The organism is Rhodanobacter humi (assembly GCF_041107455.1).
In the GTDB taxonomy this organism is placed as follows: domain Bacteria; phylum Pseudomonadota; class Gammaproteobacteria; order Xanthomonadales; family Rhodanobacteraceae; genus Rhodanobacter_A.
In genome coordinates this window covers 1,133,021-1,248,363 of sequence record NZ_JBGBPY010000001.1, presented here as the reverse complement: position 1 = coordinate 1,248,363, position 115,343 = coordinate 1,133,021, and the positions used below count along the sequence as shown (strand labels likewise).

90 protein-coding genes and 1 tRNA gene (1 of these 91 cut by a window edge) are annotated in these 115,343 nt (G+C 69.0%); 57 read left to right on the top strand and 34 right to left on the bottom strand.

What is annotated here, in order from left to right:
- Positions 1-143: 143 nt before the first annotated feature.
- The 8 genes from AB7878_RS05630 to pgmB all read right to left on the bottom strand — a co-directional run bounded on the left by AB7878_RS05630 (position 144) and on the right by pgmB (position 15,806).
- Entirely contained in the window at positions 144-1,541 is a 1,398-nt protein-coding gene (locus AB7878_RS05630) for a sigma-54-dependent transcriptional regulator (protein WP_369493415.1), read from the bottom strand.
- A gap of 77 nt (positions 1,542-1,618) precedes the next feature.
- Complete coding sequence (locus AB7878_RS05625; RefSeq protein ID WP_369493414.1) at positions 1,619-2,692, bottom strand: alpha/beta hydrolase; 1,074 nt, start codon at positions 2,690-2,692, stop codon at positions 1,619-1,621.
- 282 nt (positions 2,693-2,974) lie between these two features.
- Complete coding sequence (locus tag AB7878_RS05620) at positions 2,975-4,651, bottom strand: trehalase family glycosidase (RefSeq protein WP_369493413.1); 1,677 nt, start codon at positions 4,649-4,651, stop codon at positions 2,975-2,977.
- Positions 4,648-6,912, bottom strand: coding sequence for a glycoside hydrolase family 65 protein (locus AB7878_RS05615; protein ID WP_369493412.1), 2,265 nt, complete (start codon positions 6,910-6,912; stop codon positions 4,648-4,650). The genes AB7878_RS05620 and AB7878_RS05615 overlap by 4 nt, the downstream gene beginning before the upstream one ends.
- Positions 6,909-8,729 (bottom strand): tetratricopeptide repeat protein, encoded by a 1,821-nt coding sequence (locus AB7878_RS05610; RefSeq protein WP_369493411.1) that lies wholly within the window; start codon positions 8,727-8,729, stop codon positions 6,909-6,911. The genes AB7878_RS05615 and AB7878_RS05610 overlap by 4 nt, the downstream gene beginning before the upstream one ends.
- 16 nt (positions 8,730-8,745) lie before the next feature.
- The gene (locus tag AB7878_RS05605) at positions 8,746-10,014 is read right to left on the bottom strand and encodes an MFS transporter (protein ID WP_369493410.1); all 1,269 of its coding nucleotides are present in this window, start codon (positions 10,012-10,014) and stop codon (positions 8,746-8,748) included.
- Positions 10,015-10,179: 165 nt separating this feature from the next.
- The gene (locus tag AB7878_RS05600; RefSeq protein ID WP_369493409.1) at positions 10,180-12,708 is read right to left on the bottom strand and encodes a TonB-dependent receptor; all 2,529 of its coding nucleotides are present in this window, start codon (positions 12,706-12,708) and stop codon (positions 10,180-10,182) included.
- 14 nt (positions 12,709-12,722) lie between these two features.
- Positions 12,723-15,806 (bottom strand): beta-phosphoglucomutase, encoded by a 3,084-nt coding sequence (gene pgmB, locus AB7878_RS05595; protein WP_369493408.1) that lies wholly within the window; start codon positions 15,804-15,806, stop codon positions 12,723-12,725.
- Positions 15,807-16,096: 290 nt separating this feature from the next.
- On the opposite strand from pgmB, the gene AB7878_RS05590 reads away from it, so the two are divergent.
- A complete protein-coding gene (locus tag AB7878_RS05590; RefSeq protein WP_369495723.1) occupies positions 16,097-17,056 on the top strand; it encodes a LacI family DNA-binding transcriptional regulator in 960 nt (319 codons plus the stop codon).
- A 16-nt stretch (positions 17,057-17,072) separates the two neighbouring features.
- On the opposite strand, the gene AB7878_RS05585 is transcribed toward AB7878_RS05590, so the two are convergent.
- Complete coding sequence (locus AB7878_RS05585) at positions 17,073-18,716, bottom strand: sensor histidine kinase (RefSeq protein ID WP_369493407.1); 1,644 nt, start codon at positions 18,714-18,716, stop codon at positions 17,073-17,075.
- A gap of 336 nt (positions 18,717-19,052) precedes the next feature.
- Between AB7878_RS05585 and sucC the strand changes: the two genes are divergently transcribed.
- Positions 19,053-20,213 carry an ADP-forming succinate--CoA ligase subunit beta gene (gene sucC, locus AB7878_RS05580; protein WP_369493406.1) on the top strand — a complete coding sequence of 387 codons (1,161 nt, stop codon included), beginning with the start codon at positions 19,053-19,055 and terminating at the stop codon, positions 20,211-20,213.
- A gap of 90 nt (positions 20,214-20,303) precedes the next feature.
- Complete coding sequence (sucD, locus tag AB7878_RS05575) at positions 20,304-21,179, top strand: succinate--CoA ligase subunit alpha (protein WP_369493405.1); 876 nt, start codon at positions 20,304-20,306, stop codon at positions 21,177-21,179.
- An 81-nt stretch (positions 21,180-21,260) separates the two neighbouring features.
- On the opposite strand, the gene AB7878_RS05570 is transcribed toward sucD, so the two are convergent.
- Positions 21,261-22,163: a LysR family transcriptional regulator ArgP gene (locus tag AB7878_RS05570; RefSeq protein ID WP_369493404.1), complete on the bottom strand. Its 903-nt coding sequence runs from the start codon at positions 22,161-22,163 to the stop codon at positions 21,261-21,263.
- Between the two features lie 102 nt (positions 22,164-22,265).
- On the opposite strand from AB7878_RS05570, the gene AB7878_RS05565 reads away from it, so the two are divergent.
- Entirely contained in the window at positions 22,266-22,883 is a 618-nt protein-coding gene (locus tag AB7878_RS05565) for a LysE/ArgO family amino acid transporter (protein ID WP_369493403.1), read from the top strand.
- A gap of 100 nt (positions 22,884-22,983) precedes the next feature.
- Positions 22,984-24,606 carry an NAD+ synthase gene (locus AB7878_RS05560; RefSeq protein WP_369493402.1) on the top strand — a complete coding sequence of 541 codons (1,623 nt, stop codon included), beginning with the start codon at positions 22,984-22,986 and terminating at the stop codon, positions 24,604-24,606.
- 244 nt (positions 24,607-24,850) lie between these two features.
- Here the strand turns inward: AB7878_RS05560 and AB7878_RS05555 are convergent, their stop codons facing one another.
- Positions 24,851-25,717 carry an outer membrane protein assembly factor BamD gene (locus tag AB7878_RS05555; RefSeq protein ID WP_369493401.1) on the bottom strand — a complete coding sequence of 289 codons (867 nt, stop codon included), beginning with the start codon at positions 25,715-25,717 and terminating at the stop codon, positions 24,851-24,853.
- Between the two features lie 93 nt (positions 25,718-25,810).
- On the opposite strand from AB7878_RS05555, the gene rluD reads away from it, so the two are divergent.
- The 3 genes from rluD (at position 25,811) to clpB (ending at position 30,379) form a co-directional block, all read left to right on the top strand.
- Entirely contained in the window at positions 25,811-26,785 is a 975-nt protein-coding gene (rluD, locus tag AB7878_RS05550) for a 23S rRNA pseudouridine(1911/1915/1917) synthase RluD (protein ID WP_369493400.1), read from the top strand.
- A 133-nt stretch (positions 26,786-26,918) separates the two neighbouring features.
- A complete protein-coding gene (gene pgeF / locus AB7878_RS05545; protein WP_369493399.1) occupies positions 26,919-27,668 on the top strand; it encodes a peptidoglycan editing factor PgeF in 750 nt (249 codons plus the stop codon).
- A gap of 128 nt (positions 27,669-27,796) precedes the next feature.
- Complete coding sequence (clpB, locus tag AB7878_RS05540; protein ID WP_369493398.1) at positions 27,797-30,379, top strand: ATP-dependent chaperone ClpB; 2,583 nt, start codon at positions 27,797-27,799, stop codon at positions 30,377-30,379.
- 66 nt (positions 30,380-30,445) lie between these two features.
- On the opposite strand, the gene AB7878_RS05535 is transcribed toward clpB, so the two are convergent.
- Positions 30,446-32,950: a TonB-dependent receptor plug domain-containing protein gene (locus tag AB7878_RS05535; RefSeq protein ID WP_369493397.1), complete on the bottom strand. Its 2,505-nt coding sequence runs from the start codon at positions 32,948-32,950 to the stop codon at positions 30,446-30,448.
- Between the two features lie 287 nt (positions 32,951-33,237).
- Between AB7878_RS05535 and AB7878_RS05530 the strand changes: the two genes are divergently transcribed.
- The 21 genes from AB7878_RS05530 to AB7878_RS05430 all read left to right on the top strand — a co-directional run bounded on the left by AB7878_RS05530 (position 33,238) and on the right by AB7878_RS05430 (position 52,325).
- The gene (locus AB7878_RS05530) at positions 33,238-33,534 is read left to right on the top strand and encodes an FmdB family zinc ribbon protein (protein WP_369493396.1); all 297 of its coding nucleotides are present in this window, start codon (positions 33,238-33,240) and stop codon (positions 33,532-33,534) included.
- A 105-nt stretch (positions 33,535-33,639) separates the two neighbouring features.
- Positions 33,640-34,182 carry a DUF3011 domain-containing protein gene (locus AB7878_RS05525; protein WP_369493395.1) on the top strand — a complete coding sequence of 181 codons (543 nt, stop codon included), beginning with the start codon at positions 33,640-33,642 and terminating at the stop codon, positions 34,180-34,182.
- Positions 34,183-34,299: 117 nt separating this feature from the next.
- Positions 34,300-36,072, top strand: a complete 1,773-nt coding sequence (aspS, locus tag AB7878_RS05520; protein ID WP_369493394.1) for an aspartate--tRNA ligase — start codon at positions 34,300-34,302, stop codon at positions 36,070-36,072.
- 104 nt (positions 36,073-36,176) lie between these two features.
- Positions 36,177-36,809, top strand: a complete 633-nt coding sequence (locus AB7878_RS05515; RefSeq protein WP_369493393.1) for an alpha/beta fold hydrolase — start codon at positions 36,177-36,179, stop codon at positions 36,807-36,809.
- Between the two features lie 81 nt (positions 36,810-36,890).
- A complete protein-coding gene (locus AB7878_RS05510; RefSeq protein ID WP_077482369.1) occupies positions 36,891-37,619 on the top strand; it encodes a YebC/PmpR family DNA-binding transcriptional regulator in 729 nt (242 codons plus the stop codon).
- A gap of 36 nt (positions 37,620-37,655) precedes the next feature.
- Entirely contained in the window at positions 37,656-38,174 is a 519-nt protein-coding gene (gene ruvC / locus AB7878_RS05505; protein WP_369493392.1) for a crossover junction endodeoxyribonuclease RuvC, read from the top strand.
- Complete coding sequence (gene ruvA / locus AB7878_RS05500) at positions 38,171-38,764, top strand: Holliday junction branch migration protein RuvA (protein WP_369493391.1); 594 nt, start codon at positions 38,171-38,173, stop codon at positions 38,762-38,764. The genes ruvC and ruvA overlap by 4 nt, the downstream gene beginning before the upstream one ends.
- Complete coding sequence (locus tag AB7878_RS05495) at positions 38,761-40,674, top strand: potassium transporter Kup (protein ID WP_439653769.1); 1,914 nt, start codon at positions 38,761-38,763, stop codon at positions 40,672-40,674. The genes ruvA and AB7878_RS05495 overlap by 4 nt, the downstream gene beginning before the upstream one ends.
- Before the next feature lie 155 nt (positions 40,675-40,829).
- A complete protein-coding gene (gene ruvB / locus AB7878_RS05490) occupies positions 40,830-41,879 on the top strand; it encodes a Holliday junction branch migration DNA helicase RuvB (protein WP_369493389.1) in 1,050 nt (349 codons plus the stop codon).
- Positions 41,872-42,282, top strand: coding sequence for a tol-pal system-associated acyl-CoA thioesterase (gene ybgC / locus AB7878_RS05485; RefSeq protein ID WP_369493388.1), 411 nt, complete (start codon positions 41,872-41,874; stop codon positions 42,280-42,282). The genes ruvB and ybgC overlap by 8 nt, the downstream gene beginning before the upstream one ends.
- A gap of 31 nt (positions 42,283-42,313) precedes the next feature.
- A complete protein-coding gene (gene tolQ, locus AB7878_RS05480; protein WP_369493387.1) occupies positions 42,314-42,997 on the top strand; it encodes a protein TolQ in 684 nt (227 codons plus the stop codon).
- Positions 42,998-43,011: 14 nt separating this feature from the next.
- On the top strand, positions 43,012-43,473 hold the full coding sequence (tolR, locus tag AB7878_RS05475; protein ID WP_369493386.1) for a protein TolR: 462 nt from the start codon (positions 43,012-43,014) through the stop codon (positions 43,471-43,473).
- Positions 43,460-44,401, top strand: coding sequence for a cell envelope integrity protein TolA (gene tolA, locus AB7878_RS05470; protein ID WP_369493385.1), 942 nt, complete (start codon positions 43,460-43,462; stop codon positions 44,399-44,401). Before tolR ends, tolA begins: the two co-directional genes overlap by 14 nt.
- Positions 44,402-44,409: 8 nt before the next feature.
- On the top strand, positions 44,410-45,732 hold the full coding sequence (gene tolB / locus AB7878_RS05465; protein WP_369493384.1) for a Tol-Pal system beta propeller repeat protein TolB: 1,323 nt from the start codon (positions 44,410-44,412) through the stop codon (positions 45,730-45,732).
- Between the two features lie 241 nt (positions 45,733-45,973).
- Positions 45,974-46,483 (top strand): peptidoglycan-associated lipoprotein Pal, encoded by a 510-nt coding sequence (gene pal, locus AB7878_RS05460; RefSeq protein WP_369493383.1) that lies wholly within the window; start codon positions 45,974-45,976, stop codon positions 46,481-46,483.
- Positions 46,484-46,525: 42 nt separating this feature from the next.
- Positions 46,526-47,350 (top strand): tol-pal system protein YbgF, encoded by an 825-nt coding sequence (gene ybgF, locus AB7878_RS05455; RefSeq protein ID WP_369493382.1) that lies wholly within the window; start codon positions 46,526-46,528, stop codon positions 47,348-47,350.
- A gap of 4 nt (positions 47,351-47,354) precedes the next feature.
- On the top strand, positions 47,355-48,050 hold the full coding sequence (gene queE / locus AB7878_RS05450) for a 7-carboxy-7-deazaguanine synthase QueE (protein WP_369493381.1): 696 nt from the start codon (positions 47,355-47,357) through the stop codon (positions 48,048-48,050).
- A 175-nt stretch (positions 48,051-48,225) separates the two neighbouring features.
- Positions 48,226-48,921 (top strand): 7-cyano-7-deazaguanine synthase QueC, encoded by a 696-nt coding sequence (gene queC, locus AB7878_RS05445; RefSeq protein ID WP_369493380.1) that lies wholly within the window; start codon positions 48,226-48,228, stop codon positions 48,919-48,921.
- A gap of 60 nt (positions 48,922-48,981) precedes the next feature.
- Positions 48,982-49,057: transfer RNA gene (locus AB7878_RS05440), tRNA-Lys, on the top strand.
- A gap of 137 nt (positions 49,058-49,194) precedes the next feature.
- Complete coding sequence (locus AB7878_RS05435) at positions 49,195-51,342, top strand: winged helix-turn-helix domain-containing tetratricopeptide repeat protein (RefSeq protein WP_369493379.1); 2,148 nt, start codon at positions 49,195-49,197, stop codon at positions 51,340-51,342.
- Between the two features lie 377 nt (positions 51,343-51,719).
- Positions 51,720-52,325 carry a hypothetical protein gene (locus AB7878_RS05430; RefSeq protein ID WP_369493378.1) on the top strand — a complete coding sequence of 202 codons (606 nt, stop codon included), beginning with the start codon at positions 51,720-51,722 and terminating at the stop codon, positions 52,323-52,325.
- 73 nt (positions 52,326-52,398) lie between these two features.
- Here the strand turns inward: AB7878_RS05430 and AB7878_RS05425 are convergent, their stop codons facing one another.
- The 5 genes from AB7878_RS05425 to AB7878_RS05405 all read right to left on the bottom strand — a co-directional run bounded on the left by AB7878_RS05425 (position 52,399) and on the right by AB7878_RS05405 (position 57,652).
- A complete protein-coding gene (locus AB7878_RS05425; protein WP_369493377.1) occupies positions 52,399-53,394 on the bottom strand; it encodes a YncE family protein in 996 nt (331 codons plus the stop codon).
- A 75-nt stretch (positions 53,395-53,469) separates the two neighbouring features.
- Entirely contained in the window at positions 53,470-54,192 is a 723-nt protein-coding gene (locus tag AB7878_RS05420) for a TVP38/TMEM64 family protein (protein WP_369493376.1), read from the bottom strand.
- Complete coding sequence (locus AB7878_RS05415; protein WP_369493375.1) at positions 54,189-54,749, bottom strand: deaminase; 561 nt, start codon at positions 54,747-54,749, stop codon at positions 54,189-54,191. The genes AB7878_RS05420 and AB7878_RS05415 overlap by 4 nt, the downstream gene beginning before the upstream one ends.
- Before the next feature lie 5 nt (positions 54,750-54,754).
- Entirely contained in the window at positions 54,755-56,515 is a 1,761-nt protein-coding gene (locus AB7878_RS05410; RefSeq protein WP_369493374.1) for a glutamine--tRNA ligase/YqeY domain fusion protein, read from the bottom strand.
- Positions 56,516-56,596: 81 nt separating this feature from the next.
- On the bottom strand, positions 56,597-57,652 hold the full coding sequence (locus AB7878_RS05405) for a diguanylate cyclase (RefSeq protein ID WP_369493373.1): 1,056 nt from the start codon (positions 57,650-57,652) through the stop codon (positions 56,597-56,599).
- A 135-nt stretch (positions 57,653-57,787) separates the two neighbouring features.
- On the opposite strand from AB7878_RS05405, the gene AB7878_RS05400 reads away from it, so the two are divergent.
- On the top strand, positions 57,788-58,072 hold the full coding sequence (locus AB7878_RS05400) for a putative signal transducing protein (RefSeq protein ID WP_369493372.1): 285 nt from the start codon (positions 57,788-57,790) through the stop codon (positions 58,070-58,072).
- A gap of 151 nt (positions 58,073-58,223) precedes the next feature.
- On the top strand, positions 58,224-58,742 hold the full coding sequence (locus tag AB7878_RS05395) for an adenine phosphoribosyltransferase (RefSeq protein ID WP_369493371.1): 519 nt from the start codon (positions 58,224-58,226) through the stop codon (positions 58,740-58,742).
- Between the two features lie 157 nt (positions 58,743-58,899).
- On the opposite strand, the gene AB7878_RS05390 is transcribed toward AB7878_RS05395, so the two are convergent.
- The 5 genes from AB7878_RS05390 to oxyR form a co-directional block, all read right to left on the bottom strand.
- Complete coding sequence (locus AB7878_RS05390; RefSeq protein ID WP_369493370.1) at positions 58,900-59,532, bottom strand: hypothetical protein; 633 nt, start codon at positions 59,530-59,532, stop codon at positions 58,900-58,902.
- Entirely contained in the window at positions 59,533-60,114 is a 582-nt protein-coding gene (locus tag AB7878_RS05385) for a DUF3501 family protein (protein ID WP_369493369.1), read from the bottom strand. It lies immediately after the preceding gene.
- A gap of 115 nt (positions 60,115-60,229) precedes the next feature.
- Complete coding sequence (locus AB7878_RS05380; RefSeq protein ID WP_369493368.1) at positions 60,230-61,561, bottom strand: heterodisulfide reductase-related iron-sulfur binding cluster; 1,332 nt, start codon at positions 61,559-61,561, stop codon at positions 60,230-60,232.
- Positions 61,562-61,679: 118 nt separating this feature from the next.
- A complete protein-coding gene (locus tag AB7878_RS05375; RefSeq protein WP_369493367.1) occupies positions 61,680-62,099 on the bottom strand; it encodes a rubrerythrin family protein in 420 nt (139 codons plus the stop codon).
- A 109-nt stretch (positions 62,100-62,208) separates the two neighbouring features.
- Positions 62,209-63,189: a DNA-binding transcriptional regulator OxyR gene (gene oxyR / locus AB7878_RS05370; RefSeq protein WP_369493366.1), complete on the bottom strand. Its 981-nt coding sequence runs from the start codon at positions 63,187-63,189 to the stop codon at positions 62,209-62,211.
- A gap of 163 nt (positions 63,190-63,352) precedes the next feature.
- Here oxyR and AB7878_RS05365 point away from each other — a divergent pair, with 163 nt between their 5' ends.
- The 4 genes from AB7878_RS05365 to prmC all read left to right on the top strand — a co-directional run bounded on the left by AB7878_RS05365 (position 63,353) and on the right by prmC (position 72,150).
- A complete protein-coding gene (locus AB7878_RS05365; protein WP_369493365.1) occupies positions 63,353-66,034 on the top strand; it encodes a M1 family metallopeptidase in 2,682 nt (893 codons plus the stop codon).
- Positions 66,035-66,158: 124 nt separating this feature from the next.
- Positions 66,159-67,109 (top strand): hypothetical protein, encoded by a 951-nt coding sequence (locus tag AB7878_RS05360; RefSeq protein ID WP_369493364.1) that lies wholly within the window; start codon positions 66,159-66,161, stop codon positions 67,107-67,109.
- A gap of 84 nt (positions 67,110-67,193) precedes the next feature.
- The gene (locus tag AB7878_RS05355) at positions 67,194-71,327 is read left to right on the top strand and encodes a hypothetical protein (protein WP_369493363.1); all 4,134 of its coding nucleotides are present in this window, start codon (positions 67,194-67,196) and stop codon (positions 71,325-71,327) included.
- Positions 71,320-72,150, top strand: a complete 831-nt coding sequence (gene prmC, locus AB7878_RS05350) for a peptide chain release factor N(5)-glutamine methyltransferase (protein ID WP_369493362.1) — start codon at positions 71,320-71,322, stop codon at positions 72,148-72,150. The genes AB7878_RS05355 and prmC overlap by 8 nt, the downstream gene beginning before the upstream one ends.
- 51 nt (positions 72,151-72,201) lie before the next feature.
- On the opposite strand, the gene dxs is transcribed toward prmC, so the two are convergent.
- Positions 72,202-74,094 carry a 1-deoxy-D-xylulose-5-phosphate synthase gene (gene dxs, locus AB7878_RS05345; RefSeq protein ID WP_369493361.1) on the bottom strand — a complete coding sequence of 631 codons (1,893 nt, stop codon included), beginning with the start codon at positions 74,092-74,094 and terminating at the stop codon, positions 72,202-72,204.
- Positions 74,095-74,176: 82 nt separating this feature from the next.
- A complete protein-coding gene (locus tag AB7878_RS05340; protein WP_077482341.1) occupies positions 74,177-74,776 on the bottom strand; it encodes an HNH endonuclease in 600 nt (199 codons plus the stop codon).
- 302 nt (positions 74,777-75,078) lie between these two features.
- Between AB7878_RS05340 and AB7878_RS05335 the strand changes: the two genes are divergently transcribed.
- Positions 75,079-75,852, top strand: a complete 774-nt coding sequence (locus AB7878_RS05335) for a SapC family protein (protein WP_369493360.1) — start codon at positions 75,079-75,081, stop codon at positions 75,850-75,852.
- A 162-nt stretch (positions 75,853-76,014) separates the two neighbouring features.
- Here AB7878_RS05335 and AB7878_RS05330 read toward each other — a convergent pair whose 3' ends face one another.
- Complete coding sequence (locus tag AB7878_RS05330; protein WP_369493359.1) at positions 76,015-77,979, bottom strand: CocE/NonD family hydrolase; 1,965 nt, start codon at positions 77,977-77,979, stop codon at positions 76,015-76,017.
- 102 nt (positions 77,980-78,081) lie between these two features.
- Between AB7878_RS05330 and AB7878_RS05325 the strand changes: the two genes are divergently transcribed.
- The 4 genes from AB7878_RS05325 (at position 78,082) to AB7878_RS05310 (ending at position 84,238) form a co-directional block, all read left to right on the top strand.
- A complete protein-coding gene (locus AB7878_RS05325; RefSeq protein WP_369493358.1) occupies positions 78,082-79,467 on the top strand; it encodes a TolC family protein in 1,386 nt (461 codons plus the stop codon).
- Positions 79,464-80,570: an efflux RND transporter periplasmic adaptor subunit gene (locus AB7878_RS05320; protein ID WP_369493357.1), complete on the top strand. Its 1,107-nt coding sequence runs from the start codon at positions 79,464-79,466 to the stop codon at positions 80,568-80,570. Before AB7878_RS05325 ends, AB7878_RS05320 begins: the two co-directional genes overlap by 4 nt.
- An 11-nt stretch (positions 80,571-80,581) precedes the next feature.
- Complete coding sequence (locus AB7878_RS05315; RefSeq protein WP_369495722.1) at positions 80,582-83,665, top strand: efflux RND transporter permease subunit; 3,084 nt, start codon at positions 80,582-80,584, stop codon at positions 83,663-83,665.
- Between the two features lie 270 nt (positions 83,666-83,935).
- Positions 83,936-84,238 (top strand): PepSY domain-containing protein, encoded by a 303-nt coding sequence (locus tag AB7878_RS05310; protein WP_369493356.1) that lies wholly within the window; start codon positions 83,936-83,938, stop codon positions 84,236-84,238.
- Between the two features lie 57 nt (positions 84,239-84,295).
- Here the strand turns inward: AB7878_RS05310 and AB7878_RS05305 are convergent, their stop codons facing one another.
- Complete coding sequence (locus AB7878_RS05305) at positions 84,296-84,769, bottom strand: GNAT family N-acetyltransferase (RefSeq protein ID WP_369493355.1); 474 nt, start codon at positions 84,767-84,769, stop codon at positions 84,296-84,298.
- 130 nt (positions 84,770-84,899) lie between these two features.
- Here AB7878_RS05305 and AB7878_RS05300 point away from each other — a divergent pair, with 130 nt between their 5' ends.
- Together AB7878_RS05300 and AB7878_RS05295 are read left to right on the top strand one after the other, a co-directional pair.
- The gene (locus AB7878_RS05300; RefSeq protein ID WP_369493354.1) at positions 84,900-86,372 is read left to right on the top strand and encodes an RNB domain-containing ribonuclease; all 1,473 of its coding nucleotides are present in this window, start codon (positions 84,900-84,902) and stop codon (positions 86,370-86,372) included.
- Positions 86,373-86,580: 208 nt separating this feature from the next.
- Positions 86,581-89,793, top strand: a complete 3,213-nt coding sequence (locus AB7878_RS05295; RefSeq protein WP_369493353.1) for an EAL domain-containing protein — start codon at positions 86,581-86,583, stop codon at positions 89,791-89,793.
- 67 nt (positions 89,794-89,860) lie between these two features.
- Here the strand turns inward: AB7878_RS05295 and AB7878_RS05290 are convergent, their stop codons facing one another.
- Both AB7878_RS05290 and AB7878_RS05285 read right to left on the bottom strand, forming a co-directional pair.
- Positions 89,861-90,466 carry an OmpA family protein gene (locus AB7878_RS05290; RefSeq protein WP_369493352.1) on the bottom strand — a complete coding sequence of 202 codons (606 nt, stop codon included), beginning with the start codon at positions 90,464-90,466 and terminating at the stop codon, positions 89,861-89,863.
- Positions 90,467-90,674: 208 nt separating this feature from the next.
- Positions 90,675-91,679 carry an Lnb N-terminal periplasmic domain-containing protein gene (locus AB7878_RS05285; protein WP_369493351.1) on the bottom strand — a complete coding sequence of 335 codons (1,005 nt, stop codon included), beginning with the start codon at positions 91,677-91,679 and terminating at the stop codon, positions 90,675-90,677.
- A 117-nt stretch (positions 91,680-91,796) separates the two neighbouring features.
- Here AB7878_RS05285 and AB7878_RS05280 point away from each other — a divergent pair, with 117 nt between their 5' ends.
- Positions 91,797-93,674, top strand: coding sequence for an esterase/lipase family protein (locus AB7878_RS05280; protein WP_369493350.1), 1,878 nt, complete (start codon positions 91,797-91,799; stop codon positions 93,672-93,674).
- A gap of 80 nt (positions 93,675-93,754) precedes the next feature.
- Here the strand turns inward: AB7878_RS05280 and AB7878_RS05275 are convergent, their stop codons facing one another.
- Both AB7878_RS05275 and AB7878_RS05270 read right to left on the bottom strand, forming a co-directional pair.
- Positions 93,755-95,530 carry an acyl-CoA dehydrogenase C-terminal domain-containing protein gene (locus AB7878_RS05275; protein WP_369493349.1) on the bottom strand — a complete coding sequence of 592 codons (1,776 nt, stop codon included), beginning with the start codon at positions 95,528-95,530 and terminating at the stop codon, positions 93,755-93,757.
- A gap of 27 nt (positions 95,531-95,557) precedes the next feature.
- Complete coding sequence (locus AB7878_RS05270) at positions 95,558-96,055, bottom strand: hypothetical protein (protein ID WP_369493348.1); 498 nt, start codon at positions 96,053-96,055, stop codon at positions 95,558-95,560.
- A gap of 122 nt (positions 96,056-96,177) precedes the next feature.
- On the opposite strand from AB7878_RS05270, the gene AB7878_RS05265 reads away from it, so the two are divergent.
- From AB7878_RS05265 to AB7878_RS05215, 11 genes are all read left to right on the top strand, one after another.
- Positions 96,178-96,645: an SET domain-containing protein gene (locus AB7878_RS05265; protein WP_369493347.1), complete on the top strand. Its 468-nt coding sequence runs from the start codon at positions 96,178-96,180 to the stop codon at positions 96,643-96,645.
- A 160-nt stretch (positions 96,646-96,805) separates the two neighbouring features.
- Complete coding sequence (locus AB7878_RS05260; protein WP_077482326.1) at positions 96,806-97,327, top strand: RDD family protein; 522 nt, start codon at positions 96,806-96,808, stop codon at positions 97,325-97,327.
- Positions 97,327-98,007 carry an RDD family protein gene (locus AB7878_RS05255; protein ID WP_369493346.1) on the top strand — a complete coding sequence of 227 codons (681 nt, stop codon included), beginning with the start codon at positions 97,327-97,329 and terminating at the stop codon, positions 98,005-98,007. The genes AB7878_RS05260 and AB7878_RS05255 overlap by 1 nt, the downstream gene beginning before the upstream one ends.
- Entirely contained in the window at positions 98,004-98,984 is a 981-nt protein-coding gene (locus tag AB7878_RS05250) for a stage II sporulation protein M (RefSeq protein ID WP_369493345.1), read from the top strand. The genes AB7878_RS05255 and AB7878_RS05250 overlap by 4 nt, the downstream gene beginning before the upstream one ends.
- On the top strand, positions 98,974-100,485 hold the full coding sequence (locus AB7878_RS05245) for a DUF4129 domain-containing protein (RefSeq protein ID WP_369493344.1): 1,512 nt from the start codon (positions 98,974-98,976) through the stop codon (positions 100,483-100,485). The genes AB7878_RS05250 and AB7878_RS05245 overlap by 11 nt, the downstream gene beginning before the upstream one ends.
- Positions 100,482-101,579 carry a DUF4350 domain-containing protein gene (locus AB7878_RS05240; protein WP_369493343.1) on the top strand — a complete coding sequence of 366 codons (1,098 nt, stop codon included), beginning with the start codon at positions 100,482-100,484 and terminating at the stop codon, positions 101,577-101,579. The genes AB7878_RS05245 and AB7878_RS05240 overlap by 4 nt, the downstream gene beginning before the upstream one ends.
- Positions 101,576-102,601 (top strand): AAA family ATPase, encoded by a 1,026-nt coding sequence (locus tag AB7878_RS05235; protein ID WP_439653768.1) that lies wholly within the window; start codon positions 101,576-101,578, stop codon positions 102,599-102,601. Before AB7878_RS05240 ends, AB7878_RS05235 begins: the two co-directional genes overlap by 4 nt.
- Positions 102,602-102,731: 130 nt before the next feature.
- The gene (locus AB7878_RS05230; protein WP_369493342.1) at positions 102,732-104,039 is read left to right on the top strand and encodes a DUF58 domain-containing protein; all 1,308 of its coding nucleotides are present in this window, start codon (positions 102,732-102,734) and stop codon (positions 104,037-104,039) included.
- Positions 104,040-104,636: 597 nt separating this feature from the next.
- On the top strand, positions 104,637-105,281 hold the full coding sequence (locus tag AB7878_RS05225) for a hypothetical protein (RefSeq protein WP_369493341.1): 645 nt from the start codon (positions 104,637-104,639) through the stop codon (positions 105,279-105,281).
- Positions 105,282-105,345: 64 nt separating this feature from the next.
- The gene (locus tag AB7878_RS05220) at positions 105,346-105,732 is read left to right on the top strand and encodes a VOC family protein (RefSeq protein ID WP_369493340.1); all 387 of its coding nucleotides are present in this window, start codon (positions 105,346-105,348) and stop codon (positions 105,730-105,732) included.
- A gap of 100 nt (positions 105,733-105,832) precedes the next feature.
- Complete coding sequence (locus tag AB7878_RS05215) at positions 105,833-106,210, top strand: hypothetical protein (protein ID WP_369493339.1); 378 nt, start codon at positions 105,833-105,835, stop codon at positions 106,208-106,210.
- 306 nt (positions 106,211-106,516) lie between these two features.
- Here AB7878_RS05215 and fusA read toward each other — a convergent pair whose 3' ends face one another.
- Positions 106,517-108,556: an elongation factor G gene (fusA, locus tag AB7878_RS05210; RefSeq protein ID WP_369493338.1), complete on the bottom strand. Its 2,040-nt coding sequence runs from the start codon at positions 108,554-108,556 to the stop codon at positions 106,517-106,519.
- A 702-nt stretch (positions 108,557-109,258) separates the two neighbouring features.
- Between fusA and AB7878_RS05205 the strand changes: the two genes are divergently transcribed.
- The 3 genes from AB7878_RS05205 (at position 109,259) to AB7878_RS05195 (ending at position 112,997) form a co-directional block, all read left to right on the top strand.
- Positions 109,259-110,026, top strand: a complete 768-nt coding sequence (locus tag AB7878_RS05205; RefSeq protein ID WP_369493337.1) for a hypothetical protein — start codon at positions 109,259-109,261, stop codon at positions 110,024-110,026.
- Positions 110,027-110,057: 31 nt separating this feature from the next.
- Positions 110,058-112,010 (top strand): hypothetical protein, encoded by a 1,953-nt coding sequence (locus AB7878_RS05200; RefSeq protein ID WP_369493336.1) that lies wholly within the window; start codon positions 110,058-110,060, stop codon positions 112,008-112,010.
- 108 nt (positions 112,011-112,118) lie between these two features.
- Entirely contained in the window at positions 112,119-112,997 is an 879-nt protein-coding gene (locus AB7878_RS05195; protein ID WP_369493335.1) for a hypothetical protein, read from the top strand.
- A 16-nt stretch (positions 112,998-113,013) separates the two neighbouring features.
- On the opposite strand, the gene AB7878_RS05190 is transcribed toward AB7878_RS05195, so the two are convergent.
- The 3 genes from AB7878_RS05190 to AB7878_RS05180 all read right to left on the bottom strand — a co-directional run.
- Complete coding sequence (locus tag AB7878_RS05190; protein WP_369493334.1) at positions 113,014-113,295, bottom strand: helix-turn-helix domain-containing protein; 282 nt, start codon at positions 113,293-113,295, stop codon at positions 113,014-113,016.
- A 63-nt stretch (positions 113,296-113,358) separates the two neighbouring features.
- Positions 113,359-115,125 (bottom strand): xanthine dehydrogenase family protein molybdopterin-binding subunit, encoded by a 1,767-nt coding sequence (locus AB7878_RS05185; RefSeq protein WP_369493333.1) that lies wholly within the window; start codon positions 115,123-115,125, stop codon positions 113,359-113,361.
- A protein-coding gene (locus AB7878_RS05180) for a twin-arginine translocation signal domain-containing protein (protein WP_369493332.1) crosses the window boundary here: on the bottom strand, positions 115,122-115,343 show its 3' portion. It continues 285 nt past the right edge of the window; only the last 222 of its 507 coding nucleotides appear in the window; its start codon lies beyond the right edge, outside the window — the gene reads right to left on this strand; its stop codon occupies positions 115,122-115,124. The genes AB7878_RS05185 and AB7878_RS05180 overlap by 4 nt, the downstream gene beginning before the upstream one ends.

Below are 115,343 nucleotides of genomic sequence, written 5' to 3'. Positions count from 1 at the left end.
TCGGGCGCCGGCAGGCGCACGAAACGGCTTTAAAACTGGCGAATGGGGCAGGCAGAGCCCCTCTCCCCCCACCCCTCTCCCGCAAGCGGGCGAGGGGAAACACGTGAGCCTCTCCGCAAGCGGGCGAAGGGCCAACCGCGGCATCAGTCGATGCCGAGTTTCTTGAGCTTGTAGCGCAGCGCCCGGAACGTGATGCCGAGTTTCTTGGCGGCTGCGGTCTTGTTGTAGCGCGACTCCTCCAGCGCCTTCACGATGGCGCCGCGCTCGAGGTTGCTGATGTAGTCGTCGAGGCCGCCGTCGCCGGTGGCGCTGGCGGGCGAGGGGGCCGCGGCGGGTGCGGGCTGGCCGGGGGCGGCGGGTGGGGCGTCCGCGCGCGGCATGCGCTGTGGCAGCATCAGGTCGTAGGCGTCGACGTGTTCGCCGTCGCACATCGCGGTGGCGCGTTCGAGGATGTTTTCCAGTTCGCGCACGTTGCCTGGGAAGTCGTAGGCTTCCAGCGCCTGGCGCGCCTCGGGCAGCAGGCGGCTGGGCTGGCCGCCGCTCTTGCGGGCGAGGCCTTGCAGGATGAAGTCGGCCAGCAGCGACACGTCGCCGCGGCGTTCGCGCAGCGGCGGCACGCGCAGTTCGATCACGTTGATGCGGTAGAACAGGTCCTGGCGGAACTGGCCTTGCTCGACCAGGGCGGCGAGGTTCTTGTGCGTGGCGGAGAGGATGCGCACGTCCACCGGCACTTCCTCGCGCGCACCGATCGGGCGCACGGCCTTTTCCTGGATCGCGCGCAGCAGCTTCACCTGCATGTGCAGGGGCAGTTCGGCAACCTCGTCGAGGAACAGCGTGCCGCCGTGCGCGGCCTGGAACAGGCCTTCCTTGTCGGCGCCGGCGCCAGTGAAGCTGCCCTTCCGGTGGCCGAAGAACTCGCTCTCCATCAGCTCGGAGGGGATTGCGCCGCAATTCACCGGCACGAACGGACCGGTCGCGCGCGGGCCTTGCTCGTGGATCAGCCGCGCCACCAGCTCCTTGCCCACGCCGGATTCGCCGGCGATGTACACCGGCGCCTGGTTGCGCGCGAGCTTGGCGATGGTGGAGCGCACCTGCTGCATCGCCGACGAGTCGCCGATCAGCCGGTCGCCGGCGCCGCCAGCCTTGGCCGCGGCCTTGCCGCTGCGCTTTTCCTCGGCCAGGCGCAGCGCGGTGCGCACCAGCTGGCGCAGCATCTGGATGTCCACCGGCTTGGAGACGAAGTCGAACGCGCCGGCCTTCAGCGCATTCACCGCGGCGTCCACGTTGCCGTAGGCGGTGATCATCGCCACCGGCATGTCCGGATGGTTGGCGGCGATGTGCTCGACGATCTCGTGGCCGTTGCCGTCGGGCAGGCGCATGTCGGTGAAGCACAGGTCGTAGGTTTTGCCGGCCAGCGCGTAGCGTGCCTCGGCGACGGTGCCCACGGCGTCGACCTGCAGGTCCATCCGCCCCAGCGTGATGGTGAGCAGTTCGCGGATGTCGCGCTCGTCGTCGATGACCAGGACGGTCTGCTGGCTCATGGGTGCGGGGGCTGGTGGTGGCGTTCCGCCGAGGATACCCGTCGCGCCGACGGGGGGCAAAGCGCGGGAGCCCCGGCTCAGCGGGCCAGCCGCTTCCCGAAGAAGGTGACGATGGCGGCATAGGCCTGCCGCGACTCGGGCAGCTCCGGGTCGGAGAAGAACGAGTGCCACATGCCCTCCCACACGCGCAGCTCGGTGGGCACGCCGGCCTGGCGCAGCAGCTCGTTGCTGTGCACCACCGAGCTCAGCGCCATGTCGCGCGTGCCGGTGATCAGCAGCACGGGCGGGAACTTCGCCAGCAGCGCGGGCGACAGGCCCGGCTGCACCAGCGGATCGCGCGGATCGGCGCCGCGGAAGTAGGGGATCGCGGCCAGGCCCAGCGGCTGCGCCGGCACGCCCTGACCGTTGAGCAGCGGCGCGACGTAGGCCGAATCGCCGCCAAGGTCGGTCAGCGCGCCGCAGAACATGCCGATTGCGCCGGGCACCGGCAGCTTGTCGGTGATGAAGCGTGCCACCGCCTCGCCGGTGAGGATGCCGCCGGCCGAGCAGCCGTAGATGCCGATCTGCTCCGGCCGGTGGGTCTTCAGCAGTTCGCGGTAGACCTTTTCGACATCGACGCTGGCGGCGGGGAAGACGTGCTCGGGGCCGAGCCGGTAGTCCACGGCGATCACCTCGATGCGGCCGAGGCTGGCGACCGGGATCGATTCCACCAGCGCGCCGCTGTGCGCACCCCACAGGAACGCGCCGCCGTGCAGGTTCAGCAGCACGCGATGGCGGTTCGCCGGCGCCACGCCCTGCGCCGGCAGCACCACGTCGACGCCGACGCCGGCGATCGTGTCGCGATGCGTCTGCACCGGATAGAGCTTTTCCATGCGCGCGACGCGCGCGCTGTTCATGCGGTCGTAGAAGGCGCGGCTCGCGGCGATCGGCGCATTGAGCGGCGGCGCCTTGGCGCCCTCGGCGAGCATCCTCGGGAAGAACGCGCGCGCCTGCGGCGAGGCGAACGTGGAATACGGGATGCTGGCGGCGGGTGCGGTGACGGTGCCGTCGGGCTGCACGCCGGGTTTGGCGTCCTGGGCGAGGGTGCTGGCGGCGAACAGGCTGCAGAGCAGCAGTGCCAGGGCGAGGCGTGGAAGGCGTGCGTGGTGCATGGAGATTCCTCGCGTATTGGGAAGTGCATCCGATATTCGTGCCACGCTGTCGATGCCTACGCCGTTCGCCCTGAGCGTAGGCCCGCAGGGCCGACGCGGGGAGTGGCCATGGATGGCCACGCTCTGGGGAGCGAGGAAAGTCGAAGGGCTATCGTCGCAGGGCGCTTCGACTCCGCTTGCTGCCGCAAGCTACGCTCAGCGCGAACGGATTCACTGGCTGGGCGTCGTCGCCAATCAGGTGGCGCCAAGCTTGGGCTCTCGACGGCGACCGGGTTTGACGCGCTATTTCATGCCGTTTGCCGAAGTGGCCGCGCCAGTCGCCTTTTCTTCGTCTGCACCGTCGATAAGCTGCCACAGCTTCAGATACACGCCATTGGTCCAGCCGAAGCCGACCACGTTCTGGGTGTAGCCGGCGGTGATCTGCACCTGCGCGTTGCCCTGCGCCATGTTGTATTTCTCGCGGATCGTGCCGTCGTCGGCGTAGCCGCGATCCACCGTGGCCATGAACTTGCCGGCGAGGCGGCGCGCGTCGGCATGGAAGCCGTAATCGTCCAGCCCCTTGATCGCCAGCCAGTTCGTGGGCGCCCAGCCGTAGGGCGCATCCCATTGCGCGCCGGTGATGCAGGTGCTCATCGCCAGGCCGCCGCGCTGCTCGAACAACGCGAGCTTGCCGCGCAGCGCCTTGGCCTGGTCGGGCGAGGCGGCGCCGGCCCACAACGGATAGAACGTGTTGAGGTAGGGATCGGCCGAGGGCTTGCCCGCCACGAAGTCGTAGTCCATGTACATGCCTTGCGCGGGCTGCCACAAGTACTTGTCCATCGCCGTCTTGCGGGCCGCCGCAAGCTGCGACCAGTGCCCGGCATCCGCCGTCTTGCCCAGTGTCACGGCGAAGTCGTGCAGGTCGCGCTCGTAGCGGTAGAGCAGGCTGTTCAAGCCCACGGGTGCGTAGTGGTGGGTGAGGCCGGCGTAGGGGCCGAAGTGGAAGTTCACGTCGAAGCCCGACTCGCGCATCGCGCGGTCGCCGAGGTAGTAGTCGGCGGTCAGGCGATAACCATCCACCCAGGCCTCGGCGCAGACCTTCGAGGCCGTGACGTCGCAGCTCGCGGTCTTCAGCCGCGCCGCTTCGGCGTCGTCGGGATGCTGCGCCGACTTGAGCAGATAGCCGGGATCTTCGGACCGGTGCGCCAGCAGCCAGCGGATCACGCCCTGGTAGTAGCCGGCGTCGTGCGCCTCCAGTACCGGGCCGTGGCCGTAGTCGAAATAGCGCGCCAGGCCGGTGTCGCCGGCGCGGTGTCCGGGCCGCAGCCAGAGATCGTGGTTGCGCACCGCCAGCGGATAGGCCTGCGCCAGCCAGGCACGTCGATCGGCGTCGTTGCGGAAGCTGGCGGGATCGGCCAGCAGCGCCGCCATCATCGCGGAGAGAAACGGCGGCTGCGAGCGGCTGAGGTAGTAGCTGCGGTTGGCGTTGAGCACGCCGCCGTAGTGCTGCACCTCGAACAGCGCGTTGTCCACCATGTCGCGCGCCAGCGCCTCGTGGTGGTCGGCGAGCAGGCCCAGCTCGATGAAGTAGCTGTCCCAGCCGTACATCTCGTTGAAGAAGCCGCCGGGCACCACGTAGGGATGCGGCAGGTAGAGCAGGCCTTGCGCGGGCAGCTTCGCTGCATCCACGTCGCCGAGTTCGCGGATCGTCTGCGGCAACCGGCGCAGCTCCACGTGGCAGCGCGCGGCGATCGTGGGCAGGCCTTCGGGCATCGGCAGCGCATGCGGCAGGTAGAGCGCGAGCTGCGTGTCGCCCGGCCCCTTGCCGAAGGCGGAGCAGTCGGCCATCTGCCGGGTCAGCGTGGTCCAGGCGTGATGGATGTAGTCCAGCGTCTTCGCGGCGTCGGGCGTGGCGGCGGAAGCCACGGACGCGGACAGCACCGCAAGCAGCAGGGTGGCGAGGCGGGTGCGGAGTTTCATGGGCGGATGTCCTCGGTCATCGACAGAGCGGGCCGGCCGTCGGCGTCGCGTTGCACGCGGATGTCGTAATGCTTGCCGCGGAAGCTGATGTTGCGCAGGGTCAGCGCGGTCCAGCGCGCGGGCAGCATCGGTGGCCAGGCCGGCACCAGCCCCTGCGGCTCGATGCGCAGCCCGGTGAAGCCGTAGAGGATGTTCTGCAGCATGCCGCCGCTGGCGGTGAGGAAGTAGCCGGTGTTGTTGTGCGCGGTCTCGGTGCGCACGGCGAACGGCGGCTGCACCACCTGCGCATGCAGGTTGCGCTCGAACCAGTCGTCGGCATCGGCGGTCTCGCCGGCGGTGGCGGCGGCGATCGACAGCGGCGCGAGGCCCATGCTGTTGGGATCCCTGGTGGAACTGCGCACGGGGGCGACCGCGTAGGCGTAGTCGGCGCGGCGCAGCGCGGGACTCATCGCCACGTCCAGCGACGGCAGCGCCAGCATCGGCAGCGAACTGCCGCCCCAGGTGTCGAGGTCGTGCGGCACGCTGGGGTCGAAGTCCAGGTGATGGCTGCCGTCGGCGGCCATCGGCACGTAGATGCCGTCGGCCACTTTCGCCCACTGCGGATCGGCGGCCTCGCCCAACTGCTTCGCCGCGGCGGTCGCGATGCGCAACGCCTTGATCGCGGCGAGGTTGGTGTAGGTGTCGTTGGGCACGTCGTTGTAATCCTCGTCCACCGAGGTGACGTGCAGGATCTCGTAGCGGTGCCGCGCGGGCACCCAGGTGGCGCGGCTGGCCCAGAACTCGGCCACGGCGCGGATCACCGGCCAGCCATGCTGTTTCAGCCAGTCCTGGTCGCCGCTGGCGAGCCAGTACTGCCACTGCGCGATGGCGACGTCGGCGGTGACGTGGATCTCGCGCTCGCCCAGCACATGGGCGGCATGCGGCGTCTGCTCGGTGCCGGTCTCCGGGTCGGCCTCCCACGGATACATGGCGCCTTGCAGGCCGCGTGCCTGCGCGCGTGCCTGCGCCGCCGGCAGCGTGCGCGCGCGGAACATCACCAGCGATTTCGCGCGCGCCGGATGCAACAGCAGCAGGGCCGGCATCAGCCAGGTGTCGCTGTCCCAGAACACGTGGCCGGCGTAGCCCGTGGAGAGGCCGCAGGCGCCGGCGGCCCAGGCGGTATCGGGGGCGACGTTGGAGAGCAGGTAGTAGAGGTCGGCATGCACCATGCGCTGCGCGTCGGGATCGCCGTCGATCTCGATGTCGCTGCGCCACAGCTTCGCCCAGGCGGCGGCCTGGTCGGCCAGCAGCGCGTCGAAGCCGCGCGTGCGCGCGGCGCGCGCCAGCGCGAGATCGGCGGCCGCGTCGCCGCCCCAGCCGTCGCGCGACAAGGCCACGTACTTGGTGAACACGTAGGTCTGGCCCTTGCGCACCGGTACGCGCAGGTCCAGCGCCAGCCGGTACGGGTCGCGGCGGTAATTCGCCTGGCTGGGCATGACGTTGCCGGACCGGCCGACGGCCACCGCCATCGCCATGCGCGGCCCGTGCGCCGCGCGGCCATCCAGCGCCATGGTGTAGGCGCGGGCGTCGCCGCTGGCGTCCAGCACCTGCACGTCGCCGTGGTACCACAGTGGCGCGCGGTCGGCGGTGGCCGGCGGGAGCGGCCTGATCTGCAGGTTGTTCGCCGCCAGCGCCTCCTGCGTCATCTGGCCGTCCAGTTGCGCCAGCGGCAGACGCGGCTGGTGCGGCGCCCAGGTGTCCAGCGTGAGCGACAGCTCCGCCGTGCCGTCGTATTCCGGCGTGATCGCCAGTTGCGTGACGGCGAGATGCGGATCGGCCTGGCTCACGAAGCTGGTCACCGCGATGCGCGTGTTGCGGCCGTGGTCGAGATAGCGGTAGCGCGTGGTGAGCACGCCGCGGCGCAGGTCCAGTGTCTGGCGGTAATCGCGGAACGTGGCGGGATCGGGTTCGACCTGGTTGAGCCAGTAGTGGCCGGCTTGCGAGTCGCCGGTGGAATAGTCGATGCCCATCCAGCCGGGCACCGCCGCGGGCCGCGCGATGTCGCCCGGCGTCTCGTCCATCAGGCCGACCATGTACGCAAGCGTGCCCTGGGTGCCGCGCGGGTCGCTGAAGGTGGCGACGTAGCCGTTGCCGAGCTGGCCCGGAAAGTAGTGGGCGAAATCCGCCGAGCCGGCGTCGAGCTGCCAGCCCGCGTCGTCGGTGGCGCACACGACCGGCGCGGCCAGCGCCAGCCAGGCGCCTGCAAGCAGGGCGCATTTCATGGCCGCTCTCCGGGCACCGCGTCGAAGGCCACCGTGAGTCGCGCCTGCTCGCTGTGGAACGGCACCGTGCCGTGCCAGACGTAGGAGGGAAACAGCACCAGCAGGCCCGGCTCGGGGCGCACCACGTGCTGCGCGTGCAGCGGTGGCGCGGTGAGGATGCCGGGCTCGCCGAAGGCGAGGCAGCCGTCGGTGCTGCCGCTGCCGGCCATGCTGTCGGGCAGGTCGATGTAGCAGGCCGAGGAGATCCAGCCGCGCGGGTGCACGTGATTGGTGTGGAAGCCCGCGTTGCGCAGGCGCACCGACCAGCTGCCGTTGAAACGGTAACGGCCGTGGTTGCGTCGGCGCAGCGCGTCGTCGCCCAGGCCGACGAAAGCCATATAATCGCGGATTGGCGCGTCGAAGGCCTGGAACAGCGCCTGGATCACCGGGTCGGCGTGGCGGGCCAAGTCCTCGGTGGTCTCGGTGCCATGACGCAGCGACTGGAACAGCAGCGGATGGCCGAGCGGATCGTGCAGGCGTTGCAGGCTGCGCCTCAGGTCGTCGAGGAAGCCGGCGAGGCTGCTCCAGCCGGCGGGCGCCTGCAGGCGGTACGGCTGCACGAGCTGCGCGTAGTCGCAGTACGCGTCGTGGCGCGGGTCGCCGAGCAGCCGCCATGCGGTGGTCTGCAGCGCGATCAGGTACTGGTCGTCGGGCGCGTCGGCGAGCAGGAGTTCGCAATGCCCTAGCGCGCGCTGCGCATCGCCGGTGCCGAGCAGGGCCGCGGCGAGCAGGCTGCGCGCGGGTGTGCTGGCGGGCGAGCGGTGCAACGCGCGTTCGGCCAACGCGAGCGCAGCGGCGGGATCGAACTCCAGCGCGCTGAGTCCCGCACGCACCAGCAGGGACGGTGCGGCCTGTGCACGGGCGACGGGCTCGGCGAGGCAGGCCCAGGCGCCGCGCGCATCGCCGGCGCCTTGCAGGATCGCGGCCTTGGCGGCGAGCAGGGTTTCGTCGCCGGGAAACCGGTGCAGCGCGGCGTCGAGCGTGGCGGTGCTTTCAGCGAGATCGCCGCTGCGCATCCACACCAGCCGCGCGAGATGGTCGTGCGCCTCGGCGTGGCGCGGCTCCAGGCGCAGGCCGTCGCGCAGGTCCGACTCGGCGCGCGCGAACTCGCCCAGCGCGAGCAGGCTGCGCGCGCGGGTGAAGTGGGCGGCGGCGCTCGCACGGCCGGATGCCAGCGCGCGACTGGCGGCGCGTTCGGCTTCGGCGTGCTGACCGCTGGCGGCGAGCGCGATCGCCAGTGCCTGCGCGGCGACCGGGCTGTCGGGTGCGGCCGCCGCTGCACGGCGATAGAAATCCGCGGCTTCGTCGGCGCGGCCCAGCGCGGCCAGCGCCGCGATGTGCTGGGCGGCCAGTTCGGCGTTGACCGGGCCGGCGGCGCACCGCGGCGCGAGCAAGGCCAGCGCCTCGGCCGGGCGTTGCCGCTCGTTGCAATGGCGCGCCAGCCGCAGGGCGGCTTGCGGCAATTTCGTCGCCGCGCGGCGCAGCAACGCCTCGGCTTCCTCGTCACGGCCGGTGGCGAGCAGCAGCTCGCCCAGCGTGGCGAGCGTGGGCGTCCAGCCGGGGTCCAGCGCCAGCGCCCGGCGCAGCAGCGCCTCGGCGCCTTCGGCATCGCCGAAGCCCAGGCGCAGGCCGCCGAGCAGGCGCAGCGCCTCCACGCAGTCCGGGTGCTTCGCGACGATGGCCTGCAGGCGTTCGTGCGCGCCGCGCAGCTCGCCGGCCTGCAGCAGCGCGCCGACCTGGCGCAGGTCATCGAGCGGCATGGGTGCGGGCGTGGACACGGATGCGTCGCCGGCGCTATTTCGCCGCGAGGCGGATGGCCGGCGTCGCCGCGGCCAGGCCGTGGCGGTCGGTTTCGCGCTTGAAGAAGAACAGCGCGACGAGGATCAGGCTCATCGGCAGCAGCGAGAAATAGAACGCGGCTATGCCGTTGGAACGGGCGAACACGATCGCGGTGATGCGCGAACCCAGGGTGCCGCCCAGCGCGGAGAAGATCACGATCAGCCCGGTCATCGCCGCGTGCGCGGGCTTGGGCAGCGAGCTCAGCACCACCGAGTTGATCACCGGGTAGATCGGCGCCATCAGCAGGCCCACCAGCGGGAACAGCCAGGCGGCGACGGGCGCGTTGCCCCAGCCGATGTGGGCGTTCGGCACGATGTTGCGCGCCAGCGGCAGGCTCACGACCACGATCGCCGCCATGCCGACCACGCAGATATTGAGCAAGGTGTACCAGTGCATGCGACGCAGCGCCTGGCCGGCGGCAAGGCGGCCCAGCGCGATCGCGCCGGGCAGGATGCTGGCGAGCTGGATGCTCATCGCGTTCGGCAGCTTGAGGATCTCGTTGTTGAAGGTCGGCAGCCAGGTGGAGAAGCTCTGCTCGATCAGCACGTAGAGGAAGGCCGAGATCAGGAACACGTAGACCAGCGGCCGCACGAACAGCTGCAGCATCTCGACCAGCGAACCCTTCATGGTCGAGGTGTGCACGTTGTGCGCCGCCGACTCGTCCATGCGCGAGCCGGCGAGCAAGGCGATCACCAGCACGCACAGCACGGCCAGCACCCAGTACACGTTGAGCCACGCCAGGTCGGCGGGGCGGGCGTGGTTGATGAACGCGCTGAACAGCCAGTTGCCGGCCAGCACGCCGAGCATGAAGGTGCCCTCGATCGTCGAGGTGAGGCGGCCGTGCGCGGCGCGGTCGGCGGTGAGCAGGCCGATCGAGGAATACACGCCGACCTTGGCCAGCGCGAACGAGATGCCGACGCAGGTGAACAGCACCTCGGTGGTGCGGAAGCCCGGCCACAGCGGCATCAGCACGCAGGCGGCGCCGAGCAGGGCCAGCGCCAGGATCATCGCGCGCCGATAGCCGATCAGCGGCAGGAAGGAAGCCACGCCGAAGGAGACCACGGCGATGGTGAGGTCCTTGAACAGTTCGAGCAGGCTGGCCTCGGTCTTGCCGACGCCGAAGCTGGCGATCGATTGCAGGATCACCGTGCCCACGCTGTTGAGCAGGATCGCGAAGACCACGTAGGTCAGCGCGAGCGCGGCGATCATGCGGAAACGGTTCATGCGCACCTCGTGCAGGTGGCCGCGTCGAAAAAGGCGGCCCGGACCGCCATCGCGCAGTCCGGGCCGCTACGCGGGGCAAACGTTAGCTCAGGGAGCGTCTGAACAGTCGGCTTCTTGCTCGTCATTCCGGCCTGGGCCGGGATGACGAGCAAGAGCACAGCCTCCTCAGAACTGGTACTTCACCTGCAGGTTGTACTCGTGGCCTTCCAGCGGACGGGCCAGGATCACGCCCGAGGCGCCGGCTGCCGAGCCCGCGATGCGCGAGTTCGATTCGGTGAGGCCCAGCGCGTCGGTCACGTTGGAACCGACCAGGGTGAACAGCCAGTGCGGACCGTAGTTGTACTGCGCGCCCACGCTGAAGTCGGTGTAGGTGCCCAGTTGCTGCAGGGCCAGCTGGTCCTGGGTGTGGTTGCCCACGTATTCCATGGTCACCCACAGCCGCAGGTCGCCGTAGGCGGTGGGGAGGCGCAGGGCCGGGGTCAGGCGGACCTGGAACTTCGGTTGCCGCTGCAGCTGCTTGCCCTCGTAGGTGCCGTAGAAGATGCCGTTGAGGCCGGAGAACTCCGCGTTGCCCTCGAAGTGCGTGTAGTGGCCTTCCATCCAGTTGCCGACCGCGGTCACCGAGAAGATCTGGTCCGGCGTGTTCGCGTGCAGGGTGAAGTTGATGCCCTTGGTATCCGAACCGTAGGTGGTCTTGCTGCCGAATGGCACGCCGAAGCTCGAAGGCTGGTAGCTCAGGCCGTCGAACTGGCGGTGGTAGTACGAGATGTCGGCGCTGAACACCGGGATCTGGTACTTCCAGCCCACCTCGAAGTTCTGGATCTTCAGCACCGGCGGCGTGTCGCCGGTGACGCTGCCGCGCAGGTCGTCGAAGCCGTTGAAGTGCACGCCCTTGTTGGCGCGGGCGTAGACGGCCATGTCGTCCTGGATCTTGTAGGTGGCGCCGGCCGTCCACGAGGTGTGGGTCTTGTTGTAGGAGGTGCGCGCGTAGGTGCCGTTGCACATCGACACGCTGTTGTCGTATAGCGTGTTCGGGTTGCCGTCGATGTTGACGTTCGAGAGGTTGCACACGGTGTTGCGTGCGTCCTCGTTCTCCAGCCGCGCCGAAGCATCGAAGATCCACTTGTCGAGCTTCCAGGTATCGGACAGGTAGAACGCCTTGTTGGTGGCCACGCCGTTCTCGGTGATGTTGTAGCCGCCGTTGTAGATCAGGCCCTGCGCGTTGGTGACCTGGTAGGTCTGGCCGTTCTGCACGTAGCTCACCGCGATCGGGGTGGCGTTCGGCGTGTTGCTCATCAGCATCGGGTTGCCGAGCGACCAGCGATCGTTGTCGGTGTAGTGCGCCAGGTACAGGCCGGCGGTCAGCGTGTTGCCCTCGAACAGTTCCTTGCTGATGCGGAAGTCGTTGACCGCGCTCTTCAGGTTCTTGTGGATGTGCCACCAGCCCTGGCTGATCACGTCCGCGTTCGGGTCGGTGACGATGCCGGAGCCGTTGGTGTAGCTGGCGGTGGCGACTGCACCGGCGGGCACGTTGTTGCCGCTTTCCCACGAGCTCAGCGTCTGCGGATTGGAGCCGGAGAACAGCGCGTTGGTGTCCATGTTGCCGCCGTCGACCAGGAACTTGTCGCTGACCGTCCAGCCGTTGCCGAAGTCCCAGTCGAAGTTCGCGCCGAAGAAGCCGAGCTGGGCGCCGCGGCCGTCGGCGAGGTTCGCGCTGGTGCCGCCGCCCGGATAGCTCTCCAGGTACACGTGCTGCATCGCCTTGCTGTAGTAGGTGTCGGTCTGCGGGTCGAAGCCGGGATAGGCGGTGAACTGGCCGGAGCCGGTCTGGATCAGCGGGATCGGGGTGATGAACTGGTTCTTGTCGTCCAGGCCGCGCGCCCAGAACACCAGCGAGCCGTTGTCCCAGTCCTTGGTCAGCGTGGCGGTGAGCTGGCCGCCCTTGTCGGCGGGGAACTGCGGATCGCGCACGCCGTTGGACTCGCGGTAGAAGCCGCCCACGCTGCCGTACCAGCCACCCTTGCCGATCGGGAAGCCGTAGAAGCCGTCGACGCGCTTGAGGTTCTCCGTGCCGTAGGTCACGCCGATGCTGCCGGACGGCGTGTCGGTGCCCTGCTTGAGGATGTAGTTGGAGGTGAGGCCGATCTGGCCGTCGCCGAACACCACCGACGGGCCGCCCAGCAGGAGCTCCACGTGGTCGACGGTGTCGTCGAGGCGGAACATCGAACTCTGCTCGAAGAACGACAGCGAGGGCATGCCGTACAGCGGCGTGCCCATGATCTGGTTGGTGTAGAACGGCGCGTCGCCGCCGCCCGGGAAGCCGGCGATCTCGATGTTCGCGCCGGTCTGGCCGCCGGTGGACTCGGGCCACACGCCGGGCGCGATCTTCAGCAGGTCGGCGGCGCTGCGCGGGTTGTCCTGCTGGATCTGCGCGGCGGTGGCGGTGGTGATCGAGTAGCTGGCGTCGATCTTGCGCACGCCTGCGGTGTTCGCCGAACCGGTGACGACGACCTGCTCCAGCGCCTGCACGGACTTGCCGTTCTTCGTGTTCTTGTCGGCCTTCTGTGCGGTGTTCGCCGTGGCCGGCGTGCCGTTCGCGGTCTGGCCGTTGTCCTGCGCCAGCGCGGTGCCGGAGGCGAGGGCGGCCGCGATCGCCGCGGACAGGGTCAAGCTTGTGAGTATCCGAGTGCTCATGTTCTGACTCCCCATCAGTTCTGGTTGCATGGTGATGCGGCAGCGGCGGGAAGCCGAGCCGATGGGCCGCTTGTCGTTGTTATCCGACCGATGTCGAACGCGGCGATGTTCGACAACAGCACGTCTGCCTCGGCCAGGGCCTCCGCCCGGCCGATTCCCACCGCCGCCATCCCCGCGGCGTGAATGCTGGCAATGCCTGCCGCGGCGTCTTCCACGCCGAGGCAGTCCGCCGGCGCTAGGCCGAGCCCGGCGGCGGCGGCGAGGAAGATCTCCGGATCGGGCTTGGAGCGCGCGATGCGGTTCGCGTCGACGATGCAGTCGAACAGCGCGGCGATGCCCAGCCGGTCCAGCAGTTGCGGCGCGTTGCGGCTGGCCGAGGCCAGCGCGGTCTTCAGCCCGGCGGCGCGCACCGATTCCACCGCGGCGCGCGCGCCGGGCAGCAGGTTGTCCGGGGTCAGCCGGCCGATCAGTTCGACGTAGCGGGCGTTCTTGCGCGCGGCCAGTTCGGACTTTTCCTCGTCGCTGTAGCGGCGCGGAGCACGCTCCAGCAGGATCTCCAGCGAGCCCACGCGGTCCACGCCCTTCATGCGCTCGGCGATCGCCTCGTCGAACGGCGCGTCGATCTCGGTGGCCAACTGCTCCCACGCCGCGCGATGCAGCACGGCGGTGTCGGCGAGCACGCCGTCGAGGTCGAAGATCACTGCCTTCAACGCATGCGCGGCCGGGTGCGGCAGTTGCAGCGACTCGCCCTTGCGCAGGCGCTGCGGCTGGCCGCGGTGCAGGAAGTCCAGTGCCTCGCCTTCGAGCAGGCTGTAGCGCACGCCGGCGGCGTCGACTTCGATGCGCAGCTGCGCATCGCGCCAGCGCAGGCCGAAGCGGTAGCTGTTCCATGCCGCGGGCAGTTGCGGCGCGAGCGACGGCTGGCCGTCCCGCACGCGCAGGCCGCCGAAGCCCCAGCCCAGCGCCAGCCAGCTGCCGGCCATCGCCGCCATGTGCAGGCCGTGGCCGGCGTTGCCGTGCGAGTCGTCCAGGTCCACCCGCAAGGTGTCGAGGAAGTAGCGGTACGCCTCCGCGTCGCGCCCCGTTTCGGCGGCGAGCACCGCGAAGCTGGAGGCGGACAGCGTGGAGTCGTGCACGGTGACGCCTTCGTAGTAGTCGAGGTTGCGCCGCTTGGCGGCCACGTCCACGTCCTCGCCGGCCATCACCAGCGCCAGCACGGTGTCGGCCTGCTTGCAGACCTGGTGGCGGTAGATGGTCAGCGGATGCCAGTGCAGCAGCAGCGGCCGCAGCGCGGGGTCGCGCATCTGCGCGGGCGTCAGTCGCGGCTTGTCGAGGAAGCCGTCGTCCTGCGGAAAGATGCCCAGCTCCGCATCGACCGGCAGATGCATGGCGTCGGCGGCGCGTCGCCATTGCGCGGCCTCGTCCGCATCGAGGCCGATGCGTTGCGTCAGCGCGGCGTGCTCGGCGGGATGTTTCGCGGCCAGCCATGCGACGGCGGCGGCGGCGTCGCGCAGGTGCCGCTGCGCCATGCGGTTGGTGTAGTGGTTGTTGTCGACCAGCGCGGAGTATTCGTCCGGCCCGGTCACTTCGGGTATGCAGAACGCGCCGCCGCGGCGCGGGTTGAAGTGGCCGATCTGCAGCCAGATGCGCGCGGTCTCGCACAGCATCTCCGCGCCCATGTCGCGCAGGAAAGCCTCGTCGCCGCTGGCGTCCACGTACAGCCGGATCGCCCAGGCGATGTCGGCATTGATGTGGTACTGCGCCGAGCCGCCGGGGAAGTAGGCCGAGCATTCGTCGCCGGCGATCGTGCGCCACGGGTACAGCGCGCCGCGGGCGTGGTTCAGCTCGCGGGCGTGGGCGCGGGCGCGGTCCAGGGTGGCGTGGCGCCAGGCCAGCATGTGCCGTGCGAGTTCCGGCGCGGCGGTGGCCAGCACCGGCAGCATGAAGACCTCGGCGTCCCAGAAGCAGTGGCCCTCGTAACCCTCGCCGGTGAGCCCCTTGGCGGCCACGCTGCCGTGGTCGTCGCGGCTGCCGGACTGGAACAGCTGGAACAGATTGAAGCGCAGCGCCTGTTCCACCTCGGGCGCGCCGTCGATGGCGAGGTCGGTGGCGCGCCACAGCGCATCGAGTTGTCCCGCCTGGCCGGCCAGCAGGGAGGGGAAACCTGCGTGGCCGGCCGAAGCCAGTGTTTCCGTGACACTGGACAGCAGGACGGGATCGACGGCTGCCACGGCCTCGGGCTGCGACCAGGCCCAGGCGGCGAATTTCTCCAGCACCACCTCGTCGCCGGGGGCGAGCTGGCCGACGAAGTTCTGCACCACGCCGTGCGACGTGCGCACCGCATCGCGGAAGCCCAGCGCGGGGTCGGTCAGGCGATGTGTCTGCGCGCAGACCAGCCGGATGCCGCTGTGCGTGGTGTGCTGGGACACCCAAGCGATGTCGGCGTCGGCCTGCGCGTCGTGCAGTTGCAGGCCGCCGCTCAGATGCGCGCCGATGCGCGGATCGTCGCCCTGGCTGACCGCCGCGCGGGCGGTGTCGATCGCCGATTCCAGCGTGATCGGGCCGCGGTAGTCGAGCGAGCGCACGCGGTAGCGGATCGCCAGCAGGCCGGGCCGGTCCAGCGCCGCCAGCCGCTCCGCGGTGATTTCCAGCGTGCCGCCGCCCGGCGCGCGCCAGCGCAGCGTGCGCCGGTAGCAGCCTTCGCGCAGGTCGAGCCGGCGTTCCAGCGCCAGCCACTCGCCAGCGTCCAGCCGCACCGGTGTGTCGCCCAGCCGCAGCCGGATGCGGCTGGCGTCGGCCACCGGCACGCGGGTGTCGGTGGCGCGGGCATAGCCGGTGAAGCGTTCGTGGTAGGCGATAGTCGAGCGTTCCCACACCCCGGCGAGGAAGCAGCCCTGGCTGGGGCTGTCGTCCTCCTCCAGACCGCCGCGCACGCCCAGCGAGCCGTTGGCGAGGGCGAACAGGCTTTCGTCCTGGGCGAAGCCGGTGCGGTCGTGGCCACGGCGCACGAGCTGCCAGGGATCGGCGGCATGGTCGGCATGCGGCGCCTTGCCCGCATCGGCGGACAGGGCAGGCGGAGCCGCATCATGAGTCTGCACGTGATGTTCCCCTCGCGTGGCTGCAGCGGGCGCCGCGACGGCGCCGGTGCGGTTTCGGGCGCAGCATACGGGTGAATGATATCGATATCAAGATATCGATAACATTTCATTGTGGAGCCGTTGTGGCGCGGCTTGCCGGCGCTCCGCCGGAGCATTGGACGGGGCCGCCGCCGCAGGCGACACTAGCCGCGCCAGGGCCGACCCCGCGCCGCCCGCATCACGCCCGGAGGGTTGCCCTCGTGAGTTCCGCCAAGAAGAAGTCGCCCGCCGCGGCGCAATCCGGCCTGACCATGGCGGATCTGGCGAAGCTGGCCGGGGTGTCCAAGATCACCGTGTCGCGGGCGCTGGCCGAGAGCCCGCTGGTGACCCCGGAAACCCGCGAGCGCATCCAGGCGCTGGCGCGCAAACACGGCTACAAGCTCAACGTCAGCGCGCGCAACCTGCGGCTGCGGCGCAGCCACACGGTGGCGGTGATCGTGGAGATGAAGCCCTCGGCCGGCCGCACCATGTGGGACCCCTACCCGCTGTCCCTGCTTGGCGGCATCTCGCAGGAGCTGACTTCGGCCGGCTACAGCGTGCTGCTGACCACCCGCCACGACGCGGCGAACGCCGCGGTGCAGGCCGCCGACGGCCTGATCCTGCTGGGCCAGGGCGTGCACCAGGACGCGGTGAAGCTGTACGACCGCCTGGGCCTGCCGATGGTGGTGTGGGGCGCCGAGTCGGCGCAGGACAACCATATCGTGGTCGGCAGCGACAACCGCCACAGCGGGATCAGCGTGGCCGAGCGCTTCCTGTCGATCGGGCGGCGCCACCCGGTGTTCATCGGCAACTCCGACCACCCGGAAATGGCCCAGCGCCTGCACGGTTTCGTCGACGAGCTGGCCGGCCACGGCATCAAGCCGCTGCTGCTGCAACGGGTGGACTGGACGCTGGAATCGGGCGTCGACGCGGTGCGCTCGCTGGCCGCCCGCAAGGTGCATTTCGACGCGATCTTCGCCTGCAGCGACCTCTTGGCGATGGGCGCGATCCGTGCGCTGGTGGAGCAGGGCCTGTCGGTGCCGAACGACGTTGCGGTGGTGGGCTACGACGACACTCCGCACGGCGCCAGCTTCCTGCCGCCGCTGTCGACCGTGCGGCAGAACTGGCAGGAGGGCGGCGTGCTGCTCGCGCGCAAGGTGCTGGCGCTGATCGACGGCCAGCCGGTGACTTCGCAGATGCTGCCGACCAGCCTGATCGTACGGGCGACCTGAGCCCCGCCGGCGTCGCTCAGCCGACCGCCGCCTCGCCGGCCAGCCGGTTCATCTGCGGCGGCGTGAGCAGCAGGCGGAAGCAGCTGCCGCCGCCGGCCACGCGCACGTATTCCAGCGAGGCCTGGTTCGCCTCGGCCATCTGCCGGGCCAGGTACAGGCCGAGCCCGGTGCCGTATTCGTGGGTGGTGTAGAACGGCTCGAAGATCTGCGCGGCCACCTTCGGCGCGATGCCGGGGCCGCGGTCGGTCACTTCCAGGATCGGCTCGCCGTGCTCGCCGTTGCGCACGATCACCATCACCCGCGCCGGCTCGCCGGGCAGGCGACCGTAGCGCAGCGCGTTCTGCACCAGGTTCCACATCACCTGCTGCAGCTGCTGCGGATCGGCCATCGCGGCCACCGCGACGGCGCCGCCCACGACCACCCGCAAGGTGTCGTTGCCGATGTCGTTGCCCTGCTTGTATTCGTCCACGAAGCCCTGCGCCCAGCGGCCCAGGTCCAGCGTTTCCGGTCGCGAGCGTTCGCGCCGCGACAGCTGCAGGATGTTCTCGATGATCTCGTTGAGCCGCACGCAGTGGTTGTTGATGATCTCCACCATGCGCTGGTCGGAACTGTCCATCTTTTCCGACTCGGCCAGCAGCTGCGCCGAGTAGCGGATCGCCGCCAGCGGGTTCCGGATCTCATGCGCGATCGAGGCGGACAGCCGGCCCAGCGAGCTGAGCGTGAGCTCCTCGGCGCGGCGCGAGACCAGCGAGGTGTCGTCGAGGAAGATCAGCACCAGCGAGTCGTCGTTCGGCGCGAGGCGGGAGAAGCGCGGCACCACCTCGGGCACGCCATCGGCGAGCTGGGTGGCGGTCTCGTCCAGCTTGCCCGAGGTCATCCAGTGGTACAGCCGACGCGACAGCTCCGGCGCCAGCCGGCCCAGGTCGCGCTGGTCCGCGCTGGGGTTGCCCAGCAGCATCCAGGCCGACTCGTTGATCTGGTGGATGCGGTTGGCGTCGTCCACCAGCAGCACGCCGGTCTTCATGCGGCGGATGATCAGCTCGTTGACCTGCGACAGGTTGGCCAGGTCGGTGCTGCGCTGCTCGGCCAGCGCCTCGCTGGCGCGCAACTGCCGCCCCAGCACGTGGCACAGCGTGCTGATCGCGAAATAGGCCAGGCCGAACAGCGCCGACTCCAGCAGGTTGCGGTCGCCGACGTTGCTGCCGGGCTGGGCCAGCAGCGCGTGGGCGAGCAGACCCAGCGTGGCCAGCGCGGCGAAGAAGCTGGACAGCCGCAGCGACAGGATCAGCGCGCCCACGCCCAGGTTCACCGCCAGCATCATCGCGATGCCGATGCGCGCGTAGTCGATCGCGCTGAGCGCCAGCACCGCGGCGGTGATGTCCACCACCAGCCAGATCGACACGACCGCTTTGGCGTGGGGCACGCAGCGCCCGGTCAGCGCCAGCGCCGCGACGGCAAACAGCAGGTAGGGCAGGGTGACCAGCAGGGCGAGCTGCGGCGAGTTCACCGGCACGCCGCCGATCTGCATCGGCGCGAACGCCAGGCCGATGTAGACCAGCGCCTGGATCAGCCGGAAGGCGTTCAGGAACAGCATCTCGTGGCGGATCGCCGCCGGAACGGGGCGCTGGGCGTTGAGCTGCGGCAGGACGGTGCTGGACACGGTGTACGGCGCTCCCGGGCGGTCTGGCGGAGTATAGGGGTTGCCCCCGTGGAAACTTCGAGCCGTGCGGACGGTTTCGGCGACCCGGTGAGCGGCCCCGGCACGGCCGTCCGCGCTCCGACGGCATGCCCCGCCCAAGACCGGTTCCGGGGCTGCCCCTTTCCATCGGGGGCCGCTTCCGCGAAAATGGGCGGCCGTTTCGCGCGGTTCCCGCCTCGTCGGGATATCGCCGCGCGCATCGCCCGCCGGCAGGCCACAACGCCGTCCGACCCCCGCAAGCCCGCGCCACGTCCCTTCCGCGCGAGGCCGTTTTCCCCGTTCGCTCGAGGCTATCGAATGAATTTCCACGAATACCAGGCCAAAGAACTGTTCGCGCAGTACGGCATCACCGTACCGCCGGGCAAGGTCGCCAACTCCCCCGATGCCGCCGTCGACGCCGCCAAGGCGCTGGGCGGTTCCCAATGGATGGTCAAGGCGCAGATCCACGCCGGTGGCCGCGGCAAGGCCGGCGGCGTGAAGTTCTGCCGCAGCCTCGACGACGTGCGCGCCGCCGCCAAGGGCATGCTGGGCACGAAGATGGAGACCTACCAGTCGGCCGGCCGCGCGCTGCCGGTGAACCTGGTGCTGGTCACCGACGCCACCGACATCGCCAAGGAGCTGTACCTGTCGATCCTGGTGGACCGCGACTCCAAGGCCGTCTCCTTCATCGCCTCCAAGCACGGCGGCGTGGACATCGAGCAGGTGGCGAAGGACACCCCCGAGGACATCCACACCATCGTGGTGGACTTCGTGGAAGGCCTGCAGCCCTACCAGTGCCGCCAGCTCGGCTTCGCGATGGACCTGAATCCCAAGCAGGTCAACCAACTCACGAAGATCATGCTGGGCCTGTACAAGCTGTTCAACGAGAAGGACCTCTCGCTGGTCGAGCTGAACCCGCTGGCGATCCTGGTCGACGGTTCGCTGGCCGCGCTGGACGGCAAGGTGAACTCCGACGACAACGCCGAGTTCCGCCACGCCGACCTGGCCGCGATGCGCGACCTCACCCAGGAAGACGCCGCCGAGGCCGCCGCGGTGCAGAACAACCTCAACTACGTGACCATGGACGGCTCGATCGGCTGCATGGTCAACGGCGCGGGCCTGGCCATGGCCACGATGGACGTGATCAAGCTGGCGGGCGGCGAGCCGGCCAACTTCCTTGACGTGGGCGGCGGCGCCACCAAGGAGCGCGTCACCGAGGCGTTCAAGCTGATCCTCTCCTCCGACAAGGTGAAGGCCATCCTGGTCAACATCTTCGGCGGCATCGTGCGCTGCGACCTGATCGCCGAGGGCATCATCGCCGCGGTGAAGGAAGTGGGCCTGAAGATCCCGGTGGTGGTGCGCCTGCAGGGCACCAACGTGGAGCAGGGCCGCGCGCTGCTGGCCAACTCCGGCCTGGCGATCACGCCGGCCGACGACCTCAACGACGCGGCCCAGAAAGCCGTCGCCGCCGCCAAATGATTTTCCCGTAGTAGCGCACCCTGTGCGCGATCGCGATTCCGGTCGCGCACAGGATGCGCTCCTACAGGGATACGAACACAGGACATTCCAATGAGCGTTCTCGTCAACAAGAACACCAAGGTGATCGTGCAAGGCTTCACCGGCCAGCAGGGCACCTTCCATGCACAGCAGGCGCTGGACTACGGCACCCAGGTCGTGGGCGGCGTCACCCCGGGCAAGGGCGGCAGCGAGCACATCGGCCTGCCGGTCTTCAACTCGGTGGCCGAAGCGGTCGACGAAACCGGCGCCGACGCGTCGGTGATCTTCGTGCCGCCGCCGTTCGCGGCCGATTCCATCCTCGAAGCCGTGGACGCGGGCATCCGCGTGATCGTGGCGATCACCGAGGGCATCCCGGTGCTGGACATGCTGCGCGTGAAGAACGTGCTGGCGCAGCATCCCGAAACCGTGCTGATCGGGCCGAACTGCCCCGGCGTGATCACCCCGGGCGAGTGCAAGATCGGCATCATGCCGGGCCACATCCACCAGCCGGGCAAGGTCGGCATCGTGTCGCGTTCCGGCACGCTGACCTATGAAGCCGTGTTCCAGACCACCAACGAAGGCCTGGGCCAGTCCACCTGCATCGGCATCGGCGGCGACCCGATCAACGGCCTCAGCTTCATCGACTGCCTGAAGCTGTTCCAGGACGATCCGCAGACCGAGGGCATCATCATGGTCGGCGAGATCGGCGGCAGCGCCGAGGAAGACGCTGCCGAGTTCATCGGCGAATACGTCAAGAAGCCGGTGGTGTCGTTCATCGCCGGTGCCTCGGCCCCGGCCGGCAAGCGCATGGGCCATGCCGGCGCGATCATCTCCGGCGGCAAGGGCACCGCTGCGGCGAAGTTCGCCGCGCTGGAAAAGGCCGGCGTCACCACGGTGAAGTCGCCGGCCGACCTCGGCAAGACGCTCGCCAAGCTGATGAAGAAGTAAGCGGGTCGACACGACCGACGTGGAAAGGGCCGCAGCGATGCGGCCCTTTCCGTTTGCGGGTTTCCGACCAACGGGTTGCCGTCAGGGACGTGCGTCGCGCAAGCCCTGCCGTGCGGCCTGCAGCAAGGCATCGGTGACCTTGGCCAGGATGGTCGAGCGGATAGCCCAGTGCTGCCAGTACAGCGGCACGTCCAGCCAGCGTCCGGGCGCGATCGGCTGCAACTCGTCGCGGGCGAAGGGTTGTTCCAGCATGGCTTCCGGCGCCATCGCCCAGCCCAGGCCCAGCGCCGCGCCTTCCACGAAGGCGGTGGAGGAAGGCAGGTAGTGCATGGGCGGAGCCAGTTTGGCGCGGGTCACGCTGCGCATGAAGCGCCACTGCAGGGCGTCCTTGCGGTTGAACACCAGCAGCGGCGCCGTGCCTAGCGATGCCGCGTTCACGCCGTCGGCGAAGTGGCGGGCGACGAAGGCCGGCGCGGCGATCGGCAGGTAGCGCATCACGCCGAGTTTCTTCACGCTGCAGCCCTGCACGGGGTGCGCTTCGGCGGTGACCGCGCCGAGCACCGAGCCGTCGCGCAGCAGGCCGGTGGAATGGTCCTGGTCCTCCACCCGCACGTCGAACAGCAGCCCGTCGCGCTGGTGCAGCCCGGCCAGCGCACCGAGGAACCAGGTGGCGAGCGAATCCGCATTCACCGCGATGGCCACCGTGGCCGGCGCGGCGTGTGCGGGGCCGACCGCGAACTCGCCCAGGGTCTCGGTTTCCAGCAGGCGCATCTGCTGCACGCTGCGCAGCAGCCGCTCGCCGGCGGGCGTGGCCCGGCTGGGCGACTGGCGCAGCACCAGCACCTGGCCCAGGCGATCCTCCAGCGCCTTGATGCGCTGCGATATCGCCGAAGGCGTCAGCGAGAGCCGTCGCGCGGCGCCGTCGAAACTGCCCTCGTCGAGCACGGCGACGAAGGCGGCCAGTTGGGGATTGAGCAGGCTCACGGGCGCTCCCGGCAATACAGAAGAACTGAACCAAGTTAAGCAGATTTAGTTTTACTGATGCAGACGGCCATCCGAAAGTGGGCTACTTCCTGCGAGGTCTCCATGCTTCCATCTGCCTATTTCGCCGGACTCGGCACCGGCGCCGGCCTGATCGTCGCCATCGGCGCGCAGAACGCCTTCGTGCTGCGCCAGGGGTTGCAGCGCCGTCATGTCGGCGCGGTGGTGCTGGTCTGCGTGCTGGCCGATCTCGCGCTGATCGTGCTGGGCGTGGCCGGCATGGGGCTGGCGGTGCAACGGCAGCCCGGGCTGCTGCAGCTGCTGCGTTACGTCGGGGCGGCCTTCCTGGCCGCGTATGGCCTGCTGGCCGCGCGACGCGCCTGGCGCGGCGAAAGCGGCCTGCGCCCGGCCGACGCGGCGGCGGACGGGCTGGGGCGCACGGTGCTGGCCTGCCTCGGCTTCACCCTGCTCAACCCGCACGTCTACCTGGACACCGTGGTGCTGCTCGGCAGCCTGTCCACGCATTACGACGGCGCCGGCCGCTGGTCGTTCGCCGCGGGTGCCGGCACGGCCAGCGTGCTGTGGTTCACGGCGCTCGGCTACGGCGCGCGACTGCTGCTGCCGGTATTCCGCAGCCCGGCCGCCTGGCGCGTGTTCGACGTGCTGGTGGCGGTGCTGATGTGGACGCTGGCCGCCCTGCTGCTGTGGCAGCCGATGGCCTGAGGTCGGCGGGCGACGGGCGCCGGAAGTATCGGAACCGCTTGTCCGGATGGCGATGCACTACCATTTCGTCCCCGATTCCATCCCCCGAAGAGCTCGATCCATGGCTGTCCTGAGACTGGCGCTGGCCCAGCACGATTTCCCGGTCGGCGCGGTCGCGGCGAATGCCGCGAAGGTGGGCGACCTGATGGCGCAGGCCCGCAGCGGCGGCGCCGACCTCGTGGTGTTCCCCGAGCTGACCCTCTCCGGCTACCCGCCGGAAGACCTGCTGCTGCGCCCCAGCTTCCTCGCCGCCTGTCAGCAGGAGCTGGAAGCGCTGGCGGCCGGGACGAACGGCCTGGCCGCACTGGTCGGTTTCCCGCACAGCGAGGGCGAGGTGTACAACGCCGCCGCGCTGCTGCGCGAGGGTCGCGTCGCCCAGCTCGCGCACAAGCAGGCACTCCCGAACTACGGCGTGTTCGACGACAAGCGCTATTTCCGCCCCGGCCACGCCAGTGCGCTCGCCACGCTGGCCGGCGTGCGCATCGGCCTCTTGATCTGCGAGGACGTGTGGCGCCCCGAGCCGGCCGCCGCCGCGGCCCGTGCCGGCGCCGAGCTGATCGTGGTGATCAATGCCTCGCCCTGGGACGACGCCAAGCAGGCCGAGCGCGAGGCGGTGCTGGTCGCGCGCGCGCAGGAAACCGGTTGCGCGTTCGCCTACCTCAACCTGGTCGGCGGCCAGGACGAGGTGGTCTACGACGGCGGTTCGCTGCTGGTGAACGGCGACGGTACGGTCGCCGCGCGCGCGCCGGCCTTCGTCGACGCATTGCTGTGGGCCGAGTTCGACCCGGCCACGCGCACGCTGCAGGCCGAAGGCTGGCCGGAGCCGGACGATGCGTGCAGCGAGGCCGTGCTGTACGCCGCGCTGGTGCGCGGCATCCGCGACTACATCGACAAGAACGGATTCCCCGGCGTGCTGCTGGGACTGTCCGGCGGCATCGACTCGGCGCTGACCCTGGCGCTGGCGGTGGATGCGCTGGGTGCCGGACGCGTCACCGCGGTGATGATGCCTACCCGCTACACGTCGCAGCTGTCGCTGGATGGCGCACGCATGCAGGCCGAGCGGCTGGGTGTGGACTACCACGTGATCGACGTGGAGCCTACCGTGGATTCCTTCATCCACGCGCTGACGCCCGCCTTCGCCGGCAAGGGTGTCGACACCACCGAGGAAAACCTGCAGTCGCGCACCCGCGGCGTGATGCTGATGGCGCTGTCCAACAAGCACGGCAAGCTGCTGCTCGCCACCGGCAACAAGAGCGAGATGGCGGTGGGCTATTGCACGCTGTACGGCGACATGTGCGGCGCCTACGCGCCGCTCAAGGACGTCTACAAGACCGTGGTGTACCGCCTTGCGCGCTGGCGCAACGCGCAGGCCGGCGGCGAGGAGGTGATCCCGGCCGCGGTGATCGACCGCCCGCCCTCGGCCGAGCTGCGCGACAACCAGACCGACCAGGATTCGCTGCCGTCCTACGAGGTGCTGGACGCGATCCTCGCGCGCTTCATCGAGGGCGAGCAGTCGCAGGCCGAGATCGCCGCGGCCGGCTTCGCCGCCGACGTGGTGCACCGTGTGGTGCGGCTGGTGCTGGTGAACGAGTTCAAGCGCCGCCAGTCGGCGCCGGGGCCGCGCGTCACCTGCCGCGCCTTCGGCCGCGAGCGGCGCTATCCCATAACCTCTGGTTGGCGTTGACCCTCGACGCGAACGTTCGCCACCAGGTGCGTAACCGCGAACCCGCACGGCACGATCGCCCCCTCTCCCGCTTGCGGGAGAGGGTTGGGGAGAGGGTTAGGGAGAGGGCAACCGGACACAAAAAATCGCCGGGAGCGATTTTTGACATCGCGTCAGCGATGGCCCGCAGAACGGCCGCCAAGGAGGGCGGCCACAAAAAAACCGGCGATCGCTCGCCGGTTTTTGTTCCCTTCGGTCCAACGCCTCAGTGGTGTCTGGCGAACGGCACCATCTTGCGCCAGATCGACACCTCGTGCGGCCACTTCGCATCCTTCAGGTAGGGATGCTCCGGGTAGTTGAGCGCGAGCACCTTGCGCACCTGATCCGCCTGCTTGTCCTGGCCCAGCGCGAGGTAGCTGCGGGTGAGGATGGCCAGCGCGTCGCCGGTCTGCGGCGCCTGCTGGTAGTGCTCGATCACGTACTGCGCGCGGTCTGCGGCGCCGATGTAGACGCGGTTGAACAGGTAGAACTCGGCCACGTTGATCTCGTACTGCGCCAGCACGTTGCGCAGGTAGATCATGCGCTGGCGCGCGTCGGCCGCGTAGGCGCTGTTCGGGAAGCGGCGCGACAGCTCGGCGAAATCGTCGAAGGCCTGCAGGTTGTAGGCCTGGTCGCGGCGCGACTGCGCCTTCTTGTCGCGCGAGACGCGGTCCATGAAGCCGGTGGTGCGATCGAAATTGATCAGGCCGCGCAGGTAATAGGCATAATCCACATGCCGGTTGGCCGGATAGGTCTTGATGAAGCGGTTGACCGTCGAGTAGGCGTCGTCCGACTGGCTGTCCTTGTACTGCGCGTAGGCCATCTCCAGTTGTGACTGCTCGTTGTAGTCGCCGGACGGAAAGCGGGCGATCAGGCGCTGGTAGGCCTTGATCGCCGCCGAATAGTCGGCATTCTCCAGCGAGGTGTGCGCGTTGTTGTACAAGGCGTCCACCGGCATGGTGTCGATGTTGTCGCGCTTGTGGCCGAACAGCGAGCAGGCGCTCATCGTCAGCGCCAGGGCAAGCACGGCGAGCGTCCTGAGGCAGAACCGGGTGGTCATCGGCAGCTTGAGCGAGTCGATAGTTGGACGCATGTAAGGGATTCAGATGTTTGAGCGAAAAGGCATGATAGCCGAAACCGGCGCCACTCCGCGGCCCGCCGCCACCCGCCACGCGGGAGACGGCGCATGACCGCGATACGCCACGAAGCCCGGGTGCCGCTGACGGCGGCCGGACGCAGGTTCGACCAGACGCTGGCCGAGTTGTTCCCCGACTACTCGCGCTCGCGCCTCACCGCCTGGATCAAGTCCGGCGCGGCCACCTTGGACGGCGCCACGGCGCCGCCCCGCCAGCTGCTGCGCGGCGGTGAACAGGTGCGGCTGGAGGCCGAGCTGGAGGCCGAGGTGGCCAGCGCGCCGGAGGACATCGCGCTGGCCATCGTGCACGAGGACGAGCACTTGCTGGTGATCGACAAGCCGGCCGGCCTGGTGGTGCACCCCGGTGCCGGCAACCCCTCCGGCACCTTGCTCAATGCGCTGCTGCACCACGACGCGAAGCTGGCCGAGCTGCCGCGCGCCGGCATCGTGCATCGGCTGGACAAGGACACCTCCGGCCTGATGGTGGTGGCCAAGACCCTGCCCGCGATGACCGCGCTGGTGGAGATGCTGTCGCGCCACGACGTGGAGCGCCAGTACGAAGCCGTGGTGCTGGGCAGCCTGGTTTCGGGCGGTACGGTGGATGAGCCGATCGGCCGCAGCATGGGCGACCGCCTGCGCCAGGCCGTGCGCGACGAGGAGAGCGGCAAGCACGCCATCACCCATTACCGCCTGCGCGAGCGCTTCCGTGCGCACAGCCTGCTCCAGTGCAACCTGGAAACCGGCCGCACCCACCAGATCCGCGTGCATCTCACCCACATCGGCCATCCGCTGGTGGGCGATCCGCTGTACGGCGGCGGCCTCAAGTTGCCCAGGCGTGCCGCCCCGGAACTGGTCACCGCGCTGCGCGGCTTCCGACGCCAGGCGCTGCATGCCGAACGGCTGGCGTTCGAACATCCGGTCACCGGCGAGGCGTTGACCTTCACCACCGAACGTCCGGCCGACATGACCGCGCTGATCGCCGCCCTGCGCGACGACCTCGCCGCCCACGGCCACGACGACGATTGATTCATGCGGCTCCGTCCCCTGCGTGCAGGGGAGGGACGGAGTGGGGGTGATCCTGTCGCGCCCGCTTGTCAGAGCGTCAGCGGCGCGCCTATGCGATGCTTGTCGCTCCCCAGCCCCACTCGCGTCGATGGACATGACCGACACCTGGATCTTCCCCGACTGGCCGGCGCCCGCGCGTGTGCACGCGGCGGTGAGCACATGCGAAGGCCCCGGCGTCTCCGCGCCGCCGTTCGGCCGCTTCAACCTCGGCCTGCGCAGCGGCGAATCCGCCGAAGTGGTGGACAGCAACCGCAGCGTGCTGCAGCAGGCCATGAACCTGCCCAGCGCACCGCGCTGGCTGCACCAGGTGCACGGCAGCACCGTGGCCGAGCTGGGTCCGCTGCCAAGCGAGCACGAGCCGCAGGCCGACGCCGCGGTCTCGCGCATCCCTGGCACCGTGCTCGCGATCCTCACCGCCGACTGCCTGCCGGTGCTGTTCTGCGCCGACGACGGCAGAGCCATGGCCGCCGCCCACGCGGGCTGGCGCGGCCTCGCCGCCGGCGTGCTGGAAGCCACCATTGAACAGATGCAGCTGGCGCCCGCGCGACTATTGGCGTGGCTGGGGCCGTGCATAGCCGGGCCTTCCTACGAGGTGGGCGACGAGGTGCGCACCGCCTTCGTGAACCGCTCGCCTGCGGCAGCCTCCTGCTTCGTGGCGACCCGACCGGGGCATTGGCAGTGCGATCTGGAGGGACTGGCGCGGCAGCGTCTGGCGGCGGCCGGTGTGGCGCGCGTGCATGGTGGCGGGTTCGACACGTTCACCGATGCGCGGTTCTACTCGTACCGGCGCGAAGGCGCGCGCAGCGGGCGCTTCGCGAGTCTGGTCTGGTTGGCAGACAACTGATCAACCCACCCGCCAGCTGAAGCCTTGACGCCAACTGGCCGCCCCGCCTGCTTGAATCGCAGGGCGCCGTCCGCATCTCCCTGCCCAGTGGCGGCGCAGCCGCCAAAACCTTTGTGGGGATAGCACCGATGCGTATGGACAAACTCACCTCGCGTTTCCAGCAGGCGCTGGCCGACGCGCAGTCGCTGGCCGTGGGCCGCGACCACAACATGCTGGAACCCGTGCACGTGATGGCGGCGCTGCTGGCACAGCAAGGCGGCTCGACCGCGCCGCTGCTCACGCAGGCGGGCGTCAACGTGCCGGCGCTGCGCCAGCGCGTGAACGAGCTGCTGGAGCGCCTGCCCCGGGTCAGTGGGCAGGAGGGCAACCTCAACGTGGGCAACGACCTCAACCGCCTGCTCAACCTCACCGACAAGCTGGCGCAGCAGCGCGGCGACCAGTTCATCGCCAGCGAGCTGTTCGTGCTGGCGGCGCTGGAGGACAAGGGCGAGCTGGGCTCGGCACTGAAGGCCGCGGGCGCGACCAAGGCCAAGCTCGAAGCGGCGATCGAACAAGTGCGCGGCGGCGAGAAGGTGCAGAGCGAGAACGCCGAGGAGCAGCGCCAGGCGCTGCAGAAGTACTGCATCGACCTCACCGAGCGCGCCGAGTCGGGCAAGCTCGATCCGGTGATCGGTCGCGACGAGGAGATCCGCCGCACGATCCAGGTGCTGCAGCGACGCACCAAGAACAACCCCGTGCTGATCGGCGAGCCCGGCGTGGGCAAGACCGCGATCGTCGAAGGACTGGCCCAGCGCATCGTCAAGGGCGAGGTGCCGGAAGGCCTGCGCGACCGCCGCGTGCTGGCGCTGGATATGGGCGCGTTGATCGCCGGCGCGAAGTTCCGCGGCGAGTTCGAGGAACGGTTGAAGGCCGTGCTCAACGATCTCGCCAAGAACGAGGGCCAGATCATCCTGTTCATCGACGAACTGCACACCATGGTCGGCGCCGGCAAGGGCGAGGGCGCGATGGATGCGGGCAACATGCTGAAGCCTGCGCTGGCGCGCGGCGAGCTGCATTGCATCGGCGCGACCACGCTGGACGAATACCGCCAGTACATCGAGAAGGACGCCGCGCTGGAGCGTCGTTTCCAGAAGGTGTTCGTGGGCGAGCCCTCGGTGGAGGACACCATCGCGATCCTGCGCGGGCTGAAGGAGCGCTACGCCGTGCATCACGGCGTGGAGATCACCGATCCGGCGATCGTCGCCGCCGCCACGCTGTCGAACCGCTACATCGCCGACCGCCAGCTGCCGGACAAGGCCATCGACCTGATGGACGAGGCCGCCTCGCGCATCCGCATGGAGATCGATTCCAAGCCGGAGGAACTCGATCGCCTGGAACGCCGGCTGATCCAGCTGAAGATCCAGCGCGAGATGCTGAAGAAGGAGAAGGACAGCGAGTCGAAGCAGCGTCTCGCGGACCTGGAGGCCGACATCGTCAAGCTCGAGCGCGAGTTCTCCGACTTGAACGAGGTGTGGAAGTCGGAGAAGGCGGCGTTGCAGGGCGCGACCAGGATCAAGGAGCAGATCGAGGCCGCGCGCCTTGAGCTGGAAGCGGCCCAGCGCCGGCAGGACTACGCGAAGATGAGCGAGATCCAGTACGGCAAGCTGCCCGAACTGGAGAAACAGCTCGCCGCCGCGCAGGCCGCCGAGAAGCAGGAGTTCACCCTGGTGCAGGACAAGGTCACCGCCGAGGAGATCGCCGAGGTGGTGGCGCGCTGGACCGGCATCCCGGTGGCGAAGATGCTGGAAGGCGAGCGCGAGAAGCTGCTGCACATGGAGGACGATCTGCACAAGCGCGTGGTGGGCCAGGACGAGGCGGTGCGCGCGGTGTCCGACGCGGTGCGCCGCGCCCGCGCGGGGCTGTCCGATCCCAACCGCCCCAGCGGCTCCTTCCTGTTCCTCGGTCCTACCGGCGTGGGCAAGACCGAGCTGTGCAAGGCGCTGGCCGAATTCCTGTTCGACACCCAGGACGCGATGGTGCGCATCGACATGAGCGAGTTCATGGAGAAGCATTCCGTGAGCCGGCTGATCGGCGCGCCGCCGGGCTACGTGGGCTACGAGGAAGGCGGCTACCTCACCGAGGCGGTGCGTCGCCGCCCGTACAGCGTGATCCTGCTGGACGAGGTGGAGAAGGCGCATCCGGACGTGTTCAACATCCTGCTGCAGGTGCTGGACGATGGCCGCCTCACCGATGGCCAGGGTCGCACCGTGGATTTCCGCAACACCGTGATCGTGATGACCTCCAACCTCGGCTCGCAGCTGATCCAGGAGCAGGCGGGAGACAGTGAAGCCGACTACGTGCAGATGAAGGCCTCGGTGCTGGGCGTGGTGCAGGCGCACTTCCGTCCCGAGTTCATCAACCGCCTCGACGAGCTGGTGGTGTTCCGGCCGCTGCAGAAGTCGCAGATCCGCCGTATCGCGCTGATCCAGCTCACCGCGCTGGAGAAGCGGCTCGCCGAGCGCCAGCTGAAGCTGGAGATCAGCGAGAAGGCGCTGGACCTGCTCGGCAACGTGGGCTTCGACCCGGTGTACGGCGCGCGGCCGCTGAAGCGCGCGATCCAGCAGCAGCTGGAGAACCCGCTGGCGAAGGAGATCCTCGAAGGCCGCTACGCGCCCGGCAGCACCATCGCGGTGGATGCGGCCGGCGGACACCTGGTGTTCCAGTCGGCCTGATCGGGCGGAAACGAAGAACCCCGGCCATGCCGGGGTTCTTCAGTTGCGTTCCTGCGTGCCGCGGTGTCACCAGCTGTAGCGCACCTTGCCGTAGGCGTAGGCGCCGTTGTAGCCGAACGGCGAGAACGTGGAATAGGGCAGGGTGCCGTTGTTGGTGTTGTTCGCGATGTTCTTGTCGGGGTGGACGTTCAGTGCGTTGTCCACGCCCAGGGTGAAGGTCCAGTCCTGCCAGCGGTAGCTGCCTGACAGGTCGAAGATCCACTTGGGGCTGAAGGTCTGGTCGACGATGCCTTTCGCGGGGTTGTAGCTGGCGAGGCTGCTCACGTAGCTGGTGTAGCGGCCGTAGCGGGTCAGCGTGCCGTTGACGCTCCAGCCGCCCACCGTGTACAGCTCGTTCCAGATCAGCTTGCTGCGTGGCGAGGAGTTCGCCAGGTAACCCTCGATGTCCTGGCGGTTGAGGCGCACGAAGTTGACGCCCAGGTTGCTGAGTACCGCCGGGTTCGGCTTGACGCTGGTGACCTTGTTCTGGTTGTAGTTGGCGGTGAGCGTGCTGGTCAGCGTGCCGGCGTTGCCGAAGTCGGACACGTAGCTGCCCACGAAATCCACGCCGCGCGTGCGCGTGTCGCCGGCGTTGGTGAAGTAGTTGACGCTGCTGTAGTTGAGGTTGGAGATGCCGTTGGCGGCAAGATAGCTGACCACCGTGGGCGAGGTGGTGGAGATCGCGCCGGACAATGCGATGCGGTTGTCGATGTAGATCTGGTAGACGTCCAGGCTGAGGTTCAGCGTGCCGGTGGGGTTCCACACCGCGCCGAGGGTGTAGTTGCGCGACTTCTCCGGCTTCAGCGCCTCGGCGCCGAGCAGGGTGGCGATCTGGCTGCCCACCGGCACCAGGCCGCTGTTGTAGATGCCGGCCGGCAAACCGGCGGAATTGCCGTTGGCGAAGTACAGCGACGAGGTCTGCGAGAAGTATTCCTGGCCCAGCGCCGGCGCGCGGAAACCAGTGGAGGCACTACCGCGCAGGGCGAAGCTGTCGGTGAAGTCGTAGCGCGCCGACAGCGAGCCCGAGGTGGTGTTGCCGAAGTCGGAGTAATCCTCGTGGCGCACCGCCAGCGAGGCGCCGAGCTTGTCGGTGAGGTTGGTCTCCAAGTCGATGTACTCGGCCACGTCGTGGCGCGCGGCATTCACGGCGTTGACCGGCTGCCAGCCGGCGAAGCCCTGCGCACCGCCGGGCGTGCCCGAGGTGCCCACGTACCAGGACGGGAGGTCGCCCGGGCTGATCTGGTAACTCTGGCGCAGGTACTCGGTGCCGAAGGCCACGGTGACTGCATTCGGCAGCCAGCCGACCTGGAGGTCCTTGGCGATGTCGATGTCGAACGACTGCTGGTTGGCCTTGAGGATGCCGTCGTGGAACACCGTGGGCGAGCTGCCGAAGTCGTGGAAGTAGGCGAAGTTCATGCTGTTTTGCGTCTCGTAGGAGACGCGGTTGCCGCCGGCGTTGGCCGAGACGTCCCAGCGCCAGCCGTCCAGCGTGCCGCGCAGGCCGGCGACCAGCGACTGGTCGGTGGAGTCGGCGTTCTCCAGCGGCAGGAAGCCGTCGGGATACATCGAGGCCATCAGCGGGCTTCGTGGCGAGGGGCTGTTCAGTCCGTAGCGGAAGAACGCCGGCGAAATGCTGTTGCGGCGGCCGTAGTGGCCGAAGGCGTAGAACTGCACGTTAGGCGTGATGTCGTACTGTGTGTTGAGCAACACGTTGTTGCTGTGCACCCAGGGGTCGCCCTGGCGGAAGTTCACGCCCAGCGCCCGCCAGGCCGGCGAGCGGTTGTCCGGGCCGGCACGGTTGGTGTTGTCCTCGTTGCCGCTCTCCAGCGCGAGGCGCAGCCAGCCCTGGTCGTTGCCGAGCGGGATGCCGAAGTTGGCCGAACCCAGCCACTGCCGGCCGTCGCCGGCGGAGTACTGGCCGCCGCTGACTTCCACGTCGCCGCCCTTGGCGCCCTTCTTCAGGATCACGTTGATCACGCCGGCGATCGCGTCGGAGCCGTACTGCGCCGAGGCGCCGTCGCGCAGCACCTCGATGTGGTCGATCGCCGAGAGCGGGATGGTGTTGAGGTCCACCGGCTGCGAGCCGCGGCCGATCACGCCGTTGTTGAGCAGGATCGCGCCGGGGTGCCAGCGCTTGCCGTTCACCAGCACCAGCACCTGGTCGGGCGACAGGCCGCGCAGCTGGGCCGGACGCTGGGTGTCGGCGGTGTCGGCGGCGGCCGGACGCGGGAAGTTCAGCGAGGGGATGATGCGCGCCAGCGCGGTGGGCAGGTCGGTGGTGCCGGTCTGCTGCAGCACCTGCGCGGAGACCACGTCGATCGGCGTCAGCGAGCTGCTGACGGTGCGGTCGCTGGAACGGGTGCCGGTGACGATCACCGTCTGCAGCTGCTTGGCCTTGGCGGCCGCGGCGGCGTTCGTGGTGGTGGCGTTGCTGCTGGTGTTGTCCTGGGCGGCGGCGGGCGTGCTGGCGAGCGCCAGCAGCACGGCGGCGGCCAGCGCGGTAGGAAGCAGGGTGCGGTGCGGCTTGTTCATGGTGTCTCCCCGGAGAAGTGGTTGGTGCGGCGCAACAATCGCAGGCTAATGCTGCGGTCACTGTTCGTCAACAGCCGTATAGACGTCCAAATGAAGCAGCTTGCGTACGTCAGGGTGCGCCGCATCGGCGGTGCGGACTTCCCCTGGCGCCCAGCCTGCCGCGTTCATCCGCGCCTGTCCATGCGCCACATGGCGCATTGAAAAGCGCCGCCGCGGCCCGAATAATGGGATGCTGTCGCGTCGCCTGCCCGGTCCGGGCGCGGCGATCCGGCGGTTCCGGAGTGCCCATGCCCATCTACGAATTCGAATGCAGCCAGTGCGGTCACCGCTACGATCGCCTGCAGAAACTGTCCGATGCCGACCCCGTCGATTGCCCCGAGTGCGGTGCGCCCAAGGTGCACCGGCGCGTGAGCGCGCCCTCGTTCCGGCTCGCCGGCGGCGGCTGGTACGAGACCGATTTCAAGAAGGACGGCGACAAGAAGCGCAACCTGGCCGGCGACGGTGCCGCCGCCCCGGCCGCTGCGCCTGCGGCTTCTCCTGCACCTGCCGCGGCACCGGCTGCCAGTACCTCGTCGAGCGACTGAGCGCGCAAGCTGAATCGCCGCATGACGCGGTAGCCGCCGTGCGGTACCCGCCTGTCGGCGGCTCGGTTACCTTGGCGGCACCGCTACTGTCATGGAAGGGCCGTCATGCGCATCGCGCTCAAGATCGTGCTGGCTGTCGGCACGCTGCTCGCAGCCACGGGCTTCGCCGCGCGCGACGCGCAGGCGCAGGGTTATGGCGATCGCGGCCAGCCCCAGGAAGTCTATTGCGCCAGCAACGACACGCGCGGCTCGCGCTGCCAGATGCCGTGGCGCGATTCGGTGCTGACCCGGCAGATGTCCAAGGCGGCCTGCATCGAGGGCCAGACCTGGGGCAGCGATCCCTACAGCGTGTGGATCAAGGGCGGCTGCCGCGGCAACTTCGGTGATGCGCGCGCCTACGGCTGGCGTGGCCGCGACCGTCACGACCGCGGTGACGACCGTGGCGGCCAGGAGGTCTACTGCGCCAGCAACGACAGCCGCGGCACCCGCTGCCAGATGCCGTGGCGCTACTCCGTGCTGTCGCGGCAGATGTCCGACGCGGCCTGCATCGAGGGCCGCACCTGGGGCAGCGATCCCTACAGCGTGTGGGTGAAGGGTGGTTGCCGCGGCCAGTTCCGCGACGCCCGGGGCGACCGGCCGCGCTGGTAGTCCGCCGTCTCCGGCGCGCCGCGTCAGGGCTGCGGGAAGGCAGCTGCCCGGCAGCCTGCTAAAATCCCCGGTCTTTCCTCCCGTTTCCCAGGGGCTGCGGCCCGGAGTTCCAAGCGCATGCGCACGCATTACTGCGGCCTCATCGACGAGTCGATGGTCGGCCAGACCGTCACCCTGTGTGGCTGGGTCAACAAGATCCGCCTGCAGGCCCATGTGGCCTTCGTCGACCTGCGCGACCACGAGGGCCTGGCGCAAGTGGTGGTGGAGCGCGACAACGCCGAGGGGTTCGCGGTGGCCGGCGAGCTGGGCAACGAATACTGCGTGCGCGTCACCGGCACGCTGCGCAAGCGCCTGTCGGTGAACGACAAGCTGCGCACCGGCACGGTGGAAGTGCTGGCGGACACGGTGGAGATCCTCAATGCTGCGAAGGACCTGCCGTTCGCGTTGCACGAGAATCCGAACGAGGACATGCGGATGACCTACCGCTACCTCGACCTGCGCCGCCCCGAGATGCAGGCGATGATGCGCAAGCGCATCAGGCTGGTGCAGGCGTTGCGGCGTTATCTCGATGCGCGCGGCTTCCAGGACATCGAGACGCCGATCCTCACCAAGGCCACGCCCGAGGGCGCGCGCGATTATCTCGTGCCCAGCCGCGTGCATCCGGGCCAGTTCTATGCGCTGCCGCAGTCGCCGCAGCTGTTCAAGCAGATCCTGATGATGGCGGGCTTCGACCGCTACTACCAGATCGCGCGCTGCTTCCGCGACGAGGACCTGCGCGCCGACCGCCAGCCCGAGTTCACCCAGCTCGACCTGGAGTTCGCCTTCGTCGAGGAAAAGGACGTGCAGGACTTCGTGGAGGAGTTGATTCGCCACGTGTTCAAGGAAGTGCAGGGCGTGGAACTGGACGCGGCGTTCCCGCGCATGACCTGGGCAGAGGCGATGCGCCGCTACGGTTCGGACAAGCCTGACCTGCGCATCGCGCTGGAGCTGGTGGACGTGGCCGACGCGCTGAAGCACGTCGAGTTCAAGGTGTTCGCCGAGCCGGCCAACGACGCGAACGGCCGCGTGGCCGCGCTGCGCGTGCCGGGCGGCAGCACGCTGTCGCGCAAGGAAATCGACGGGCTCACCGAATACGTGGCGCGCTACGGCGCCAAGGGCCTGGCCTGGCTCAAGGTCGAGGATCTCGCCAAGGGTCGCGAAGGCATCAACTCGCCGGTGGCGAAATTCCTCGACGATGCGGCGCTGGACGCCGTGCTGAAGGCGACGGAGGCGCAGAGCGGCGACATCGTGTTCGTGGGCGCGGGCAAGTGGAAGGCCGTCACCGACTTCATGGGCGCGTTGCGCCTGAAGGTCGGCAGGGATCGTGGTCTGGTCGAGGACGCCTGGCGCCCGCTGTGGGTCACCGACTTTCCGATGTTCGAGTACGATGAGGAAGAACAGCGCCACGTGGCCCTGCACCACCCGTTCACCGCGCCGAAGATCGACGACATCGCCGATCTCAAGAGCCACGCCGCCACCGCGGTGAGCCGCGGCTACGACATGGTGCTCAACGGCAACGAGATCGGCGGCGGCTCGATCCGCATCCATCGTCCGGAGATGCAGAGCGCGGTGTTCGAGCTGCTCGGCATCGGCGCGGAGGAGGCCGAGATGAAGTTCGGCTTCCTGCTCAAGGCGTTGAAGTTCGGCGCGCCGCCGCATGGTGGCCTTGCGTTCGGCATCGACCGCATCGCCGCGCTGATGGCCGGTACCGAGTCGATTCGCGACGTGATCGCCTTCCCCAAGACCACCAGCGCGCAGGACCTGATGACCGATGCGCCGTCGATGGTGTCGGAGCCGCAGCTCAAGGAATTGCACGTGCGCGTTGCCGCAGCGGACAAGCTGCACGGCTGAGCCGCGGCGGGCCAGGGACCGGCCGGTTTCGTGACGGACGGGTTTTGCCCCATCGGGGCTGGCTCGTTCGTCGTCTCCGTCGGTGTATCCAGGCACTTTCGCGCATGACCGAACACATCATCCTGCTGCACGGCCTGTGGATGCGCGGTTTCGCGCTGGGCATGCTGCATCGTCGGCTGATCGCCGACGGCTACCGCGTGCACCGCTTCGACTACCTCAGCGTCGCCTCGTCGCAGCAACGCATCCTCGCGCGGCTGCAGGCGCGGATGGGCGAATGCGCGCCCGATGCGGTGCACCTGGTGGGGCACAGCCTGGGTGGTCTCTTGGCGCTGCGCGCCTGCCTCGACGCGGAGACGCTGCCGCCGGGGCGCGTGGTCTGCCTCGGCTCGCCGCTCAAGGGCAGTGCGGCGGCGCGCGCCTTCGCCACGTGGGGGCGTGGCGGCGAAGTGCTGCTGGGGCACAATCGCAGCCTGCTGGAGCAGGGTCTCGAGCGCTGGGAAGGCCCGCGCGAGGTCGGCGTGATCGCCGGCCGCCTGCCGCTGGGGCTGGGGGCGATGCTGGGTCAGCTGGCCGGCGAGCACGACGGCACCGTGGCGGTGGAGGAAACCCGGCTGCCCGGCGTGGCCGACCACTGCGTGGTCGAGGCCAACCACACCGGCCTGCTGTTCTCGCAGGAGGTGACGCGCCTGGTGACCGCGTTCCTGCGGCATGGCCATTTCGACACCACGGCGGTTTGAACGCGGTGCACTGGCGGCGATCCGCCCGTCTTGCGGTAAAATCGTCCGCTTGTCCTTTTTGAACCGAGTCCGGGTGTCCCCATGGGTAGAGGTCCGTCCATCGAAGGCCGCAAGAACGCCGAGGACGCCAAGCGCGCCAAGGTGTTCACCAAGCTGATCCGCGAGATCACCGTCGCCACGCGCGCCGGCGTGGCCGACCCGGCGAGCAATCCGCGCCTGCGCGCCGCGGTGGACAAGGCGCTGGCGGCGAACATGACCAAGGACACCATCGAGCGCGCGATCAAGCGCGGCTCGGGCGCCGACGGCGCCGGCGAGGAGATGCGCTACGAAGGCTACGGCCCCGGCGGCATCGCGCTGATCATCGACTGCTTCACCGACAACCCGGTGCGCACCGTGGCCGACGTGCGTCACGCGCTGACCAGGCACGGCGGCAACCTCGGCACCTCGGGCTCGGTGGCGTTCCAGTTCACCCGTTGCGGCGAACTGGCCTTCGCCACCGGCGGCGACGCGGCGAAGGAAGAAAAGGTGCTGGAAGCGGCGCTGGAAGCCGGCGCCGACGACGTGGTCAACGAAGGCGGCGAGAGCACCGTGCTGTGCGCGCCGGAGAGCTTCGAGGCGGTGCAGCAGGCGCTGATCGCGGCCGGCCTCGGCGCCGAACACGCCGGCGTGGGCATGCGCCCGAACAACCGCGTGGCGGTGACCGGCGAGGCGCTGGAAGCGCTCACCGCGATGCTCGACAAGCTCGACGGCCTGGACGACGTGAGCGAGGTCTATCACAACGCCTTGCTGCCGGCCGAGAGCGGCGGCTGAGCCGCCGTCGCGGCGCCAGAGCGAACCGATTCCGCGATGACGCGCATCCTCGGCATCGATCCCGGCAGTCAGCGCACCGGCGTGGGCATCGTCGACGTCGATGCCGCCGGCAAGCTCACGCACGTGTTCCACGGCGCACTGGCGGTGGCCGGCGAGGCCAGCTTCCCGCTGCGCCTGAAACGCATTTTTGACGAACTGAATGACATCATCGCCGCCCATCATCCGGACGAGTGCGGCATCGAGCGCGTGTTCATGGCGCGCAACGCCGACTCGGCCTTGAAGCTGGGGCAGGCGAGGGGGGCCGCGATCTGCGCGGTGGTGAGTCGGGGAATCGCGGTGCACGAATACGCGGCGACGGAAGTGAAGCAGGCGGTGGTCGGCACCGGCCGCGGCGACAAGGCCCAGGTGCAGCACATGGTCGGCATCCTGCTGGGCCTGAAGGGGCCGCTGCAGGCCGATGCCGCCGACGCGCTGGCGATCGCGGTGGCGCATGCGCACACGCGTGCCAGCTTGCAGCGCGTGGGCATTCCGCGCACGGCCTGGAGGCGGCGATGATCGGCCGCCTGCGCGGCGTGCTGGTTTCCAAGCAGCCGCCGTGGCTGCTGGTGGAAGTGGGCGGCGTCGGCTACGAGCTGGAGGCGCCGATGTCCACCATCTACGACCTGCCGGGGTTGGGCAAGGAAGTGATCCTGCTCACCCATTACGCGCAGAAGGAAGACAGCGTGGCGCTGTACGGTTTTCTGCAGGAGGCCGAGCGTGCGCTGTTCCGCAACCTGCAGAAGGTCAGCGGGATCGGCGCGAAGATCGCGCTGGCGGTGCTGTCCGGCGTGTCGACGAACGATTTCGCGCGGCTGGTGCACGCCGGCGACGTGGTGGCGCTGACCAAGATCCCCGGCATCGGCAAGAAGACCGCCGAACGCATCGTGGTGGAGCTGCGCGACCGCGTGGACGGCATGGTCGCGAGCCTGCCGGGCAGTGCGGCGGCGGGTGCACCGCTGGACGCCTCCGGCGAGGCCACCGTGGCGCTGCAGCAGCTGGGCTACAAGCCCGCCGAAGTCACCCGGCTGGTGCAGAAGGTCGCCGCCGACGGCGACAATGCCGAAACGATCATCCGCAAGGCGCTGCGCGCCGCGCTGGGGAGTTGAGCAAAGTGAGCCACAACGTTGTTGCCGGAGGCGATGCCGCCGCCGAAACCAAGCGGCGCCTCGCCGCGCTGGCCGTGGGCGCCATCGGCGTGGTGTACGGCGACATCGGCACCAGCCCGCTGTACACCTTGCAGACCACGCTGAGCCACGACGGCATGCATCCCACGCCGGCCAGCGTCTACGGCGTGCTGTCGCTGATCTTCTGGGCGCAGATCCTGGTGGTGTCGCTGAAGTACGTGGTGTTCATCATGCGCGCCGACAACAAGGGCGAGGGCGGCATCATGGCGCTGATGGCGCTGGCCCAGCGCTGCGTGCGCGAGCAGCCCCGGCTGCGCTGGGTGCTGGTGATCCTGGGCATCTTCGGCGCGGCGCTGTTCTACGGCGACGGCGTGATCACGCCGGCGATCACGACGCTGGGCGCGGTCGAGGGCGTGAAGGTGATCGCGCCGGGGCTCGAAAAGTGGGTGGTGCCGATCACCGTGGTGGTGCTGATCCTGCTGTTCCTCTTGCAGAAGCACGGCACCGAGCGGGTGGGCAAGCTGTTCGGCCCGGTGATGATGGTCTGGTTCGTGGTGATCGCACTGCTCGGCGTGAACATGATCGTGCGCCATCCGCAGGTGCTGCTGGCGATCAATCCCTGGTACGGGGTGAAGTTCTTCTTCACCCACGGCCTGCAGGCGTTCATCGCGCTGGGCGGCGTGGTGCTGGCGCTGACCGGCGCCGAGGCGCTGTATGCGGACATGGGCCATTTCGGCAAGAAGCCCATACGCGTGGCCTGGTTCAGCTTCGTGCTGCCGTCGCTGGTATTGAACTACTTCGGCCAGGGCGCGCTGCTGCTGATGCACCCGGAGGCGATCGACAGCCCGTTCTTCAAACTGGTGCCGTCGGCCCTGTTGTACCCGATGATCGGGCTGGCCACCGCGGCGGCGGTGATCGCCTCGCAGTCGGTGATCTCGGGCGCGTTCTCGATGACCCGCGAGGCGATGTCGCTGGGCTATTCGATGCGCATGCCGATCGTGCATACCTCGCGCGAGATGTCCGGGCAGATCTTCGTGCCGTGGGTCAACAACTTCCTGCTGCTGATGGTGCTGTTCGCGGTGCTGCACTTCGGCAGCTCCGATCGCCTGAGCGCGGCCTACGGCATCGCGGTGACCGGCACCATGAGCATCACCACGGTGCTGGCGCTGATCGTGGCGCGCCGGCAGTGGGGCTGGAAGCTGCCGGTGGTGATCGCCGCGGGCGTGCTGTTCCTGGTGATCGACCTGTCGTTCTTCAGCGCGAACCTGATCAAGATCGAGTACGGCGGCTGGTTCCCGCTGGTGCTCGGCCTGGCGGTGTTCACCTGGATGACTACCTGGCGCCGCGGTCGCGAACTGGTGGTGCGCGAGATCAAGCAGGGCGGCCTGGCATTGGCTCCGTTCATCACTGCGCTGCGCGAGCATTCGCCGCTGCGCGTGCCGGGCACGGCGGTGTTCCTCACTGCGAACCAGCACGCCGTGCCGCATGCGCTGCTGCACAACCTCAAGCACAACAAGGTGCTGCACGAGCGCAACGTGCTGCTCACGGTGGAGATGCTGGAGTCGCCGGTAGCCGATGCCGACGAGCGCATCCACATCGACGCGATGGGCGACGAGTTCTACGGCATCGCGCTGCGCTTCGGCTTCGCCGAGGACCCGAACGTGCCGCTGGCGCTGTCTCAATGCGCGCGTGCCGGCCTCGGCTTCGACATGATGGACACCACCTTCTTCCTGTCGCGCGAGAACATCGTGGCCGACAAGCGCCGACCCGGCATGGCGCTGTGGCGCGACAAGCTGTTCGCCTTCATGGCGCGCAATGCGCTGCCGGCGACCGCGTATTTCCAGATTCCGGGCAATCGACTCATCGAACTCGGCGCGCAGGTGGAAATCTAGCGGGCCATGGATGGCCCGCACGCCAGCCGATCACGTTGTGATCGGCTGGCGGAGCCCCTGCAGGGCCGGACTGCCCTGCAAGGGCACAAAAAGCGCGGTGGCTCTGGCTCTCGATGCCAGTCCCGCTCAAGCGCCCAACCCGCCATAATACCCCCATGACCGACCCCCGCCTCATCACCCCCGTCTCCCAGCTCGACGACGAGGCGCTGGAGGCGACGATCCGTCCGCGTCGCTTCGCCGAGTATCTCGGCCAGCAGGCGGTGCGCGAGCAGCTGGAAATCTACATCGAGGCCGCTCGAAAAAGGGGCGGTGCGCTGGACCACGTGCTGATCTTCGGCCCGCCGGGCCTCGGCAAGACCACGCTCAGCCACGTGATCGCGAACGAGCTGGGCGTGAGCCTGCGCTCCACCTCCGGCCCGGTGCTGGAGCGCGCCGGCGACCTCGCCGCGCTGCTCACCAACCTGCAGCCGAACGACGTGCTGTTCGTGGACGAGATCCACCGGCTGTCGCCCACGGTGGAGGAGGTGCTGTACCCGGCGATGGAGGATTTCCAGATCGACATCATGATCGGCGAGGGCCCGGCCGCGCGCTCGATCAAGCTCGACCTGCCGCCGTTCACCCTGATCGGCGCCACCACGCGCGCCGGCATGCTCACCGCACCGTTGCGCGACCGCTTCGGCATCGTGCAGCGGCTGGAGTTCTACACGGTGGACGAGCTCACCGCGATCGTGCGCCGTGCCGCGAAGATCCTCGGCATCGCCTGCGCGCTGGACGGTGCCCAGGAGATCGCCCGCCGCTCGCGCGGCACGCCGCGCATCGCGAACCGCCTGCTGCGCCGGGTGCGCGATTATGCCGAGGTGCGCGCCGGCGGCCAGATCACCCTGGCCGCGGCGCAGGCTGCGCTGGACATGCTGAAGATCGACCCGGAAGGCTTCGACGAACTGGACCGCCGCCTGCTCGGCACCATCATCGAGAGCTTCGACGGCGGTCCGGTCGGGGTGGAGTCGCTGGCCGCTGCGCTCAGCGAGGACCGCGGCACGCTGGAAGACGTGGTCGAGCCCTACCTGATCCAACAAGGCTACCTGCTGCGTACCGCGCGCGGTCGCATGGCCAGCGCCAAGGCCTGGCGCCACCTGGGTCTGAACCCGCCGCCGCGCCAGACGCAGGCGGCCGACCTGTTTGCCGGTGGTTCCGCCGATGGCTGAGCGCGAACCCTTCCGCTGGCCGGTGCGGGTGTACTGGGAGGACACCGATGCCGGCGGCGTGGTCTACCACGCCAGCTACCTGCGCTTCCTGGAGCGGGCCCGCAGCGAGTGGCTGCGCGCGCTGGGCATCGGCCAGATGGCGTTCAAGGAGAGCACCGGGCTGGCCTTCCTGGTGCGCGAGATGCAGCTGGATTTCCTGCGCGCCGCCCTGCTGGACGATGAACTGTCGGTGACGGTGGCTGTCAAGGAACGGCGCGCAGCCAGTATCCTGTTCGGCCAGACGATCGAGCACGCCGATGGTGCCTGCCTGGTCCGCGCCAGCGTGCGCGTGGCCTGTGTGGACACCCGGCGCATGCGCGCCGTGGCGATCCCCGCGGACCTGATCCTCGAACCTGCCCCCTGACCACCCAGCCGACGCGGAGTACCCCAAGGCAATGAACGGCGGATTGAACGTTTTCGAGCTGATCGCGGGCTCCAGCCTGCCCGTGAAGGGCGTGCTGCTGATCCTGCTGGTGTTCTCCTTCATGTCCTGGGTCATCATCATCCGCAAGTACGGCCAGACCAAGGCGGCGCTGGAGAACGCGGAGACCTTCGAGGAGCGCTTCTGGTCCGGCGGCGACCTGGCCCAGCTGTTCCGCGAAGTGAGCCACCGCGGTGCCAGCGACGGCATGGAGAACATCTTCGAGTCGGGTTTCCGCGAATTCGCCCGCCAGCGCCAGCGCAAGACCAACGACCAGCGCAGCGTGATCGAGGGCTCCGAGCGCGCGATGCAGGTGGCCGGTACCCGCGAGATCGGCGCGCTGGAGCGCAACCTGGAATTCCTCGCCAACGTCGGTTCGATCAGCCCCTACGTGGGCCTGTTCGGCACGGTGTGGGGCATCATGGGCGCGTTCCAGGGCCTGGGCGACATGAAGGACGTCACCATCGCCGTGGTCGCGCCGCACATCTCCGAGGCGCTGATCGCCACCGCGATGGGCCTGTTCGCGGCGATCCCCGCGCAGTGGGCCTACAACCGCTACGCCACCAAGGTGGAGCGCATCGCCTCGCGCTATGACGTGTTCCAGGAGGAGTTCTCCTCCGTGCTGCAGCGGCAGATCCAGTCCGACGACGCGGCCTGAGCGGAGCCGCAGCCATGCCAACTCTCCGGCGCGAGAAGCGCTACAAGCTGAAATCCGAAATCAACGTCGTGCCCTACATCGACGTGATGCTGGTGCTGCTGATCATCTTCATGGTCACCACGCCGATGCTGAACTCCAACGTCGACGTGAACCTGCCGCAGGCCGACGCCAAGGCGCTGCAGGCCAAGAAGGACAACCTGATCGTGCAGGTGGCGAAGGACGGCACGCTCGCCCTCGTGGTGGGCAGCGGCAAGCCCGAGCCGGTGGACGAGGCGGGGCTCCAGGCCAGGGTCAAGGCCTTCAGGGATGCCAACCCGCAGCTCAGCGTGCTGGTGGCCGGTGATACCGCTGGCAACTACGGCGGCGTCTACAAGGTGCTGGCGACCCTGCAGCAGGCCGGTGTCGACAAGGTCGGCCTGATGAGCACGCCAGGCGAAGGCCCGGGCCAGGGTCAGGGGTCCCATGGACGACCGTAAGGCGACCCCGCGGGCAGTGGTGCTGTCCGCCGTGCTGCATCTCGGCATCGTGGCGTTCCTGTTCCTCGCGGTGCTGCCGTGCGCCAGCTACGAGGCGTTCTTCAACGCCTTGCACCTGCCGGCGTGGATGAACCCGATCACCTGCTCGCGCCCGCTGGAGCTCAAGGGGCCGGTGATCGAGGCCACCCTGATCGGCCCCACCGGCAGCCCGCCGCCGAAGGCGGTGAAGACCAAGCCGGTCCCGGATACCGTGCCGCCCCCGCCGGCCGTGCCGCCGCCGGTGCCGCCGCCGGTGGTGCAGCCCAAGGTCGCGCCGCTGCCGCCGCCGCCCGAGCATCCCGACCTCAAGGACCAGGAGCGCGTGGTCGAGCAGGGCCTGCAGGAGGCCGAGGAGAAGAAGCTGCAGGAAGAGAAGCAGCGCCAGCGCCAGGCCGAGCTGGACGCGCAGGCTGCGCAGAAGAAAAAGGAAGAGCTGAAGAAGATCGACGATCTGTTCGCGAAGATGGACGCCGCCTCGGCGCAGACCAAGAAGGCGGACAGCAAGGCCAGGCAGGCCAAGCAGCAGCTGGCCGACCTCAAGAATGCCCAGGACAACGGCCAGGCCGACCTGCCCAACGCCGCCCAGCGACAGACCGGCAACAACGCCCAGAACAGCAATCTCTCCGACGAATACGCGGCAGCCATTCAGAATGCGGTCACGCCGAATTGGTTAAGGCCGGATAACATGCCGAAAGTTGCGTGCAAGGTTCACATCGTGCAGCTTCCGGGCGGCGACGTGATGAGCGCCACGGTCGATTCCAGTTGCCCGTACGACGAAGCGGGGCGGCGTTCGGTCGAGAACGCCATCCTGCGCACCAAGACCTTGCCGTACAAGGGTTTCGAAAGCGTGTTCCAGCGCAACCTCACCTTCACTTTCATGCCGCAATGATGAGCCTCATGCGCAAACCGATTTCGCTGTACGCCCTTGTCCTGCTGCTCGCGACGGCGTTGTTCGCCGGCCCGGCGGCCGCCCAGCAGTCCGGGCTCGACATCCAGATCGTCGGTGGTGTGAAGACCGCCACCCCGATCGCGGTGGTGCCGTTCGCCCAGCCCGGCGTGGCGCCGCTGCCCACCGACGTGGCCGACGTGATCCGCAACGATCTCAACCGCAGCGGCAAGTTCCGCTCGCTGGCCAAGAGCGACATCGTGGAGTTTCCCGCCAAGGGCGCGGACATCAAGTTCGCCACCTGGCGCCTGCTCAAGCAGGACTTCATCACGGTGGGCAGCGTCAGCGACGCCGGCGGCGGCATGCTGAAGATCAACTACGAGCTGTGGGACGTGAACAAGCAGCAGAACCTGCTGGCGGCGTCCTACACCGCACCGGCGGGCGATCTGCGCGGCGTGGCGCACCAGATTGCCGACGCGATCTACCAGAAGATCACCGGCGTGCGCGGCGCGTTCTGGACCCGCATCGCCTACATCACCCAGGTCGGCCTGGGCAACAACACCATGTATTCGCTGGTGGTGGCCGATTCGGACGGCTACAACCCGCAAGTGGTGGCGCGTTCGCACGAGTCGCTGATGTCGCCGGCGTGGTCGCCGGACGGCAAGAAGATCGCCTACGTCTCCTTCGAGAGCGGCAATTCGCAGATCTACGTGCAAGACCTCACCACCGGCTCCCGCCAACTGGTGGAATCGCACGCCAAGGGCATCAACGGTGCGCCGGCGTGGTCTCCCGACGGTCGCAAGCTGGCGGTGGCGTTGTCCTACGTGGGCAACCTCGAACTGTTCGTGCTCGACGTGGCCTCCCGCCAGGAGACCCGGCTGACCCACAACCTGGCGATCGACACCGAGCCGGTTTGGGCGCCGGACGGCCAGTCCATCTACTTCACCTCCGATCGCTCCGGCCGGCCGCAGATCTACCAGATTCCGGCCGGCGGCGGCACCGCCCAGCGGATCAGCTTCCAGGGCACCTACAACTCCAACTGCAGCATCAGCTACGACGGCAAGGAACTTGCCATGGTGCAGGGCAACGGGAACGTGTATCGTATTGCAGTGATGGATCTCGGCTTGGGTGGGCAGGTGCATTTCCTCTCGCCGGGACCGCTGGATTTCGGTCCCAGCTGGGCGCCGAACGCCAGCATGCTGTTGTACGGTGCCACTGAAGGTCCACGCGGCGTGCTGTATGCCACCTCGGCTGACGGCATGGTGCGCCAGCGTCTTGCGCTCGCCAATGGCAGCGTGAGCGATCCTGCTTGGGGGCCGTATCGACAGCAATGAATTTTTGACCGCCGCATTCGCGTGCGGCGGTCGATGCCGGGGACGGCCCGCGAGGGTCGCGCCCGGCGTGTTTTGCCGGCCGCAACGCCTTCGCGCGCCAGGGTCAGCCATTGAAGGCGCGCATCACACGCCGTTGATCTTGCAAGACCAAAATAAACAACAGCCGGCCCACCGGCGATTTCGTCCCGTAACCAGTCCGTCACTGTATGCCGGAACTCAACACGTTTGAAGGAACGTCACCATGAATAAGACCGTTCGCGTCGCCCTGGTCGCCCTGCTTTGCGTTGGCGCGGCCGCCTGTTCCAAGAAGCAGGAAACCAAGCCGCAGGCTCCGGCCAGCGAGCCCGTTGCCCAGACCCAGCCGGCCGAGACCAGCGGCAAGTACACGCCGGCCGACCTCAACACCGATGCCTGCCTGCGTCAGCGCGTCGTGTACTTCGACTTCGACAAGTCCGAGATCAAGCCGGAGTTCCAGCAGATCATGGCTTGCCACGCCAAGTACCTGCAGGACCGCCCGATGGCCCAGATGCGTCTGGAAGGCAACACCGACGAGCGCGGCTCCAAGGAATACAACCTGGGTCTCGGCGAGCGTCGTGCGAACGCCGTGTCCAGCGCGCTGCAGGCCAACGGTGGTTCCGCCAGCCAGATCAGCGTGATCAGCTACGGCAAGGAGAAGCCGGTGTGCCGCGAGCACAACGAGGATTGCTGGAGCAAGAACCGTCGCGTCGAGATCGTCTACACGGCCGAGTAAGCGATGAAGCCTCTGGCCAGCAAACTTGCAGCCAGGATCGGCATGGCGGGCGCAATCGCGTCCGCCATGCTTTTCGTGCTGCCGGTATTCGCGCAGGACTCGCGCCTGAGCCTCGCCGACCGCGTCTCCCTGCTGGAGCAGCGGGCGCAGAACAAGGACCAGAGCAGCGCCACGCTGGTCAACCAGCTGCAGCAGGTGCAGTCGCAGCTGCGTGACATGCAAGGCCAGATCGAGGAACTGCAGCATCAACTGCAGCAGCTCCAGGACAAGAGCAAAGACCAATACATCGACCTCGACTCCCGCCTGGGACGCCTCGAGGCCGCCAGCAAGACGGGCGCGGCGCCGGCTTCCGGCAGCAGCGCACCGGCCGCCGCGGGAGCCGCCGCCACGGGCGCGGCCGCCACTGCGGGCAGCGCGGCGAACACGGCACCCGCCGCCAAGGCGCCGCCAGCCAAGAGCGAGAAGCCGCTTTCCGCCGCCGACAACGCCGCGGCACAGGCCGCCTACGACGCCGCCTTCAAGACGCTGCGCGGCGGCGACTACGTCGGCGCCTCGCGCGAGTTCCGCAAGTTCATCGAGCAGTACCCGGATCATTCGCTCACCCCGAATGCGTTCTACTGGCTGGGTGAGTCGTACTACGTCACCACCAATTACAAGGTGGCGCTGGAAGCGTTCCAGCATCTGCTGAACCAGTTCCCGCAGAGCGAGAAGGCGCCCGACGCGCTGCTCAAGGTCGGCTACTGCCAGCTCGAACTGAAGCAGGCGCCGGCCGCGAAGGCCACGCTCGAGTCCGTGGTCAGCAAATACCCCAGCTCCAAGGCCGCCAGCCTCGCGAAGGAGCGGCTGCGCCGCATCCAGGCCGGTTGAGGGCATGGTCGTGAGTGATGCCAGCACCAGCGCGGCCACCGCCGCGCCCGCGGTCGCCGCCGAGCGGCTGCGCATCACCGAGATCTTCCACTCGATCCAGGGCGAGGCCGACGCGATCGGCTGGCCCACCGTGTTCGTGCGCCTCACCGGCTGCCCGCTGCGCTGCGTGTGGTGTGACACCACGTACTCGTTCCATGGCGGCGAATGGCGCGGCATCGACGACATCCTCGCCGAGGTGGCCAGCTACGGCGCGCGGCATGTCTGCGTCACCGGCGGCGAACCGCTGGCGCAGAAGCGCTGCCTGACCCTGCTGCAGCGCCTCTGCGATGCCGACCACGAAGTCTCGCTGGAGACCTCCGGCGCGCTGGACGTGGCGGCGGTCGATCCGCGCGTGCGCAAGGTGATGGACCTGAAGGCGCCGGACTCCGGCGAAAGCGCGCGCAACCTGTGGTCCAACCTCGACCACCTGCTGCCGCACGACCAGGTGAAGATCGTGATCGCCAGCCGCGCCGACTACGAGTGGGCGCGCGGCGTGGTCGCCGAACACGCGATCGACCGGCGCTGCATGGTGCTGTTCTCGCCGGTCTGGGGCAAGGTCGCGCCGCGCGAACTGGCCGAGTGGATCATCGCCGACCGGCTGCCCGTGCGCTTCCAGCTGCAGCTGCACAAGCTGCTGTGGAACGACGCACCGGGAAGGTAGGGCGAGGAGAGAGTGGAGAGGAGTGAGAAGTGAGAGGAAAGCTGCGGCGCCGGCATCCGCTTTCTCCGCGCTCCTTTCCACACACTCCTGTTTCCACCTGTTTTACGCGCTGTGGCCTGTGTCGCCGCGAGCGTTTTCCGGCCGGTGACCGGCCGTAGCCCAGTGGATGAAAACCATGTCTGAAACACTTCCCCGCAAGGCCGTCGTGCTCGTTTCCGGCGGCATGGACTCGGCCGTCACCATCGCCATCGCGCGCGAACAGGGCTACCAGGTGCATGCGCTCAGCGTGGCCTATGGCCAGCGCCACAGTTCCGAGCTGGAGGCTTCCGAGCGCGTGTCGAAGATGCTCGGCGCGGTCGAGCACAAGACCGTGCACATCGATCTGCGCAGCATCGGCGGTTCGGCACTCACCGCCGACATCGCCGTGCCGCTGGACGACGACGCCCACGACGGTGACGGCCACATCCCGGTGACCTACGTGCCGGCGCGCAACACCATCATGCTGTCGATCGCGCTGGGCTGGGCCGAGGTGCTGGGTTCGGCCGACATCTGGTGCGGCGTCAACGCGGTGGACTACTCCGGGTACCCCGACTGCCGCCCCGCCTTCGTCGAAGCCTTCGAGCGGCTCGCCAACCTTGCCACCAAGGCCGGCGTGGAAGGCGCGGGCATCCGCGTCCACGCGCCGCTGATGGCGATGAGCAAGGCCGACATCGCACGCGAGGGCGTGCGGCTGGGCGTGGATTTCGCGGCGACCGTGAGCTGCTACCAAGCCGACGTCGCGGGGCGTGCCTGCGGCCACTGCGATGCCTGCCGCCTGCGCGCGCAGGGTTTCCGCGAGGCGGGCCTGCCCGATCCCACGCGTTACGTCTGAGCCGCCTGTTGCTTGTGTGCTTGCGGCGCAATCCCTAAAATCGCCAGTTCGCTTGATGACGGGTCGTTAGCTCAGCTGGTAGAGCACTGGACTTTTAATCCATTGGTCCCGGGTTCGAGTCCCGGACGACCCACCAAGATTCCCGGAGCGCCCATTGGGCGCTCTTTTTTTGGCCGGATCGCAAGATCGGTCTCAAGATTTCCCCGCGCGCATGCGTCGTGCCGGCCGTGCATGCAATTTGATGACATTTCGCGGAGATAATGTGCATCACGCATGAATGAAAACGCCGTGGCGCCGGGCCGGGTGCGTACGAATGACTTTGCAGCGACTGACGCAAAGGGGCATGTCGACACACCCATTCGACCGGCTATCGTTACGCGCAATGCAGGGAGCGACCGGGTGGGGAGCGCACCGACTTTCCGATACGTCGCCTTCGATGCTGTAGAGATCGACCTGGTCGGCCGGCGCATGCAAGTGGCTGGCACGGAGGTCGCGCTGGAGCCGAAGGCGTTCGATGTGCTCGCCCTGCTCGTGCAGGCACCGGGCAAGGCGTTCGCGCGCGATGAGATTCTCGATGCGGTCTGGGGCCACCGGCACGTCACGCCGAGCGTGCTCAACCGTGCGATCAACCTGATCCGCCATGCGCTGGGCGACAGTGCGCACGTCCTGCACACCTTGCACGGTGTCGGCTACCGTTTCGATGGTGAAGTGCGGCATTGCCCGAATCACGAGGAAGCCCGTGCCGTCGTGCCGGCGGCTAACGATGCGGTCGATGCCGGCGTGCCCGTGCAGGTCAGCCGCGGGACGGTGCCGGCCGTCGCCGTGTTGCCGGGACCGTCGCCCGTCCCGGGCGATTCGTCCATGGCAGCGCCGATGCCCGAACCGGTAGCTGTATTGCCTGAAGTACCTGCCGCAAAGCGAACTGCCGCGCGCCGTAGGCGTCTGCGGTTGGCCGCCGGGCTTGTCGTCTTGGCGGTGGGCCTCTTCTCCTGGTATGCGCTGCATCGCGCGACGGCCGGGGCGCCGCCGCCTGCTTCGCCAACCCTGGTCGTACTGCCGTTGCAGGTGATCGGCGACGACAAGAACGAAACCGCCTTCGCCGAGGGGCTGAGCGAGGAATTGACCACGAGGCTAGCCCGCATCGAAGGGTTGCGCCTGATCGCGAGCACCTCGGCCTTCCGCGCGCAACACGACGGTTTCGATGCGGAGCAACTGGCTAATCGCCTGCATGCGACACACGCCATCGAGGGCAGCCTGCGCGAGTCCGGCGACAGCTTGCGCATCGACCTGCGCCTGTTCGAAGTACCGAGCGGAAAAACCATCTGGGCGCAGGGCTACGACCGCAAACCCAGTGACATCTTCGCGATCCAGCAGGACATAGCGCAAAACGTGGCCACGGCGCTCTCGCTGCGCGTCGGACTAGTACCGGACGCGGTGAAGGCGCCTGATCCGGAGGTGTTCCGCGAATACCTCGAACTGCGCCATCGCTTCCTCACCCACAACGGCGCGGGCTGGGGCGAAGCGGTAACGGCGTTGGCGGTGCTGGCGGCGCGCGCGCCCGACTTTGCGCCGGTGCAAGGCTTGCAGGCGATGATGCTCGCCGATGGCGACGAGGGTGACAAAGACGACGAAGCCGTGCGCGTGGCCCAGCACACGCTCGCCCTGAATCCCAGCGACAGTTATGCCCATGTCGCCCTGGGCCTGGTCGCTTCGCATCGGCACGACTGGATCACGATGATGAAGGAATGCCGCGTTGCGCTCGCGCTCAATCCGTCCGACGAGTTCTTGCACCTCGTCATCGGCATGACCCTGGCCCGGCTCGGCTACGGCGAGCAGGCGTTGGCGGATTTCCAGGCCGGTTACGCTTCCGATCCGCTCGGCTACTACATCGTATTCAACCTCGGCAGCGAGCTTGATGTGCTTGGCCGCCACGGTGAAGCCAAGCACTATCTCGACATGTTGCCGGCACTGGATCTGGATCGCTCGGGATTCACCGCCATGGCGCGCTGGCGCAACGCCATATTCCGCCATGATCTCGCCGCAGCGCGCGCGTTCGCGGCGCAAATGCCGGAGGACGACGGCGCCAGGAAAGCCTATGCGGCGACGACCGAGGCGGTGTTCGACGCCAGCAAGTGGCCCGCCGCGGAAGCGGCCAACGCCGGGTTCGAAAGCAAGGTCGGTCTTACTGAATTGCGCCGCTTCGATCCGAAGCGGAACGCGCCCGCCCTGCTGGTCGAGTTCGAGTCCACCGAGCAGGACGTCTTCGGTGCAGGAATGTTGTGGGCCGCGGAATTCGCGCCGTTGCGCCATGACCCGGCCTTCCAGGGCTTTCTCAAGCGCATGAATTACATCGACTACTGGAACGCCAACGGCTGGCCGCCGCAGTGCAAGCCGGAAGGTGGCGGCGCGCGCTGCAATTGATGCATGACGCCGTGGCTCCCGGTACGGCGTCCGAAAGGTATTGCGCCGTGGTGTCGCGTGTTCGGCGACACCCCTGGGCGGGTCGGCCCGTGGGTGAATCGGCCTGTGGGTGAATCGGTATGTTCCGGTGACGACTTCACACGAACCGGGTGCGACCGGGATCCCGCCGTTCCCCATGCCGTTGGGCGCCGCCCCGACCAGGCCGTCGCGGTCGTGAGGGCTGCAGTTCCGGAAGCCACCTAACCGAACCATCATGACCCAGGCTATTTCTTGGCGATCCCCTCATTGAACCATCATGACCCGGGCCCCTTGCTGCGCGCAGCTTGTCCCGAGGGCACACGCGGGGTGTGGCCCGCTCCAGCACGGAGGGGAAAACCATGAATACTCGTTTGCACACGGTTGCCGCCTTGACTGCGATCAGCCTGTCGATGCTTGTTTGCCACGGCGCAAAAGCTTGCAGCGCCGCTGATGGGGCGCCTGGACAGATGGCGATGTTGCCGGCCGGTTCGCCGGGTGTCCTGGCCACCAGCGCATCCATGCTCAACGTGGGGGACGCCGTACCGGGCATGACCAATCCCTTGCAGCAGATGGAGCCGATCACGGGCTTGTACACGGTCACCTTTACCGCTGAAGGCAACGCAAGCATTCCCGACGGCAAGGTGATACTCGGCGGTTTGGACACCTGGCATGCCGACGGCACCGAGTTGCTGAATTCCAACCAGACGCCGCTCAGGCAGGCCTTCTGCATGGGTGTCTGGACGCGCACCGGGCCGCAGGATTACCGGCTCAATCACTGGGCGTTGCTCTGGACAACCACCGGCGCGACCTACGTTGGCCCGGCCCAGGTCCGCGAGTACATCCGGCTGAGCCGTGATGGAAACAGCTATGCCGGCAATTTCATCCTGATCCAGTACGCTCCGGACGGCACCACCCAGCTCAGCAAGGCCCTGGGTACCGTCACAGGGACGCGCATCAAGCCGTAGGGGAGTCCAGTGGAAGGCGGTCGCCGGATACGGGTGAACCCGCATCCGGCAGGATCGTCGAATCCGCCGCCGTTCAGCGCGTGCCGACCACCAGCGCAGTGAAATCCTTCACCGGCGCGCCGCGCGGTGCGGGGGCGGCGGCGACCAGCCAGATGCGGTGGGTGGCCTTGTCCAGCGCCATGGTGCGCGCGCCGACCTGGGTGGGCACGTTCGCCACGACGCGGTAATGGTTGGCATCGTCCTCGTGCACGATGGTCAGCGTGCCATCGTGGTTGGAGCTGTAGACCAGTCCCGTGGCGGGGTCGAAGCGGGCAGCGTCCGGACCCTTGCCGATCGCCACGGTGGCGACCTGGTGGCCGTCGTTGGCGTCGGTGACCACCATCAGCTGGTTGTCGCAGACCGAGAACAGGCGGTGCGTCCGGGTGTCGATCGCCAGCCCGCTGGGCGAGTCGCAGGGTGCGAGCTTCCACACGGCGCCGACCTTGTTCGTCTTCGTGTCGATGCGCGCCAGCTCGTTCTTGTCCTCGAGGTTCGCAAACACGTGGCCCTGGCCGTCGCTGACCGCGAACTCCGGGCGGCCGGGCAGGGCGATCTCGGCGATGGCCTTGTCGCTGGCCGGGTCGATCACGCTGGCGTCGCCGCTGTGGCCGTTCATGGTCAGCACGTGGCCGCTGGCCGGATCGAACACGATGGCGTCGGGGCCCTTGCCCGTGATCGGGATGTTGCGCAGGTCTTTCAGCGTATCCAGGTCGATTACGTGGACGCTGTTGGCGGCGCCGTCGCTGACGTAGCCATGGCGCAGCTTCGGCACCAGCGCGATGCCGTGGATGTGCTGCATGCTGGGGATCTCGCCGGCCAGCTTGCCGTCCTTCGTGTCCACCACCATCACGCGGTCGTTGCGGGCGATCAGCAGGTGGTGCGTGGCCGCGTCGATGGTGAGGTAGTCCCAACCGCCGCTGCCGCCCAGCGGATGGCGCTGCAGCACGGCGTAATCCGGCGTGGCGGCGAAGGCCGATGCGGCGACGGCACTGCCGGCGGCGAGGAACAACAGCGAGGCGATGGACTTCATGACGGGCTCCGGCGGGATGATCGACACAGTTCCACCAAGCATGCGCGCCGGATGATTAGCAAACGCTGTGGGCGTTCAGTCCCGCGGGCCCGGCGGCCGGGCCTGCCGCCTGCGCCGGGTAAGGCGCTCGACGGCCAGCGGCAGCAGCGCCAGCAGGGCCAGTGCGCCCATCGGCAGCAGCACCACGGGATGCAGCAGCAGCCCGATGTCGAGCGTGCCGTCGTGGTCCAGCACCGTGCCCAGTCCCGCGCCGATCGAAGTCTCGAACACCAGCGACACAGTGCCGCCCAGCCAGCTGGCGCCCAGGAACAGTCCCAGCGGACAGCGCAGCCAGGCCAGCCCCACGGTGACCGCGCCGAACGGCATCACCGGCACGAAGCGCAGGAACAACGTATAGCTCACCGGGTGACGCTCGAAGCCGTGGTGCAGCCGGGCCGCGAACGGCGGCGGGGGCCGCGTGCCCGCGCCGAAGGCATAGCGGCTGGCGAGAAACAGGATCAGCGAGCCCAGGGTCAGCCCGGCCGAGGAACACAGCGTGCCGTCCACCACGCCGAACGCGAAGCCGCCGGCGAGGATGATCACGATGGTGCCGGGGATGCCGGTGGACATCGCCAGCGCGAGCAGGCCGACGTAGGCCAGCCGACTCAGCCACGGGTGCGCGGCGATGTGCGCGTGCAGCTCGTGTTGATGGGCGACCAGGTGCTGCGGGCTCAGCCGGTCCAGCGCGCCCGAGGCGTACAGCACGATCCCGGCGACCAGCAGCAGGACCAGCGGCAAGGCGGCGCGCAGGCGTTTCAATACGATGCGCCGCGGGCGCCGTAGCTGGCGAGTACGTCGCGCGCCTCGTCGCGCAGGATGTCGCGGCGTACCGCGATACCGCGGCGCACGAGCTCGCCGATCCAGTCGGCGGGCAGCGGGCCCTCGTCGAACTCGGTGAGTTCCTCGACATCCTCGGCGCGCGCGCCGATCAGCAGTTCGTCGATGCCGGCCCACACCGTGGCGCCGTAGCACTGGCAGCAGGGCTGGGCGCTGGTGGCCAGCATGTAGCGGCCACCGTCGGCATTGAGGCGGAAGCTGGCGAGGCGCTGCTGCGCGCTCATGTAGGCCAGCATCTCCGCGTGCGCCACCGAGCAGGTCTGCGGCACCACGCGGTTCACGCCCACCGACACCACGCGGCCCTCCCCATTGAACACCGCGGCTCCAAACGGGCCGCCGGGGCCGTGCTCGATGTTGCGGCGTGACAGCGCGATGGCGAGGCCCACGCGCTCCTCATCGGTGACGTAGCGGCGCGTATCGTCGACGAACTCGTCGACCCATGGCGGCAGGGTGAGGTGGATCTGGCGCGGCAGGAACATCGCGCTCAGACCTTCGCCGCCCAGGTGTCGCGCAGGCTCACCACGCGATTGAATACCGGCGCCTCGGCACGATGGTCGACGCGGTCGGTCACGAAATAGCCCAGTCGCTCGAACTGGTAGTGTTGCTCCGGCGCGGCCTGCGCCGCGGCGGGCTCGACCCAGCCCCGCACCACGCGCTTGGCCTCGGGATTGATGTGCGCGGTCCATGGCCGACCGTCGTCCTCGGCGTCCGGCGCGGCCACGTTGAACAGGCGATCGTAGACGCGCACCTCGGCGTCCACCGCGTGCGTGGCGCTGACCCAGTGGATGGTGCCCTTCACCTTGCGGTCGGCGCCGGGCAGCCCGGCGCGCGATTCGGGGTCGAGCGTGCAGCGCAGCTCGGTGACGTTGCCGGCGCCGTCCTTCAGCACCTCCTCGCACTTCACGATGCCCACGCCGCGCAAGCGCACTTCGCCGCCGGGCACCAGGCGCTTCCAGCCCTTGGGCGGCACCTCGGCGAAGTCTTCGCGCTCGATCCACAGCTCGCGCGCGAACGGAATCTCGCGCATGCCGAAGCTTTCGTCCTTGGGGTGGTTCGCGAACGTGAGCGTTTCCGCGTGGCCTTCCGGCAGGTTCGTGATGACCAGTTTCAGCGGATCGAGCACGGCCATGCGACGCGGCGCGGCGGCGTCGAGATCCTCGCGCACGCAGTTCTCGAAGATCGCATAGTCGATCACGCTGTTCTGCTTGGACACGCCCACGCGCTCGATCAGCAGGCGGATGCCGGCGGCGGTGAAGCCGCGCCGGCGCAGGCCGCGCAAGGTGTTCATGCGCGGATCGTCCCAGCCGTCCACGAAACCTTCGTTCACCAACTGCGCCAGCTTGCGCTTGCTGGTGATGCAGTAGCTGAGGTTCAGTCGCGAGAACTCGATCTGGCGCGGCTTGGCCGGCTTCGCCTCCAGCCCGGCGGCGACCACCGACTGCCACAGCTCGGGATGGTTCGGCAGGTCGACCTTGTCCACGCACCAGTCGTACAGCGGGCGGTGGTCCTCGAATTCCAGCGTGCACAGCGAATGGGTGATGCCTTCCATCGCGTCCGACAATGCATGCGCGAAGTCGTACATCGGGTAGATCGGCCAGGCATCGCCGGTGTTCTGGTGGGTGACCTTGCGGATGCGGTACAGCGCCGGGTCGCGCAGGTTGATGTTGCCCGCGGCCATGTCGATCTTCGCGCGCAAGGTCTTCGCGCCATCGGCGAACTCGCCGGCGCGCATGCGGCGGAACAGGTCGAGGTTCTCCGCGATGGAACGCTCTCGGTGCGGCGAGTTGCGGCCGGGCTCGGTGAGCGTGCCGCGGTATTCGCGCATCTCCTCCGCGTTGAGGTCGTCCACGTAGGCGAGACCGTCCTCGACCAGCTTCAGTGCGGCGTGGTAAAGCACATCGAAATAGTCGGAGGCGTGGCGCAGGTTGTGCCAGTCGTAGCCCAGCCAGCGCACGTCGTCCTTGATGCCCTGGACGAACTCGGGGTCTTCCTTGCCGGGGTTGGTGTCGTCCAGGCGCAGGTTGCACCAGCCGTTGAACTCGCGGGCAATGCCGAAGCTCAGGCAGATCGCCTTGGCGTGGCCGATGTGCAGGTAGCCGTTCGGCTCGGGCGGGAAGCGGGTGTGGATCGCCACATGCCTGCCCGCGGCCAGGTCCTCGCGGACGATCTGGCGGATGAAGTCGCGCGGGCCGTCGGCCGGCGCGGCGGCGGTGGCGGACTCGGCGGGGCTGGACGGGCTCGACATGAAGCGACTCGCGGACTGGCGAAAGAATCCGCGAAGTTTACCTTGTCCCCGCTGGCGACCGAAGGTACGGGGCTGGACGACTCAGTGCGCCGCGATTTCCGCCGGGTTCGCGCAGACCTGGTTGCGGCCCTGCGCCTTGGCCAGGTACAGCGTGACGTCGGCCTGCTTGATCCAGGCTTCCACGTTGGCGTGCCGCGGCCCGACCTCCGCCACGCCGAGGCTGAGCGTGCACGGCTGCACGGACGAGCCGTCGCCGCGGCCGATCCGCTCGACCCGCTGGCGGATCCGCTCGGCCACCTCGCGGGCGCGTTCGAGGCTGGTCTCCGGCAGCACCACGCCGAATTCGTCGCCGCCGAGGCGGCCGGGCGTGTCCACGCTGCGCAGGCTCTCGCGCAGCACCGCGGCGATCTCCTGCAGCAGGGCATCGCCGGCGGCATGGCCGTGAAGGTCGTTGACCTGCTTGAAGCCGTCGATGTCGAGCAGGATCAGCGTGGCCGGCCGCTGGTTGCGCAGGTAGCGGTGCATCTCGTGCGCGGCCGTTTCCAGCCAGTGCGCGCGGTTCGCGAGGCCGGTGAGCGTGTCGGTGCGGTTGAGCTGCTCCAGCAGGCGGTTCTGCTGGCGGATGCGGCGGCCGAACTTGAAGTTCACCGTGCTCAGCCAGACCGGATAGATCGCCATCATCGGGATGCAAGCGACGATGTCGAACATGTCGCTGGTCGGCTGCCAGGCGAAGCCGGTCAGCCATGCGACCAGTGCGCAGGCCGCGATCTGCAGCAGCAGCGCACGCAGCAGCACCCGCCAGCCGCCGGCGCTGATGCGGTCCATCGCCATCATCGAGGCCAGCATGACGCAGGGCAGCAGGTTGAACCGCATCACCGCGATCCACGTCCCCAGCATGACCGAGTCGGTCATCAGGTTGAACTGTTCGTGTCGCACCGGTCGCGTGGCGCGCGCGGCATGCAGCCAGGCCAGGTGCGGCCACAGCAGGCCGTTGACGAGCAGCAGCGACCACAGCCAGGCCGGCGCCTGCTGCTGGTACAGCACGGCCGCCACCGGCAGCATGCCCAGTCCCAGCCCCAGCGTGCGCAGGCGATGGGCCAGGCTCACGAACCTCAAGCCTTCGTCGCGCTTGCCCATAGGCTGGCCATCCCCCGTGTCGCCTTGCGGCGCTACCGGCGCCGCTGGCGCGACGATAGAGCAGATGGCCGCCACGCCGCTACTGGGGCGCCGCGGGGCTTGCTGTCGGCGTGCGGCGGGGCTAGCGTGCGACTCATGCATACCGTCTACCGCGCCGAAAACCTGTTCGATGCGCACCTGGTGAAGGATGCGCTGGAGCATGCGCAGATTCCCGCCTTTATCGCCGGCGAGTACCTCACCGGCGGAGTGGGCCAGCTGCCGGCGCTGGACTATCTCGCGGTGATGGTGCCCGACTCCAGCGTGGACGTCGCCGAGGGTATCGTGCGCGAGGTCGAGGCGCAGCTGGCCGAGGCGCGCGAGGCCATGCGCGAGCTGGGCGACGACGATGCGGCGGACGATCCGTTGATCGTGCCCTGTTGAGTCGCACGGTGTCCGCCTTTGCTACCGATGCGCCGAGGACGGCGCGCCACGTCGCGTGGCGCATGGCCGCCGGCCCGTCCACCACTGGCATCCGGCTCGGCGCATTGCGTCCGGCGCCGCGGCAAGCCCGATTCCGACGATGGAGGACACGATGCACGCATTCGCCGAGCTGATCCGCACCGTGCCGGACTTTCCCCAGCCTGGCGTATTGTTCCGCGACGTCAGCCCGCTGCTGGCCGACGCGCGCGGCTTCGCCGATTGCATAGCCGCGCTGGCCGCGCCGTGGCGCGCGGCCAGCGTGCAGGCGGTGTGCGGCATCGAGGCGCGCGGCTTCATCTTCGGCGCCGCGCTGGCGCAGGCGCTGCACGCGGGTTTCGTGCCGCTGCGCAAGCCGGGCAAGCTACCGCCGCCGGTGCTGGCGGTGGACTATCAGTTGGAATACGGCAGCGACCGGCTGGAGGCGCGCAGCGATGCATTGCAACGCGGTGAACGCGTGCTGCTGGTGGACGACGTGCTGGCCACCGGCGGCACGCTGGCCGCGGCGCAGACGCTGGTCGAGCGCTTCGGCGCCGAGCTCGCGGGCGCGGCCGTGCTCATCGAGCTGGAAGCCTTGCGCGGGCGCGAGCGCTGGCGCGGCGGCCAGCCGCTGCATGCGCTGCTTCGTTACTGATCGCCGTGCCGCCAGCCAGTGCCGGCGGCACGATGGAGATGCCCATGATCGGCATCGGTGTCCGGAAGCGGCGCCAGCCTCATCGCCACGAGACCTTGCCGGCGCGCGGACAGGCGCTGCTGCCGACGCCGGCGCACGGCATGCAACCGCGGGGCGGCTACTGCGGGCTGGATGGCGCCGGCGCGCCCTGTCCGGCGGGCATGGCGATCGACGTCACGTAGAACAGTTCGCAGGCGCCGTCGCCGGTATCGTCGCGGGTCAGCGAGGTGCGCCAGTGCCAGCCGTCGGCGCGGTCGGCGTCCACCAGGTAGCCGTCCAGCGCCACCAGCTGGCCCACCCGCGCGCGTCCCAGTGCGCGGCGCACGCCTGCATCGGCGGGGATCAGGTGCATGTTCGCGCTGTGCGTCTCGATCTCGCGGCGCGGGATCGGGAACTGCCGCACGTGCCAGTAGTAGAAGCGCGCCGACTGCGTGATGTCGATCTGCTTCAGCACGGCACTGTCGGACATGCGCCCCCAGCCCAGCGCGAAGTCTTCGGGCACCAGCGCGGCGCCGGTGTCGAAACGGTAGCGTGCGGTGGACAGCACGCGCGCGGTGAGATCGAACCGCGCGCGTGGAACGAGCGTGAAGTCGCCCACGAGGATAGTCGCCATGGACGCCTCCAGCGGCGTCTGCACGGGATCGTCGGGCGCCAGCACGCCCGGCGGCGGATGCAGCGGCCGCGCCTGCCACCACGACCAGCTGCCCCACAGCGCCAGCAGGGCGGCCGCGACCAGCCAGGAGCGACGCATTCAGTCGAAATCCGCGGCCAGCGTGTCGCGCTGCTCGGGCGTCAGCGCCGCCTCGACCGGCATCGCCGGCAGCGTGCAGGCCAGCGTCACCGGCGCGCCCGCCTTCCACGCCGCAACGCGCGCCGCGGCCAGCGGGAAGCGCAGGAAGTGCACCGCGGCGGTCTTCTCCTCGTTGCTGCGCTCCATGTCCTCGTCGGCCACCGCGACGCACGGTGCGTGGCCTTGCACGGTCAGCACGATCGCGTGCTCGATGCCGCGCAGGCGCACCAGTTCGCGTTTGCGCTGTTCCACGTCGTCGTACTCGATCAGCAAGGTGGCCTTGAGGTTGTCGCCGTCGGGGATCAGCGGGTTGTAGGCGTCCAGCTCGTCCTGGATGCCGGCCGGCTCGAAGATGCGTTCGATGCGCAGCATCTCCTGCACCTGGTACTGGATGCTCAGGCGATCCTCGAAGATCAGCGTGAGGTGCCCGCCCAGGTGCACGGTGCGCTGTTTCTTGTGCGCCATCACGCGGGCACGGAACTCGGCGCGCTCCAGCGCGTAGTTTTCCAGGCTGAGCAGGTCATCGCGTTCGAGTGGGTCCATGATCTTTGATCAGAAGTGAGGGAAGAGAAGTGGGAAGTGAGAGAGGGCAAAAGCAGGAGCGGCGCAGCAGGTGGCGAGGCTTTCCCTCGCTTCTCACTCCTCTCCACTCACTCCTCTAAATGCCGTAGGCCTTGCGCAGCAGGCTGAGCGGGTGCTCGGCCTGCGGCTGGTCGCCCAGCCCGTGCGCGATGTGCCCGCCGGCCATAGGGCAGTCGCTGGTGAAATGCGCGGGCTCGGCCTGCGCCACGCGATTCTCCACCGGCTTGGCCAGCTTGCGCGACAGCGCGTAGGTCTGGTGCTTCACGCCGTAAGTGCCGTCGTGGCCCGAGCAGCGCTCGATGGTGACGATCTCGGTGTCGGGCACCAGTTGCAGGATCTCGCGCGTCTTCGGGCCGATCTTCTGCACGCGCTGGTGGCAGGGTACCTGCCAGGCGACCTTGCCCAGCGAGGTCTTGAAATCGGTTTGCAGCAAGCCGGCCTTGTGGCGCTCGGCGAGGTATTCGAACGGGTCGAAGAAGCGTTCGCGCACCAGCGCCACGTCGGCGTCGTCGGGGAACATCAGCGGCAGCTCCTGCTTGAACATCAGCACGCAGGAGGGGATCGCCGCGGTGAAGTCCCAGCCCTCGCGCGCCATCCGGGTCAGCACGGGGATATTGCGTTCCTTGTACTTGCGCACGGTGTCGAAGTCGCCCAGCTCCAGCTTGGGCATGCCGCAGCAGCTTTCCTGTTCGACCAGCTTGTGCGGGATCGCGTTGTGCGCCAGCAGCGCGGCGAGGTCTTCCACCACGCCCGGTTCGGAATGGTCGCAGTAGCAGGTGGCGAAGATCGCCAGCTTGCCGCTCGTGCGGCCAGCCGGTACCGCATCGCCGCGCCCGTCGAGCTTCTTCAGCCGCTTGCGCGCGGTGGGTACGTGGTATTCGGGCACGCGGGCATCGGCATCCACGCCCAGCGTCTTCTGCAGCAGCTTGCGCGCAGTCTTGTTGCGGTTGGCGGCGTTGACCATCTCGACCACCACCGGGATCGAGGCGAGCTTGCCGACGGCCCGCGTGTTGGACAGGATGCGCGCCGACAGCGGCGCGCCGTGCTCGCGAAACTCGACTGCCTTGGCGCGCAGCATCAGGTGCGGGAAGTCCACGTTCCAGGGATGCGGCGGCGTGTACGGACACTTGGTCTGGTAGCAGAGGTCGCACAGGTAGCACTGCTCGACCACCTTCGGGTAGTCGGCCTTGGCCACGCCGTCGATCTCCATCGTCTTCGATTCGTCGATCAGGTCGAACAAGGTGGGGAAGGCATGGCACAGGCTCACGCAGCGGCGGCAGCCATGGCAGATGTTGAACACGCGTTCCAGCTCTGCCTCGAGCGCCTTGGCGTCCCAGAATGCGGGATCGTCCTGGCCCAGCGGATGCCGGGTGGGCGCTTCGAGGTTGCCTTCGCGATGATCGGCCATGGTCGTGTCCGGCAGCGAACATACCTTGCAGGGGCGGCTTCAGTCGCGAGTTTGCCTTGCTTCACGGTACGCCATCGCGGCTGAAGCCGCTCCTACGGGCGAGGTAGGGCGGTGCGAGTCAGCCCAGCTCGTTCAGCGACTTGGTGAAGCGGTTCGCATGCGAGCGCTCCGCCTTGGCCAGGGTCTCGAACCAGTCGGCGACTTCCTCGAAGCCTTCCTCGCGCGCGGTCTTGGCCATGCCCGGGTACATGTCGGTGTACTCGTGGGTCTCGCCCGCGATCGCGCTCTTCAGGTTGGCATGGGTTTCGCCGAACGGCAGGCCGGTGGCCGGGTCGCCGCATTGTTCGAGGTATTCGAGATGGCCGTGGGCGTGGCCGGTCTCGCCTTCGGCGGTGGAGCGGAACACGGCGGAAACGTCGTTGTAACCCTCCACGTCCGCCTTGGCGGCGAAGTAGAGGTAACGGCGGTTGGCCATGGATTCGCCGGCAAACGCGTCTTTCAGACTCTGCTCGGTCTTCGAGCCTTTCAGCTTGCTCATGACATCACCTCGTGGCGTCGGGCTGGGAGGGCAATGCGGGAGCGACTTGGTGGCCGCGACTCCCCGAGCCTAGCGCTGCGGCAGCTTTCGTTGAAATTGATTGTGCTTATCAGGACGATCGTTTCGGGCTATCGCGACGCGGCTTCGCGGGCGTGGCCGTCGCGACCGCCGGCGTGACCGCGTCGTGCGGGTCGAGCAGGCCCTTCGGCAGTTCGCGGAACAGCCCGGCGAGCTGCTTGAGGAAGCCGCCCATCGCCGAGCTCTTGCGCCACAGCATCGCGATGCGCCGGCTCGGCGGGTGGCTGCCGCGGAACTCGATCAGCTGCACGTTCGGCGCCTGCGCCACCGGCGGCTTCACCGCCAGCGTGGGCAGCAGGGTGATGCCCACGTCGGCGGCCACCATCTGGCGCAGCGTTTCCAGGCTGGTGGCGCGGAAGCCGCTCTTCTCGCCCGCGCCGGCGAGATGGCAGACCTCCAGCGCCTGGTCGCGCAGGCAGTGGCCGTCCTCCAGCAGCAGCAGGCTCTGGTCGCCGAGGTCGGCCAGCTTCAGCGAGGAGCGCCGCGCCAGCGGATGCGATTGCGGCACGGCCAGCAGGAACGGTTCCTCGAACAGGAACTCCACATGCAGGCTGTCGTCGTGCACCGGCAGGGCGAGGATGCCGGCGTCGAGTCGCCCTTCGCGCAGGCGGCGCAGCACTTCCTCGGTCTTCTCCTCCACCAGCAGCAGTTCCAGCCGCGGGAAGCGTTCGCGCACCCGCGGCACCACGTGCGGCAGCAGGTAGGGACCCAGCGTGGGGAAGATGCCCAGCCGTACCGTGCCGGATTCGGGGTCCAGCGTGCGCCGCGCGATACCCTTGATCTGCTCGACCTCGTTCAGCACGTCGCGGGCGCGGGCCACGATTTCGCGACCCACGTCGGTGAGCAGCACCTTGCGCGGCGTGCGCTCCACCAGCGCCACGCCCAGTTCCTCCTCCAGCTTCTTGATCTGGGTGGACAAGGTGGGCTGGCTGACGAAGCAGGCCTCCGCCGCGCGGCCGAAATGGCGCTGCTCGGCGAGGGCCACCAGGTAGTGCAGGTCGCGCAGGTTCATGGCGTCCTCTCCATAGATTTGGACTATGAAAGACGATACTAGCCATTGAGTCGCCTTGTGCAAGCAAGGATCTCCCCGGCGTCGACATGTCTTATGGCACTGTGTGGAAAGTCATGTGCCGCCTAGCGTGACGGGTTCCTGTACACACCCGGGGGAACCCCTCATGCGTCGTCTTGTCCGTCCTCTCCTGTTCACCGCGCTGGCCACCGGCTGCGGCCTGGCCTTCGCCGCCGGTGCCGACCAGGCACCCACGGGCCGCCTGCCGTCCTGGGCGGTGCCGCAGTCCTACCAGATCGCGTTCAAGGTGGATCCGGCGCAAACCGACTTCTCCGGCACCACCACGATCAAGGTGAAGCTGGCCAAGGCCTCCGACCACGTGTGGCTGGACGGTGCCGAACTGAAGGTGTCGAAGGTGACGGTGACCGACGCCGCGGGCAAGACGCACGCGGCGAAGTACGTGGAAGCCGACCCCAAGGCGGGCGTGGTGCGCGTGGATTTCGGCAGCACGTTGCCGGCCGGCGAGATCACGTTGAAGTTCGAGTACACCGCGCCGCTCAACGCGCAGCTGCAGGGCCTGTACAAGGTCACCGCCAAGGGCCAGCCCTACGCGATGACGCAGATGGAGCCGATCAGCGCGCGCTACGCATTCCCGAGCTTCGACGAGCCCGGCTTCAAGACGCCGTTCGACATCTCGATCACCCTGCCGGACAACCAGGTCGCGGTGGCGAACACGCAACAGGTCAGCGAGAAGCCGGCGGGCAAGGGCTGGAAGACGGTGAACTTCGCGCAGACCCTGCCGCTGCCGACCTACCTGGTGGCGTTCGCGGTGGGTCCGTGGGACATCACCCCGACCGCGGAAATCTCGCCCGACGCCTACCGCAGCAAGCCGCTGCCGCTGCGCGGCATCGCCGCCGCCGGCGAGGCGCACCGCATGAGCCACGTGATCTCCGAGACGCCGAGCATCATCCACGCGCTGGAGAACTACTACGGCTTCGGCTATCCGTGGGACAAGCTGGACGTGCTCGCCGCGCCGGACTTCTCTGCCGGTGCGATGGAGAACGCGGGCCTGGTCACGTTCCGCGACTGGCTGCTGCTGCTCGACAAGGATTCGCCGGCGCGCAACGTGCGCGGTTCCTTCAACGTCACCGCGCACGAGCTGGCCCACCAGTGGACCGGCGACACCGTGACGCTGGCCTGGTGGAACGACATCTGGCTCAACGAGGCCTTCGCCACCTGGATGCAGCAGAAAGTCACCGAGGAAGTGCATCCGGAATACCGCGCCGACCTCGACCGCGTGCGCGGCGCGCAGGGCGCGATGGGCAACGACAGCCTGGTCAGCGCGCGCAAGATCCGCCAGCCGATCACCGGCAACGGCGACATCGAGACCGCGTTCGACGGCATCACCTACCAGAAGGGCGCCGCCGTCATCGGCATGTTCGAGAACTACGTGGGCGACAAGACGTTCCAGAAGGGCATGCGCGCCTACATCCAGGCGCACAAGTTCGGCAACGCCACCGCGGACGATCTGGTCAACGCGATCGCCACCGCGGCGGGCAAGGGCGACGCGTTCAAGCGCGCGTTCAAGAGCTTCCTCGACCAGTCCGGCGTGCCCTACGTGCAGACGAAGCTGGAGCACAAGAACGGCCAGACCGTGCTGGAACTGAAGCAGGATCGCTACCTGCCGCTGGGCAGCCATGGCGATGCCTCGCGCATCTGGGGTGTGCCGGTGTGCGTGCGCTACGGCACTGCTGACGGAAGCAAGGTGGCCTGCGACATGCTCGACAAGGCGACCGGCTCGATCGTGCTGGCCGGCGCCAGCAATCCGACCTGGGTGATGCCGAACGCGAACGCCGCCGGCTACTACCGCTTCAGCCTCGACCAGGGCGAGCTGGCCGTGCTGGTGAAAGAGGTCGCCAAGCTCAGCGACGCCGAGCAGCTCGCCTATGCCGACGCGATCGGCGCCAGCTTCCAGCATGGCGATCTCGATGCCGGCCAGGTGCTCGCCGCGTTGAAGCCGCTCACCCAGTCGAAGACGAGCCAGGTGTTCACCGCACCGCTGGGACGCGTGAGCTGGATCTACCACCACGTGGCCAAGACCGACGCCCAGCGCGCCCGCGTCGCGGATTGGGTGCAGGCCGCCTACCTGCCGAAGCTCGAAGCGCTGGGCTACCAGCGCAAGCCGGGCGAGTCGGAGGACGATTCGCTCCTGCGCAGCACGCTCGCCGGCGCGCTGGCCTTCGACTACAAGCTGCCCGCGGTGCGTGCGGCCCTGCTCCAGCAGGGCGAGGCGGCGCTGAAGAAGAAGGCCGACGGCCGCCTCGATCTCGCCGCCGCGAACCCCGACCTGCTCGGCGACGCGCTGGGCGTGGCGGTGCAGACCCAGGGCAAGAGCGCGGTCGATGCGCTGATCGCCGAACTGCCGCAGACCAGCGATCCCGCGTTGCGCAACGGTATCCTCGGCGGCCTGGCCAGCGTCGAGGACCCCGCGCTCGCCGAACAGGTGCGCGACTTCGCGATCAGCAAGCCGGTCAAAGTGGGCGAGATGGCCTCGCTGCTGCGCTCGGGCCGCGACACCGAAGCCCAGCGCGATGCGATGTGGACCTGGTTCGCCGGCCACTACCCGCAGATCCTCAAGCGCACCGGCAGCTTCGCGGGCGGCTACCTGCCGATGCTGGCCGCGGGCGGCGGCTGCTCCAGCGCCGAGGCGCAGCGCCTGCAGGCGTTCTTCAAGCCGCGCATGAACGATGCCGCCGGCATCTCGCGCGGCCTGGCGCAGACCACCGAGTCTATCGAGCTGTGCGCGGCGCTGCAGGCCAAGCAGGATCCGGCCTCGATCCTGCGCTGATCGGTTTGCGTCATGGATGCGACAAGCCCCGCCTCGGCGGGGCTTGTCGTTTGTGGTGGCCCGCCGACGCAAGTCGTAGCATGGGCGGAAATTCAACGCACCGACATCGTCTACAGGGGGACGGATGATCGAGCTGGAAATCCAGGCGCTCGCGCTGCAACGCGAGGGCCTGCTCATCGAGGTTGGCCGCCTGGCGGCCGCGAACGGCTTCACCCTGCTGCGGCAGCGCCTGGCGCAGGACCCCCATGGCACGCTGCTGAGCATGGTGGTGCGCGGTTCGTGGTTCAAAAAGCGCGCGTTGCGCCAGGCACTGGAAGGCTGCGACCGGCTCATCAGCTTCGAACTGGCGCCCGCCGTCGAGGGCGAGGCGCGCGCGCATTTCGCCGCCACCAGCAAGGTCACCAGCGGCTACGTGCCGCCGCCGGCACCGCCGCCCGAGCCGGCATCCGTTCCGGAGCGGGATGCCGCGCCCGCGCCGGCCGCGAGTGCGGAGGCCGAAGTCGCCATCGCGGCGGCTCCGCAGCCCGCACCGGAAACGGAAACGTTCGAGGAACTGGTGGTCCGCCGTCCCGCGCCGCCGCCCGCACCGACCGAGCCGGAGCCCGAACCCTACGTCGAACTGCCGGAACTGGCGGCCGACGAGGCGGCGGTCGAACAAGCGCTGGCTGCGCTGGAGCAGGAATACCCGCGCATCCTGCCGCGCCTGCTGGCGCTGGATCGTGGCGTGCAGCCGGGGGCGCGCGCCGCCACGTTGCAGCTGGCCGGGCAGCGGGTGGGCGCGTGGGTGTTCGCGCGCGAATATTCGCTGGACACCGGGCTCGCGCTAGCCGCTGCACTTTCCGCTCTCGCCGTGCCGGCGCTGCATGCCTTCGCCGAGGCGGAGCTGCAGGATGGCCAGCTGCATATCCGGCACAGCGCGTTGTGCGCCGAAGACGGCCATTCCGGCTGCGGCTTCTATGGCGGCTTCCTGGAAGGCCTGCTAGTGCCGGCCCTGGCGCGGCGCAGCCTGTCGGTCTTCCCGGTCTGCTGTCGCAGCTTCGGCGCCGACGAGTGCGTGCTGGCGGTGTCGGACTGAGCCGGGCGACCGGGCCGTTCCGCGGCATGCGGATGGCATGTTCTACTTGTTGTTGCCGGCCGCGCGGCATCCAGGGAGAAACGCATGCTTGCTCGACTGATAGCACTGCTGGGTCTGTGCCTGCTGCTGGCCGCGCCGTTGCCGGCGCAGGACGTGCCGCCACCCTTGCGCGACTGGCAGGGCTGGGTGCTGCACGACGCGCCGCAGCATGCCTGCCCGTTCCTCGCCAACCAGTCGCCGGGCGCGGACAGCTACCAGTGCACCTGGCCCGGCCGGCTGGCGCTGGATGCCGGCAAGGACGGCGCGCACTTCAGTCTGGACGTACACGTGGACGCGCCCGGCTGGGTGGCACTGCCGGGCGACGAGCACGCCTGGCCGCAGGCGGTGACCTCGAACAACCAGCCCGCCGTGGTGCTGCAGCACGACGACCAACCGATGCTGTGGCTGGCGCCCGGTGACTACCAGTTGCGCGGCACGCTGCCGTGGTCGGAGCGGCCCGCGCGCCTGCGCGTGCCCACGGAAATCGGCCTCGTCGCGCTCAGCGTGGACGGCGCGGCGGTGGCACGCGTCGAGCGCAACGGCGACGAACTCACCCTGGGCGAAGCCGCCGCCGCGCAGCGCGTCGCCGATGCCTTGTCGCTGCGCGTCTACCGTGAGCTTGGCGACGGCCTGCCCGCCATGCTGCTGACGCAGCTGCAACTCGACGTGGCCGGCAGCGCGCGCGAAGTCGTGCTCGGCCCGGCCTTGCCCGCGGGCTTCGTCGCCACCGTGCTAGCCGGCGACCTGCCGGCCAAGCTTGAAAGCGACGGCCGCCTGCGCGTGCAGCTGCGGCCGGGACACTGGCTGCTGACGTTGACTGCGCGCGCCATCGCGCCGCTGGAAAAGGTGGCGCTGAAACTGCCCGCCGCGCCTTGGCCGCGGCAGGAAATCTGGAGCTACCGCGACGACCCCGCGCTGCGCGGCAGCCGCGCGGAGGGGCAGGGCATCGACGCCGCGCAGGCCGGCGTGCCCGACGACTGGAGCGACCTGCCCGCGTTCGCGCTGAACGACGGCACGGGCCTGACCATCACCGCCGGCGCGCGCGGCGACGAAGGCGGCAAGGGCGACCAGATCCATCTGCAACGCGAGATGTGGCTGGACTTCGACGGTGGCGGCTTGCGCACGGCCGATCATCTCAGCGGCGAACTGCGCCACCACCAGCGGCTGGACGTGACCGCGCCGTGGCAACTGCAGCGCGCCAGCGAGGGCGGCACCCCGCTGCTGGTCAGCAAGGGCGGCGATGGCCGCAGCGGCGTCGAACTGCGCACGCGCAAACTCGATCTCGACGCCGGCCTGCGCTTGTCCGTGCACGGGGGCGCGATCCCCAGCTCCGGCTGGCGACTGCCGCTGGAAGGCATCAGCGCCAGCCTGCACCTGCCGTTCGGCTATCGCCTGATCGCGGCGTCCGGTGCGGACCGCGCGCCGGATACGTGGGTGGCGCAATGGAGCCTGCTCGACCTGTTCGTGCTCGCGCTGGTCGCCTTGCTGGCCGGTCGCCTGCTCGGCTGGCGCTGGGCTGTGCTGGCGGCGCTTTATCTCGCGCTGGGCCGCCATGAAAGCGGCGCGCCGCTGTGGACGCTGGCCATGGTGTTGCTGCTGGCGCTGCTGCTGCGTGCCTTGCCGGATGGACGCCTGCGTGTCGCGGCGCGCGGCGCCGCCATCGCGGTGTTCGCGCTCGCCGTGTTGTGGAGCCTGCCGTTCGCCGCACGGCAATTGCAGTACGCGCTACATCCGCAGTTGGAGGGCGGGCAGTTCGTGCATGAGGAATATGTCCAGCCGCCGCCGAAGACCATCCGGCAGACAACGCCGCCTCCGGTGGAGGAGGTTTCCAACGATGCGGCGGTGCCAGCACCGCCAGCGCCTCCGTCGGCAGCGCCAGCAGCGCTAGCAGTGTTGCCGCCGCCGTCTGAACCCATGAAACAGCCTTCTCCGCGCGCACGCACCAAGGCGACGCAATATCTTTCTTCGGTCGTCGTGACTGCGAATGCGTTGCAAAGCTCCGGCCTCGACGATTTCGACAGCCGCAGCACGATCCAGGCTGGTGCGGGCACGCCGGGCTGGGATCAAGGTAACGACTACCAACTCGGCTGGTCCGGCCCGGTGACTGCGGAACAAACCACGCGGCTGCTGATCGCGCCGCGCTGGCTGGTGCGGCTGCTGCGCGTGGCGATGGTCGCCATGCTGGCGGCGTTGCTGGCGAAGCTGCTCGCTAGCCTGCGCCCGTGGCGCCTGCCTTGGACCGCTGCACGCGGCGCCGGCGTGGCCGGTGCGCTGCTGCTCGCCGTCGCGCTGCTGCCTTCGATTTCGCACGCGCAGAGCTTGCCGAATCAACAACTGCTGGATCAGTTGAAGGCCCGCCTCACCGAAGCGCCGAAGTGCGCGCCCGCCTGCGCCAGCGTGGCGCAGGCGCAACTGCAGGCCAGCGGCGACACGCTGGACGTGGCGCTGGAGGTGGCTGCGGGTGCCACCGTGGCCTTGCCGCTGCCGCAACCCGACGCCGCGCTGCAATTGCTCGACGCCAGCGTGGACGGGCATCCCGCCGCGCTGGTTCGCGACGACGACGATGCGCTGCTGCGCCTCGACCGCGGCGTGCATCGCATCGGCCTGCGCTACCGCATCGGCACGGCGGACAGCGCCAGCCTGAACTTCGCGTTGCGCCCGCAGCGGGTGGCGTTCAACGGGCAGGGCTGGTCGCTGGATGGCGTGGACGGCGGACGCATGCTGGGCGACAGCCTCGCGCTGCAACGCGTGCGCGTCGCCGACAACGGCGGCCCGGCGGTGGCCGCGCAGGACTTCCCGCCCTACGTGCGGCTGACCCGCCGCCTGCTGCTGGGCGTGGACTGGCGGGTGGAAAACACGGTCGAACGCATCGCCCCCGCGAATGGCGGCTTCAGCCTCAGCCTGCCGCTGCTGCCCGGCGAACATCCGCAAGGTGATGGCGCGCTGGTGAAGAACGGCCGCATCGACGTCACCTTCAACGCAGGCAGCGACACCGTGCGCTGGACGAGCCGGCTGGATCACGCGGCGAAGCTCGCGCTCACGGCGCCCGCGCTGGGCGAGCGCGCCGAAGTCTGGGAAATCGTCGCCGCGCCGATGTGGCACGTCGATGCGCAAGGCGTGCCGACCAGCGCCAGCGACGTGGGCCTGCGCTTCCAGCCGCTGCCCGGCGAAACCGTGCAACTCGGTTTCAGCCAGCCGGTCGCGGTTGGCGGCGGCAGCCTCGCCTTCGACAACGTGGGCGTGCAAAGCAAGGTGGGCGAGCGCAGCACGGAAACCACGCTCGCGCTCACGGCGCGCAGCACGCGCGGCGGCGAGCACGCGATCGCGCTGCCTGCCGGCGCCGAGCTGCGGGAGGCCAGCCGCGACGGCGAGCCGGTGAACCTGGCCGTGCGCAACGGCAGGCTCGGCCTGCCGCTGCTGCCCGGCGAACACGACTACCAGGTGCGCCTGCGCGAACCGCACGGGATCGCCGCGCGCACACGCACGCCGGCGCTCGCGCTGGAGGCGCCGGTGGCGAACATCGCCGCCGAGCTGGATCTGCCGCAGGACCGCTGGGTGCTGTGGACCTGGGGATCGACCACCGGCCCGGCGGTGCTGTACTGGTCGCAGCTCGTGGTGTTGCTGCTGGTCGCCTGGCTGCTGGCGCGTTACGCGCCCACGCCGCTGCGCTACCGCCACTGGCTGCTGCTGGGGCTGGGCTTCTCCGCATTCGCGTGGGGTGCGTATGCGCTGGTGGCGGCGTGGCTGATCCTGCTCGGACTGCGCGCGCGCTGGTCGCCGCCGGAACGTGTGCGGGGATTCAACCTTGTGCAGCTCGGGCTGGCGCTGCTTACCGTGCTGGCGCTGCTCGTGCTGGTCGCCGCGGTGCCCAAGGGCCTGCTCGGCGTGCCGGACATGCACGTAGCCGGCAACGGTTCCGATGCCTGGCGGCTGCGCTGGTTCGCCGACCAGAGCAGCGGCGTGCTGCCCGTGGGCGGCGTGCTCAGCGTGTCGCTGTGGTGGTACAAGCTGGCGATGCTGGCATGGGCGTTGTGGCTGGCGTTCGCGCTGATCGGTTGGCTGCAGTGGGCCTTCGGCGCATGGACGCACGGCGGCTACTGGCATCGGCATGAGCCGAAGCCGGCAGCGGCGCCGCCACCGCCATTGCCGTCCTCGCCGGGAGAGTCTCCGCGTGGCTGACGTGCGTACCCTGCTGGTCGCCGCCACGGCGCGACTTGGCGAACGCGTCGATGCCGAAGCGTTGCTGCTGCACGTGCTCCGCCAGCCGCGCAGCTGGCTGTTCGCGCATGCCGATGATGCACTGGATACGGACGTTCGGACGGCCTTCGATGCGCTGGTCGCGCGCCGCGCCGCCGGCGAGCCGGTGGCCTACCTCACCGGGCGACGTGGTTTCTGGACGCTGGAGCTGGAAGTGACGCCGGCCACGCTGATCCCGCGGCCGGAGACCGAACTGCTGGTGGAACTGGCGCTGGAACGCCTGCCGCGCGACATGGCTTGTCGCGTGGCCGACCTGGGCACCGGCAGCGGCGCGATCGCGCTGGCGCTGGCCAGCGAGCGTCCGCAGGCGCAGGTCGTCGCCACGGATGCGAGCGTCGATGCGCTCGCGGTGGCGCGTCGCAACGCGCAACGGCTGGGCATAGCCAACGTGCGTTTCGTCCAGGGCGACTGGCTGGCGCCGCTGACGGGCGAACGCTTCGCGCTGGTCGTGTCCAACCCGCCTTACATCGAAGCGGCCGACCCGCATCTCGCGCAAGGTGACTTGCGCTACGAGCCGGCCGCGGCGTTGGCCTCCGGTGCCGATGGTCTCGACGCCATCCGCCGCATCGTCGCCGACGCGTGCGCGCATCTGGAGCCCGGCGGCTGGCTGCTGTTCGAGCACGGCTGGAACCAGGGCGATGCCGCCCGCGCGCTGTTGCGCGAGGCGGGTTACGTGCAAGTGTTCACCGCGCAGGATCTGGAGGCGCGCGATCGGGTGAGCGGCGGGCGCTGGGGAGCCGCATGAACGACGACGCCCCGCTTTTGCGGGGCGTCGTCGCATGACCGGAACAGGCTCTCAGCCCGCGCTGGCGAGGCTGGCGCCGGCGAGCTGCGGGAAGCGGGTGTGGATCGCGTGGCGGATGCCGGGCAGGTCGAGGCCGGCCATGCTCAGTACTTCCTCGCGGCTGCCGTGTTCGAGGTAGGCGTCCGGCAGGCCCAGGTGCAGGATCGGCTTGACGATGCCGTGCGCGGCCAGGCATTCGGCCACGGCGCTGCCCGCGCCGCCGGCGATCGCGTTGTCTTCCAGGGTGACGAAGGCGTCGTGGGTTTTCGCCAGTTCCACGATCAGCGTCTCGTCCAGCGGCTTCACGAAGCGCATGTTGACGAGCGTCGCGTCGAGCTCGCCGGCGATCACCGCGGCGGGCGCCAGCATCGCGCCGAAGCTGAGCAGGGCGAGGCCGTGGCCGCGCCGGCGCAGCTCGGCCTTGCCGATCGGCAAGGTGTCGAGTTCGGGGCGGATCGCGATGCCGGGGCCGGTGCCGCGCGGGTAGCGGATCGCGGCGGGGCCGGCGTACTGGAAGCCGGTCGAGAGCATCATCCGGCACTCGTTCTCGTCGGCCGGCGCCATGATCACGAAGTTGGGCAGGCAGCGCAGGAACGAGAGGTCGAAGCTGCCCGCGTGGGTGGCGCCGTCCGGGCCGACCACGCCGGCGCGGTCGATCGCGAAGGTGACGTCGAGGTTCTGCAGCGCCACGTCGTGGATCGCCTGGTCGTAGGCGCGCTGCAGGAAGGTGGAGTAGATCGCCACCACGGGCTTGGCACCTTCGCAGGCCATGCCCGCGGCCAGCGTCACCGCGTGCTGTTCGGCAATCGCCACGTCGAAGTAGCGCTCGGGATATTCCCTGGAGAAGCGCACCAGGCCGGAGCCTTCGCGCATCGCCGGGGTGATGCCGAGCAGGCGTGTGTCGGCCGCAGCCTGGTCGCACAGCCAGTCGCTGAAGATGTCGGTGTAGGTCGGCCTGGCCGGCGCGTTCTTCTTGACCAGACCGGCCTGCGGGTCGAACGGGCCCACCGCGTGGTACTCGATCTGCGCCTCTTCGGCCGGGGCGTAGCCCTTGCCCTTGGTGGTGATCACGTGCAGCAGCTGCGGGCCGGGCAGGTTCTTCACCGTGCGCAGCGCGGCCAGCAGCTGCGGGATGTTGTGGCCGTCGATCGGGCCGGTGTAATGGAAGCCCAGCTCCTCGAACAGCGTGCTCGGCACGAACATGCCCTTGGCGTGTTCCTCCCAGCGCTTGACGAAACGGCCCACGAAGGACTGTTTCGGGATCGCCCGCTTGGCGCGCTCGCGCACCGCGTTGAGCCGGCGGCTGGCCAGCGCACGCGACATCATCTTGGTCATCGCGCCCACGTTCTCGCTGATCGACATGCCGTTGTCGTTGAACACCACCAGCATGTTCGGTTCGACATCGCCGCCGTGGTTCAGCGCCTCGAACGCCATGCCCGCGGTCATCGCGCCATCGCCGATCACCGCGACGACCTTGCGGTGGTCGCCCTTGTGCTGCGCGGCGATCGCCATGCCCAGCGCCGCCGAGATCGAGGTGGACGAGTGGCCGACGCCGAAGGTGTCGTACTCGCTCTCCTCGCGGCGCGGGAACGGCGCCAGGCCGTCCTTCTTCTTGATCGTGGTGATGCGCTCGCGCCGGCCGGTGAGGATCTTGTGCGGGTAGCACTGGTGGCCCACGTCCCACACCAGGCGATCGGTGGGCGTGTCGAACACGTGGTGCAACGCCACGGTGAGTTCCACCACGCCCAGCCCCGCGCCGAAGTGGCCGCCGGAACTGGCCACGGCCTCGATCAGGTACTGGCGCAGCTCGTCGGCGACGGCGGGCAGTTCCTCGTCGGGGACGCGGCGCAGGTCGGCCGGCGCCTCGATGGCCGCCAGATGGGGGTAGCGTGCAGGATCTTTCATCCGCGTATTGTTGAGCCAGCGGCGGGGCGCGGCAAGGGCGGGGGCCGGGCGCAATCCGGGCGCGTGGGCGCCATCGACCCTGTCAGGCGGCTTGCGGACGCCGGTCCCGCGGCAGGTGGCTGACCAGGAATTCCATCTGGTCGGCCAGGATGTTGCGGTTGGACAGGATCAGGTGCTCCACCCAGCTCGGCCGGTACGGCACGGCCAGCAGCGGCATATGCGCCTGCTGCGGGGTGCGGCTGCCTTTCCTGAGATTGCAGGCCAGGCAGGCGCTGACCACGTTCTCCCATTCGTCGCGGCCGCCCTTCGATACCGGCTGCACGTGGTCGCGGGTCAGCTCGCCGCGGTTGAAGTGCTCGCCGCAGTACAGGCACAGGTGGCGGTCGCGGGCGAACAGCGCGGTGTTGGTGAGTGCGGGGGCGGGGTCGATCGCGTGCTCGTGGCAGTGGCCGGTGCTGGCCACGATGGGGTGCAGGTCAAGCCGGCTCTGCGCGCCCAGCATGCGGTTGTGGCCGCCGTGCACGGTGAGGCAGGGATCGCCCAGCGTCCAGGCCACCGCGCCGCGCACATAGAGGCACACGGCATCCTGCCAGCTGATCCAGTCCAGGATGCGGCCGGCGGCGTCCAGCGACAGCACGCGGGTCGAATATAGGTCGGCCCGGTTCGTGACTTCCATCAGCATGCGGTTCGTCCTTCCTCACAGAAAGAGCGCTGCGGCCATGCAACGGTGCTCGGATGCAGTGCAGCATAGACCAATAAATTGAAAAGTGCGGCCATGGATGGCCGCCCGTGTGATCCTGCGATCAAGGACGATCGCAAAAGTACAGCTAACTCTTTGCGGTCAATCAGATAGGTCCCGTGCCGGGGATTCGCGGACGGGCACGGGCGCTGATATAGTGGTCGTTCATCTGTAGACCCGACGCCGGGTTTGGGAGGGGAAGCCGATGGTGGCAACCCCGGCACGGCGGGGCAGAGGTAAATCACGTGGCTGAAGTTCTTTTCTACGAGCGCCCGGTGCCGCTCAACCGCAACGACCACAAGGATCTGCGCCTCAAGCCGATCCCGAACATGAAGTTCGCGCTGGGCGCGCATTCCGTGCCGCTGACCGGCGTGGAGTTCGGCCTGGCCGCGCGCGACCTGCCGATCGTGTTCGCCGGCAACGACCTCGCCGACGCCGGTCCGGTGGCGCTGCTGGGCCTGCGCCAGAACGAGAACCTGTTCGTCGACGCCGAAGGCCAGTGGACGCCGAACATCTACATTCCCGCCTTCGTGCGTCGCTACCCGTTCGTGCTGGCCGAGAAGCCGGCCGGCCAGGAAGGCGACGACTTCGCCGTGTTCCTCGACGAGGGTTACGAGGGTTTCGGCGCCGAGGGCGATCGCCTGTTCAACGAGGACGGCAGCGATACCGAGCTGCTGAGCCGCGCCGTGGGCTTCCTCGGCGAGTTCCAGCAGCACGTGGCGCGCACCCGCTGGTTCATGGACCAGCTGCGCAAGCACAACCTGCTCGAAGCCCGCAACATGAGCCTGCGCAAGGGCGCGCCGGACAGCCAGGACGGCCACGTGATCAACCTCAACGGCTTGTTCGTGGTCAACGAGGAGAAGCTGCGCCAGCTCGACGAGAAGACCGCCCAGGAGTTCCTGCGCGAGGGCGTGCTCGGCTGGATCTACGCGCACCTGATGTCGCTCAACAACATCGACCGCCTGGGCCAGCGCCTGGGCGAGCGCGAGCAGGCCGAGTCGGGCGCTCCCCGGAACTGAGGCAAGTAGCGTTTCGTGATTGGAAAACGCCGCGACGGGGAACCGTCGCGGCGTTTTCTTTTCTTTTGCGATCGTCCTTGATCGCGAAGATCAAATGGGCGGCCATCCATGGCCGCACTTTTCAATGACCTGAAAGTTGGCGGTAGAGCGCGCTTGCCGGGATCAGTTCGCCACCACCGGAAGCGCGATGTAGCTGGCTTCGCCGGGCGCGTGGTAGATGCGCTGGGTGGCTTTCACGTAGTCCGCCGGCCTGGCCAGGAAGATGTTCGGCACGTAGGTCTGCGGGTTGCGGTCGTACAGCGGGAACCAGCTCGACTGCACCTGCACCATGATGCGGTGGCCGGGCAGGAACACGTGATTCGCGGCGGGCAGGTCGAAGCGGTAGGCCAGCGGCTTGTCCGGAGCCAGCGCTTCGGGTTTGTCCCAGCCGCTGCGGTAGCGGCCGCGGAAGATGTCCATCGCCACCGCGAGCTGGTAGCCGCCCATTTCGGGCTGTTCGGCCACCTGGTCGGGGTAGACGTCGATCAGCTTCACCACCCAGTCGCTGTCGGTGCCGCTGGTGGAGGCGACCAGATGCACCACCGGCGCGCCGGCGATGGTCAGCGGCTCGGTGAGCGGCGCCGTTTCGTAGCTGAGCACGTCGGTGCGGCCGGAGGCCTCGCGCTGGTCGTCGACCAGCCACTGCGACCAGGTGAGGCCGTGGTCGTAGCCGATCGGCTGGATCGGTCGCGCGCGGAACGGCACCGGGTGTGCGGGATCGGAGATGTATTCGTCGTAGGCATTGCCTGCGGCGGGTGCGTCGAAGCCGAGCTGCAGGCCGGGCTCCAGATACAGCGCACGGTCCTTGCGGGCGCAGCCGTTGTCGCAGGCCAGCGGCCAGCGGTCCAGCCGCTGCCATTGGTTGGTGCCGGTCTGGAAGGCGGTGACCGGGGCGAGGTTCGCCTTCGGTGCACCATCCTTGAGGTATTGCGCGAGGAACGGCCGCAGGATGTGCTGGCGGAAGTACTTCGCGGTGTCGCTGCCGAAGCGGATCGCGCCCAGCGCACTGCCTTCCGCGATCTCCTGGCCGTGGTGCCACGGACCCATCACCAGCTTCACCATGTCGCCGGTCTTGTCCTTCGGCTTGATCGCGCGATAGACGGCCAGCGCGCCGTAGATGTCCTCCTGGTCCCACAGGCTGTGCACCAGCATCACCGGCACGCTGAGCGGTTGTGCGGCGAGCACCTTGTCCACCGCCTGCTGCTGCCAGAACGCGTCGTAGGCGGGGTGGGCGAGGATCTTGTTCCAGAAGCCCAATTGCTGCATGCCGTAGGCGTTACCCATCGCGCCGGCGGAGCCGTAGTGCATGAACAAGTCGTACTCGTCGTGGTAATTCGTCCACCACTTGACCTTGTTGTCGCGGCTGGCCTCCTGCTCGTAGATGTAGCTGAGGTTCTGCTCGCGGAAGGCGCCATGGTGGAACCAGTCGTCGCCCATCCAGCCGTCGACCATCGGGTTCATCGGCACCGCCGCCTTCAGCGCGGGATGCGGATGCACCAGCGACATCAGCGGTTCGAAGCCGTCGTAGGAGATGCCGATGGTGGCGACCTTGCCGTTCGACTCGGGGATGTTCTTCACCAGCCAGTCGATGGTGTCGTACGTGTCGGTGGCGTCGTCCACCGGCGTGGGATTGAGCGGGCCGTGCACCGGGCGGTTCATCACGTAGTCGCCCTCGGAGCCGTACTTGCCGCGGATGTCCTGGATCACGCGGATGTAGCCGTCCTCCACGATCACGTCGGCGGCGTTGTCGTAGCCCTGCAGCAGCGGTTCGAGGTGGCCGCTCATGAAGTTGTGGCTGAGCTCGTGGGCGTCGTAGGGCGTGCGCGTGAGCACGATGCCGGCGTGTTGCGCACCCTTGGGGATCAGGATCACGGTGTTGAGCTTCACGCCGTCGCGCATGGTGATCATCACGTCGCGCTCGACGTAGTCCAGGTCGGCGGTGGCCGGCTTGAAGCTGGCCGGCGTCTCGCTGGGGTAGTCGGGGTATTTCGCCTGCGGCGCATCCTGCGCGGGCAGCGCGCCGCTGGCGGCGATCAGCAAGGCGAGCAGCGCAGTCCGCAGCCCCGCAGTGATACGGCGTGATGTCATGGTGATCGATTCCCCTGGAGGACAGGCCAGCCCAGCTTACTGCGCGTGGTCTCGCTCGACCACGATAAGAAAGCCCTAAGCGCGCCCCGGCAAGCTGTGTCCATGATCCTCGACGCTCGGCTACCGCCATTCGCTCGCGCCGGGCTGTTGACGACAGCCGCGGCCACGCTGTTGTGCGCCTGCGCCACCTACCATCCGCTGCCCTTGGGCAAGGGCGAAGGCGCCGCCAGCGCCGCGCAGCTCAGCGTGCCGGCCAGCGCGATGCCGGTGCCGGAACTGGCCACGCATCGCTTCGATCCCGCCGACGGCCTGGACGTCACCGAGGTGGCGATGCTGGCGGTGGCGAACAGCCCCGACCTGAAGCTGCAGCGCGATGCGCTGGGCATCGCCCGCGCGCAGGCCTTCGCCGCGGGGCTGCTGCCCGATCCGCAGCTGGGTTTCGGCGCGGACTTTCCGCACAACTCCGGCGGCGGCCTGACCAAGGCCTACAACCTCGGCCTCAGCGAGGACGTGAGTGCCTTGCTGCTGCGTTCCTCGCGCAAGCACGCGGCGAACGCGCAGGCCGAGCAGGTAAACCTCGATCTCTTGTGGGCGGAATGGCAGACCATCGCGCAGGCGCGCTTGCTGTTCGATCAGGTGCAGAGCCTGCGGGCGCAGCAGGTCGAACTGGACGCCGAGCAGCAGGCGCTGGCGCCGGTGGACCAGGCGGTGCAAGCGGCGCTGCATGCCGGCAACCTCAACTACGACAGCGCCAGTGCGGGGCTCAACGCGATGGCCGACGCGCGCAAGCGTGCAGGCGACAACGCAGTGGCGCTGCACCAGGCCGAAAGCGACCTGCGCCAGCTGCTGGGCCTTGCGCCCACGGCGCCGCTGGATCTGGTGGGTGCGCCGTACAAGGTCGATCCCGACGCCGCGCAGCTCACGGCCGCGCTGGCCGATTTGCCGAAGCGGCGCCCCGACCTGCTGGCGCTGCAGGCCGGCTACCGCGCGCAGGAGGCGACGCTGCGCGGTGCGATCCTCGCCCAGTTCCCCGCGATCACCGTGGGCCTCACCCGTGCGCGCGACACCAGCAACATCACCACCAACGGCTTCAGCATCGGCATCACGCTGCCGCTGTTCGACCGCAACCGCGGCAACATCGCGATCGAAACCGCCACCCGCCAGCAGCTGAAGGACGACTACGACGCGCGCCTGCTGGCCACGCGCAGCGACATGCAGCGGCTCGTGGCCGATCTCGCCACGCTGGACCGGCAGCAGACGGCACAGACCGAGCACGCGCAGCGTCTCGATGCGGCGCGCACTGCCGCCGAGCAGGCATGGAAGAACGGCCTGCTCGACTGGCCCACCTATCTCGCCATCCGTGGCAACGCGCTGGCCGCCGACACGGACCTGGTCGCGTTGCGGCAGGCCCGTTCCACCGCCGCGATCGCGCTGGAGGCCTTGCTCGGCCGCACGGATTTCGTCATGCAACAGGCGTCCAAACGATGAAACAGGTTTTTCTCGCGCGCTGCGCCGCGTTGGCCGTCACGGCCTTGCTGCTGGCCGCCTGCAGCAAGGGCGGCGACGACGACAACGCCGCCGATGATGCCAAGGGCGTGGCGCTGGTCACCACGGTAATGCCGGTGCAGCAGAGCTTCCACGACAGCGTGGCGGCCTGGGGCAGTGCAGTGGCCAATCCGCATGCCGCGCGCTCGGTCAGCCTCGCGCACGGCGGCCAGGTGATCGCGCTCAAGGTGAGCGCGGGGCAGACGGTCAGGCGCGGCCAGCCGCTACTGACGGTGGCGCCCGATCCGGCGGCGCGCAGCGCGTACCAGCAGGCGCAGAGCGCGGCGACGCTGGCGCAGGGCGAGTTGCAGCGCACCGAGCAAATGGCGGCACAGCATCTGGCCACTGCTTCGCAAGTCGCCACCGCGCGCAAGACGCTGGCCGATGCGCAATCCGCGCTGGCGGCGCAACAGGCGTTGGGCGGTGGCGACGCGCAGGAAACCGTGGCGGCGCCGGACGACGGTGTGGTCACCACCGTGTCGGTGACGCTGGGCGACCGCTTCGCCGCGAACGCGCCGCTGCTGGTCTTCATGCCCGCGCACGCGCTGATCGCGGCACTGGGCGTGCAGCCCGACGTGGGCACGGCGCTGCGTGTGGGCATGCCGGTGTCCGTGCAGGGCGTGTATGGCGACGCGAAAGCGTTCACCGGCAAGCTCGTCATGGTGGGACGCGCGATCGATCCGCAAACTCATCTGCTGCCGGTGCAGGCCGAGATTCCCGCGGCTGCCGATGCCACGCTGGTGGCCGGCGCCGCGCTGCAGGCCGGCATCCAGAGCGACAGCTACGCCGCTTGGGCAGTGCCGCGCGCAGCCGTGCTGCACGATGAGCAGGGCGACTACCTGTTCCAGCTCGACCAGGGCAAGGCGCATCGCGTGGACGTGCAACTGCGCCAGCCGGCCGGCGATATCGTGGGCGTGCTCGGCAAGCTCGACGCGAAGCTGCCGGTGATCGTGCAGGGCGCCTACGAAGTGGACGACGGCGCGGCCGTGCGCCAGGGGGACAGCCACGCCGGGGACAGCCACGCCAAGAGCGAGCCCAAGCCGTGACGGCCGTACCGATGACGATCACCCAGTGGATGCATCGCCACCGGCGTTCGCTGCTGTTCCTCGCCTTGATCCTCGCCATCGGCGGCATCGCCGGCGCGTTCAACCTGCCGGTCTCGCTGTTTCCCAACGTCTCGTTCCCGCGCGTACGCGTGACGCTGGACGCCGGCGACCAGCCCGCCGCCCAGATGGTGGTGAGCGTGACCCGGCCGGTGGAGGAGGCGATCCGCCGCGTGCGCGGCGTGCGCGAGGTGCGTTCCACCACCAGCCGCGGCAGCGCCGAGATCAACATCGGCTTCGACTGGGGCGCGGACATGGGCCGCGCCCTGCTCGACGTGGACACCGCGATCGGCGAAGTGCTGCCGCGCCTGCCGCCCGGCGTGAACGTGGGCGCGATCCGGCTTGATCCCACGGTGTTCCCGATACTCGCCTACAGCCTGCGCTCCGACACGCTCACGCCCACCCAACTGCGCGACATCGCCGAGTTCCAACTGCGCCCGCTGCTATCCGGCGTCACCGGCGTGGCCCAGGTGGACGTGCAGGGCGGCGACGTGGCCGAGTTCCACGTGGACGTGGATGCGGCGAAGCTGCGCGCGCAAGGCCTCACCCTCGCCGACCTCGACCACGCGGTGGCGAGCGCCGCCACGATCCAGGCGATGGGCCGGCTGCAGGATCACTACAAGCTCTACCTGCTGCTGGCGAACAACCAGCCGGCGACGGCGGCGGCGCTGGGCGACATCGTGCTGCGCGCCGACGCGCACGGCGTGCTGCACCTCAGGGACGTGGCCACGGTGGGCATGAGCCACGAACCGCAATGGGTGCGCACCACCGCTGACGGCCACGACGCGGTGCTGATGCAGGTGTTCCAGCAGCCCAGCGGCAACAGCGTGCAGATCGCCCGCGACGTGAAGCAGCGCCTGGCCGATTACCAGCAGCAGGCGCCGAAGGGCCTGCACATCGCCAACTGGTACGACCAGACCCAGCTGGTGCTGGGCGCGGCCGGCAGCGTGCGCGACGCGATCCTGATCGGCATCGTGCTGGCGGGCCTGGTGCTGTTCGTGTTCCTGCGCAACGCGCGGGTGATCCTGGTGGCGCTGATCGTGGTACCGGCCACCCTGGCGACCACCGTGCTGCTGCTCGACCTGCTGCACATGAGCTTCAACATGATGACGTTGGGCGGCATGGCGGCCGCGGTGGGCCTGCTGATCGACGACGTGATCGTGATGCTGGAGCACATCATGCGCCGGTTGCGCGACGGCACGGGACCGGTGCGCGAACGCATCGCCGGTGCGGCGTGGGAATTCACCCGCCCGCTCACCGGCTCCAGCGCGGCCACCGTGGTGATCTTCCTGCCGCTGGCCTTCCTCACCGGCGTCACCGGTGCGTTCTTCCGGGCGTTGTCGCTGACCATGGCCAGCGCGCTGGTGATCTCCTACCTCTTGACCTGGGTGGCGGTGCCGCTGCTGGCCGAATGGCTGATCGACGAACGCCACGCCGTGGAGCATCCGCCGGGCCGTTTCTCGCAGCGCATGCTGGCGGGTTACGAACGCACGCTGGGTCGCCTGCTGCAGCGGCCGGTGCTGGTGCTGCTCGGGGTGATCCCGTTGCTGCTGGTCGGCGTGCTGGCCTACCGCCAGGTCGGCAGTGGCTTCATGCCGAAGATGGACGAGGGCGGCTTCGTGCTCGACTACCTCTCGCCGCCCGGCACCTCGCTGGACGAGACCGACCGCCTGCTGCGCCAGGTCGAGGCGATCGTCCATGCGAATCCCTATGTGGACACCTACTCGCGGCGCACCGGCCTGCAGCTCGGTGGCGGCCTCACCGAGGCGAACACCGGCGACTTCTTCGTGCGCCTGAAGAGCGGCTCGCGGCCGCCCACCAGCACGGTGATGGAGCAGGTCCGCGAACAGGTTGCAGCCCAGGTGCCGGGGCTGGACGTGGATGTCGCGCAGCTGATGGAAGACCTGATCGGCGACCTCACCGAAGTGCCGCAGCCGATCGAGATCAAGCTCTACGGCGACGACGAGACGCAGCTCGACGCCACCGCGAAGAAGGTGGCCGCGGCGATCGCCAAGGTCAACGGCGTGGCCGAGGTGCGCAACGGCATCAATCCCGCCGGCGATGCGCTGGACGTGCAGGTCGATCCGGTCAAGGCCGGCCTGTACGGGCTCGACCCGGTGGCGGTGGCGCAGCAGGTGTCCGACGCGGTGGCCGGCAACGTGGCGGCACAGCTGCCGCAGGGGCCGAAGATGATCGGTGTGCGCGTGTGGTTGCCGCCGGACTCGCGCGCGCAGCTGGAGCAGTTGCAGGCGTTGCCGATCCGCACCGCCGACGGCCACGTGCTGCCGCTGTCCGAGATCGCCACGATCCGTGCGGTGCAGGGTCAGCCGGAAATCAACCGCGACAACCTCAAGCGCATGGTGGCGGTGACCGCGCGCATCGTGGGCCGCGACCTCGGTTCCACCGTGGCTGACGTGAAGCAGGTGCTGGCCAAGCCGGGCCTGCTGCCGCCGGGTATGTACCACGAGCTGGGCGGCCTGTACGCGCAGCAGCAGATCGCGTTCCACGACCTCAGCATCGTGATGCTGGCTGCGATCGCGCTGGTGTTCACCCTGCTCTTGTTCCTGTACGAGAGCTTCCGCGTGGCGCTGGCGATCATGGTGGCGCCGCTGCTGGCCATGGCGGCGGTGTTCGTGGGCCTGTGGGTCACCGGCATCGAGCTCAACATCTCGGCGATGATGGGCATGACGATGATCGTGGGCATCGTCACCGAGCTGGCGATCTTCTACTTCACCGAGATGACCGACGCCGAGCAGCGCATGCCGCTGCACGAGGCCATGCGCTACGCCGGCCACCACCGCATGCGGCCGATCCTGATGTCCACCATCGCCGCCATCCTCACCCTGCTGCCGCTGGCGCTCGCGATCGGCCAGGGCTCGCAGATGCAGCAGCCACTGGCGGTGGCGATCATCGCCGGCATGCTGGTGCAGGTGCCCCTGGTGCTGCTGGTGATGCCTGTGATCTACGCAGTACTGCGTAGATCACAAAAGAACCCGCCGCACAACGAAGCCGAATCGCCCCGCATAGCCGATCGTTGAAGACCGCGAACCCGCTGGCACGTTCGCTCCCTCTCCCGCTTGCGGGAGAGGGTTGGGGAGAGGGCACACCCTTGCAGGGCTTTCAGTAACGAGACTGCGCGAAGCGCTGCCTCGCAGTCGACGTTCCCCGTGTACAACCTCCCGCGCCCCGTCCCTTTGGTTTTGCTCCCCTCCCCGCAAGTACCCCCTAAGCACCGCAGCGTAGCGTTCCCATGCCGCCGGCGATGCATGTGCCTCGCCGACGACACCTCAACTCCCAAGGAGCAGCCCATGCGCAAGTCCATCGTTCTCGGCCTGCCGTTCGCCCTGTGCGGCCTCGTGTTCGCCGCGCAGGCCGAAACCCCGGCCCAGCTCGCCGCCCAGGCGAAGATCAGCATGACCCAGGCACGCAAGATCGCCCTGCAGGCGGTGCCCGGCCAAGTGGTGAAACAGGAACTGGAAAAGGAGGCCGGCGGCAGCGGCCTGCGCTACTCGTTCGACATCAAGTCCGGCAAGGACACGCGCGAAGTGGGTGTGGACGCAAAGACCGGCAAGCTGCTGGAGAACTCGCTGGACAACAACGACGCCGATTGATGCCGGGTCCGGGCGTCACGGGAGCCGTGACGCCCGCGGCGACCGCGTGCCGTTCATTCAGCGCAGCGGCTTCGCCAACCGCAGCAGGTCCGCGCCGAAACCCGCCGCCTCGTACACCTTGCGTGCGCGCTCGTTGCCGGGGAACACCGCCAGCGTCACCAGTTGGCACTGGTGCTCGCGCGCCCACTGCTCCGCATGGGCCAGCAGCGCCTTGCCCACGCCGCGGCCCTCGTGCGCCGGCACCACCGCGAGATCCGAGATGTGGCAGTTGCTGCGGCCGGTGAAGAAATCCTCGGTGCGCTGCAGGTGCATGAAACCCACCCGCGTGCCGTCCGCGTCCTCGGCCACGAACAGGTGGCTGTTCGCGGGTTGATCCTCCAGGTGGCGCAGCAGATCGTCGCGGATGCCTTCGATGCATTCGTGGCGCCGCCGCCAGGACGGCAGCGGGAAATCCACGAAACGCGGCACCAGGGCCAGGATGAAATCGTCGTCGTCTTCGGCCAGACGGATCAGCAGGGACGGTTCGCTCATGGTCGTCGGGGGTGCGGGGACCTTCGCCGGTTCTACACCGTCGCGGCGCGCGACGGAAGTGCGTCGCGCCAGCCGGACGCGGCTATAGTGCGGGCTTCGTGCGCCGCCGCGCCCATGCCAGGGACGTCCCATGCCCGCCACCCGCATCCGCCTGCAGACCGGCGCCGACACCACGCTGGCGCAAGGCATCGCCGCGGTCCAGCGCGAAATGAAACTGCCGGGTGCATTCCCGCCCGAGGTCGAGGCCGCGGCGGCGCAGGCGGCGGCGCAACCGCGGCTGCCGGCGCTGGATCGCACCGACGTCCCGCTGGTCACGATCGACCCGCCGGGTTCGATGGACCTGGACCAGGCCATGCACCTGGAGCGGCAGGGCGGCGGCTACCGGGTGTACTACGCGATCGCCGACGTGGCCGCCTTCGTAGCGTCGGGCGATGCGGTGGATGCGGAAGCGCACCGCCGCGGCGAGACGCTGTACGGCGCTGATTCGCGCATCCTGCTGCATCCGCAGTCGCTCTCCGAGGGTGCCGCCTCGCTGCTGCCGGAGCAGCTGCGGCCCGCGCTGCTGTGGACGATCGACCTCGACGCAGGTGGCGAGATCGCCGCGATCGACGTGCGCCGCGCGCGGGTGCGCAGCCGCGCCCGGCTCGACTACGCCGGCGTGCAGCAGCAGCTCGACGCCGGCACCGCCGATCCGCTGTGGTCGCTGTTGCGCGAGGTGGGCGAGTTGCGCCAGCGCCGCGAGCAGGCGCGCGGTGGCATCAGCCTCGCGCTGCCCGAGCAGGAGATCAGCGTGGCGGACGGGCAGTGGCGGCTGGAATACCGCGTCAACCGACCGGTCGAGGACTGGAACGCGCAGATCTCGCTGCTCACCGGCATGGCCGCGGCGCAGCTGATGGTGAAGGGCAAGGTCGGCCTGCTGCGCACGCTGCCGCCGCCCGATCCGGCCGCGATCGCGCGGCTCAAGCTCACCGCGCAGGTGCTGGGCATCGCGTGGCCTGCGGCGCAGTCCTACCCCGACTTCATCCGCGCGCTGGATCCGTCGAAAGACGCGCATGTCGCGATGCTCACCGCCTGCACCACGGTGCTGCGCGGCGCCGGCTACGTGGCCTTCGACGGCGCGTTGCCCGCGCAGCCGCTGCAGTCCGCGCTCGCGGCGGAATACGCGCACGCCACCGCACCGCTGCGCCGGCTGGTGGACCGCTACGTGGGCGAGGTCTGCGTGGCCTTGTGCGCGAACCAGCCGGTGCCGGACTGGGCGCGCGCCGCGCTACCCGCGTTGCCCGAGCTGATGGCCGAGGCCGACCGCCGCGCACACCAGTACGAGCGCCAGGTGATCGACCTGGTCGAGGCGGTGCTGCTGGCGCCGCGCGTGGGCGAGACCTTCCAGGGCGCGATCGTCGAGGCGAACGGCGCGGAGCACGGTCGCGGCAACGGTAACGGCAACGGTGCGGCCGCGCACAGCGGCGTGGTGATGCTGCGCGATCCCGCGATCGAGGCCCGCGTCGGCTCCGCCGCACCGCTGCCGCTGGGGCAGGAGGTGACGGTGCGGCTGGCCGCGGCCGATCCGCTGCGGCGGCTGGTGCGCTTCGAGCTGGTGGGCTGAACGCCGCGTGCCGCCCGGCGCCCGCCAGTGCTGGAAGTTGATGGCACACCACTTGCGTGGTTGCACGTGAGTGCCGATGCTAGCCGTCATTGGGGAGGCGCCGGGCGGTAGTGGCATGCGCATGAGCGGCTGGGGTCTTCTTGCATGCATGGCATGGCTGTCGTGCAGTCCGGCCGCGATCGCCGCTGCCGCGGCATCCGTCCCCGCTGTGCCCACGCAAATCCGCGTGGTCGCGCCCGACGACTACCCGCCCTTCCTGTCGCTCGATGCGGACGGCAAGCCGCAGGGCTACGAGGTGGACCGGTGGAAGCTGTTCCAGGCGCACACCGGCATCCGCGTCGAGCTGGCGACCATGGACTGGCGGGCCGCCACGCAGGCGCTGCTGTCGGGACAGGCCGACGTGATCGACATGATCTACCACACGTCGGCACGGGATGCGCAATACGACTTCTCCCTGCCTTACGCCACGCTGCCTACGGGCGTCTACGTCGACCGGAGCGTCGAAGGCGTGCACGACCTGCCCTCCTTGCAGGGCTTGCAGGTGGGCGTGGATCGCGGCGATGCCTGCGGGCCGAAGCTGCAGTCGCTGGGTTTCACCGCGCTGCGGGAGTTCGGGGATGCGCGCCAGGTCGTTCGCGCGGCGATTCGCGGCAACCCGCGGGTCTTCTGCATGGACGAGAACCGGGCGTATCGCTATCTGTCCGAATCTGCCGCACTGGGCCGTTTCGAGCGGGCGTTCGTGCTCGACACCAGCCAGTTCCATTGGGCCGTGCGCAAGGGCAACACGGCGATGCTGCAGGCGGTGGAGCGCGGCATGGCGGGCATCGCGCCGGCCGAGCTGGTGGCGCTCGACAAGCGTTGGCTGGAGCATCCGCTCAGCCCGACACCCTACGGGCGCGCCGCCGGCATCGCGCTGGCGGCGGTGCTGGCGCTGATCACGCTGATGCTGTTGTGGGTGGGGACGCTGCGCCGCACCGTGGCGGCGCGCACGGCTGCGCTGAGGGCGGAAGAGGGCAAGCTGCGCGCGATCTTCGACGCCAGCCCGGACGCGATGTGGGTGAAGGATCTCCAGGGCATCTACCGCGACGGCAACGACCGTGCGGAGGCCTTGTTCCGCGCCGCTTGCGAGTCGCCGGCCGGACGGCGCTGCGACGAGCTGTTCGACGCGGCGTTCGCGGCCGGGATACGCGAGCTGGACGGCGAGGCGGCGCGGCTCGGGCGCAATGCCGGCGCCCTGCTGTCGCTGGCCGCCGGCAACGGCCAGAACCGGCAGTTCGAGGTCATCAGCGCGCCCTTGTTCACGGCGCAGGGCGAGCCGTACAGCGTGGTGAGCGCGGCGCGCGACGTCACCGAGCGACAGCTGGCCGAAACGCAACTGCAGCTGTGGGGGCATGCGTTCGAGAACGCCGCGTTCGGCGTGTACATCTGCGATGCGCGCAACATGACCCTGATCTCCGCCAACCCCACCTTCGCCAGCGAGCACGGCTACACGCCGGAGGAGATGGTGGGCATGCCGGTGGATGCGCTGTATCCGCCCGACCTGGTGGCCGAGCGCGCAGCCTTGCGCGCGAGGTCGGATCGGCTCGACCACTACGTGTGGGAAACCGAGCAAGTGGCGAAGGATGGCCGGCGCTTCCCGGTGCGGCTGGACTGCTCGGTGTTCCACGACGCCGACGGCCTGGCGCAGTACGTGCTCATCCATGCGCAGGACATCACCGAGCGCAAGCAGGCGGAGAACGAACTGCGCCTGGCCGCCGTCGCGTTCGAGACGCAGGAGGCCTCGATGGTGCTGGATGCCGACCAGGTCATCCAGCGCGTCAATCATGCCTTCACCCGGTTCACCGGATTCCTGCCCGACGAAGCGGTCGGGCAGCCGTCGTCGATGCTGCGGTCGCCGCAGCACGCGCCGGACGCCTACGACAGCCTCTGGGAAACGACGCGTCGCGTCGGCCATGGGCAGGGCGAGCTGTGGATCCACGTCAAGCGGGGCCAGCCCAGGGTGGCGCGTGTCGCGATTTCCGCCGTGCCGGGCGCCGGTGGCCAGCCAGGCCACTTCGTCTGCTCGATGATCGACCTGACCGGCGAGCGCGAGGCGCACGCGAGCGTCGATCGCATGACCTTCTTCGACCCGTTGACCGAACTGCCGAACCGGCATTTCCTGCACGGTCGCCTGCAGCACCTGCTGCGCGGGGCCGCCACGCACGGCGTCGCCCTGCTGCTGATCGACCTCGACCACTTCAAGCGGGTCAACGACCTGCGCGGCCACGCCGCCGGCGACCGCCTGCTGGCGCTGATCGCGCAGCGTCTGCGCAAGCTGCTGGACGAGGGCAGCGTGCTGAGCCGTTTCAGCGGCGGCACGTTCGCGTTGCTGCTGCCCTGCCGCGCGGTGGATCCGCTGGCGCGCACCGCGTTGGTGAGCGACTGCGCCGAGCAGGTGCGGGAGGCCTTGCGAATGCCGTTCCAGCTGGGCGACGACGTGCCGGTGAGGATGACGGTCAGCATCGGCTGGACCGAGCTGGTGCCGGGGCGCGACTCGCCGGAGTCGGTGCTCAAGCAGGCCGAGTTGGCGATGTACGCCGCCAAGGCCGGTGGGCGCGACCAGCTGCGCCGCTACGAGCCGGCCATGCAGGACGAGCTGGTGCAGCGCGAGGCGCTGGTCGGCGACCTGCGCCGCGCGATCGCCGAGGAGACGCTGGAGCTGCACCTGCAGGCGCAGGTCGACCGGCATGGGCGCGTGGTCGGCGCCGAGATGTTGCTGCGCTGGACCCGCCCCGACGGCGAGCAGATGTCGCCCGAACGGTTCATCCCCGTCGCCGAGGAGAACGGCCTGATCCTGCCGCTGGGTGACTGGGTGCTGCGGCGAGCCTGTGCGCAACTGGTGGCCTGGTCGGCGCGACCATCCAGCCGCAAGCTCGTGCTAGCGATCAACGTGAGCGCGCGGCAGTTCGCCCAGCCTGGCTTCGTGGACGACGTGTGCCGAGCGCTCGCCGCGAGCGGTGCCGACCCTGCGCAGCTGATGCTGGAGATCACCGAGACCGTGATCCTGGGCGATCTCGCCGAGGCCGCCGCCAAGCTGGCGCGCCTGCGTGCGCAAGGCATCCGCATCTCGCTGGACGACTTCGGCACCGGCTATTCCTCGCTGGCCTATCTCTCGCGTCTGCCGCTGGACCAGCTGAAGATCGACCAGGCCTTCGTGGCCCGCCTGCCGGAGGATGCGAACGACGCGATGGTCGCGCAGACCATCATCGGCATGGGTCGCGGGCTGGGCCTGGAGGTGGTGGCCGAGGGCGTGGAGACGGTGGCGCAGCACGACTTCCTGATGCGCGAAGGTTGCCATGGTTTCCAGGGTTATCTGATCTCCCGGCCGATGCCGCCTGTGCTGTTCGAGGCGATGCTGGAGCAGCATCTCGCCTCGGTGTGAGCGCACGCGACGCCAACGAAAAACGCCCGGGCAAGCCGGGCGTTTTCGTGTTGCGCGGAAACCGGTTTCAGGAAGTTGCCGGCGCCGAGGCCACCGCGCCGGCGCCGGTGGAATCCACCGTCAGCGAGACACGGCGGTTGTCGGCGCCGCGGTCGCGGCTGGCGCCCTTCACCACCTGGCGGTTCGCATCCTTGCCGTAGCTCACTGCGCGCACCTGGTCGGTGCCGATGCCGTTCTGCACCAGGAAGTCGCGCACCGCGTCGGCGCGCTGCATGCCCAGGCGATGGTTGTAGGCGCGCGAGCCGGCCGGGTCGGCGAAGCCTTCCACCGTGATCAGCACGTTCGGGTGGTACTTGCTGATCGTCTGCGCGAAGTTCTGCAGCGCCGGCTTGTCCTGGTCGTTCAGCGTGGCGCTGTTGAAGGCGAAGTGCGCCACGGTGTCCACGCTGACGCGGCCCTGCATCGCGGTGATCTGCGTGTCGTACTTGGAGAACTGCTCCTGCATCTGCTGCTTGATCGAGTCGATCTGCTGCTGCTGGTCCTGCTGCTTCTGCTGCAACTGCTGGATGGCGGCGCTGAAGTCGTCCTTCTTCACGTATTGCGAGCAACCGGCCAGGCCAACGGCCAGCATGCTCGCCGCCAGCACGGCGATTCGGGGGGAGGGGAGGTTCATCGCGTGTCTCCTGGGTGCGTGCCTGCGACATGATTGACAGCGGTGTGCAGGTCGTTCGAGGAAGCGTGTGGGGTGCTGCCGTTTCGACCCTACCCCATGTCGCGCGCATCGGAGCATTTCGCGGCATCGCTGCTGCGCTGGGATTCAGGTTCCTGTGCGGGTGGTGAAGATTCCGTTGCCGCATCGTGTGCACGATGCGGCATGTGCTTCAGCGCCGCGGTGCGCGGATCGCCGCGGAGAAATCCTCGCCCGGCCGGCTCGCGCGCGCACGCTCGGTGATGCGCGCGCGCGCGTTCCACTGCTGCAGCGTGAGGTGCTGGTCCAGCACGCCGATCTTGTAGAGATAACCGGGCAGGTAGCCGGTGAACAGCAGGCGCGGATCCAGCGGCAGGCCGGGATCGAGCTGGCGCGCCATGCGGTACACCATCGAGGCGCAGTTCGAGGTGACGGTGTTGTAGAACGCCGGCGTGGTCGCCAGCCGGTTCGCCTTGTCCACGTAGGACAGGAACAGCGCGCGCATCGTCGGTCGTTCGATCGCCAGCGGATAGAGATAGTCGTCCTCGCCGCGTGCGTTGGTGCGCACGCGGATCAGATCGCTTTCCGGCGCGGCGATCAGGATCGCCTCGAAATCCTTGAAGAAACCGCCGATCGAGGAGAACTGCTGGCCGCGCCGCTTGCGGATCTCCACCGAGAACACCAGGTGGCGGCCGTCGTCGAAGCCGAACGAGATCATCGCGTGGGCGATCGCCTGGCTGCCCCAGTGCGAGAGCACGGCGTCGGCGGAAACCAGATGGTCGAGGTCGTAGCTTTGCGTTTCCCAGCGCGCGTCGTAGTCGCTGTCGCTACGCCAGTGGAAGTCGCGCACGTTGTGCAGGACGACCACGTTGCCGTGCACCTCGCCGGCGAGCAGGCGCGCCACGTCGTCGGCCCAGGCATGGTCGTTGCGGGGTGTGATGCCCGACCACCAGACCAGCAGCAGCGCGTACAGCAGCGCGTAGCCGCCCAGCGGCCACCATGCGCGGCGCAGGATCGCCAGCGCGAACAGCGCCAGCACCAGTGCCGCCCACAACACGGCGCCCAGCGTGCGCAGCGCGGTGCCGCCGGGCAGCTGGTACCACAGCGCGAGTGCCCCCCAGGCGCCGGAGACGAAGGCGATCAATGCACCCAGCAGCAGCGCCAGGCCGCGTCCCATCGCGCGCAGGAAGTTCGTCATGCCAGTCTGCCTTGCCCGGATGCGGCCAGCCTGCCGCGATGCGCAGGGGAAGGCAACGGGGCGTCGGCGGCTGTGACTACAATCGTGCCAGTTGCCAGGGCGGAAGCGGGGCAGGGAATGCAGGGCGATTCGATCAGCTGGGCCTGGTTGCCGCGGCTTGCCATGACGGCGCTGCTGCTATGCCTCAATGCCTGCGCCATGGTGGGCGTAAGCCGGCTCAAGCCGAGCGACGTGGTGAGCGAGCGGCGCGCCGACGTGATCGGCAGCAAACAGTTCAGCGACGGCACCGTGCAGGCGCTGAACGTGGTGGCGTTGAACGCGAAGCAGTGCACGCAATCCTTCGCCAGCTGCACCGAAATCGTCGAGCACGCCAGCGGGCTCGACGAGGAGCGGCGGCTGTCCGCGCTGTCCGAGCTGTGGCTGGGCCGCGCGCTGCGCGGCGACAAGGGTCCCGCGATCGACGACGCCACGCTGGACGCCTACCTGCAGAGCGCGCGCTACGCCTACGCCTACCTGTTCTACACGAAGCGCACGCCTGCCGAGCGCGTATTCGACCAGCGCCAGGCCAAGGTGATCGCGTTCTACGACTACGCGGTGGAGCGCGTGGTGGGACGCTGGTTCGAGGAGCTGCCCAGGCTAAGCACCGGCTGGACGCAGACCGAGCTGGCGGGCTGGACCGTGCTGCGGCCGGATACCGACCTGCACCTGCGCGCCGCGCCGACGGAGCTGATCCCCGCTTCGGCGCTGCGCTTCAAGGGTCTGCGCAACGTCTACCGGCGCGACGGTTTCGGCTCGGACTTCGTGGCGGTGGCGCCGCCGCCCGCTCCGGATGCGCCGGCTGAACCGTGGCGCGAACCGCGTTACGCGGCGATGACCGGCGTGCTGGTGTTCGGCGGCCACACGCTGGACGAAGTGCTGGACACGCGGCAGGCACAGTTGCTGGTGCGCGATCCCTACCGCGACGCGGACGTCGCCATCGCCGGCCGCAGCGTGCCGCTGGGCGCGAACTTCACCGCGCCCTACGGCCTGTGGCTGGCCCGCTCCGGCTTCGCGATGCAGTCGATCCGCTCGCTGCTGGGGCGCGAGGGCGGCATCAAGGAGCCGCGCGTGCTGCTCATGCAGCCCTGGGATCCGGATCGCCTGACGGTGGTGATGCTGCACGGCCTGGCCAGCAGTCCCGAGGCTTGGGTCAACGTGGCGAACGAGGTGCTGGGCGACGAGCAACTGCGCCGCCACTACCAGGTGTGGCAGGTCTACTACCCCACCAACGCGCCGATCGCGGTGAACCTGATGCAGATCCGCCGCGCGCTGGACGCCACCATCCGCCACTTCGATCCCGGCGGAACCACGCGGGCCACGCACCACATGATGCTGGTGGGGCACAGCATGGGCGGGGTGATCGCGCGCCTGCTGGTGTCGTCCAGCGGCGACAAGCTGTGGAGCCTGGTGCCGGAGGGCAGTCGGCTCTCCGCCGCCAAGCGCACGCGGCTGCACAAGGCGCTGGAGCCCTACCTGCAGTTCTCGCCGATGCCGCAGGTGGATGAGGCGGTGTTCCTCGCCGCACCGCACCGCGGCACGCCGACGGCGCGGCACCGTCTCGCCCGCTGGGTGGCCGAGCTGATCCGCCTGCCGTTCAGCGTGCTCAAGGAAATGACCAGCATCTCCGACCTGCTCAAGGACGACAGCGGCAAGGGCGCGCCGCTGCACGTCTCCAACAGCGTGGACAACCTCAGCGACACCGACCCCTTCATCGTCGCCACCGAGAACCTGCCGATCTCGCCGGGCGTGCGCTACCACTCGATCATCGGCCTGTACAAGCCGCATGGCGAGCTGGCGCAGAGCAGCGACGGCGTGGTGCCCTACACCAGCGCGCATCTCGCGGGCGCGGCCTCCGAAGTGGTGATCCCGTCCTGGCACAGCGTGCAGGAGACGCCCGCGGCGATCCTCGAACTGCGCCGCATCATGCGGCAGCATCTGGCGCGCGAAAAACCGTAGGAGCGGCTTCAGCGGCGATTCGCCTTCGCGATAACGCAACGAAGAGCATCGCGGCTGAGGCCGCTCCTACAGGCGTGCGGTCAGGCGATGTCGGGCAGCGTCGCCACGCCGGCCTCGATCGCCGCCTTGTGCATCAGGGTGCGCGGCAGGATGCGGGCGAAGTAGAACGCGGCGGTGTCGCGCTTGGCCTGCTTGAATGCTGCGGATTGCATGCTTGCCTCGGCCGCGGCCACGCTGCGCGCCTGGAAGTAGGCGAGCGTGACGTAGCCCGAGTACCACAGGTAGTCCGTCGCGGCGGCGCCCAGTTCCTCGGGGTTCGCCGCCACGCGCTTGGCCAGCGCCGAAGTGAGCTCGCTCCATTCCTTCACGGCGGCAGCAAGCGGGCCGATCAATGGGCGCAGCGCGGTGTCGCCCGCGTGCGCCTTGCAGAATGCACCGATCTCTTCCAGGAAGTGCTTTGCGCCCACGCCCTGCAATTGGAGGATCTTGCGGCCCAGCAGGTCGGCGGCCTGGATGCCGGTGGTGCCCTCGTACAGCGTGATGATGCGCGCGTCGCGCACGAACTGCTCCATGCCGTTCTCGCCGATGTAGCCGTGGCCGCCGTACACCTGCAACGCCTCCTTGGTGCACTCCTGCGCGAGCTCGGTCACCACGCCCTTGGCGATCGGGATCAGGAAGGCGACCAGCTCGCCGGCGGCCTTGCGCGTGGCTTCGTCCACGCCGCGCGCCTCGATGTCGGTCTGCAGCGCGGTGTAGTAGAGCAGCGCGCGCGAGCCTTCCACGAAGGCGCGCTGGGTCAGCAGCATGCGGCGCACGTCGGGCTGCGCCAGCAGGTTGTCGGCCACCTTGTCGGGGAACTTCGCGCCGGACAGCGCGCGGCCCTGCAGGCGCTCGCGCGCGTAGTTCAGGCTGTTCTGCCAGGCGCGCTCGGCCAGCGCCAGACCCTGCACGCCCACCGACAGGCGTGCGGCATTCATCATGGTGAACATCGCCGCGAGGCCCTTGTGCGGCTGGCCGATCAGGAAGCCTTCCGCGCCGTCGAAGTTCATCACGCAGGTGGCCGAACCCTTGATGCCCATCTTGTGCTCGATCGCGCCGGCAAACGCGGCGTTGCGCACACCGAGCGAACCGTCCGCATTCACCTTGAACTTCGGCACGATGAACATCGAGATGCCGCGGCTGCCGGCCGGCGCGTCGGGCAGGCGCGCCAGCACCAGGTGCACGATGTTCTCGGCGAGGTCGTGTTCGCCTGCGCTGATGAAGATCTTGGTGCCGCTGATCGCGTAGCTGCCGTCGGCGTTCGGTTCGGCGCGGGTCTTGAGCAAGCCGAGGTCGGAGCCGGCCTGCGGCTCGGTGAGACACATCGTGCCGGTCCAGCGACCTTCCACGATGGGCTTCAGGTAGGTGTGCTGCTGCGCTTCGGTGCCGTGCAGCTCCATCGCGTGGCAGGCGCCTTCGCTGAGCAGCGGATACAGGCTCCACGCCAGGTTGCCGGACTGGAACAGCTCGGTGGTGGCGATGCCCAGCACGCCCGGCAGCGCCTGGCCGCCGAACGCCTCCTTCGCGGTGAGGCCGGCCCAGCCGCCGTCGGCGAAGGCCTTGAACGCCTCCTTGAAGCCCTTGGGCGTGGTCACCGCGTGGGTGGCCTTGTCGTAGTGGCAGCCTTCGGCATCGCCCGATGCATTGGTGGGCGCCAGCACCTGTTCGGCGAGCTTGCCGGCTTCCTCCAGCACCGCGTCCAGCAGATCGCGGCCGTGTTCTGCGCCGCCCTGCAGTTGCGTGAGCACGGCCTCGGCGCCGAGCAGGTCGAAAAGGGCGAAGCGCTGGTCGGCTAGCGGGGCCTTGTAGATCGTCATGGCGTTGCCTCTGGGACTGCGGAAGGATCAGCGAAAGGTGTGGGCGATGCCCGGCACCGGCGAGAGGTAATCGCGGTGCTGGAACGGGAAGTCGCGCGGGTTCTTGTCGTCCGGCCGGTCGGCCAGGTCCGGCAGGCAGTGCACCGTGCCGCTGACCGCGTAAGCCAGCGAGCCGGCGCTGCCCTTGGCCGCGACGGCCGCGAGCGCGTTGCCCATCGCGGGCGTGGGCAGCACGTCGAGCGTGGTCACATCGCCGGCGAAGGCCGGGATGTCGAGATCGAACGCGGCATGCAGGCGTACCGGGATGCCGTCGGCCACCTGCAGCGTGCCGTCGATGGCCTTGAAATCCATGCCGCCGTAGCTGTTGTTCTGGATGCGCACGGTGAGGCGCCACGCGCCGTTCGGCAGCACCTGCATCTGCTGCACGCTGAGCGTGGGCGGGAACACGCTCTTGCGCGGCGCACCGCAGGCCACCAGGGCGGCGGCGAGGGCGACGAGGACGAGGCAGCGGAGCAGTCGCTTCATGGATGCACCTCAAACGATTGTTTGAATCTTGACCCGGGGCCGGCGCGCGCGTCAATGCCGGGAGGTTTCCAGCGCAATGGACTGCAGGCATCATGGCGCGTTCCCCACCGATATCGATTGCCATGACCCGTCGCATCGTCGCCCGCCGTTCCCCCATCCACGGCAATGGCGTGTTCGCCGTCGCCCCGATCAAGAAGGGCGAGGAAGTCATCCAGTACAAGGGCACGCTGATGACCCACGCCGAGGCCGACGACATGTACGGCGACGGCGGCGAGACCGGCCACACCTTCCTGTTCACGCTCAACGACGACTACATCGTCGACGCCAACCGCCACGGCAACAGCGCGCGCTGGATCAACCACAGCTGCGCGCCGAACTGTCGCGCGGTGGTGGAGGAAAGCGCCGACGGCAATCCGCGCCACGACAAGGTGCTGATCGAGGCGATCCGCGCCATCAAGCCCGGCGAGGAGCTCACCTACGACTACGGCATCATCCTCGACGTGCCGCACACCGCGCGCCTGAAGAAGCTGTGGCAGTGCCTGTGCGGCGCACCGAACTGCATCGGCACGCTGCTCAAGCCCAAGCGCTGAGCCACCCGGCGGGCGCCGGTTTTAGTAGTGGCGCCGCCGTCTCCCGCGTCGAAGATTCCTGCCGTTCGGGTGTCTAGCCAGCCGGCAAAAAGCGCCCCTATACTCCGCGGACACGCGCGTCGGGGGGACGGGCGGCCATGGACAGCAACCGGGGGAAAGTATGGAAAGCAATCCGTACGCGGCGCCTGCCGCGGTCGTGGGGGACGTGGGCGGCAGCGATGCCGCCGATCTGGAAAGCCGCAAGGCCGGTCGCGGCAAGCGCCTCGGCGCGGCGATCATCGATGGCTTGATCAATCTGCCCTGGCTCGGTTTGTTCGTTTGGGCGGGCGTGATGTATTACAGCGCGACTCGGCAGGGATTTCCGGCGCCGCATACCGCCGGCATGCTGATCTTCCTCGGCTTCCTGCTGATGCTCGGCGTGTTCGTGGTCAACTGCGTGATGGTGCACCAGAGCGGCCAGACCATCGGCAAGCGAATGCTGGAGATCGCGATGGTGCGCACCGACGGCAGTCCGATCACGTTGCTCCGCTACATCTTCCTGCGCGTGGTGCCGGTCGTGCTGCTCGGCATGATCCCGCTGGTGGGGCGCTTCGTCGGCCTGATCGACCCGCTGCTGATCTTCGGCAAGGAACGTCGTTGCCTGCATGACCTGATCGCCGACACCATCGTCGTCGACGTTTGATGCTGGACTCCGTCCGCGAGATCGAGACGCCCGAAGGCATCTCGCTGCGCCTGCGTGCGGCCGGCCCGCTGCCGCGCGCGCAGGCGTGGATGATCGACACCATCATCCGCCTCGTGCTGCTGATGCTGGCGATGATTCCGCTGTCGCTGTTCGGCACCGGCGGCCGCGGGCTGGCGATGCTGGCGATGTTCGCCCTGCTGTGGGCGTACTGGGTGGTCTGCGAGCTGTGGCTGGACGGGCAGAGCCTGGGCAAGCGGGCGCTGGGCCTGCGCGTGGTCAATGCCGACGGCACGCCGGTGACCTGGTTGCCGTCGGTGACGCGCAACCTGCTGCGCGTGGTCGATGCGCTGCCCGGCGTGTACGGCGTGGGCCTGGCCAGCACCCTGGTCGATCCCGGCGCGCGCCGGCTCGGCGACATCGTGGCCGGCACGATGGTGGTGCATGCGAAGGAATCGTCGTTCGGGCATCAGGTGCCGGCAGCGCCGGCGCAAATGTTGCCCGTGCCGCTGGCGCCGGAGGAGCAGGCCGCGCTGGTGGATTTCGCCGAGCGTGCGGATCAGCTCACCGTGCAGCGCCAGGAGGAACTGGCGAACCTGCTGGAGCCGCTGACCGGCTGCCGCGACACCGCCGCGGTGGCGCGCCTGCTCGGTTACGCGAACGGCCTGCTGGGGCGCCCATGAAGCAGGAGCGCTTCGTGGCCTTGCACGCGCAGGAGTGGGATGGCCTGCAGGCCTGGCTGGGCGAGCTCGACCGCCAGCCGAAGCGCGGCATGCGCAGCGAGCAGGCGCTGGATTTCCCGGCGGCCTACCGGCGCGTCTGCCACCACCTCGCGTTGGCGCGCGGGCGCGGCTACAGCCACGAAGTCACCGAGCGGCTGCAGCAGCTGGTGCAGCGCGGCCACCGCGTGCTGTACCGCCCGCCGCCGCCGCGCTGGCACCGTGCGGCCGCGTTCCTGGTCGCCGACTTCCCGCGCCTGGTGCGCGCGCAGTGGCGCTGCATGGCGCTGGCGGCGGCGCTGTTCTACGTGCCGGCGCTGCTGCTGCTGGCCTGGCTGCAGGTGCATCCGGAGTTTGCGCACACGCTGTTCAGCAGCGCGCGGCTGGCCCAGTTCGAGCGCATGTACGACCCCGCCAATCCGCACCTGGGCCGCAGCAGCGGCACCAACCTGCAGATGTTCGGCTTCTACGTGTTCAACAACGTCGGCATCGCCTTCCGCACCTTCGCTTCCGGCCTGCTGTTCGGCGTGGGCGCGATCTATGTGCTGGCCGCGAACGGCATCATCGTCGGCGGCGTGGCCGGCCATCTCGTCGCGATCGGCTACGGCGGTCCGTTCTGGCGTTTCGTGGTGACGCATTCGGCGTTCGAGCTGAGCGCGCTGGTGATCGCCGGCGGCGCCGGCTTGCAGCTGGGGCTGACCCTGCTCGCGCCCGGCCGGCGGCGGCGCGGGCCGGCGCTGGTCGAGGCCGGCTGGATCGGCGCGAAGCTGGCGCTGGGCGCGTTCGCGATGCTGGTGGCGGCGGCGTGCATCGAGGCGTACTGGTCGTCGCAGGCATGGTTGCCCGATCCGCTGCGTTTCGGCGTGGCCGCGCTGGCGTGGCTGCTGGTGCTGGGCTGGCTGGGTTTCGGCGGCAGGGCGGGGCGGCGGCATGGAGCTTGAACGGATCGGCGTGGTGCTGCGTCCGCGCGAATCGCGCGAGGCCCTCGATCTGGGCGCGACGATGCTGCGCGCGAATGCCGGCGCCGTGTGGTCGGCGTGGTTCGCGTTCAGCCTGCCGCTGTTCGTGCTGGTCAACGCGCTGGGCCTGCTGCTGCAGCTGCCGTGGCTGGGCCTCGTGCTGACGTGGTGGCTGCTGCCGCTGTTCGACCGCGTGCCGCTGTACGTGCTCTCGCGCGCGGTGTTCGATCGCGCGCCGCGCTGGCGCGAAACCCTGCGCGGCCAGCGTGGCCTGCCGTGGCGGTCGACCCTCGCCAGCTTGAGCTGGCTGCGCCTGGACAGCCATCGCGCGCTGCGCCTGCCACTGGAATTGCTGGAAGGCGCTTCGCGCTCGCAGCGCAGCGCACGCTGGAAGGTGCTGCGCCGCAAGCTGGTGGGCGAAGCCAGCCTGCTCACCTACGGCTGCCTGCAGTTCGAGCTGGTGCTGTTCCTCAGCGTCTGGCTGCTGGCGCTGTGGCTGTTGCCGAACGAATGGCGGCCGGCCTCGTTCGCCGACTTCTTCCGCCATGACGTGCACGCCAGCGGCACGGGCTGGATGCTGGCGGCCTCCGCCGTGGCCTACCTCGCGATGAGCGCGATCGAGCCGCTGTACGTGGCATGCGGCTTCGCGCTCTACCTCAACCGGCGCACCCAACTGGAAGCCTGGGACATCGACCTCGCGTTCCGCCGCCTGCGCACGCGCCTGCAGGACGCGGGCAAGCTGCTCGGCCTGCTGCTGTGCCTGGGCTTGCCGCTGGCCGGCCATGCCGCGTCGCCGGCGCCGCCGGCCGCGAAGAGCGCGGCGGTGAGCGCGCCGCAGGAGGTCTTCCGCCAGCCGCTGGACGAGGACGACCGGCGCTTCGCAGCGGCTGCGGCGCAGGTGTACCGCGATCCGCGTTTCGGCGGCGAACATCACGTGCGGCGCTGGGAATTGAAATACAGCCGCCCGCCCACGCAGCAAGACGTGAACACGGGCTTCGCGCCGTTGCGCATGCTCTCCGGCCTGCTCAACGCCTTGCTGTGGTTGGCGCTGGGCGCGGCGGTGGCGGCGCTGGTCTGGTTCGCGTGGCGCTGGAGCAGCGGGCTGCGCGACGAGGCGCTGCCGTCGTCGTTCGAGGCGAACTTGTCGACGACGGTGGACGAGACGCCCGAAACCCTGCCATCGGACGTGGCCGGCACCGCGCGTGAGTTGTGGCAGGCGCGACGTCGGCGCGAGGCGCTGGCGCTGCTCTACCGCGGCTGTGCGGAGCGCATCGCGCAGCAGCTGCAACTGCCCGTCGCCATCGACGCCACCGAGGCGGACTGGTTGCGCCACGCCGCCGCGCTGGGCGACCCGGCGCGCACGCGTCGTGCTGCCGCGATCGTGCGCACCTGGCAGTTCGCCGCCTACGCCGACCGCTATCCCGACCAGTCCGCGTTCGAGCAATTGCTCGACGGCTGGCCGCTGCAGGGAGGCGCGGCATGAAGCATCGCGGCCTGCTCGTCGCCGCTCTGGTGCTGCTGGGTGCGGCGGTGCTGGTCGGCCTGTTCCTCGCCACGTTCCAGCGGCGCGACGTGGTCGAGCCGACCCCGGCCAGCGGCGCGGCGCAGACCAATCCGCTGTTCGCACTCGAACAGACGCTGCGCGACATGGGCGAGCCGGCGGCGTCGCTGACCACGCTGGACCCGCGCCAGGTGCCGCTGCGGCCGGGCGACACCGTGCTGGTCGGTGCCGACGCGGGGCGCATCGATGCGGACACCGCCGCGCGGCTCGTCGCGTGGGTGCGCCAAGGCGGTCATCTGCTGCTGGCGCCCGATGCAGGCGCACGCGCGCCGGTGTTCGCGGCGCTGGGCCTGCTCGATCCGCGCCCGAGCACGTTCGGCTGCAGCCGCCTCGGCGACGAGAAAAAGGCGGCAAGTCTGTGCGGCCTGCGCTTCCGGTTGAAGTCTGCGGCAGCTTCCAAGTCGGATGCAGCGATCGGCAACGCCGACGACGGCTACCTGTTCGCGCGCACCGCGCTCGGCCGCGGCCACGTCAGCCTGCTTGCCAGCTTTGCGCCGCTCGAACGGCAGCAACTGAAGCAGGCCGAGGCGCAGCGTTTCGCCTGGCGCCTGCTGGCGCCGAACCGCGGCCGCGGCCAGATCTACCTGATCCATGCGCTGGACGGCCAGCCGTTCCTCAAGCTGCTGGCGACCCGCGGCTGGCCCGCGCTGCTGGCGCTGGCCGCGCTGCTGGCGGCGTGGATGGCGATGCGCAGCGCGCGGCTCGGCCCGCTGCTGCCCGCACCTGCGCCGCATCGTCGCGCGCTGCTCGAACACGTGCAGGCTGCCGGCGAATTCCTCTATCGCCGCGACGGCGGCCGCAGCCTGCACCAGCTGGCCTGCCAGGCCGTGCTGGCGCGGCTGCGCCGGCGCGATCCCGCCAGCGTGCGCTTGAACGGCGAGGCCTTGTACGCGCGCCTCGCCGAACGCGGCGGGCTCGATGCCAGCCAAGTCGCGCAGGCCTTCCAGTCACCCGCGAACGCGCAGGCGTTCCGCGCTTCCCTATTCACCCTGGCGCGACTCAGGAGCCGCCCATGACCACCGAAACCCCGATTGCTCTGGCCGCTGCCCCGGCTGCCGCACCGGCCGCCGCGATGCCGATGTCGATAACCGAGCTGGGCGAACGCGCCCGCGCACTGCGCGAGCAGGTCGGCCGCGCCTTCATCGGCCAGCCCGAGGTGTTCGAGCAGGCGCTGTTGGCCCTGCTCGCCGCCGGCCACGTGCTGGTCGAAGGCGTGCCGGGGCTGGGCAAGACCCTGCTGGTGCGCGCGCTGGCCGCCGCGGTGGGTTGCAGCTTCGGGCGCATCCAGTTCACCCCCGACCTGATGCCGGCCGACGTCACCGGCCACGCGGTGTACGACCCCAAGACCGAATCCTTCCGCATCCGCCGCGGCCCGGTGTTCGCCAATCTGCTGCTGGCCGACGAGATCAACCGCGCGCCGGCCAAGACCCAGGCCGCGCTGCTGGAGGCGATGCAGGAAGGGCAGGCCACCATCGAGGGCCGCCGCCTGCCGCTGCCCGCGCCGTTCATGGTGGTGGCCACGCAGAACCCGATCGAGCAGGAGGGCACCTACGCTCTGCCCGAGGCCCAGCTCGACCGCTTCCTGGTCAAGGTCTTGATCGGCTACCCGAGCCTGGAGGACGAGCGCCGCATGGTGGCGGAAGTGGTCGACGGCAAGCTGGCCGCCGACCTCGACGTGTCGCAGGTGCAGCCCGTGGTCGACCAGGCCGGCCTGCTGGCGATGCAGCGCGGCGTGGCCGCGATCCGCATGGATGCCGCGGTCACCGACTACGCCGTGCGCATCGTGCGCGCCACGCGCGAATGGCCGGGCGTGATCGGTGGCGCCGGCCCGCGCGGTGGTTTGGCGCTGGCGCGACTGGCGCGGGCGCGCGCCGCGCTCGACGGCCGCGACTTCGTGGTGCCCGACGACGTGCGCTCGGTGGTGCTGCCCGCCCTGCGCCATCGCCTGTTGCTGGCGCCGGAGGCGCTGCTGGAACGCCAGCGCCCGGACGACGTGCTGGCAGCGTTGCTGCACAAGGTGGTCGCGCCGCGGCAATGAATAACTTTCGAGCTGCCGTTCCTCTGCTCGTCACTCCGGCGAAAGCCGGAGTCCAGTGCCTTTGCCTTCAAGAGCCCGAAGTCACTGGTCCCCAGCTTCCGCTGGGGCGACAAAGCCGTGTGAAGCATCCATGAGGCCCGCTCCGCTGATGCTGTGGCTGCTGCTGCTCTGGACCGCACTCGGCGTCGCGGCCAGCCTCGGCCGGTTGCCGCTGTCGGCATGGCTGGACGCCGGCGCCGCGCTTGCCGTGCTGGCTGCGCTCGACGCCTGGCGCCTGCGCCGCATCGCCTCGCCCGAACTGCAGCGCGAACTCGCGCCGGTGCTGCCGCTGGGGCCGGAGGCGAGCGTGGCGCTGCACCTGCGCAATCCCACGAAGCGCCGCCAGTCGCTGCGCTTGCACGATCTGCATCCCGGCGGCTGGGCGGTGCGCGGCATGCCGCGCCGGGTGAGCCTGCCGCCCGGCGGCGCGCTGCGGCTGGACTACGCCACCACGCCCGATGCGCGTGGCCTGTTCCAATTCGGCGGCTGCCATGCGCTGCTGCCGTCGCCGTGGCGGCTGTGGCACGGCAGGCGCGTGCTGGGCGAACCATCCGCCACGCGGGTGTACCCGAACTTCGCGGTGCTGGCTGAACTGGCCGGGCTCAGCGTGGAACTGGCTTCGCGCAGCGTGGGCGCGCGCCTGCAGCGGCGCCGCGGCGAAGGCACCGAATTCCAGGAGCTGCGCGACTACCGCGTCGGCGACAGCCTGCGCAAGATCGACTGGAAGGCCACCGCGCGCAGCCATCGGCTGATCTCGCGCGAATACCGCGAGGAGCGCAACCAGCAGGTGGTCCTGATGCTCGACTGCGGCCGCCGCATGCTCGCGCAGGACGGCCCGCTGGCCCACTTCGACCACGTGCTCAACGCCTCGCTGGCGCTGGCCAGCATCGCGCTGCGCGAAGGCGACGCGGTGGGCCTGCTGGCCTGCCTCGGCCAGCAGCAACGCTGGCTGCCACCGCAGCAGGGCAGTGGCGGCATGGACCTGCTGCTCGGCGCCGGCTACGACCTGCACGCCCAGCCGCTGGCCACCGACTACCTCGCCGCCGCGAACGCCCTGCAGGTGCAGCAGCGCCGGCGCGCGCTGGTGATCCTCGTCACCAACGTGCGCGACGAGGACGACAAGGAACTGCGCACCGCGCTCAGCCTGCTCTCCCGCCAGCACCTGGTGGTGCTGGCCAGCCTGCGCGAACAGGCGCTGGACGAAGCCGCCCACGACCCCGGCGCCACGCTGGAAACCACCATCCGCAGCGCCTCGGCGATGCACTACCTCGCCGAGCGCGAACGTGTGCACGAGACGCTGCGAAGGGAGGGGGTGAATGTGCTGGATGTGCGGTGTGCGGAGCTGTCGGGGGCGTTGATCGAGAGGTATCTGGCGATCAAGCGGGGGAATCGGTTGTAGCGGAGGGCGAGCCGACATGAGAGTGGGCGCGATCTGCCCATGCCGCTGCCCACCCCGGATGGGAGGATCGTCGCGTGGTCGACACCACCGGGAAAGGCTGCTGGATTAGACGGCGGGATTAGGCGGCGTGAGCAGGGACGCGTTGATTTGCATGGCAGGCTTCCGTTGGTAGTGCCCCTGGTTGATGAGTTAGGCCACGAAGTTAAGCTCTTCATTCAACAATCGAATTTAAGTTAGGGGTCAACCCGAGGAAAAGTGATGACGATATCAAAGCTGCAGCGATGCGCTCTCGTGATCTATGTGTGTGAAGTAGTCGCGGCCATGCTATTTCCACCCTACGAAACAACGTTATCCTCCGGTAGCGGAGCTCAGCATTACAACTTTGGCTACCACTTTTTGTTTACCCCGCCCGGCCCTCAAGGACAGCTATATTTCGGATCTGTAGACGCAGGGGTACTTTTGGTGGAGCTGTTGGCTGCGACCTTGGTTGTGGTTGCCATGTTTATACTGCTACGGCGAGATTAAACCCTTAACCACTCATTCAAGTTGGTGGCTTCGCCACCGCTCAATTCCAGCGTTAGCCCTCTAAGGATAGCCATGTTTCACAATACCAAGGTCACTAAAAAACTAGCGAACAAGATCGGAAGAGCTGCCGATGAGGCTATTGATAGTTACCATGCTCGCCTCGTCGAACAAGAGCCTCAAATAACTGATCGCTTTTTAGCCGTCTGCCAACATTCGATCAACAGGCTACGGATTGGAGGTGTCCAATGGTCAGCCAAGACATTCAGTGATCGTGGCAATAACAGCCAAGAGAAGCGCTATGGTGCGGATTTCCTCTGCTCTTTCTCCATGGCGCTTCCCACCTTTAGCGTGAGCAAAGGATTTTTGGCTCAAGCTAAACGCGTTGAGCCAAGCGATTCGTTCTCATCCAAGGACTACTCGGACATGAAAGAGCAGTGCGAGAAGATGCTATCTCTTTCGGCATCATCTTTTGTGTTTCTTTATTCCCGGCAGGCAGGTGTTACGGTTATCCCTGCAATTTCGGTAGTATCTGCGAGGACGTGCAATCCACACGAACTAACGTCAAAGGGGGTTTCTGCCTTCTTCGTCGACCACTTTGAGTGCTTTGTGGGTGATCGCAACATTGTCATTCGGTCACCTTCTGGTGTTGATGGGCTGCTTGAGGAGCTAAACGCCCGTAGAGGCCTCGAAATTGTTGGTCATGGCGAGGAGAGCTAGCAATTCATTTTCCGTAAATTGGACGGAGGCAATTAATTAATTGCGGGTTGCTCGGAGACCTAGCATGAAACGAGTTACCGGCATTGGCGGCATCTTCTTCAAAGCCAAGGACCCGAAGGCCCTGGCCGAGTGGTACAGGGTCCATCTGGGCGTCGAGGTCCAGGCGTGGGGCGGCGCGGCGTTTCACTGGGCGTCGCCCGACAATTCGTCCGGCACCGGGACGACGGCGTGGAATCCGTTTGCGGCCGACACGGACTACTTCGAACCGAGCCAGGCGCCTTTCATGGTCAATTACCGGGTGGTCGACCTGCACGCCTTGCTTGCCGCCCTGCGCAGCGAAGGCTGCAACGTGGTCGACAAGGTCGACGAATCGGAATTCGGCAAGTTCGGCTGGGTCATCGACCCGGAGGGCAACAAGGCGGAGCTGTGGGAGCCGCCGGCCGGCCAGTGAGCCGGGGCAAGGGGAGCGGGGAGGGCAGGCACATTGCGGCAAGTCGGGGCAGGGTGTTGCGCCTGCCCCTCACGTCATTCAAAACCGATCAGGGGGAGTCATGGAAAATCCGTATCAGAGTCCGGGTGCCGTGGTGGAGGACCGGGAAAAGCCGAGCTCGTCGCTGGGTGACGTGGCTTCCGGGCAGAAGCTGGTGATCTACGCGATCCTGCTGTACTTCCTGGCCGCCGCGCTGCGCACCGCGGTTGGTCCCATCGCTGCGCTGGCCTTCCTGGCCTGCCTTGTCATGTCGTGGGTGGGCATCTACAAGATCGCCCGCGGCCTGGACTATCCGATCTGGTGGCGGATCGTGCTGCTGGTGCTGATGCTCGTCCCGCTGGTGGGATTGATCGAGTTGCTCGTGCTGAGTTCCAAGGCCACGTCGCGGCTGCGCAAGGCTGGGTATTCGGTGGGGTTGCTGGGGGCGCGGGATTACTAGGCTCGTACCCCACCGTTCACCCTGAGCGTAGGCCCGCAGGGTCGAAGTCGAAGGGCGGTCGCTGCTGGGCGCTTCGACTTCGCTTGCTGTCGCAAGCTACGCTCAGCGCGAACGGTATTTCTCGCTGAGTGGCGTCGTTAATCGGGTCCGAACGTGTGAGGCGAGGGCGCCCAAGAGCGCGTGCCTGATGTCGAAAGCGGGCTGTCCTGCCCGCTTTCGACTCGCCGGGTTCGGCCTTGACCGAACCCGGCTCCGCCGGATCAAACGCCGAGGCGTTTGATCCGCGAGCGGCCCGACCGTGGGCCGCTAGTCTTCCTCGACTTTCGGTTTCCAGGCTTCGCTGAGCTGCTTCTGCACCGGCGCGGGCACCGGTTCGTAGTGGCTGAGGTCCAGGCTGTAACGGCCGCGGCCGCCGGTCATGGCCTTGAGTTCGGTGGGGTAGTCGGTGAGTTCGGCGAGCGGGGCCTGGGCCTTGATCAGCAGTTCGCCGCCGCGCCGGCTGTCGGTGCCGAGGATGCGCGCGCGCTTGCCGGCGAGGCCGCCGGTGACGTCGCCGACGTCGCTCTCGGGGATCGCCACTTCCACGTCCACGATCGGCTCCAGCACGATCGGGCGCGCCTTGCCCACGGCGTCGAGGAAGGCTTTCTTGCCCGCGCTGACGAAGGCCACTTCCTTGGAGTCGACCGGGTGGTACTTGCCGTCGTAGACGGTGACGCGCAGGTCCTGCAGCGGGAAGCCGGCTACCGCGCCGCGTTCCATCGCCTGGCGCACGCCTTTCTCGATCGCGGGCAGGAAGGTGCCGGGGATCACGCCGCCCTTCACCGCGTCGACGAACTCGAAGCCGGCGCCGCGTTCCAGCGGCTCCACGCGCAGGGACACCTCGCCGAACTGGCCGGCGCCGCCGGTCTGCTTCTTGTGGCGGTGGTGGCCCTCCGCCTTGGCGGCGATGGTCTCGCGGTAGGCGATGCGCGGCGGGTGGGTGACGACTTCCACGCCGTAGCGTTCGCGCATGCGTTCCAGCGTTACCTTGAGGTGCAGCTCGGAGAGGCCGCGCAGCACGGTCTCGTTGAGTTCCTTGTGGTGCTCCATGCGCAGGCAGGGGTCTTCCTCGGCCAGCCGCCCCAGCGCGTTCGCCAGCTTCTGCTCCTGGCCCTTGTGCTTCGGTTCCAGCGCGAGGCCGAACATCGGCTGCGGGAAGCGCATCGGCGCGAGGTGGATGCGATCCTCCTCGTGCGCGTCGTGCAGCACGGCGTCGTAGTGGATCTCCTCCACCTTGGCCACCGCCGCGATATCGCCGGGCACTGCCTGCTCGATCTCCACGTGGTTCTTCGCATTGAGCCGGAACAGGTGGCCCACCTTGAACGGCTTGCGGCCGTCGTCGACGAGCAGTTGCGAGTCGCGGCGCACGGTGCCTTGCCACACGCGGAAGACGCCGAGCTTGCCCACGAAGGGGTCGTTGACGATCTTGAACACGTCGGCGATCACGTGCTGCGCGGGGTCGGCGTTGACGGTGATCGCCTCGCCCTCGCCGTTGACGAAGGGCGGCGGGTTGCCTTCCGCGGGGTTCGGCAGCAGGCGTTCCGCAATGTCCAGCAGCTCGGCCGCGCCGGTGCCGTTGCGCGCGCTGACGAAGCAGATCGGCACCAGGTGGCCTTCGCGCAGGCATTGCTCGAACGCGTCGTGCAACTGCTGCGGCGTGAGCGCGGCCTCGCCCTGGTCGAGGTAGGCGCCCATGGTGGCCTCGTTGATCTCCACCACCTGGTCGAGGATGCGCTGGTGCGCGGTGGCCAGCGAGGAAAAGTCGGTGGCTCCGGTGGTGTGGAAGAAGCAGTCCAGCACCTGCTTGCCGCCTTGCGCGGGCAGGTTCACCGGCAGGCATTCGGGGCCGAACTCCTCGCGCAGCGCTTCGACCAAGGCGCCGAGGTGGGCGCCTTCGAAGTCGATCTTGTTGACCACCAGCACGCGGGCGAGGCCGCGCCTGCGCGCGTGATCCATCATGCGGCGGGTGCCGTGCTCGATGCCGTTGACGGCGTTCACCACCACCATCACGGTTTCCACCGCGGCGAACGCGGACAGCGTGCCGCCGCGGAAGTCGTCGTAGCCGGCGGTGTCGATCAGGTTGATGCGGCAGCCGCCGCGGTCGATGCCGGCGATGCAGCTGTCGATGGAATGGCCGCGCGCCTTCTCCTGCGCGTCGGTGTCCGACTGCGTGGTGCCGCGCTCCACCGAACCGGGCGCCTGGACCACGCCGCCGGCGTGCAGCAAGGCCTCGAACAGCGTGGTCTTGCCGCTGCCGGCATGGCCGGCGAGCGCGATGTTGCGGATGCTTTCCGTGTGGTAGGACACGATGCGACCCTCCTCTTGCAGAGGCACGGACTCGCAAGGCATGAACGGCGCCGTACGAGGCCGCGCATGGCGGCTGACGGGCCGTCATGGTCGTCCGGGCGCGGACGCGGGGGCGGTCATGGCGGGTGAGTCTGGCGATGGTACGTCGCGGCGGGGTTAGCCTCGCGTCAACGCCGGCGGGAACCGCCGCAAGGTATCGCGGTCTGAGAGCCGCGCCGCGTTTTTCTCTCCCACTGCTTGCGGCCTGATTGGCGTCGATTCTCAGCAAAAAAGTCCCGTTCGCGCTGAGCGTAGCTTGCGCCAGCAAGCGTACGCGAGGAGCAGCCACGGATGGCTGCGCTTTGGTGAGCGAGGAAGTCGAAGCGCCGCGCTGCCCCTTCGACTTCGGCCCTTCGGGCCTACGCTCAGGGCGAACGGTGGTGGGCTGCTGAGGGTCGATGCCAATCAGGCTGCGGGCAGGGAAGGGAACCCCTCTGCGTTGTCGCCCATACGGAGCCATCCCATCGTCCACCGAACGCAGGCCGAAACCCGCGCCACGCCGCCGCCCGGCCCCGACCGGGACGGCGCGCTGGCGCTCGACCTCGCGACCCTCGCGCGCCTGCGCCAGCTGCGCTGGCGCGAGCCATCGCGCGGCTACCGGCTGGCGTGGCTGGTGCTGGTCGTCGTGGTGCTGCTGCACCTCGTGTTCGCGGCGATGGTGTGGTGGGCGATGCGGCCGCCGCCGTTGCGCGAGGGCCGGCGGCGCCGACCAGCGAGGTACTGGAGGTGCGCTTCATCCCCGCCGCCACCGCGCCGGCCGCGAAGGCGCCGCCGCCCGTGCCGCTGCCACCGCCGCCGCCGCGCGCACCGCCGCGGCATGCCGCCGAACTCGCGGCGAAGAACGCGCTCAGCGTGCAACTGCCCGCGCCGGCGGCCAGCGTGGCGCCGCCGCGGCTGTTCGACCGCAATGGCCAGGCGATCCTGCCGGCCACTGCCGCCGGCACGCCCGTGCCGGACTACGTGCAGGGCATGCCGCAGGGCGACACGCGGATCATGCGGCACGACAGCCCGGTGAAATACCAGGCCACCCGCTTCGACAAGGACTGGGGCCGCACCAGTCCCATCACCGACGCGCTGCAGAAGGTGGTGGACAAGACCACGGTGAAGCACACGTTCCGTCCGCTTCCGGGCATCCGCATCCACTGCGCGGTTTCGCTGGCGATGCTGGCCGGTGGCTGCGGCGGCGATCCGCCCCCGCCACCGTCGGCAAAGGACGGCGACGCGCGTCTGAACATGGCGCCGGCACCGCTGGCCACGAACCCGAACGCGCCCAAGCCGCCACCGCTGTCTGAATGCATCGCGCTGTACCGCGCCGGCAAGCCGCTGGCCGATGGTTGCCCCAGCGACACGCCGTACCGCGCCACCGACGCAGCCATGCGCGAGGAACAGGAGCAGCGCGAACGGCGCGCGAAGCAGGCGGTGAAGCACTGAGAGTTGCAGCAGCGCCCGCTACACTCGCCGCATGCCGCTGCCCACGGACCCGAACGCGCCGCGCCCGCCCGCCCAGCGGCCGGCGCAGGTGCTGCTGAATTCGCCGCTGGCCGCTTCCTCGCACATGCTCAACCAGCAGGCGCGGAAGCGGCCGCGGCCGCCCGTGTTGTGGCGGCGCGTGTTCGCGCTCGCCGGCAGCCTGCTGGTGCACCTGGTGTTCCTGTTCGCCTTCATCCTGGGGCCGGCGTGGGAACCGCCGCCGGTGGGCGAGGCGCCGGCGGCGCAGCTGAAGCTGCGCTTCATCGAGCTGCCGGATCTCGCGCCGCCACCGCCGCCGAAGGGCGAGCCGCCGCGCCAGGCGGGGCCGGTGCACCCAGGCCACGCGGCGACGAGCCCGGGCGTGCGGCGCAACGCGAGTGCGGCCGCGCGACCGGCGCCGCGTGCGCCTGCCGTCGCCGCGCAGGCGGCGGCCGTGCCGCCCGCGAAGGCGGTCGCCGCTCCACCGCCGCCGCCCAGTCTGCCGCAACCGGCGCCCGTGCCACAGCTGCAACCGGTGCCGCTGGCGAACCAGCCGCCGCCGGTGAACCTGCCCAAGCCCACGCTGCAGCCGCCGGTGCCGCCGAAATTCCAGCCGCAGCCCGTGCGTGCGCCGCAGGCCGAAGGCAACCAGCCGATGCCGCCACCGCCTTCGCTGGCGCTGCCCACGCTGCCGCCCCAGGCGCCACCCGTGGTCGCGCCGCCCAGCGTGGCGCTGGACCGCGTGGTGCCAAACACCGTGGCGCCGGCCATCGCGCAGCCCATGCACGTGGACCTGCCCGCGGCGCCGCCCGCGCCCGAGTTGCAGGCCGTGCCGCTGCCGGCGCAAGCCGCGCCGCAGGTGAGCCTGCAGACCACGCTGAATGCACCCGCGCCGAACGCGCCGCGGCAACTGCCGAAACTGCAGGCACCGGCGCCGGTCGAGGTCGCGGAGCAACCGCTCGCTGCGGTCCCGCAGACCACGCCCGCCACACCCAGCGTGACGCCGGTGCCCAAGGCCACGCTCGAGATCGCCAACGATCAGGCGCTCACCCGGATCAGCCAGCCGGCGCCGGTGGCGTTGTCGCCTGCCGAAAGCACGTCGGCGCCGGCCAATCCATCGACCACCGCACCGGCGACCGCCGCACCGAGCGAGATTGCCGGCAAGGCAGGCGAAACCGCCGCACCGGACGTCAGCACTGCGCCGAACGCGAGCCCGCAGGGCAGCGACAACGCCCGTCCCGGCGAACCGCAAGGCAGCAGCAGCGCCAGCGAGACGGCCGGCGTGCACGGCAACGGACCGCCGGCGTCGCACGGACTGGGCCATGCCACCACGGGCGCCGCCGGCAAGGGCGAGGGTGAGCAGCCGGGGGCGCGCGAAGGCGCGGGCACCCCCGGCGCGGGCGCGCAACCGTCCGGCCAGGCGCCGGGCAGCGTGCCGGAATACGTGCAACTCAAGCCCACCGGCGACACCAATGTGATGCGCCACAAGATCAACGGCATCAGCTACAAATCCACGCGCTTCGACCCGTACTGGACGCCGCCCGGCGAGAGTTCGATCGACACCGCGCTGCGCCACGCGGCGGAAAAGACCACGCTGCAGCACACCTTCCACCTGCCGCGCGGCATCCGCATCAAGTGCAAGGTGATGCCGCTGGTGCCGGTGGCGCTGCTGGGTTGCGGCGACGCCGACTCGCCGCCGCCGGCAGCGGCGCAGAAGGTCTACGACCGGCTCAACCTGCCGGCCGTGGCCGGCGGCAGCGTTCCCAGCGTGCCGCCGCCCGCGCCGGCCGCGAGCGCGGCGGCGACGGCGCCCGTGGTGCTGGACAACCGCGTGCAATGCGCCGAGGCGCGCGTCGCCGGCGGCCTGATGCCGCCCGGCTGTCCGCCGACCGAACCCGTGTTGAAGGGGCGGGTGCCGGCCACTTCGTCGAGTTCATGGGTGCCGGCCAGCGACCAGTTCCATTGAGGGTTGCCACGTATCCTGCTGCGTGCAGCCAGAGAACTTGCCCGATCGAGGCGTATGCTTTTGCCCGCTTGGTCGGGAGGTCGGATAATGATCCGGTTGGTGCGACGCATGCTTGACGAGGTTGCGCTTCGAGTCTGCGCAGGGTTCGCTACGTGTCTGGTTTGGCACGTCGCATCGGCAGCAGTGGCGAAACCGTTGCCGTCGGCTGAAATCGACCGAGTGGTGGTCGCGGCGATTCCAGCGTGGCAGGGCAAGCCGGCAGAGGTGCTTGATCGTCTGGATTTGAGCGAGCCATTTGCGACGGTCAGCCAGTGGACGCTCGTGGTGGCGCGTGATCCTGACCCGAGTGCAATGCCGGGGTTCACGGATCCAGGCGCGCTGGCGGTCTGCTTGGTCAAGACGCTGGCTGTGGAGTGTTCCGAGAAATACGGCCCCACGAAAACCTACCCGTGGACGAACACGGCGTACGCCCTGCGCACGGCCAAGGTGGTGCATGCGGGCGCGAGGGAAAACGCCCCGCTGTTGCTGCTGCAGACTTGCTCGACGTCCGGCATGAACGGCAATTGCGACATCCGCACGGTGCTGTACGCCTACAGTCGTGCTGCGGATCGCTTCCACCCGGTGTTCGTCAATGACACACGCGGCAGCAACAACAATCAAGACGCGCGCTTCGTCGAGCACGGTCCACTGCGCGGCGACGTGATTGTGAACTATCCCACCGATCATGCGCCCTACGCCTACTGGATCGAGGTCTATGCGCGGCGCGGCGTGGGCGACTACACGCGCATCCTGCGCTATCGCGGGCATACGGGCTATGGTGATGGCAACGTGCTGGCTGTCGCCGATTCCGAGATGCCAGAAATCCTGCGGCGGCTGGGAAAATGGCAGCTGGGCGATGCGCTGCCGGTGCCGCCGCAGTCACCGAAGGGCTGCGGCCGGCTGATCCTCCGGCGCGGCGTGGAATGGTGCGACTTCGCCTCGCGCTGACACGTGCAGATTTCGCTCAGGCCGCGTCCAGCGCGAGATGGACACGCCGTCCCAGCGCCGTGGCGATGTTCACCAGCGCATCGAGCGAGAAGCGGGATACGCGGCCGCGCAGCAGATCGTTGATGCGCGGCTGGGTCACGCCGCAGCGCTCGGCCGCTTCGCTCTGCTTCCAGCCGCTGGCGTTGATGATGGCAACGATCTGCTGCATCAGTTCGGCGCGGGCACGCAGGTTCGCCGCCTGCTCCGGCGTGTCGGCGATGGCATCCCATACGGCGGCATAGGTTTCGTGCTTGCTCATGGCGAACCTCCGCTAAGTTCGGCGTAACGGGCCCGCGCCAAGTCGATCAAGCTTGCGCGTTCCTCACGACAGCCGCAAAAACTCCTTCATCAGCGGCAGCCTGCGCACGCGCACTGCGCTGACGCGGAACACCGCGTTGGCGAGGGCGGGGGCGGCGGTGGGCATGGCGAGGAAGCTGGCGCCGGTGGGCGGGCGGTTGCCGCCGTCGACCACGATCACTTCCACGCTGTTCGGCAACTGGGCCATGCTGGCGAGCGGGTAGCTCTTCCAGTCGCGCTGCTGGACCTGGCCGTCCTTGGTGGTGATGGCGAGGTTGAGCGCGGTGGAGAGCGCGTCCAGGGTGGCGCCGGTGATCTGGCCTTCGAGGCCCAGCGGGTTGATCACGCGGCCCACGTCCACCGCGCAGACGACGCGCTCGATGGCCAGCTTGTCGCCTTGCAGCGAGGTCTCGATGGCGTGCGCCACGTAGGCGCCGTCCATGTGCCAGCACGCGAGCCCCAGGCCGTTGACGCTGCGCAGCCAGTTCTTCCACTCGATGCGGTCGGCGACCAGCTGCAGCACGTTGCGCAGGCGGCCGGTGTCCAGCGTGCCGCCGTTCTTCAGCGCGATGTTGCGCGGCTCGCCGAGCAGGCGCAGGCGGGTCTTGAGCGGATCTTCGCGCAGCTGGTGGGCGAGTTCGTCGATGAAGCTTTCCGCCGCGAACGCGTTGCTGAGCTGCGGCATCGCGCGGTGCGGGCCGCGCGGCAGCGTGGATTCCAGCGCGTACCAGTCGCTGCGGTAGTTCGGCACCAGACCGGCGGGCAACTGGTCGGGCAGCACTTCGGACGTCCACAAGCGGTCGGCGGGCACGCCGCGGCCGCTGAGCGCGGAGGCGCTGGCGAGGCGCTGGTTCCAGGCGACGATGTTGCGCCTGGCGTCGATGATCGCGCCGATCTTGTGCACGCTGGCGGAGCGGTACCAGTCGTGGGCGAAGTCCTGCTCGCGCGTCCACAGCAGGCGCACGGGCTTGTTCACCGCCTGGGCCAGCATCACCGCCTCGGCCACGTAGTCGTGGTCGAGCCGGCGGCCGTAGCCGCCGCCCACGCGCGGCACGCGGATCTCGATCTTGTCGGCGGCGAGGCCGGTGAGGCGCTGCACCACGGCCCAGGCCTGTTGCGGCGCCTGGGTGGGCACCACGAGGCGGGCGTGGTCCTTGTCGACGTGCGCGAGGCAGTTCATCGGCTCGGGGCAGGCGTGCGCCAGCCAGGGTTGGTAGTAGCTGGCCTCGAGGCGGTACGCGGCATGCTTGCCGGCCTTGTCCACGTCGCCGTCGTCGCGCACTCGGGTGGTGGGTGCGGCCTTGCTGTCGAGCAGGGCGATGGCCTGCTGTTCCAGCGCGCCGCTGCCGGCTTCGGCGGCGGCGCCGGGCTTCCACTCCAGCTTGAGCTGGTCGCGACCCGCGAGCGCGGCCCAGGTGTCCTCGGCCAGCACCGCCACCGCGGGCGCGATCACGGTATGGCCCGGCGGCTGGCCGGGTTCGGGCTTCAGGTGCATCACCTTGACCACGCCTTTCACCGCGAGCGCGGGCGCGGTGTCGATGCTGGACAGGCTGCCGTCCGGCCACGGGCAGTGCAGCAGCACGGCGACCAGCGCCTCGGCCTCGTGGTGGTCGATCGCGTATTTCGCCTGGCCGGTGACGATGGCGTGCGCGTCCACGTCGCCGACCGGCTTGCCGATCAAGGTGTAGCGCTCCGGCGCCTTCGGTGCCGGCGCCTGCGGCGGCAGGTCCAGCTTGCTGGCGTCGTCGACCAGGCTGCCGTAGGTGACGCGGCGGCCGTCCGGCGCGATCACCGTGCCGGCCTCGCAGCGCAGGCGATCGGCGGCGATGCCGAGCCGGCGCGCGGCGGCCTGGTGAGCAGCCAGCGCGCGAGCGCGCCGGCTTGGCGCAGCTCGGCCCAGGCGGCGGGGATGGAGTCGCCGGTGCCGCCGCGCTGGCGGCCGTAGGTCCAGTGCGGCTGGCCGTTGTCGTTCGCGCCGACGCCCAGGCCCAGCGGCACCACGCTGACGCG

Excerpts from the sequence above, each read along its gene's own strand:
- AB7878_RS05515 (WP_369493393.1), top strand. The coding sequence starts at position 36,177 with ATGACCGAACACATCATCCTGCTGCACGGCCTGTGGATGCGCGGTTTC.
- AB7878_RS05260 (WP_077482326.1), top strand. The coding sequence starts at position 96,806 with ATGGAAAGCAATCCGTACGCGGCGCCTGCCGCGGTCGTGGGGGACGTG.
- queE (WP_369493381.1), top strand. The coding sequence starts at position 47,355 with ATGGTCGTGAGTGATGCCAGCACCAGCGCGGCCACCGCCGCGCCCGCG.
- AB7878_RS05530 (WP_369493396.1), top strand. The coding sequence starts at position 33,238 with ATGCCCATCTACGAATTCGAATGCAGCCAGTGCGGTCACCGCTACGAT.
- tolQ (WP_369493387.1), top strand. The coding sequence starts at position 42,314 with ATGAACGGCGGATTGAACGTTTTCGAGCTGATCGCGGGCTCCAGCCTG.
- AB7878_RS05525 (WP_369493395.1), top strand. The coding sequence starts at position 33,640 with ATGCGCATCGCGCTCAAGATCGTGCTGGCTGTCGGCACGCTGCTCGCA.
- AB7878_RS05410 (WP_369493374.1), bottom strand. The coding sequence starts at position 56,515 with ATGTCGAGCCCGTCCAGCCCCGCCGAGTCCGCCACCGCCGCCGCGCCG.
- pal (WP_369493383.1), top strand. The coding sequence starts at position 45,974 with ATGAATAAGACCGTTCGCGTCGCCCTGGTCGCCCTGCTTTGCGTTGGC.
- AB7878_RS05255 (WP_369493346.1), top strand. The coding sequence starts at position 97,327 with ATGCTGGACTCCGTCCGCGAGATCGAGACGCCCGAAGGCATCTCGCTG.
- AB7878_RS05360 (WP_369493364.1), top strand. The coding sequence starts at position 66,159 with ATGATCGAGCTGGAAATCCAGGCGCTCGCGCTGCAACGCGAGGGCCTG.
- AB7878_RS05310 (WP_369493356.1), top strand. The coding sequence starts at position 83,936 with ATGCGCAAGTCCATCGTTCTCGGCCTGCCGTTCGCCCTGTGCGGCCTC.
- AB7878_RS05625 (WP_369493414.1), bottom strand. The coding sequence starts at position 2,692 with ATGCACCACGCACGCCTTCCACGCCTCGCCCTGGCACTGCTGCTCTGC.
- AB7878_RS05365 (WP_369493365.1), top strand. The coding sequence starts at position 63,353 with ATGCGTCGTCTTGTCCGTCCTCTCCTGTTCACCGCGCTGGCCACCGGC.
- AB7878_RS05315 (WP_369495722.1), top strand. The coding sequence starts at position 80,582 with ATGACGATCACCCAGTGGATGCATCGCCACCGGCGTTCGCTGCTGTTC.
- AB7878_RS05300 (WP_369493354.1), top strand. The coding sequence starts at position 84,900 with ATGCCCGCCACCCGCATCCGCCTGCAGACCGGCGCCGACACCACGCTG.
- AB7878_RS05220 (WP_369493340.1), top strand. The coding sequence starts at position 105,346 with ATGAAACGAGTTACCGGCATTGGCGGCATCTTCTTCAAAGCCAAGGAC.
- ruvA (WP_369493391.1), top strand. The coding sequence starts at position 38,171 with ATGATCGGCCGCCTGCGCGGCGTGCTGGTTTCCAAGCAGCCGCCGTGG.
- pgeF (WP_369493399.1), top strand. The coding sequence starts at position 26,919 with ATGACCGACACCTGGATCTTCCCCGACTGGCCGGCGCCCGCGCGTGTG.
- AB7878_RS05590 (WP_369495723.1), top strand. The coding sequence starts at position 16,097 with ATGGCGGATCTGGCGAAGCTGGCCGGGGTGTCCAAGATCACCGTGTCG.
- AB7878_RS05270 (WP_369493348.1), bottom strand. The coding sequence starts at position 96,055 with ATGAAGCGACTGCTCCGCTGCCTCGTCCTCGTCGCCCTCGCCGCCGCC.
- ruvC (WP_369493392.1), top strand. The coding sequence starts at position 37,656 with ATGACGCGCATCCTCGGCATCGATCCCGGCAGTCAGCGCACCGGCGTG.
- AB7878_RS05290 (WP_369493352.1), bottom strand. The coding sequence starts at position 90,466 with ATGAACCTCCCCTCCCCCCGAATCGCCGTGCTGGCGGCGAGCATGCTG.
- AB7878_RS05615 (WP_369493412.1), bottom strand. The coding sequence starts at position 6,912 with ATGAAATGCGCCCTGCTTGCAGGCGCCTGGCTGGCGCTGGCCGCGCCG.
- AB7878_RS05330 (WP_369493359.1), bottom strand. The coding sequence starts at position 77,979 with ATGACATCACGCCGTATCACTGCGGGGCTGCGGACTGCGCTGCTCGCC.
- AB7878_RS05355 (WP_369493363.1), top strand. The coding sequence starts at position 67,194 with ATGCTTGCTCGACTGATAGCACTGCTGGGTCTGTGCCTGCTGCTGGCC.
- AB7878_RS05375 (WP_369493367.1), bottom strand. The coding sequence starts at position 62,099 with ATGAGCAAGCTGAAAGGCTCGAAGACCGAGCAGAGTCTGAAAGACGCG.
- AB7878_RS05340 (WP_077482341.1), bottom strand. The coding sequence starts at position 74,776 with ATGCTGATGGAAGTCACGAACCGGGCCGACCTATATTCGACCCGCGTG.
- AB7878_RS05190 (WP_369493334.1), bottom strand. The coding sequence starts at position 113,295 with ATGAGCAAGCACGAAACCTATGCCGCCGTATGGGATGCCATCGCCGAC.
- AB7878_RS05620 (WP_369493413.1), bottom strand. The coding sequence starts at position 4,651 with ATGAAACTCCGCACCCGCCTCGCCACCCTGCTGCTTGCGGTGCTGTCC.
- AB7878_RS05415 (WP_369493375.1), bottom strand. The coding sequence starts at position 54,749 with ATGTTCCTGCCGCGCCAGATCCACCTCACCCTGCCGCCATGGGTCGAC.
- AB7878_RS05380 (WP_369493368.1), bottom strand. The coding sequence starts at position 61,561 with ATGGCCGATCATCGCGAAGGCAACCTCGAAGCGCCCACCCGGCATCCG.
- AB7878_RS05195 (WP_369493335.1), top strand. The coding sequence starts at position 112,119 with ATGCTTGACGAGGTTGCGCTTCGAGTCTGCGCAGGGTTCGCTACGTGT.
- tolB (WP_369493384.1), top strand. The coding sequence starts at position 44,410 with ATGCGCAAACCGATTTCGCTGTACGCCCTTGTCCTGCTGCTCGCGACG.
- tolR (WP_369493386.1), top strand. The coding sequence starts at position 43,012 with ATGCCAACTCTCCGGCGCGAGAAGCGCTACAAGCTGAAATCCGAAATC.
- AB7878_RS05605 (WP_369493410.1), bottom strand. The coding sequence starts at position 10,014 with ATGAACCGTTTCCGCATGATCGCCGCGCTCGCGCTGACCTACGTGGTC.
- AB7878_RS05215 (WP_369493339.1), top strand. The coding sequence starts at position 105,833 with ATGGAAAATCCGTATCAGAGTCCGGGTGCCGTGGTGGAGGACCGGGAA.
- rluD (WP_369493400.1), top strand. The coding sequence starts at position 25,811 with ATGACCGCGATACGCCACGAAGCCCGGGTGCCGCTGACGGCGGCCGGA.
- AB7878_RS05235 (WP_439653768.1), top strand. The coding sequence starts at position 101,576 with ATGACCACCGAAACCCCGATTGCTCTGGCCGCTGCCCCGGCTGCCGCA.
- aspS (WP_369493394.1), top strand. The coding sequence starts at position 34,300 with ATGCGCACGCATTACTGCGGCCTCATCGACGAGTCGATGGTCGGCCAG.
- AB7878_RS05390 (WP_369493370.1), bottom strand. The coding sequence starts at position 59,532 with ATGCGTCGCTCCTGGCTGGTCGCGGCCGCCCTGCTGGCGCTGTGGGGC.
- AB7878_RS05630 (WP_369493415.1), bottom strand. The coding sequence starts at position 1,541 with ATGAGCCAGCAGACCGTCCTGGTCATCGACGACGAGCGCGACATCCGC.
- clpB (WP_369493398.1), top strand. The coding sequence starts at position 27,797 with ATGCGTATGGACAAACTCACCTCGCGTTTCCAGCAGGCGCTGGCCGAC.
- AB7878_RS05600 (WP_369493409.1), bottom strand. The coding sequence starts at position 12,708 with ATGAGCACTCGGATACTCACAAGCTTGACCCTGTCCGCGGCGATCGCG.
- AB7878_RS05385 (WP_369493369.1), bottom strand. The coding sequence starts at position 60,114 with ATGGACCCACTCGAACGCGATGACCTGCTCAGCCTGGAAAACTACGCG.
- AB7878_RS05565 (WP_369493403.1), top strand. The coding sequence starts at position 22,266 with ATGCTTCCATCTGCCTATTTCGCCGGACTCGGCACCGGCGCCGGCCTG.
- dxs (WP_369493361.1), bottom strand. The coding sequence starts at position 74,094 with ATGAAAGATCCTGCACGCTACCCCCATCTGGCGGCCATCGAGGCGCCG.
- AB7878_RS05285 (WP_369493351.1), bottom strand. The coding sequence starts at position 91,679 with ATGACGAACTTCCTGCGCGCGATGGGACGCGGCCTGGCGCTGCTGCTG.
- ybgC (WP_369493388.1), top strand. The coding sequence starts at position 41,872 with ATGGCTGAGCGCGAACCCTTCCGCTGGCCGGTGCGGGTGTACTGGGAG.
- AB7878_RS05325 (WP_369493358.1), top strand. The coding sequence starts at position 78,082 with ATGATCCTCGACGCTCGGCTACCGCCATTCGCTCGCGCCGGGCTGTTG.
- AB7878_RS05265 (WP_369493347.1), top strand. The coding sequence starts at position 96,178 with ATGACCCGTCGCATCGTCGCCCGCCGTTCCCCCATCCACGGCAATGGC.
- AB7878_RS05225 (WP_369493341.1), top strand. The coding sequence starts at position 104,637 with ATGTTTCACAATACCAAGGTCACTAAAAAACTAGCGAACAAGATCGGA.
- AB7878_RS05405 (WP_369493373.1), bottom strand. The coding sequence starts at position 57,652 with ATGGGCAAGCGCGACGAAGGCTTGAGGTTCGTGAGCCTGGCCCATCGC.
- ruvB (WP_369493389.1), top strand. The coding sequence starts at position 40,830 with ATGACCGACCCCCGCCTCATCACCCCCGTCTCCCAGCTCGACGACGAG.
- AB7878_RS05305 (WP_369493355.1), bottom strand. The coding sequence starts at position 84,769 with ATGAGCGAACCGTCCCTGCTGATCCGTCTGGCCGAAGACGACGACGAT.
- sucD (WP_369493405.1), top strand. The coding sequence starts at position 20,304 with ATGAGCGTTCTCGTCAACAAGAACACCAAGGTGATCGTGCAAGGCTTC.
- AB7878_RS05280 (WP_369493350.1), top strand. The coding sequence starts at position 91,797 with ATGCAGGGCGATTCGATCAGCTGGGCCTGGTTGCCGCGGCTTGCCATG.
- AB7878_RS05240 (WP_369493343.1), top strand. The coding sequence starts at position 100,482 with ATGAAGCATCGCGGCCTGCTCGTCGCCGCTCTGGTGCTGCTGGGTGCG.
- AB7878_RS05400 (WP_369493372.1), top strand. The coding sequence starts at position 57,788 with ATGCATACCGTCTACCGCGCCGAAAACCTGTTCGATGCGCACCTGGTG.
- AB7878_RS05435 (WP_369493379.1), top strand. The coding sequence starts at position 49,195 with ATGAATGAAAACGCCGTGGCGCCGGGCCGGGTGCGTACGAATGACTTT.
- AB7878_RS05200 (WP_369493336.1), top strand. The coding sequence starts at position 110,058 with ATGCCGCTGCCCACGGACCCGAACGCGCCGCGCCCGCCCGCCCAGCGG.
- AB7878_RS05320 (WP_369493357.1), top strand. The coding sequence starts at position 79,464 with ATGAAACAGGTTTTTCTCGCGCGCTGCGCCGCGTTGGCCGTCACGGCC.
- AB7878_RS05245 (WP_369493344.1), top strand. The coding sequence starts at position 98,974 with ATGGAGCTTGAACGGATCGGCGTGGTGCTGCGTCCGCGCGAATCGCGC.
- oxyR (WP_369493366.1), bottom strand. The coding sequence starts at position 63,189 with ATGAACCTGCGCGACCTGCACTACCTGGTGGCCCTCGCCGAGCAGCGC.
- AB7878_RS05425 (WP_369493377.1), bottom strand. The coding sequence starts at position 53,394 with ATGAAGTCCATCGCCTCGCTGTTGTTCCTCGCCGCCGGCAGTGCCGTC.
- ybgF (WP_369493382.1), top strand. The coding sequence starts at position 46,526 with ATGGCGGGCGCAATCGCGTCCGCCATGCTTTTCGTGCTGCCGGTATTC.
- sucC (WP_369493406.1), top strand. The coding sequence starts at position 19,053 with ATGAATTTCCACGAATACCAGGCCAAAGAACTGTTCGCGCAGTACGGC.
- AB7878_RS05510 (WP_077482369.1), top strand. The coding sequence starts at position 36,891 with ATGGGTAGAGGTCCGTCCATCGAAGGCCGCAAGAACGCCGAGGACGCC.
- AB7878_RS05560 (WP_369493402.1), top strand. The coding sequence starts at position 22,984 with ATGGCTGTCCTGAGACTGGCGCTGGCCCAGCACGATTTCCCGGTCGGC.
- AB7878_RS05275 (WP_369493349.1), bottom strand. The coding sequence starts at position 95,530 with ATGACGATCTACAAGGCCCCGCTAGCCGACCAGCGCTTCGCCCTTTTC.
- tolA (WP_369493385.1), top strand. The coding sequence starts at position 43,460 with ATGGACGACCGTAAGGCGACCCCGCGGGCAGTGGTGCTGTCCGCCGTG.
- AB7878_RS05395 (WP_369493371.1), top strand. The coding sequence starts at position 58,224 with ATGCACGCATTCGCCGAGCTGATCCGCACCGTGCCGGACTTTCCCCAG.
- AB7878_RS05250 (WP_369493345.1), top strand. The coding sequence starts at position 98,004 with ATGAAGCAGGAGCGCTTCGTGGCCTTGCACGCGCAGGAGTGGGATGGC.
- AB7878_RS05535 (WP_369493397.1), bottom strand. The coding sequence starts at position 32,950 with ATGAACAAGCCGCACCGCACCCTGCTTCCTACCGCGCTGGCCGCCGCC.
- AB7878_RS05430 (WP_369493378.1), top strand. The coding sequence starts at position 51,720 with ATGAATACTCGTTTGCACACGGTTGCCGCCTTGACTGCGATCAGCCTG.
- queC (WP_369493380.1), top strand. The coding sequence starts at position 48,226 with ATGTCTGAAACACTTCCCCGCAAGGCCGTCGTGCTCGTTTCCGGCGGC.
- AB7878_RS05230 (WP_369493342.1), top strand. The coding sequence starts at position 102,732 with ATGAGGCCCGCTCCGCTGATGCTGTGGCTGCTGCTGCTCTGGACCGCA.
- AB7878_RS05555 (WP_369493401.1), bottom strand. The coding sequence starts at position 25,717 with ATGCGTCCAACTATCGACTCGCTCAAGCTGCCGATGACCACCCGGTTC.